This window comes from Stenotrophomonas sp. KH_036_B, from assembly GCF_057839485.1.
On sequence record NZ_CM174491.1, the window covers coordinates 3,771,592 to 3,883,133 of the forward strand.

Annotated in this window: 105 protein-coding genes and 1 tRNA gene (2 of these 106 only partly in view); 44 read left to right on the forward strand and 62 right to left on the reverse strand. The window is 67.3% G+C overall.

Going from position 1 to position 111,542, the window contains the following annotated elements:
* A protein-coding gene (locus AC3ITN_RS16725) for a S9 family peptidase (RefSeq protein WP_489391237.1) crosses the window boundary here: on the reverse strand, positions 1–1,018 show its start. The gene continues 1,100 nt to the left of window position 1, outside the view; the window shows 1,018 of its 2,118 coding nt (coding positions 1–1,018); the start codon lies at positions 1,016–1,018; its stop codon lies off the left edge, out of view.
* Positions 1,019–1,119: 101 nt separating this feature from the next.
* Between AC3ITN_RS16725 and AC3ITN_RS16730 the strand changes: the two genes are divergently transcribed.
* The gene (locus AC3ITN_RS16730; protein ID WP_489392957.1) at positions 1,120–2,307 is read left to right on the forward strand and encodes a pyridoxal phosphate-dependent aminotransferase; all 1,188 of its coding nucleotides are present in this window, start codon (positions 1,120–1,122) and stop codon (positions 2,305–2,307) included.
* A 597-nt stretch (positions 2,308–2,904) separates the two neighbouring features.
* Here AC3ITN_RS16730 and AC3ITN_RS16735 read toward each other — a convergent pair.
* Positions 2,905–4,998, reverse strand: coding sequence for a prolyl oligopeptidase family serine peptidase (locus AC3ITN_RS16735; RefSeq protein ID WP_489391238.1), 2,094 nt, complete (start codon positions 4,996–4,998; stop codon positions 2,905–2,907).
* 34 nt (positions 4,999–5,032) lie between these two features.
* Positions 5,033–5,389, reverse strand: coding sequence for a hypothetical protein (locus AC3ITN_RS16740; RefSeq protein WP_313348081.1), 357 nt, complete (start codon positions 5,387–5,389; stop codon positions 5,033–5,035).
* 139 nt (positions 5,390–5,528) lie between these two features.
* On the opposite strand from AC3ITN_RS16740, the gene AC3ITN_RS16745 reads away from it, so the two are divergent.
* Positions 5,529–6,131: a lipocalin family protein gene (locus tag AC3ITN_RS16745; RefSeq protein ID WP_489391239.1), complete on the forward strand. Its 603-nt coding sequence runs from the start codon at positions 5,529–5,531 to the stop codon at positions 6,129–6,131.
* On the opposite strand, the gene AC3ITN_RS16750 is transcribed toward AC3ITN_RS16745, so the two are convergent.
* From AC3ITN_RS16750 to AC3ITN_RS16770, 5 genes are all read right to left on the reverse strand, one after another.
* The gene (locus tag AC3ITN_RS16750; protein WP_313348079.1) at positions 6,132–6,434 is read right to left on the reverse strand and encodes a HigA family addiction module antitoxin; all 303 of its coding nucleotides are present in this window, start codon (positions 6,432–6,434) and stop codon (positions 6,132–6,134) included.
* Positions 6,435–6,445: 11 nt separating this feature from the next.
* The gene (locus AC3ITN_RS16755) at positions 6,446–6,724 is read right to left on the reverse strand and encodes a type II toxin-antitoxin system RelE/ParE family toxin (protein WP_313348078.1); all 279 of its coding nucleotides are present in this window, start codon (positions 6,722–6,724) and stop codon (positions 6,446–6,448) included.
* Positions 6,725–6,927: 203 nt separating this feature from the next.
* Entirely contained in the window at positions 6,928–7,617 is a 690-nt protein-coding gene (locus AC3ITN_RS16760) for a methionine ABC transporter permease (protein ID WP_489391240.1), read from the reverse strand.
* Complete coding sequence (locus AC3ITN_RS16765; RefSeq protein ID WP_313348084.1) at positions 7,614–8,621, reverse strand: methionine ABC transporter ATP-binding protein; 1,008 nt, start codon at positions 8,619–8,621, stop codon at positions 7,614–7,616. The genes AC3ITN_RS16760 and AC3ITN_RS16765 overlap by 4 nt, the downstream gene beginning before the upstream one ends.
* Positions 8,622–8,753: 132 nt before the next feature.
* A complete protein-coding gene (locus AC3ITN_RS16770) occupies positions 8,754–9,650 on the reverse strand; it encodes a DMT family transporter (protein ID WP_313348076.1) in 897 nt (298 codons plus the stop codon).
* Positions 9,651–9,729: 79 nt separating this feature from the next.
* On the opposite strand from AC3ITN_RS16770, the gene AC3ITN_RS16775 reads away from it, so the two are divergent.
* The 3 genes from AC3ITN_RS16775 to AC3ITN_RS16785 all read left to right on the forward strand — a co-directional run bounded on the left by AC3ITN_RS16775 (position 9,730) and on the right by AC3ITN_RS16785 (position 11,774).
* The gene (locus AC3ITN_RS16775; protein WP_095362991.1) at positions 9,730–10,212 is read left to right on the forward strand and encodes a YajQ family cyclic di-GMP-binding protein; all 483 of its coding nucleotides are present in this window, start codon (positions 9,730–9,732) and stop codon (positions 10,210–10,212) included.
* Positions 10,213–10,389: 177 nt separating this feature from the next.
* Positions 10,390–10,968 (forward strand): DUF1415 domain-containing protein, encoded by a 579-nt coding sequence (locus AC3ITN_RS16780; RefSeq protein WP_489391241.1) that lies wholly within the window; start codon positions 10,390–10,392, stop codon positions 10,966–10,968.
* Positions 10,959–11,774 carry an SDR family oxidoreductase gene (locus tag AC3ITN_RS16785; protein WP_313348074.1) on the forward strand — a complete coding sequence of 272 codons (816 nt, stop codon included), beginning with the start codon at positions 10,959–10,961 and terminating at the stop codon, positions 11,772–11,774. Before AC3ITN_RS16780 ends, AC3ITN_RS16785 begins: the two co-directional genes overlap by 10 nt.
* Positions 11,775–12,021: 247 nt before the next feature.
* Here the strand turns inward: AC3ITN_RS16785 and AC3ITN_RS16790 are convergent, their stop codons facing one another.
* The gene (locus AC3ITN_RS16790) at positions 12,022–14,055 is read right to left on the reverse strand and encodes a M3 family metallopeptidase (protein ID WP_489391242.1); all 2,034 of its coding nucleotides are present in this window, start codon (positions 14,053–14,055) and stop codon (positions 12,022–12,024) included.
* Positions 14,056–14,149: 94 nt separating this feature from the next.
* On the reverse strand, positions 14,150–15,262 hold the full coding sequence (locus tag AC3ITN_RS16795) for a PLP-dependent cysteine synthase family protein (RefSeq protein WP_313348072.1): 1,113 nt from the start codon (positions 15,260–15,262) through the stop codon (positions 14,150–14,152).
* Between the two features lie 104 nt (positions 15,263–15,366).
* Here AC3ITN_RS16795 and gloA point away from each other — a divergent pair, with 104 nt between their 5' ends.
* From gloA to AC3ITN_RS16815, 4 genes are all read left to right on the forward strand, one after another.
* Positions 15,367–15,894 (forward strand): lactoylglutathione lyase, encoded by a 528-nt coding sequence (gloA, locus tag AC3ITN_RS16800; RefSeq protein ID WP_313348071.1) that lies wholly within the window; start codon positions 15,367–15,369, stop codon positions 15,892–15,894.
* A gap of 108 nt (positions 15,895–16,002) precedes the next feature.
* Positions 16,003–16,431, forward strand: a complete 429-nt coding sequence (locus AC3ITN_RS16805) for a VOC family protein (protein WP_489391243.1) — start codon at positions 16,003–16,005, stop codon at positions 16,429–16,431.
* Positions 16,432–16,565: 134 nt separating this feature from the next.
* Complete coding sequence (locus AC3ITN_RS16810) at positions 16,566–17,870, forward strand: putative DNA modification/repair radical SAM protein (protein ID WP_489391244.1); 1,305 nt, start codon at positions 16,566–16,568, stop codon at positions 17,868–17,870.
* A gap of 1 nt (position 17,871) precedes the next feature.
* Positions 17,872–19,335: a UdgX family uracil-DNA binding protein gene (locus AC3ITN_RS16815; protein WP_489391245.1), complete on the forward strand. Its 1,464-nt coding sequence runs from the start codon at positions 17,872–17,874 to the stop codon at positions 19,333–19,335.
* A 451-nt stretch (positions 19,336–19,786) separates the two neighbouring features.
* On the opposite strand, the gene AC3ITN_RS16820 is transcribed toward AC3ITN_RS16815, so the two are convergent.
* The 3 genes from AC3ITN_RS16820 to glmS all read right to left on the reverse strand — a co-directional run bounded on the left by AC3ITN_RS16820 (position 19,787) and on the right by glmS (position 23,359).
* Complete coding sequence (locus AC3ITN_RS16820; protein WP_313348066.1) at positions 19,787–20,218, reverse strand: CBS domain-containing protein; 432 nt, start codon at positions 20,216–20,218, stop codon at positions 19,787–19,789.
* A gap of 220 nt (positions 20,219–20,438) precedes the next feature.
* Entirely contained in the window at positions 20,439–21,407 is a 969-nt protein-coding gene (locus AC3ITN_RS16825; protein WP_489392958.1) for a polysaccharide deacetylase family protein, read from the reverse strand.
* 110 nt (positions 21,408–21,517) lie between these two features.
* Complete coding sequence (gene glmS, locus AC3ITN_RS16830; protein WP_489391246.1) at positions 21,518–23,359, reverse strand: glutamine--fructose-6-phosphate transaminase (isomerizing); 1,842 nt, start codon at positions 23,357–23,359, stop codon at positions 21,518–21,520.
* 203 nt (positions 23,360–23,562) lie between these two features.
* Between glmS and AC3ITN_RS16835 the strand changes: the two genes are divergently transcribed.
* The 7 genes from AC3ITN_RS16835 to AC3ITN_RS16865 all read left to right on the forward strand — a co-directional run bounded on the left by AC3ITN_RS16835 (position 23,563) and on the right by AC3ITN_RS16865 (position 31,315).
* Positions 23,563–24,831, forward strand: coding sequence for an efflux RND transporter periplasmic adaptor subunit (locus AC3ITN_RS16835; RefSeq protein ID WP_313348063.1), 1,269 nt, complete (start codon positions 23,563–23,565; stop codon positions 24,829–24,831).
* Between the two features lie 32 nt (positions 24,832–24,863).
* Positions 24,864–25,583 carry an ABC transporter ATP-binding protein gene (locus tag AC3ITN_RS16840; RefSeq protein ID WP_313348062.1) on the forward strand — a complete coding sequence of 240 codons (720 nt, stop codon included), beginning with the start codon at positions 24,864–24,866 and terminating at the stop codon, positions 25,581–25,583.
* A gap of 10 nt (positions 25,584–25,593) precedes the next feature.
* Entirely contained in the window at positions 25,594–26,895 is a 1,302-nt protein-coding gene (locus AC3ITN_RS16845; protein WP_313348061.1) for an ABC transporter permease, read from the forward strand.
* A 16-nt stretch (positions 26,896–26,911) separates the two neighbouring features.
* On the forward strand, positions 26,912–28,132 hold the full coding sequence (locus AC3ITN_RS16850; protein ID WP_313348060.1) for an ABC transporter permease: 1,221 nt from the start codon (positions 26,912–26,914) through the stop codon (positions 28,130–28,132).
* A 1-nt stretch (position 28,133) separates the two neighbouring features.
* The gene (locus AC3ITN_RS16855; RefSeq protein WP_313348059.1) at positions 28,134–28,544 is read left to right on the forward strand and encodes a PDZ domain-containing protein; all 411 of its coding nucleotides are present in this window, start codon (positions 28,134–28,136) and stop codon (positions 28,542–28,544) included.
* A gap of 78 nt (positions 28,545–28,622) precedes the next feature.
* Complete coding sequence (locus tag AC3ITN_RS16860; protein WP_489391247.1) at positions 28,623–29,963, forward strand: sigma-54-dependent transcriptional regulator; 1,341 nt, start codon at positions 28,623–28,625, stop codon at positions 29,961–29,963.
* The gene (locus AC3ITN_RS16865; protein WP_489391248.1) at positions 29,960–31,315 is read left to right on the forward strand and encodes a sensor histidine kinase; all 1,356 of its coding nucleotides are present in this window, start codon (positions 29,960–29,962) and stop codon (positions 31,313–31,315) included. Before AC3ITN_RS16860 ends, AC3ITN_RS16865 begins: the two co-directional genes overlap by 4 nt.
* Before the next feature lie 100 nt (positions 31,316–31,415).
* On the opposite strand, the gene glmU is transcribed toward AC3ITN_RS16865, so the two are convergent.
* The 10 genes from glmU to AC3ITN_RS16915 all read right to left on the reverse strand — a co-directional run bounded on the left by glmU (position 31,416) and on the right by AC3ITN_RS16915 (position 40,002).
* Positions 31,416–32,780: a bifunctional UDP-N-acetylglucosamine diphosphorylase/glucosamine-1-phosphate N-acetyltransferase GlmU gene (glmU, locus tag AC3ITN_RS16870; protein ID WP_489391249.1), complete on the reverse strand. Its 1,365-nt coding sequence runs from the start codon at positions 32,778–32,780 to the stop codon at positions 31,416–31,418.
* Positions 32,781–32,915: 135 nt separating this feature from the next.
* A complete protein-coding gene (locus AC3ITN_RS16875; RefSeq protein ID WP_313348055.1) occupies positions 32,916–33,338 on the reverse strand; it encodes a F0F1 ATP synthase subunit epsilon in 423 nt (140 codons plus the stop codon).
* A gap of 2 nt (positions 33,339–33,340) precedes the next feature.
* The gene (gene atpD / locus AC3ITN_RS16880) at positions 33,341–34,747 is read right to left on the reverse strand and encodes a F0F1 ATP synthase subunit beta (protein ID WP_313348054.1); all 1,407 of its coding nucleotides are present in this window, start codon (positions 34,745–34,747) and stop codon (positions 33,341–33,343) included.
* A 38-nt stretch (positions 34,748–34,785) separates the two neighbouring features.
* Positions 34,786–35,649 (reverse strand): F0F1 ATP synthase subunit gamma, encoded by an 864-nt coding sequence (gene atpG, locus AC3ITN_RS16885; protein WP_489391250.1) that lies wholly within the window; start codon positions 35,647–35,649, stop codon positions 34,786–34,788.
* 78 nt (positions 35,650–35,727) lie between these two features.
* Positions 35,728–37,275: a F0F1 ATP synthase subunit alpha gene (atpA, locus tag AC3ITN_RS16890; protein ID WP_313348053.1), complete on the reverse strand. Its 1,548-nt coding sequence runs from the start codon at positions 37,273–37,275 to the stop codon at positions 35,728–35,730.
* A 44-nt stretch (positions 37,276–37,319) separates the two neighbouring features.
* Positions 37,320–37,847 (reverse strand): F0F1 ATP synthase subunit delta, encoded by a 528-nt coding sequence (locus tag AC3ITN_RS16895; RefSeq protein WP_489391251.1) that lies wholly within the window; start codon positions 37,845–37,847, stop codon positions 37,320–37,322.
* 3 nt (positions 37,848–37,850) lie between these two features.
* Complete coding sequence (locus AC3ITN_RS16900; RefSeq protein WP_313348051.1) at positions 37,851–38,321, reverse strand: F0F1 ATP synthase subunit B; 471 nt, start codon at positions 38,319–38,321, stop codon at positions 37,851–37,853.
* A gap of 111 nt (positions 38,322–38,432) precedes the next feature.
* Positions 38,433–38,735, reverse strand: coding sequence for a F0F1 ATP synthase subunit C (atpE, locus tag AC3ITN_RS16905; protein WP_038686092.1), 303 nt, complete (start codon positions 38,733–38,735; stop codon positions 38,433–38,435).
* Positions 38,736–38,802: 67 nt separating this feature from the next.
* Positions 38,803–39,597: a F0F1 ATP synthase subunit A gene (gene atpB, locus AC3ITN_RS16910; protein ID WP_313348050.1), complete on the reverse strand. Its 795-nt coding sequence runs from the start codon at positions 39,595–39,597 to the stop codon at positions 38,803–38,805.
* A gap of 36 nt (positions 39,598–39,633) precedes the next feature.
* Positions 39,634–40,002 (reverse strand): ATP synthase subunit I, encoded by a 369-nt coding sequence (locus tag AC3ITN_RS16915; protein ID WP_313348083.1) that lies wholly within the window; start codon positions 40,000–40,002, stop codon positions 39,634–39,636.
* A gap of 553 nt (positions 40,003–40,555) precedes the next feature.
* Here AC3ITN_RS16915 and AC3ITN_RS16920 point away from each other — a divergent pair.
* Entirely contained in the window at positions 40,556–41,371 is an 816-nt protein-coding gene (locus tag AC3ITN_RS16920; protein ID WP_489391252.1) for a hypothetical protein, read from the forward strand.
* 111 nt (positions 41,372–41,482) lie between these two features.
* On the opposite strand, the gene lpdA is transcribed toward AC3ITN_RS16920, so the two are convergent.
* From lpdA to AC3ITN_RS16940, 4 genes are all read right to left on the reverse strand, one after another.
* Positions 41,483–43,288 (reverse strand): dihydrolipoyl dehydrogenase, encoded by a 1,806-nt coding sequence (gene lpdA, locus AC3ITN_RS16925; protein ID WP_489391253.1) that lies wholly within the window; start codon positions 43,286–43,288, stop codon positions 41,483–41,485.
* A 17-nt stretch (positions 43,289–43,305) separates the two neighbouring features.
* The gene (locus AC3ITN_RS16930; RefSeq protein ID WP_489391254.1) at positions 43,306–43,959 is read right to left on the reverse strand and encodes a hypothetical protein; all 654 of its coding nucleotides are present in this window, start codon (positions 43,957–43,959) and stop codon (positions 43,306–43,308) included.
* Between the two features lie 14 nt (positions 43,960–43,973).
* Entirely contained in the window at positions 43,974–45,386 is a 1,413-nt protein-coding gene (gene aceF, locus AC3ITN_RS16935) for a dihydrolipoyllysine-residue acetyltransferase (protein WP_489391255.1), read from the reverse strand.
* A 201-nt stretch (positions 45,387–45,587) separates the two neighbouring features.
* Positions 45,588–46,112, reverse strand: a complete 525-nt coding sequence (locus AC3ITN_RS16940; protein WP_489391256.1) for a DNA-deoxyinosine glycosylase — start codon at positions 46,110–46,112, stop codon at positions 45,588–45,590.
* A 189-nt stretch (positions 46,113–46,301) separates the two neighbouring features.
* Between AC3ITN_RS16940 and AC3ITN_RS16945 the strand changes: the two genes are divergently transcribed.
* The 3 genes from AC3ITN_RS16945 to glpK all read left to right on the forward strand — a co-directional run bounded on the left by AC3ITN_RS16945 (position 46,302) and on the right by glpK (position 50,812).
* Positions 46,302–46,931: an OmpW/AlkL family protein gene (locus tag AC3ITN_RS16945; RefSeq protein ID WP_313348044.1), complete on the forward strand. Its 630-nt coding sequence runs from the start codon at positions 46,302–46,304 to the stop codon at positions 46,929–46,931.
* A gap of 805 nt (positions 46,932–47,736) precedes the next feature.
* Complete coding sequence (gene glpD, locus AC3ITN_RS16950) at positions 47,737–49,266, forward strand: glycerol-3-phosphate dehydrogenase (protein WP_489391257.1); 1,530 nt, start codon at positions 47,737–47,739, stop codon at positions 49,264–49,266.
* A 46-nt stretch (positions 49,267–49,312) separates the two neighbouring features.
* Complete coding sequence (gene glpK, locus AC3ITN_RS16955) at positions 49,313–50,812, forward strand: glycerol kinase GlpK (RefSeq protein ID WP_489391258.1); 1,500 nt, start codon at positions 49,313–49,315, stop codon at positions 50,810–50,812.
* A gap of 92 nt (positions 50,813–50,904) precedes the next feature.
* Here the strand turns inward: glpK and AC3ITN_RS16960 are convergent, their stop codons facing one another.
* Both AC3ITN_RS16960 and AC3ITN_RS16965 read right to left on the reverse strand, forming a co-directional pair.
* Entirely contained in the window at positions 50,905–51,699 is a 795-nt protein-coding gene (locus AC3ITN_RS16960) for a MetQ/NlpA family ABC transporter substrate-binding protein (RefSeq protein WP_313349069.1), read from the reverse strand.
* A gap of 176 nt (positions 51,700–51,875) precedes the next feature.
* The gene (locus tag AC3ITN_RS16965; RefSeq protein WP_313349067.1) at positions 51,876–52,841 is read right to left on the reverse strand and encodes a helix-turn-helix transcriptional regulator; all 966 of its coding nucleotides are present in this window, start codon (positions 52,839–52,841) and stop codon (positions 51,876–51,878) included.
* Between the two features lie 91 nt (positions 52,842–52,932).
* On the opposite strand from AC3ITN_RS16965, the gene AC3ITN_RS16970 reads away from it, so the two are divergent.
* Positions 52,933–53,547, forward strand: coding sequence for a hypothetical protein (locus AC3ITN_RS16970; RefSeq protein ID WP_489391259.1), 615 nt, complete (start codon positions 52,933–52,935; stop codon positions 53,545–53,547).
* Between the two features lie 117 nt (positions 53,548–53,664).
* Positions 53,665–54,441, forward strand: coding sequence for a DUF481 domain-containing protein (locus tag AC3ITN_RS16975; RefSeq protein ID WP_489391260.1), 777 nt, complete (start codon positions 53,665–53,667; stop codon positions 54,439–54,441).
* Positions 54,442–54,479: 38 nt separating this feature from the next.
* Here AC3ITN_RS16975 and hemC read toward each other — a convergent pair whose 3' ends face one another.
* From hemC to AC3ITN_RS17005, 6 genes are all read right to left on the reverse strand, one after another.
* Positions 54,480–55,391 carry a hydroxymethylbilane synthase gene (hemC, locus tag AC3ITN_RS16980; RefSeq protein ID WP_489391261.1) on the reverse strand — a complete coding sequence of 304 codons (912 nt, stop codon included), beginning with the start codon at positions 55,389–55,391 and terminating at the stop codon, positions 54,480–54,482.
* A 118-nt stretch (positions 55,392–55,509) separates the two neighbouring features.
* Positions 55,510–56,238, reverse strand: a complete 729-nt coding sequence (locus tag AC3ITN_RS16985) for a LytR/AlgR family response regulator transcription factor (RefSeq protein WP_489391262.1) — start codon at positions 56,236–56,238, stop codon at positions 55,510–55,512.
* A gap of 10 nt (positions 56,239–56,248) precedes the next feature.
* Positions 56,249–57,295 carry a sensor histidine kinase gene (locus tag AC3ITN_RS16990; protein WP_313348038.1) on the reverse strand — a complete coding sequence of 349 codons (1,047 nt, stop codon included), beginning with the start codon at positions 57,293–57,295 and terminating at the stop codon, positions 56,249–56,251.
* 3 nt (positions 57,296–57,298) lie between these two features.
* Complete coding sequence (locus tag AC3ITN_RS16995; protein ID WP_489392959.1) at positions 57,299–57,964, reverse strand: alpha/beta hydrolase; 666 nt, start codon at positions 57,962–57,964, stop codon at positions 57,299–57,301.
* An 88-nt stretch (positions 57,965–58,052) separates the two neighbouring features.
* Positions 58,053–59,957: a glucans biosynthesis glucosyltransferase MdoH gene (gene mdoH / locus AC3ITN_RS17000; protein WP_489391263.1), complete on the reverse strand. Its 1,905-nt coding sequence runs from the start codon at positions 59,955–59,957 to the stop codon at positions 58,053–58,055.
* 503 nt (positions 59,958–60,460) lie between these two features.
* Entirely contained in the window at positions 60,461–60,640 is a 180-nt protein-coding gene (locus AC3ITN_RS17005) for a hypothetical protein (protein WP_489391264.1), read from the reverse strand.
* Positions 60,641–60,836: 196 nt separating this feature from the next.
* Between AC3ITN_RS17005 and AC3ITN_RS17010 the strand changes: the two genes are divergently transcribed.
* Positions 60,837–61,226: a DUF2628 domain-containing protein gene (locus AC3ITN_RS17010; protein ID WP_313348035.1), complete on the forward strand. Its 390-nt coding sequence runs from the start codon at positions 60,837–60,839 to the stop codon at positions 61,224–61,226.
* Positions 61,227–61,298: 72 nt separating this feature from the next.
* On the opposite strand, the gene AC3ITN_RS17015 is transcribed toward AC3ITN_RS17010, so the two are convergent.
* From AC3ITN_RS17015 to AC3ITN_RS17075, 13 genes are all read right to left on the reverse strand, one after another.
* Positions 61,299–63,881 carry a methyl-accepting chemotaxis protein gene (locus tag AC3ITN_RS17015; RefSeq protein WP_489391265.1) on the reverse strand — a complete coding sequence of 861 codons (2,583 nt, stop codon included), beginning with the start codon at positions 63,879–63,881 and terminating at the stop codon, positions 61,299–61,301.
* A 168-nt stretch (positions 63,882–64,049) separates the two neighbouring features.
* Positions 64,050–65,531: a SulP family inorganic anion transporter gene (locus AC3ITN_RS17020; RefSeq protein WP_489391266.1), complete on the reverse strand. Its 1,482-nt coding sequence runs from the start codon at positions 65,529–65,531 to the stop codon at positions 64,050–64,052.
* Between the two features lie 94 nt (positions 65,532–65,625).
* A complete protein-coding gene (locus tag AC3ITN_RS17025) occupies positions 65,626–67,566 on the reverse strand; it encodes a response regulator (RefSeq protein ID WP_489391267.1) in 1,941 nt (646 codons plus the stop codon).
* Positions 67,553–68,413 (reverse strand): sensor histidine kinase, encoded by an 861-nt coding sequence (locus AC3ITN_RS17030; RefSeq protein WP_313348031.1) that lies wholly within the window; start codon positions 68,411–68,413, stop codon positions 67,553–67,555. Before AC3ITN_RS17030 ends, AC3ITN_RS17025 begins: the two co-directional genes overlap by 14 nt.
* The gene (locus AC3ITN_RS17035) at positions 68,410–69,426 is read right to left on the reverse strand and encodes an ATP-binding protein (RefSeq protein WP_489391268.1); all 1,017 of its coding nucleotides are present in this window, start codon (positions 69,424–69,426) and stop codon (positions 68,410–68,412) included. Before AC3ITN_RS17035 ends, AC3ITN_RS17030 begins: the two co-directional genes overlap by 4 nt.
* Complete coding sequence (locus AC3ITN_RS17040) at positions 69,417–69,818, reverse strand: anti-sigma regulatory factor (protein WP_313348029.1); 402 nt, start codon at positions 69,816–69,818, stop codon at positions 69,417–69,419. The genes AC3ITN_RS17035 and AC3ITN_RS17040 overlap by 10 nt, the downstream gene beginning before the upstream one ends.
* A complete protein-coding gene (locus AC3ITN_RS17045; protein ID WP_489391269.1) occupies positions 69,815–70,180 on the reverse strand; it encodes an STAS domain-containing protein in 366 nt (121 codons plus the stop codon). Before AC3ITN_RS17045 ends, AC3ITN_RS17040 begins: the two co-directional genes overlap by 4 nt.
* 1 nt (position 70,181) lies before the next feature.
* Positions 70,182–71,033: an STAS domain-containing protein gene (locus tag AC3ITN_RS17050; RefSeq protein WP_489391270.1), complete on the reverse strand. Its 852-nt coding sequence runs from the start codon at positions 71,031–71,033 to the stop codon at positions 70,182–70,184.
* Positions 71,034–71,229: 196 nt separating this feature from the next.
* Positions 71,230–71,508, reverse strand: a complete 279-nt coding sequence (locus AC3ITN_RS17055) for a PQ-loop repeat-containing protein (protein WP_313348026.1) — start codon at positions 71,506–71,508, stop codon at positions 71,230–71,232.
* The gene (locus AC3ITN_RS17060) at positions 71,508–72,209 is read right to left on the reverse strand and encodes a glycosyltransferase family 2 protein (protein ID WP_489391271.1); all 702 of its coding nucleotides are present in this window, start codon (positions 72,207–72,209) and stop codon (positions 71,508–71,510) included. Before AC3ITN_RS17060 ends, AC3ITN_RS17055 begins: the two co-directional genes overlap by 1 nt.
* Positions 72,206–72,793, reverse strand: a complete 588-nt coding sequence (locus tag AC3ITN_RS17065) for a methyltransferase (protein ID WP_489391272.1) — start codon at positions 72,791–72,793, stop codon at positions 72,206–72,208. The genes AC3ITN_RS17060 and AC3ITN_RS17065 overlap by 4 nt, the downstream gene beginning before the upstream one ends.
* Entirely contained in the window at positions 72,790–73,548 is a 759-nt protein-coding gene (locus tag AC3ITN_RS17070) for a PIG-L deacetylase family protein (RefSeq protein WP_489391273.1), read from the reverse strand. The genes AC3ITN_RS17065 and AC3ITN_RS17070 overlap by 4 nt, the downstream gene beginning before the upstream one ends.
* On the reverse strand, positions 73,536–74,498 hold the full coding sequence (locus tag AC3ITN_RS17075; RefSeq protein WP_489391274.1) for an acyl-CoA dehydrogenase family protein: 963 nt from the start codon (positions 74,496–74,498) through the stop codon (positions 73,536–73,538). Before AC3ITN_RS17075 ends, AC3ITN_RS17070 begins: the two co-directional genes overlap by 13 nt.
* Positions 74,499–74,633: 135 nt before the next feature.
* On the opposite strand from AC3ITN_RS17075, the gene AC3ITN_RS17080 reads away from it, so the two are divergent.
* The 6 genes from AC3ITN_RS17080 (at position 74,634) to AC3ITN_RS17105 (ending at position 81,481) form a co-directional block, all read left to right on the forward strand.
* Positions 74,634–74,798 carry a hypothetical protein gene (locus AC3ITN_RS17080; protein ID WP_313348021.1) on the forward strand — a complete coding sequence of 55 codons (165 nt, stop codon included), beginning with the start codon at positions 74,634–74,636 and terminating at the stop codon, positions 74,796–74,798.
* Between the two features lie 113 nt (positions 74,799–74,911).
* The gene (locus AC3ITN_RS17085) at positions 74,912–77,149 is read left to right on the forward strand and encodes an ATP-binding protein (RefSeq protein ID WP_489391275.1); all 2,238 of its coding nucleotides are present in this window, start codon (positions 74,912–74,914) and stop codon (positions 77,147–77,149) included.
* Positions 77,146–77,619, forward strand: coding sequence for a response regulator (locus AC3ITN_RS17090; RefSeq protein WP_313348019.1), 474 nt, complete (start codon positions 77,146–77,148; stop codon positions 77,617–77,619). Before AC3ITN_RS17085 ends, AC3ITN_RS17090 begins: the two co-directional genes overlap by 4 nt.
* Positions 77,612–80,032 carry a hybrid sensor histidine kinase/response regulator gene (locus tag AC3ITN_RS17095; protein WP_489391276.1) on the forward strand — a complete coding sequence of 807 codons (2,421 nt, stop codon included), beginning with the start codon at positions 77,612–77,614 and terminating at the stop codon, positions 80,030–80,032. Before AC3ITN_RS17090 ends, AC3ITN_RS17095 begins: the two co-directional genes overlap by 8 nt.
* Positions 80,033–80,078: 46 nt before the next feature.
* Entirely contained in the window at positions 80,079–80,684 is a 606-nt protein-coding gene (locus AC3ITN_RS17100; protein ID WP_489391277.1) for a TetR/AcrR family transcriptional regulator, read from the forward strand.
* A 104-nt stretch (positions 80,685–80,788) separates the two neighbouring features.
* Positions 80,789–81,481: a type 1 glutamine amidotransferase domain-containing protein gene (locus AC3ITN_RS17105; RefSeq protein ID WP_489391278.1), complete on the forward strand. Its 693-nt coding sequence runs from the start codon at positions 80,789–80,791 to the stop codon at positions 81,479–81,481.
* Between the two features lie 59 nt (positions 81,482–81,540).
* Here AC3ITN_RS17105 and AC3ITN_RS17110 read toward each other — a convergent pair whose 3' ends face one another.
* Positions 81,541–82,497 carry an NAD(P)/FAD-dependent oxidoreductase gene (locus AC3ITN_RS17110; protein ID WP_489391279.1) on the reverse strand — a complete coding sequence of 319 codons (957 nt, stop codon included), beginning with the start codon at positions 82,495–82,497 and terminating at the stop codon, positions 81,541–81,543.
* A 167-nt stretch (positions 82,498–82,664) separates the two neighbouring features.
* On the opposite strand from AC3ITN_RS17110, the gene AC3ITN_RS17115 reads away from it, so the two are divergent.
* Entirely contained in the window at positions 82,665–82,946 is a 282-nt protein-coding gene (locus tag AC3ITN_RS17115; RefSeq protein WP_489391280.1) for a hypothetical protein, read from the forward strand.
* Complete coding sequence (locus AC3ITN_RS17120) at positions 82,943–83,368, forward strand: response regulator (RefSeq protein WP_489391281.1); 426 nt, start codon at positions 82,943–82,945, stop codon at positions 83,366–83,368. Before AC3ITN_RS17115 ends, AC3ITN_RS17120 begins: the two co-directional genes overlap by 4 nt.
* Here AC3ITN_RS17120 and AC3ITN_RS17125 read toward each other — a convergent pair.
* The 5 genes from AC3ITN_RS17125 to AC3ITN_RS17145 all read right to left on the reverse strand — a co-directional run bounded on the left by AC3ITN_RS17125 (position 83,295) and on the right by AC3ITN_RS17145 (position 86,785).
* Entirely contained in the window at positions 83,295–84,338 is a 1,044-nt protein-coding gene (locus AC3ITN_RS17125; protein WP_489391282.1) for a glycoside hydrolase family 43 protein, read from the reverse strand. The two genes, AC3ITN_RS17120 and AC3ITN_RS17125, sit on opposite strands and share 74 nt — an antisense overlap.
* 97 nt (positions 84,339–84,435) lie before the next feature.
* Positions 84,436–85,209, reverse strand: coding sequence for an oxygenase MpaB family protein (locus AC3ITN_RS17130; RefSeq protein WP_489391283.1), 774 nt, complete (start codon positions 85,207–85,209; stop codon positions 84,436–84,438).
* A gap of 37 nt (positions 85,210–85,246) precedes the next feature.
* On the reverse strand, positions 85,247–86,188 hold the full coding sequence (locus AC3ITN_RS17135; RefSeq protein WP_313348011.1) for a hypothetical protein: 942 nt from the start codon (positions 86,186–86,188) through the stop codon (positions 85,247–85,249).
* Between the two features lie 135 nt (positions 86,189–86,323).
* Positions 86,324–86,596, reverse strand: a complete 273-nt coding sequence (locus AC3ITN_RS17140) for a putative hemolysin (RefSeq protein WP_313348010.1) — start codon at positions 86,594–86,596, stop codon at positions 86,324–86,326.
* 113 nt (positions 86,597–86,709) lie between these two features.
* A tRNA-Ile gene (locus tag AC3ITN_RS17145) sits at positions 86,710–86,785 on the reverse strand.
* A 298-nt stretch (positions 86,786–87,083) separates the two neighbouring features.
* Between AC3ITN_RS17145 and AC3ITN_RS17150 the strand changes: the two genes are divergently transcribed.
* Positions 87,084–88,028 (forward strand): LAPAL motif-containing putative phage structural protein, encoded by a 945-nt coding sequence (locus tag AC3ITN_RS17150; RefSeq protein WP_489391284.1) that lies wholly within the window; start codon positions 87,084–87,086, stop codon positions 88,026–88,028.
* Between the two features lie 96 nt (positions 88,029–88,124).
* Here the strand turns inward: AC3ITN_RS17150 and rpoD are convergent, their stop codons facing one another.
* Complete coding sequence (gene rpoD, locus AC3ITN_RS17155) at positions 88,125–89,975, reverse strand: RNA polymerase sigma factor RpoD (RefSeq protein ID WP_313348007.1); 1,851 nt, start codon at positions 89,973–89,975, stop codon at positions 88,125–88,127.
* An 88-nt stretch (positions 89,976–90,063) separates the two neighbouring features.
* Complete coding sequence (dtd, locus tag AC3ITN_RS17160) at positions 90,064–90,504, reverse strand: D-aminoacyl-tRNA deacylase (RefSeq protein WP_489391285.1); 441 nt, start codon at positions 90,502–90,504, stop codon at positions 90,064–90,066.
* A 117-nt stretch (positions 90,505–90,621) separates the two neighbouring features.
* Here dtd and AC3ITN_RS17165 point away from each other — a divergent pair, with 117 nt between their 5' ends.
* From AC3ITN_RS17165 to AC3ITN_RS17180, 4 genes are all read left to right on the forward strand, one after another.
* Positions 90,622–91,539: a lauroyl acyltransferase gene (locus AC3ITN_RS17165; RefSeq protein WP_313348005.1), complete on the forward strand. Its 918-nt coding sequence runs from the start codon at positions 90,622–90,624 to the stop codon at positions 91,537–91,539.
* An 81-nt stretch (positions 91,540–91,620) separates the two neighbouring features.
* Entirely contained in the window at positions 91,621–92,757 is a 1,137-nt protein-coding gene (gene ribA, locus AC3ITN_RS17170) for a GTP cyclohydrolase II RibA (RefSeq protein ID WP_489391286.1), read from the forward strand.
* Positions 92,758–92,818: 61 nt separating this feature from the next.
* On the forward strand, positions 92,819–93,379 hold the full coding sequence (locus AC3ITN_RS17175; protein WP_313348003.1) for a PH domain-containing protein: 561 nt from the start codon (positions 92,819–92,821) through the stop codon (positions 93,377–93,379).
* Positions 93,376–94,896, forward strand: coding sequence for a PH domain-containing protein (locus AC3ITN_RS17180; RefSeq protein ID WP_489391287.1), 1,521 nt, complete (start codon positions 93,376–93,378; stop codon positions 94,894–94,896). The genes AC3ITN_RS17175 and AC3ITN_RS17180 overlap by 4 nt, the downstream gene beginning before the upstream one ends.
* Positions 94,897–94,998: 102 nt before the next feature.
* Here the strand turns inward: AC3ITN_RS17180 and AC3ITN_RS17185 are convergent, their stop codons facing one another.
* Positions 94,999–96,057 (reverse strand): CDP-glycerol glycerophosphotransferase family protein, encoded by a 1,059-nt coding sequence (locus AC3ITN_RS17185; protein ID WP_489392960.1) that lies wholly within the window; start codon positions 96,055–96,057, stop codon positions 94,999–95,001.
* Here AC3ITN_RS17185 and AC3ITN_RS17190 point away from each other — a divergent pair.
* Positions 96,056–96,874 (forward strand): glycosyltransferase family 2 protein, encoded by an 819-nt coding sequence (locus AC3ITN_RS17190; RefSeq protein ID WP_489391288.1) that lies wholly within the window; start codon positions 96,056–96,058, stop codon positions 96,872–96,874. The genes AC3ITN_RS17185 and AC3ITN_RS17190 overlap by 2 nt on opposite strands.
* Positions 96,875–96,918: 44 nt before the next feature.
* Positions 96,919–98,061 (forward strand): glycosyltransferase, encoded by a 1,143-nt coding sequence (locus tag AC3ITN_RS17195; protein ID WP_489391289.1) that lies wholly within the window; start codon positions 96,919–96,921, stop codon positions 98,059–98,061.
* A 9-nt stretch (positions 98,062–98,070) separates the two neighbouring features.
* Here AC3ITN_RS17195 and AC3ITN_RS17200 read toward each other — a convergent pair whose 3' ends face one another.
* The 5 genes from AC3ITN_RS17200 to def form a co-directional block, all read right to left on the reverse strand.
* A complete protein-coding gene (locus tag AC3ITN_RS17200; protein WP_489392961.1) occupies positions 98,071–99,363 on the reverse strand; it encodes an O-antigen ligase family protein in 1,293 nt (430 codons plus the stop codon).
* Positions 99,364–99,534: 171 nt separating this feature from the next.
* Entirely contained in the window at positions 99,535–101,259 is a 1,725-nt protein-coding gene (locus AC3ITN_RS17205; protein ID WP_489391290.1) for an ArnT family glycosyltransferase, read from the reverse strand.
* A gap of 24 nt (positions 101,260–101,283) precedes the next feature.
* Positions 101,284–102,624 (reverse strand): 16S rRNA (cytosine(967)-C(5))-methyltransferase RsmB, encoded by a 1,341-nt coding sequence (gene rsmB, locus AC3ITN_RS17210; protein ID WP_489391291.1) that lies wholly within the window; start codon positions 102,622–102,624, stop codon positions 101,284–101,286.
* A 1-nt stretch (position 102,625) separates the two neighbouring features.
* Positions 102,626–103,549, reverse strand: a complete 924-nt coding sequence (gene fmt, locus AC3ITN_RS17215) for a methionyl-tRNA formyltransferase (RefSeq protein ID WP_313344518.1) — start codon at positions 103,547–103,549, stop codon at positions 102,626–102,628.
* Between the two features lie 99 nt (positions 103,550–103,648).
* On the reverse strand, positions 103,649–104,161 hold the full coding sequence (gene def / locus AC3ITN_RS17220) for a peptide deformylase (RefSeq protein ID WP_489391292.1): 513 nt from the start codon (positions 104,159–104,161) through the stop codon (positions 103,649–103,651).
* Positions 104,162–104,286: 125 nt separating this feature from the next.
* Between def and AC3ITN_RS17225 the strand changes: the two genes are divergently transcribed.
* The 6 genes from AC3ITN_RS17225 to AC3ITN_RS17250 form a co-directional block, all read left to right on the forward strand.
* Positions 104,287–105,420, forward strand: coding sequence for a LysM peptidoglycan-binding domain-containing protein (locus AC3ITN_RS17225; RefSeq protein WP_489391293.1), 1,134 nt, complete (start codon positions 104,287–104,289; stop codon positions 105,418–105,420).
* Positions 105,421–105,546: 126 nt separating this feature from the next.
* The gene (gene dprA, locus AC3ITN_RS17230; RefSeq protein ID WP_489391294.1) at positions 105,547–106,686 is read left to right on the forward strand and encodes a DNA-processing protein DprA; all 1,140 of its coding nucleotides are present in this window, start codon (positions 105,547–105,549) and stop codon (positions 106,684–106,686) included.
* 42 nt (positions 106,687–106,728) lie between these two features.
* On the forward strand, positions 106,729–107,202 hold the full coding sequence (locus AC3ITN_RS17235) for a DUF494 family protein (protein WP_313344508.1): 474 nt from the start codon (positions 106,729–106,731) through the stop codon (positions 107,200–107,202).
* Positions 107,203–107,239: 37 nt separating this feature from the next.
* Positions 107,240–108,019: a GYF domain-containing protein gene (locus tag AC3ITN_RS17240; protein ID WP_489391295.1), complete on the forward strand. Its 780-nt coding sequence runs from the start codon at positions 107,240–107,242 to the stop codon at positions 108,017–108,019.
* Positions 108,020–108,058: 39 nt separating this feature from the next.
* Positions 108,059–108,985, forward strand: a complete 927-nt coding sequence (locus AC3ITN_RS17245) for an RDD family protein (RefSeq protein ID WP_489391296.1) — start codon at positions 108,059–108,061, stop codon at positions 108,983–108,985.
* Positions 108,986–109,175: 190 nt separating this feature from the next.
* Positions 109,176–111,542, forward strand: the 5' portion of a protein-coding gene (locus tag AC3ITN_RS17250) for a DNA topoisomerase I (protein WP_489391297.1). The gene runs 132 nt beyond the window's last position; only the first 2,367 of its 2,499 coding nucleotides appear in the window; it begins with the start codon at positions 109,176–109,178; its stop codon lies off the right edge, out of view.

Below are 111,542 nucleotides of genomic sequence, written 5' to 3' on the forward strand. Positions count from 1 at the left end.
CGTTGTCGTCGTGCGCCACCCAGTCGGTCCACTGGCTGCGCGCGGTGCCGTCGCTGGGTGCGGTGACGATCTTGAAGTTCTTCGCGCCGGCATCGTTGGTGCGGATCACCCAGCGGCCGGCGAAATGGTCGGCGTCGTACTCGACATCGCGCGCGCGCGGCGCCAGCACCGTGAACTGCTGCGGGTCGGCGGCCGGGGCGTAACGGGTTTCCGAGCTGACGGTGCTGTGCAGCTCGATGGTGAGGAACCGGTCGTCGCGGGTACGCCCCACGCCCATGTAGAAGCTGTCATCGTCTTCTTCGTAGACCAGCACGTCACGGCTGACCGGCGTGCCCAGCACGTGCTTCTTCACCCGCACCGTGAGCAGCGTCTCCGGATCGTTTTCCACGTAGAACAACGTGCGGTTGTCGTCGGCCCAGACCACGTTGGGGGAAACGTTCTCGATGCGGTCGGGCAGCACCTCGCCGGTACGCAGGTCCTTGAAGCGGATCACGTACTGGCGGCGGCCAACGTCGTCCTCGGCCCAGGCCAGCAGCTGGTTGTCCTGGCTGACGTCGGCATCGCCCACGTCGAAGTAGCCCTTGCCGGCCGCCATCTGGTTGATGTCGAGCAGGATCTCTTCCGGTGCCTCCATGCTGCCCTTGCGGCGGGCCTGGATCGGGTAATCCTTGCCGGTCTCGAAGCGGGTGTAATACCAGTAGCCGCGCTCGCGCGCCGGCACGCTGGCATCGTCCTGCTTGATGCGCGCGACGATTTCCTTGTAGAGGGTGTCCTGCAGCGGCTTGAGCGGCGCCACCACCTGGTCGGTATACGCATTCTCCGCGGTCAGATAGGCCAGCATCCGCGGCGCTTCACGCTTGTCGTCGCGCAGCCAGTAATAGTCGTCGTTGCGGGTTGCCCCGAACGGGGCCGTGACCGCATGCGGATGCTTCTCGGCGTCGGGTGGGGTCAGCGCGGGGGCGGCATGCACGGAAGCGGTCATCAGGCTGGCAACCAGAAAGTGGAAAGTGGATTTCACGAGATAAGGCTCCCTGCCGGTGAATGCAATGGTGTCGGCCCAGTCTGGCCGGGTAACGGTGCCGCGGGCAAGCGCGCGTGCGCTCCCCTATCATGCTGCGCATGAGCATCCGCACCCCCACGGCCGGCTACAGCCGCCGCAGCCAGGACATCGAACCCTTCCACGTGATGGCCCTGCTGGCCCGCGCGCAGGCGCTGGAGCAGGCCGGCCATGATGTGATCCACCTGGAGATCGGCGAGCCCGATTTCACCACCGCCGAGCCGATCGTGCGCGCCGGGCAGGCCGCGCTGGCCGCCGGGCACACCCGCTACACCGCCGCGCGCGGCCTGCCTGCGTTGCGCGCGGCCATCGCCGGGTTCTACGGCACCCGCTACAACCTGGACCTGGATCCGGAGCGGATCCTGGTGACCCCGGGCGGCTCTGGTGCACTGCTGCTGGCCAGCAGCCTGCTGGTCGATCCGGACCGGCACTGGCTGCTGGCCGACCCCGGCTACCCGTGCAACCGCCATTTCCTGCGGCTGGTGGAGGGTGCGGCGCAGCTGGTCCCGGTCGGCCCACAGACCGCCTACCAGCTGACCCCGTCGCTGGTGGAGGCGCACTGGAATGCGGACAGCGTCGGCGCGCTGGTGGCCTCGCCGGCCAACCCGACCGGCACGGTATTGTCGGCGTCGGAACTGGCAGCGCTGTCGCAGGCGTTGAAGGCACGCGGCGGCCACCTGGTGGTGGACGAGATCTACCACGGCCTCACCTATGGCATGGATGCGGCCAGCGTGCTGCAGGTGGATGACGACGCCTTCGTGCTCAACAGTTTCTCGAAGTACTACGGCATGACCGGCTGGCGCCTGGGCTGGCTGGTCGCACCGCCGCGGGTCGTTCCGGAGCTGGAGAAGCTGGCGCAGAACCTGTACATCAGCGCCTCCAGCATCGCCCAGCACGCCGCACTGGCCTGCTTCGAGCCGGACACCCTTGCCGTCTTCGAACAGCGTCGCCACGCCTTCCAGGCGCGCCGCGATTACCTGCTGCCGGCCCTGCGCGCACTGGGCTTCCGCATCGAGGTCGAGCCGCAAGGGGCGTTCTATCTGTACTGCGATGTGAGCGACTTCACCGATGACGCGCAGGCCTTCTGCGCGCACTTCCTGGAAACCGAGCACGTTGCATTCACCCCGGGCCTGGATTTCGGCCACTACCGCGCGAATCAGCACGTGCGGCTGGCGTATACGCAGGAAATTCCGCGGCTGGAAGAGGCGGTGGCGCGGATCCGTCGCGGGTTGGAGACGTGGCGAGGGTAACGTCGCGGCTTGCCGCACCCTCTTCGATCGGGTTTGCCGCGAGCGTTGAGGGCCCCGTCGCGGCCGGCAGGCCCCTATGCAAATGTCCCCCGGCCGACGCCTGCGGCGACGGCCTCCTCCTCTACTTTGCCAGGGACCTACCGGCCGCGACGGGGCTCGGCTTGCGGTTCGCAGGAAAAGGCAAAAACCGGGACGGAGGACGTTAATCGGGGACGCTGAGGCTTAACCTCCTCCGTCCCCTTTTTAGGCATTGCCAGGGACCTACCGGCCGCGACGGGGCTCGGCTGGCGGTACGCAGGGAAAAGCTGGAGCACGACGCAAGCCGGTGGGTCGAGTGCCGGGTCGCCTTGCCCTTGTAGGCGAAGTAAAGGAGGAGGGGGCGGCCGAAGGCCGACGCCGGGGGCGTCGCCGGAAAGGGTATGGCGGCCCGGCGCTCGGTTCACCGGCAGCCGCGTCTGCTTCAGAGCGCTAGCCCCGCCGGCAGCCGCGTCTGCTCCAGCGCATCACCCTGTTGGGCGAAGAACCAAAAAAAACGCCGCGCATTACGCGCGGCGTCGAAAAGGGGTGGAGCCAACCTGACGCCCCACCACCCGGAGGTTATTTCAGGCGTTCCCACAGGAAGCTGTACGCCAGCGCCGACATATGCGCCGCCTGCGCGTTGTTCGCCGCACCGCCGTGGCCACCTTCGATGTTCTCGTAGTAGGTCACGTCCTTGCCGGCCGCGAGCATCTTGGCCGCCATCTTGCGCGCATGGCCCGGGTGGACGCGGTCATCGCGGGTCGACGTGGTGAACAGCACCGGAGGATACGTCTTCTTCGGGTCGAACAGGTGGTACGGCGAGAAGGTCTTGATGTAGTCCCAGTCGGCCGTGTCGGGATTGCCATACTCGGCCATCCACGAGGCGCCGGCCAGCAGGTGGCTGTAGCGCTTCATGTCCAGCAGCGGCACCTGGACCACCACCGCGCCGAACAGCTCGGGGTACTGGGTGAGCATGTTGCCGGTGAGCAGGCCGCCGTTGCTGCCGCCCTGCACGCCCAGGTGCCTGGGCGAGGTGATCCTGCGGCTGACCAGGTCACGCGCGACGGCCGCCATGTCCTCGTAGGCCTTGTGCCGGTTCTGCTTCAGTGCCGCCTGGTGCCAGCGCGGACCATACTCGCCGCCGCCACGGATGTTGGCGACCACGTACACGCCCCCCTTGTCCAGCCACGCACGGCCCATGCCGCCGGAGTAGGACGGGGTCAGCGAGATCTCGAAGCCACCGTAGCCGTACAGCAGGGTCGGGTTGGACCCGTCCAGCGTCATCTCCTTGGCATGCACCACGAAGTACGGCACGCGGGTGCCGTCCTTGCTGGTGGCGAAGTGCTGCTCGATCACCTTGCCCTCGGCGTTGAAGAACGCCGGCATGGTCTTGAGCACTTCCGGCGGCTTGCCGACCTCGGCCAAGGCCAGAGTGGTCGGCGTGAGGTAGTCGGTGACGGTCATCCACACCGCGTCACTCTCATCTGCATCCACCGCGCCCACTGCCACGGTACCGAACGACGGTGCACCGGTGAAATCGCTCTGCGTCCAGCCATTCGCCGACGGGGTCAGCACCACCAGACGGCTCTTGACGTCATCCAGCACGTTGAGCACCAGGTGGTTCTTCGTCCAGGTCGACCCGGCCAGCGAGGTGGTCGCGGTCGGGGTGAACAGCACCTCGAAGTCGCGCTTGCCGGCGATGAAGTCATCCAGCGTGGTCACCAGCAACGAACCGGCGGTGTAGGTCTTGCCGCCCACCGTCCACGGATCGCGCAGCTCCAGGGTCAACCACTGCTTGCGCAGGCCCTTCTCGGCCGAGTTTGGCGCATCGATCCTGGTCAGCGTGCCGTCGTCGGCGCGCAGGTAGAGCTCGTTGTTGTAGAAGGCCAGCGTACGGCTCACCAGGTTGCGCTCGTACCCGGGGGTGTCGTCGTGCATGGCCGCGATGTACATGTCATCGGACTTGCCTTCGTACACCACGCTGGCCGCCGTGAGCGGCGTGCCGCGCTTCCACAGCTTGGCCACGCGCGGGTAGCCGGAGGTGGTCATGCTGTCCTTGCCGAAATCGGTGTAGACGAACACGGTGTCGCGGTCGATCCAGCCCAGGCCGCCCTTGGACTCCGGACGGAAGAAGCCGTCCTTGATCCAGGTCCTGCTGGTCAGGTCGAATTCGCGGGTGACGTCGGCGTCCGCGCCACCGCGCGACAGCGCGATCAGGCAGCGCGCGTAGTCCGGGCGCAGGCACTCGGCGCCATGCCACACCCAGTTTTCGCCTTCCGCCTTGTTCAGCGCGTCCAGGTCGAGCACGGTTTCCCACGTCGGCGCGGGCTTGCGGTATTCGTCCAGGGTGGTGCGACGCCACAGGCCGCGCTCGTGCTGCTTGTCCTTCCAGAAGTTGTAGTAGTAGTCGCCGATCTTCTGCACGCCGGGAATCTTGGCGTCTGAATCGAGCACCTCGCGGATGCTGGCTTCCATCTGCTTGAACGCCGGCGTCTGGGCCAGGCGGCCTTCGGACAGGGCGTTCTGCTCCTTCACCCAGGCCAGCGAGGCGTCGCCGCCGACATCTTCCAGCCAGGCGTACGGGTCGGCCGGGGTCTCAGCGGCCATGGCGGTACCCGCGGTGCCGGCGGACATCAGGCCTGCCATCAGGCAGGCGGAGGCGAATCGTGACATTGCTGCTCCAGGCGTTCATATCCCGATGACGCTATCACACGGCCTGCCCGGCGTTCCCCTGTCGAAGGTCAGGGCGGACCGGGCGCTGCGGCACCCGGCCGCGCCGACGCGCCTGCGGTCCGCGCCGGCGCGGGGCCGGGCGCCGCAGCAGGCGCACGGGCAGTCGGAACCGGTACAGCGCCCACCAGGCCAGCCACGGCATGGCCACCAGCCACATCGGCAGCCAGCCCAGCCACTGGCTGTCACCGCGTGCGGCCGGCCAGACCAGCACCAGTGCAAGACCGGCCAGGGCAACCTGCCTGACGCAGCGCAACACACGCGGATCGGGCGCGTCATGGGACCGCGAGGCGGACTGTGAAGGCCGGGAACGACGCGAAGACGACAGGGACATGACACGACTCCGTGCGAAAGTGATGCGCTACCTTGCCCCGCGTCCATCTCACTGGCTGCGACCTCGGTGTCGATCGCCATTGACGTTCTTCGTCGTCCCACCCACCATGCCCCTGCAAGCCACTGGAGCTCTCCGCCGCATGTCTTCGAACCGCCCGCTTCGCGTTGTCCTGCTGCTGTCGACGCTGTCGCTGCTGTCCGCCTGTTCCTTCGGTGAGAGCAAGCCGACGCCCGCGCCGGTGGTCAGCACCACGGCCAATGCCCCGATCGACCTGCAGCGGTTCATGGGTACCTGGTATGTCATCGGCCGCGTACCGAACCCGGTGGAGCGCGGCCACGTCGCCAGCGTCAACCAGTACTCCCTGCGCGGCGACCAGAAGGTTTCCATCTCCTATCGCTTCCGCGATGGCTTCTCCGAGCCCCAGCAGGAACTGACCGTACGCGCGTCGGTGGACGAGGAGAGTGGCAACCACAACTGGCGCACCTGGTTCTACAAGGTCGTGCCGACCCATACCCGCGTGCTGGAAGTGGCGCCGGACTACTCCTGGGCGATGCTCGGCTACCCGGGCCGCGAGATGGCCTGGATCTTCGCGCGCAAGCCGGACATGGACAAAGACCTGTACAAGGAGCTGGCAACGCGCCTGCGCGACCAGTACGGGGTCAACACCGACAAGCTCAAGCGCGTGCCGCAGCACCCCGAGCAGGTGGACCGGCTGGGGTACGAGGTACCGAACGTAAGGTGATCATGCCGCCTGTCGCGGCAAGACCCGGCGTTCGATGTCCTGCCACGTGGCCAACGTCTTGAGATCGTATTCGGCCTGCAGCGCAAGCCATGAGGCGGGGTCGCCACCGAAGTGACGGGCCAGCCGCGCCGCCGTATCGGCGGTCACGGCGCGGGTTTCATGCACGATGGCATGCAGCCGGGTGGCTGGAACATCCAATGCACGCGCCAGCGCGTTGATGCTCAGCTCCAGCGGCACCAGGAACTCCTCACGCAGGACTTCGCCCGGGTGAATGGCCCTGAGTTTGTTGGTGGGGCGGCTCATGGTCGGCATCCTCAGTGGTAATCAACGATTTCGACACGACAGGGACCCGCGTCTGTCCAGATGAAGCACACGCGCCACTGGGCGTTGATGCGGACGCTGTACTGTCCTCGCCGGTCGCCCCCGAGCGCCTCAAGGCGGTTGCCGGGCGGACAGCGCAGGAACTGAAGGGTCTGCGCCGCGTCGAGCATCTGCAGCTTGCGTTCGGCAACGGCCTGGATGCTGCGGAACTGCCGAGGGCAACGGCCTTCGAAAAGGGCACGCGTCTGACGGCAGTGGAAGGACTGGATCATTCCGTAAAGCGTATTACGTGAAACGGAATATATCACAGACGCGGGTCACGCAACGCCGAACGGGGCCAACGCTCCATCAATCGCACCGGCGCGCTTCAGGCGTTCATGGCGATGCCTTCATCGCAGTGGTGCCCTATGGTCATCGGGCGCGGCGTGGCGTTGCGCCAAGGTGCGGCAGCACCGGCCGTTGGCCGGCACCCGCGTCATTTCCGCGAATACCGCCCCACCAGCCAGTCGCCCAGCATCTGCAGCAGCTGCACCAGCACCAGCAGCAGCACCACGGTGACCAGGGCCACGTCGGTGTGCGAACGCTGGTAGCCATCGCGGAAGGCCAGGTCGCCCAGGCCGCCGGAGCCGATCGCGCCGCCCATGGCGGTGAAGCCGATCAATGCGATCACGGTGACGGTGGCGCCGGCGATCAGGCCGGGGCGCGCTTCGGGCAGCAGCACGCGGCTGACCAGCTGCCAGGTGGTGGCCCCCATGGCCTGGCTGGCCTCGATCACGCCGCGGTCTACTTCGCGAAGCGCGGTTTCCACCAGGCGGGCGTAGAACGGGGCGGCGCCAATCACCAGCGGCACGATCGCGCCGCGCACGCCCAGCGAGGTCCCCATCATCCACAGCGTGATCGGGATCAGCACGATCATCAGGATGATGAAGGGGACAGACCGCAGCAGGTTCACCAGCAGCGCCAGTCCGCCGTACAGCACCGGCTTGCGGTGCAGCTGCGGCGAGCCGGTCAGGAACAGCAGCACGCCCAGCGGCAGGCCGATGGCCAGCGTCAGTGGCAGCGATCCCCCCAGCATCAGCAGCGTGTCGAGGGTGGCCTGGCCGATGTCGGCCCACTTGGCGGCGTCGAGGTGGCGGAAGAATCCGCCGGCAGCAGCGAGGATCATCGGCGCAGCTCCTCCAGGTGAACGCCCGCAGCGACGAACCCGGCCTGTGCGGCCTGCACGTCGCCGCCGACCAGCGATACCGTCAGCTGGCCATACGGGGTGTCCTTGATGCGGTCGATGCGTCCGGACAGGATGTTGTAGTCCACGCCGGTCTCGCGTGCGATACGACCCAGCACCGGTTCGTAGGTATCGGTACCCAGGAAGGTCAGGCGCACGATGCGCCCGGCCACGGCGTCGAAATCCTTGTGCAGCTCGCCCTCGTCCACCTGCTCGGATTCGTTGACGAAGCGGCGCGTGGTGGGGTGCTGCGGGTGCAGGAACACCTCGGTGACCGGACCGGTTTCGACCAGGTGGCCGGCATCGAGCACGGCGACGCGGTCGCAGACGCGGCGGATGACGTCCATTTCGTGGGTGATCAGCACGATGGTCAGGCCCAGCTCGCGATTGATCTTCCCCAGCAGCTTGAGCACCGACGCGGTGGTCTGCGGATCCAGCGCGCTGGTGGCCTCGTCGCACAGCAGTATCTGCGGGCGCGTGGCCAGCGCACGGGCGATGCCGACGCGCTGCTTCTGCCCGCCGGACAGCTGCGCCGGGTACTTGCTGGCATGCGCCTCCAGGCCCACGGTGTGCAGCAGCTCATCCACCCGCGCATCGATCTCGGCACGCGGCGTGCCGGCGAGTTCCAGCGGGAAGGCGACGTTGGCCGCCACCGTGCGCGAGGACAGCAGGTTGAAGTGCTGGAAGATCATGCCGATGCGCCGGCGCAGTGCGCGCAGGCCGTCGCTGTCCAGCGCGGTCACGTCCTCGCCGTTGATCAGCAGGCGCCCACCCGTGGGCTCTTCCAGCCGGTTGATCAGCCGGATCAGGGTCGACTTGCCCGCGCCGGAATGGCCGATGATGCCGAATACCTCGCCGGCCTGGATGGTCAGGTCCAGCGGCTGCAGCGCGGCGATCGCGCGGCCGCCGACGGCATAGGATTTGTGCAGGCGCTGGAACTCGATCACTTCGCGGTCAACCGGGGCATCGACGGGAGGGGGCGTGCAGCCTACCAGCGCGGGACGGCCCTCGCCCGCGCGGCAGAACGGAATCATATTCCGTTTGATTATAAGGTGACGTCATCGCCCGCCCGGCGGGCCTCAGGGGTGGTCCAACGGCGGGGTCGGCCGGACCTGGCGAACCCGTTCGCGATGCAGCAGGTACAGCCCCGAGGCGACGATGATGGCCGCGCCCAGCCAGGTCACCTGGTCGGGCAGCACGCCCCAGAACAGCAGGTCCCAACCGATCACCCAGACCAGCCCGGTGTATTCCAGCGGCGCGATCAGCGAGGCCTCGCCCAGCTGGAACGCCCGGGTCAGGGCGACCTGCCCGGCGGCGCCGGCCAGGCCCATGCCGGCAATGAGGCCCGCGTGGTCCAGCTGCAGCGGCTGCCAGTCCGGGATCGCGAGCAGGCCGGCGCCGATCGCCAGGATCACCAGGAACCACACCACCATCGACTGCGGGGTGTCGGTGCGGGTCAGCATGCTTACCGTGATCGCGGCAATGGCATAGGCAGTGGCGGCGATCAGGACCATCAGGCCCGGCACCGAGATGAAGCCGCCCACGCCCGGGCGCAGCACCACCAGCACCCCGACCAGGCCGATCCCGATGGCGATCCAGCGCCGCGGACCCACGTGTTCGCCCAGCAGGGGAACCGACAGCGCGGCGATCAGCAGCGGCGCGACGAAATAGATCGTGTACGCGGTGGACAGCGGCAGGCTGCGCAGGGCGTACACGAAGCAGCCGATCATCACCATGCCCAGCAGCCCGCGCAGCAGGTGCAGGCCCCAGCGCACCGGCACCAGCGAACGCGGGCCGGCCGTGGCCAGCACCCACACCAGCACGAACGGCAGCGAGGCGGCGCCGCGCAGGAAGGTCACCTGCAGGGTCGGGTAGCTGGACGAGAGCTGTTTCATGCCCGCGTCCATCAGCGAGAAGCAGGCGACCGCCATCAGCATCCAGGCGACGGCACGGGTTGGGGAGCGTTGCGTGTTCATGACCCATTATCGCCCTCCACGGCGGGCCGTCCATGCGGGGTTGGTTAGAATGGGGGCCTTCACCTGCTGGAGTTTCCCCATGCCCTCCTTTGACGTCGTTTCCGAAGTCGACATCCACGAACTGACCAACGCGGTCGACCAGGCCAACCGCGAGCTGTCCACACGCTTCGACTTCAAGGGCGTGGACGCAAAATTCGTGCTGGAGGACAGCGTGATCAGCCAGTCCGCCCCGAGCGACTTCCAGCTGCAGCAGATGACCGACATCCTGCGCCAGCGCCTGACCGCGCGGAAGATCGACGCGGCCTGCCTGGAGTTCGGCGATATCGAAACCAACCTGGCCGGCGCGCGCCAGAAGATCACCGTCAAACAAGGTATCGAGCAGAAGGTGGCCAAGAAGATCGCCGCAGCGATCAAGGAAGCCAAGCTCAAGGTCGACAGCCAGATCAACGGCGACAAGCTGCGCGTGACCGGCAAGAAGCGCGACGACCTGCAGGACGTGATGGCCCTGCTGAAAAAGGGGACGTTCGAGGTTCCCCTGCAGTTCGACAATTTCCGCGACTGACCCCCTGATGGCAGCCGGAAACTTCTGGCTTCCCGTCTGGACCATCCGGGTGACTGCAATCACGTGACAATCCGTAGCGCCGGCTGTTGGGCGGCGCTACCGGTCGACGCCCCCGCCACACGCCGCCCTACACGCCCGCCCGTACAATGCGAGCCCCAGCCAGCGACACCGCCCGCCATGAATGACGCTTCCCTCACTGCCACCCACGACCCCATCGCCGAGACCCGGAAATGGCTGGAGCAGATCGTCATCGGCCTGAACCTGTGCCCGTTCGCCAAAGCGGTGTACGTCAAGGACCAGGTGCGGTTCGTGCTCAGCGATGCGACCACGCCCGAAGCGCTGGTTGAAGAACTGGCCGAAGAGCTGATCCTGCTGCGCGATACCCCGGCCGAGCAGATCGACACCACGCTGATCGTGCACCCGGACGTGCTGACCGATTTCCTGGACTACAACGACTTCCTCGACAACGCCGATGCGGCGATCGAAGCACTGGATCTGCAGGGCATCCTGCAGGTGGCCAGCTTCCATCCGCAGTACCAGTTCGCCGGCGTGGCCCCGGATGACGTGAGCAACTACACCAACCGCGCGCCCTACCCCACCCTGCACCTGCTGCGCGAGGACAGTGTCGAGCGTGCGGTCGCCGCGTTCCCGGATCCGGACGTGATCGTGGAGCGCAACATCGAGACCCTGGACAAGCTCGGCATCGAAGGCTGGACGCGCCTGCTGGGCCGCAACGACATGCCCCCGTGTCACTGACGCCGCCGATCCTCGACTGGCCGGCGCAGCCGCTGCGTGATCGCGTGGTGGTGATCACCGGCGGTGCGCAGGGCGTTGGGCGCGGCATCGCGCAGTCGGTGCTGGGTGCCGGCGGCAGCGTGATGATCGCCGACTTGGATGCCGATGCCGGCAAGGCCTGCCTCAAGGAATGGGCGCTGCCCGAACGCGCGGCGTTCCAGCGCGCGGACGTGGCCAGCGAGCGCAGTGTGCAGGCGCTGATGAAGGCCACGCTGAAGCGCTTTGGCCGCATCGATGGCCTGGTCAACAATGCCGGCATCGCCAGTGCGCATGGCACGCCGCTGGCGGAGATGTCGCTGGCCGAATGGCAGCGTCGCCTGTCCAGCCTGCACGGCGCCTTCCTGTGCAGCAAGCATGCGCTGCCCGCGCTGCGCGAACAGGCGGCCGACACGCGTGGCGGCTCGATCATCAACATCGCTTCCACCCGCGCCTGGCAATCCGAGGCGGACAGCGAAGCCTATGCGGCGGCCAAGGGTGGGCTGGTGGCCTTCACCCACGCGTTGGCGATCAGCAACGGCCCGCAGGTACGCGTGAACAGCATCAGCCCCGGCTGGATCACCACCGACGCGTGGCAGGCACCGGCGCGGCGGCGCACGCCCAAGCTGTCGCGTCGCGATCATGCACAGCACGCGGTGGGCCGTGTCGGCCAACCCGACGACATCGGCGCGCTGGCGGTCTTCCTGCTGTCGGACCTGTCCGGCTTCATCACCGGGCAGGACCATGTCGTGGATGGCGGCATGAGCCGCACGATGATCTACGCGGAATAACCCACGTACCGTCCGATCACGCTGCGGGGTAGTGCCGGCCGCTGGCCGGCTCCTCATGACGCCGGCATCGCGCGGAGCCGGGTAGTGCCGGCCGCTGGCCGGCTCCTCATGACGCCGGCATCGCTTGGAGCCGGCCAGCGGCCGGCACTACGGGTTCATCCGGCATCGCTTGGAGCCGGCCAGCGGCCGGCACTACGGGATTCATCCGGCATCGCTTGGAGCCGGCCAGCGGCCGGCCCACCCGCGTTTACGCCATCCCGTTGTGCCGCAGCAACGCATCCACGTTCGGCGCGCGCCCGCGGAACGCGGCGAAATTCTCCGCTGCGCTGCGGCTGCCGCCCCGTGACAACACCTCGTCGCGGAACCGCCTGCCCGTCTCCGCCACCTGGTCCGGCGCTTCTTCAAACGCCGCATAGGCATCGGCGCTGAGCACTTCGGCCCACTTGTAGCTGTAATACCCTGCCGCGTAGCCACCCGAGAAGATGTGGCTGAACTGGTGCGGGAAGCGGTTCCACTCCGGCGGGCGATTGACCGCGACTTCGTCGCGCACGCGTTCCAGCAGCTGCAGCACGCTGTCCTGCACCGGATCGAAGCTGCTATGCAGCTGCATGTCGAACAGCGCGAATTCGAGCTGGCGCACGGTGAACATGCCGCTCTGGAAGTTGCGCGCGGCCAGCATGCGCTCGAACAGCGCGTGCGGCAGCGGTTCGCCGCTGTCCACGTGGGCGGTCATCGCCTGCACGCGGTCCCATTCCCAGCAGAAGTTCTCCATGAACTGGCTCGGCAGTTCCACCGCATCCCATTCCACGCCGTTGATGCCCGCCACGCCCAGCTCACCGATCCGCGTCAGCAGCTGGTGCAGGCCATGGCCCATTTCATGGAACAGCGTGGTGACTTCGTCGTGGCTGAAGGTGGACACCGTGCCATCGGCGCCCTTGCCGAAGTTGCACACCAGGTACACCAGCGGCGTCTGCACGCCCTGCGCGGTGTCGCGGCGGTTGCGGCAGTCGTCCATCCACGCGCCACCGCGCTTGCCTTCGCGCGCGTACAGGTCCAGATAGAACTGACCCACCAGCTGGCCCTGCGCATCGACCAGGCGGAAGAAGCGCACGTCCGGGTGCCATACCGGCGCCTGGTCGGGCTGCACCTGGAGGCCGTAAAGACCGTGGATGACGCTGAACAACCCTTCCAGCACCTTCGGTTCGGTGAAGTACTGCTTCACCTCCTGCTCGGAATAGCTGTAGCGCGCCTGCTTCAGCTTCTCCGCGGCGAACGCCAGGTCCCACGCATCCAGCGCCGGCAGGCCCAGTTCGTCGCGGGCGAAGGCCTCCAGCTCGGCACGGTCGCGCTGCGCGTACGGCTTGGCGCGTGCGGCCAGGTCGCGCAGGAAGCCAAGCACCTGCGGCGCGTCGTCGGCCATCTTGGTGGCGATGGAATACTCGGCGTAGCTGGGGAACCCCAGCAACGCGGCCAGTTCGGCGCGCAGTGCCAGGATGCGATCGATATGCGCGCTGTTGTCCAGCGCGGCATCGCCGAATTCGGAGGCGCGCAGCGCATTGGCGCGGTACAGCGTCTCGCGCAGCGGGCGGTGTTCGGCATAGGTCTGCACCGGCAGGTAGCACGGCATCTGCAGGGTCAGTTTCCAGCCCGGCAGCGCGTCCTTTTCCGCGGCGGCGCGGGCGGCGGCCACGACGTCATCCGGCAGGCCGGCCAGGTCACTGCGGTCTTCCACGTGCAGCGACCACGCGTCGGTGGCATCGAGCACGTTCTGCGAGAACGTCGCCGACAACGCCGAGAGTTCCTCGCGGATGGCGCTGTAGCGAGCCTTGCCCACCGCGTCCAGCTCGGCGCCGCCGAGGCGGAAATCACGCAGCGCGTTGTCCAGCACCTTGCGCCGTGCCGGTTCGTACTGCGCCGCTTCCGGCGTCGCGGCCAACGCGCGGTACTGCTCGAACAGGGCCAGGTTCTGGCCCAGCGCGCTGCCGAAACGGGTCACCTTGGGCAGGTTGGCGTTGTAGGCCTCGCGCAGCGCCGGCGTATTGACCACGCCCTGCAGGTGCCCCACCTGACCCCAGGCGCGCCAGAGGCGCTCGGTGGCGTCATCCAGCGGCTCGACGAACGTCGTCCAGCTGACCGGCTGCACGCTCTCGGCGGCCTTCACGGCAGCCTCGGCCTGGGCCAGCAGCGTGTCGATGGCCGGCCCGATGTGCGCCGGCTGGATCGCATCGAAACGGGGCAGACCGGAAAAATCGAGCAGGGGGTTGGTGGGGGTCACAGGCATCTCCAGACAGCGGGGCCGCCGCGGCGGCATCCCCCACCATATGGCACCGGCCCCGACCGCGCACAAGGCCCGGCCGCGGACCCGGTTCACGCCGTCAGTACAACGCCTCCAGCGAGGCCTCCGGCAGCACGGGCAGCCCCTGTCCGGCCACGGCGGCGGCAACCACCGCGTCGGCCTGCTCCACGTCGATGCCCTGCTTCGGGTACCACGCCGGGTTGTAGTAACTGTGCGCGTAGCGCTCGCCGCTGTCGCACAGGATGGTCACGATGGAGCCGCTGCGCCCGGCCTGGCGCATGCGCTCGGCCGCCTGCAGCACCCCGATGAAGTTGGTCCCCGTCGAGCCGCCCACGCGCCGCCCGAGCTGGCGGCTGACATGGCGCATCGCGGCCAGGCTCAGCGCGTCGGGCACCTTCACCATCGCATCCACGCTGGTCGGAATGAAGCTGGATTCCACGCGCGGCCGGCCAATGCCTTCCACCCGCGAGCCGCCTGCACAGGTCAGCTCGCGCCACGGCTCACCGGCCAGCGCGGCGCAGTACCCGTCGAAGAACACCGACACTTCCGGGTCCGCGCACAGGATGCGGGTGTCGTGCCGCCGATAGCTCACATAGCGGCCCAACGTGGCGGCGGTACCGCCGGTGCCGGGGCTGCACACGATCCATTCGGGCACCGGATGCGGCTCTTCGGCCATCTGCTTGAAGATCGACTCGGCGATGTTGTTGTTGGCCCGCCAGTCGGTGGCCCGCTCGGCGTAGGTGAACTGGTCCATGAAGTGGCCGCCGGTTTCCCGGGCCAGCTTCTCCGAATCGCAGTTCAGGTCGCAGGCGCGCTCGACCAGGTGGCAGCGGCCGCCATGGAACTCGATCGCGGCGATCTTCTCCGGCGACGTGGTGGCCGGCATCACGGCGATGAACGGCAGCCCCAGCAACCGCGCGAAATACGCTTCGGATACGGCGGTGGAGCCACTGGACGCCTCGATCACCGGCCGCCCCTCGCGCAACCAGCCATTGGCCAGCGCGTACAGGAACAGCGAGCGCGCCAGGCGGTGTTTCAGGCTGCCAGTGGGGTGGCTGGACTCGTCCTTGAAGTACAGCTCGATGCCGGGGTGGCCCGGCAGATCCATCGGAATGAGGTGGGTGTCGGCCGAGCGGTTGAAATCGGCTTCGATCTTGCGGATGGCGGCGGCCACCCATTCACGCTGCGACATGTCGGCGACGGCACGAGGAGATGCAGCATTCTACGTCGCATTGCGCCGGGCCCGCTAAAATGAACGGCCTTGCCGCCCCTTCCGGCCCCGTCACAGGATCCCCCATGAGCCTTGCCCCGCTTCAGTCCCCGCCCGGCGTTGCCGCCCAGCCGCCGGTCGAAACCACCGGTTTCGTCTTCAACCACACCATGCTGCGGGTCAAGGACGCCACCGCCTCGCTGGACTTCTACACCCGCGTGCTGGGCTTCCGCCTGCTCGACCAGCGCGACTTCCCGGACGCTCAGTTCAGCCTGTATTTTCTGGCGCTGCTGCCGGCCGGCACCCAGGTCCCGGACGCCGGCGATGCGCGCCGCGTGTGGATGGCGGGCCTTCCCGGCGTGCTGGAGCTGACCCACAACCACGGCACCGAAGCGCAGGAAGGGCGTGTCTACCACGACGGCAACCAGGACCCGCGCGGCTTCGGCCACATCTGCGTGTCGGTGCCGGACATCCAGGCCGCCTGCAAGCGCTTCGACGACCTGCAGGTGCCCTACCAGAAGCGCCTGGAAGACGGCCGCATGAAGCACCTGGCCTTCATCAAGGACCCGGATGGCTATTGGGTGGAGATCATCTCCAACACCCCGATCGCCTGATCCAGGGGGTAACGACCCATGGTCGTTACCTGCCGCTGCGGCGCGCCGCAACAATGTCTCTACCGGCCCGGTGGTATACCAGCGCTTCCCTCGAACGAAGGCGCCCGCATGGACACCATGGAACTGCACCGCGGCCGGCTGATCGACCACCTGCAACTGGTGGTGCGTGACCTGCCCGCCAGCCGCCGCTTCTACCAGGCCGTGTTCGATACCCTCGGCATCCCGATCGCCGGCGAAGGCGAGACGTATTTCTGGGCCGACGAGCTGTTCATCTCCACCGCCGACAGCGAAGCGGCCGCCGGCGAACTGACCGGCCGCCACCATCTGGCCTTCCAGGCCCGTGATCGTGCCACCGTCGATGCCTTCCACGCGGCCGCGCTCGCCGCCGGCGGCAAGGACAACGGTGCGCCCGGCGAACGGCCCTATCACCCGGGCTACTACGCCGCCTTCGCCATCGATCCGGACGGTAACAACATCGAGGTCGTCTACCACGGCCCGGCGACCTACAGCGCCGACTCGGTGAAAGTCACGTTCTGAGTACCGTCGTTACCCTGACGCGCCTTCGTAGAGCCACCCCCTGGGTGGCTGCATCCATGCCGGCACCCTGAACCCTTCAGCCACCACCCATGCCAGTCTCACAACGTGAGACTGCCCGCCCCTACCGTTTCCGCATGGAGACGATACGCAAACTGGCGATCCTGGCCGATGCCGCCAAGTACGATGCGTCCTGCGCCTCCAGTGGTGCGGGACGCCGCGATTCGCGCACGTCCGGCGGCATCGGCAGCACCGAGGGCGCCGGCATCTGCCACAGCTACACGCCCGATGGGCGGTGTGTGTCGTTGCTGAAGATCCTGCTCACCAACTTCTGCATCTACGACTGCGCCTACTGCGTGAACCGGGTATCGAGCAATGTGCCCCGCGCGCGCTTCAACGTGGCCGAAGTGGTGGCGCTCACCATGGACTTCTACAAGCGCAACTACATCGAAGGCCTGTTCCTCTCCAGCGGCATCATCCGCAATGCCGACTACACCATGGAGCAGATGGTGGAGGTGGCGCGGCAACTGCGCGAGCAACATCGCTTCTCCGGTTACATCCACCTCAAGACCATCCCCGAAGCGTCGCCGGAACTGCTGGCGGCGGCCGGTCGCTACGCGGACCGCCTGTCGATCAACATCGAGTTGCCCACCGAGGAAGGCCTGGCCAGCTTCGCGCCGGAAAAATCGATGCCCTCGATCCGCGGCGCGATGGGCGAGCTGCGCTGGCGGATCGAGGAGGCCAAGGAAGCAAAGGCAGCCCGCACTGCCAGCTCGACCGCAGTTGCCCCGCCGGCACCAGACGTACCTACCAGGCGGCGCGCCCGTGCACCGCGCTTCGCCCCGGCCGGGCAGAGCACGCAGATGATCGTCGGTGCCGACGGCGCCAGCGACCAGCAGATACTCACCGCCGCCGACACGCTGTACGGCAACTACCGCATGCGCCGCGTCTACTATTCGGCGTTCAGCCCGATCCCCGACGCCAGCCGCCTGCTGCCGCTGCAGGCACCGCCGCTGGCGCGCGAGCACCGGCTGTACCAGGCCGACTGGCTGCTGCGCTTCTACGGCTACGGCGTGGAGGAAATCACCGATACCACGCAGGGCGGCATGCTCGACCTGGACATCGACCCGAAGATGGCCTGGGCGATCCGCCACCCCGAGCGCTTCCCGGTCGACCTCAACATTGCATCGAAGGAAATGCTGCTGCGCGTGCCGGGGCTGGGCGTGCGCAACGTCAAGCGCGTGCTGATGGCGCGCCGCCACGGGCGTCTGCGCGTGGCCGACGTGGCCCGGCTGCGCGCGCCGATGAGCAAGCTGCTGCCGTTCGTGCAGCTGGCCGACCATCACCCGCGGCGTGCGCTGGATGATCCGGCCGCGCTGCGTGCGCGGCTGGCCCCGCCACCGCGCCAGGCGTCGCTGTTCCCCGACGCGGCCACGCACTGAGATGACGCGCTGGAGTGTGCGGGTGGATCCGGCCTGGTCGCTGCAGGCATGGCGTGAGTGCGCGCGGTTGGGGCTGCGGCATCGCGTTGCGCCTGAGCAGCTCGACTGGTTGCAGGATGAGGAATCGTCGCTGCTGGACGCGCCGTCCCTGGCCGGCGCGCCGGGACCCGAAGATGCCGGTGCGACGATCGGCGTGCCCAAGGCCTTCGTCGACCTGGCCGCCACCTGCCTGTGCCATCGCGATCCGCAGCGGCTCTCGCTGTTGTACCGCATGCTGTGGCGCATCGCCGGCGGCGAGCGCGGGCTGCTCACCAATCCGGCCGATCCGGACGTGCTGCGCGCCATGGCGCTGGCCCAGGCCGTGCGCCGCGACAGTCACAAGATGAAGGCGTTCGTGCGCTTCCGCGAGGTGCCCGGCGAGGACGATGCGTTCATCGCCTGGTTCGAACCCGACCACCACATCGTGGACCGCGTTGCGCCGTTCTTCGCGCGCCGGTTCGCCGGCATGCGCTGGGCGATCCTGACCCCGTACCGAAGCGCAAGCTGGGACGGCCAGGCGCTGGCCTTCGGACCCGGTGCGACGCAGGCGGACGCCCCCGTGGAAGACGCGCGCGAGGAACTGTGGCGCACCTACTACGCCAACATCTTCAATCCGGCACGCCTCAACACGAAGATGATGCAGCAGGAGATGCCGGCCCGGTACTGGAAGCACCTGCCGGAAGCCACCCTGCTGCCTGCGCTGGTGCGCGACGCCGGTGACCGTGTGCAGGAGATGCACGACCGCGAGGCGCTGGCGCCACAGCGACGGATCCCCGCGCGGACCATCCCCCTGCGTGGCCCCGCCACCGCCACGGGCGATGCATTGGATGCACTGCGCGAAGCGGCCGCTGGCTGCCGCCGCTGCCCGCTGTGGGAACCCGCCACCCAGACCGTCTTCGGCGAAGGTCCACGCGATGCGCAGGTGATGCTGGTGGGCGAGCAGCCCGGCGACACCGAGGACCTGAGCGGCCACCCGTTTGTCGGCCCGGCCGGGCAGCTGTTGCACAGGGCGCTGGCGGAGCTGGGCATCGACCGCAGCACGTTCTACCTGACCAATGCGGTGAAGCACTTCCGCTACGAGCGGCGCGGGAAAAAACGCATCCATTCCAAGCCCCAGGTCACCCACATCAACGCCTGCCGCCCGTGGTTGATGGCCGAGATCGAGCAGGTCAGCCCCAAGGTGATCGTGTGCCTGGGTGCCAGCGCAGCGCGCGCCGTGTTTGGCGGCAGCTTCCACCTGGGCCGGGACCGCGGCCAGTGGCATACGCTGGAAGATGGCACGCGCGGGCTCGCCACCGTGCATCCGTCGTGGGTGCTGCGGCAGCCGACGGGGGCTGCGCAGGAGGATGCGTATCGCGTATTGCTGGCGGACCTGTCGATGTTGGCGGATCGTTCGAGCAGCGACACTCAACACGGTGTCACGTAGGGCAGAGACATCCGTCACTGCCGTTCGCGACACCCGTTCGCCGCGCCTCTGAAGCGTGGGAGGAGTGAATCAAGGCTGCAGATGTGCGGAATTTTCAGGCGTTTCCATCGCCTTGGACGTTGGCCTGCCGCGCTGCGCACCGGGAGAGCGGCCGTAGATGACGGGACAGGGGGTATGCTCTACGCATGGTCACTCCAACGTCCAGAAAGCAGCCACCCGCCGCCAAAGCGCTGGCAACCCGGCGCGTCCCGATGACAGCCGGAGAGTTGCTCACCTTGAGCGATGAGGAACGGATCCGCAGGATGTACGACATGACGCCGGAAGAAGCGGAGGCGATCATGCGCAAGTCTGGAATATTGACTGCTTCTGGCAAATTGAAGCGCTGTTACAGATGAACGATGGACGGGCGTGGAGGCGGACCAGGCGTCCGCTCCACGCCGTGGCGGTGGTTTCAGTGCGCCGCCATGTAGATGTCCTGCAGCACTGCCTTCTCAAGCTCCAGCTCGCTGAGCAGGTTCTTGACGATGTCGCCCAGGCTCAGGATGCCGACCAGCGTGTTGCCTTCGGTCACCATCAGGTGACGGTGGCGCGAGTACGTCATCAGCGCCATGGCCTGCTTGAGCGTGGCCTCCGGCGAAATGCCTTCCAGGCCGGCCGAGGGCAGCGTGGAAATGACCCGCCTGCCTGCCTGCGGACCGTCATCGGCGAGACTGCGCACGATGTCCTTTTCCGAAATGATCCTGACCGGTGCATCGTCCTTCATCACCACAAGGGCGGCGATCTTGTGCGCGCTCATCTTGTGTGCGGCGGCGCCGATGGTGTCTTCCACATCGATGGTGACGATGGCTTCTTTCTTGGTTTGCAGCAATTCACGAACGTTCATTCTTGTTTCCTGTTACAGGCTACTGAATTCGAGAGGTGACGCGCCTGGGACCGGTTGTCGCACCCACCGGCCCTCACCCCGAGAATGGCACTGTGACTAAAACCGTCGCTGAATGTCGCTGCGGCCCCCTACTAAAGTTTTCCGAACGCCTGAAACGGCAAAGGGCGGCCGGTGAGCAGCGGACTAACAGTCCGCTCTACCGGGGGGTTGGGGTGGCCGGTTACTCCCCTTCCCGCCCGGCCAGGGTCATCACCCACCCGGGCACCCTCGGTTCGTCGGCGTAGAAGGACTTCGGCGCCTTCCCGGCCATGGCCCAGCGCTGGATCCAGCTGATCCCGCTGCCGCCGTTGTAACCGTCGGCGCGTTGATAGGCCGGGTCCTGCAGGGCCGTGTCCAGGGAGATGAAGCGGTAACCGCGCCGGCGCGTCGCGGCCACCAGCTCTTCCACGCAATCGGCAGTGAGCGCATTGGCATGGATCAGCCAGACCTGCGCGGGCAACCGGCCCAGCAGTTGCTGCGAGCGCTGCTCGTAGTAGTCCAGCTTGGTCAGCATGTACGGCACGTAGCCACGGCGAAGCTGGCGCAGGCGGGCATCCCGCGTGGCCGGATCGGTCTCGGTTTCACGTACATGGTCGTACGCGAATGCCCATATCCACTCGCTGTTGTCGATGGTAACCGGCGCAATCCGATATCCGTGCTGCGCCAGGAATACGCCAAGCGCGGCACGCTTTTCCGGGGTCTGGCCCGCATGCAGGTACGGATGGCGGAACCAGCGCGGTGCCTGTCCGGTTTCGGCGAGCAGCGGGCGCAAGGTGGCTTCACCGCGCAGGATGTCCTGCTCGTACGCCTCCAGCGTCATCGCATGCAGATCGACATGGCCGAAGGTGTGGTTGCCCAGCTCGAAACCGGCATCGCGCCAGTCACGCAGCATCTGCACCCGGGCAGGTTGCACCTGGCCATCGACCTCGAGTTTGGCCTCGTTGACGAAACCCACGACCGGCACGTCGGCCTGCTTCAGGGCAGCCATCAACTGTGCGTGCCGGACAGCAAGCTCGGGCTCGGCGCGTTCATCCAGCCGCTGCCAGGGCAGGTCGTCGATGGTCAGCGCGATGCGCCGGTCCGGCGCGGCCGCGTGTGCGACGCCCGCAAGGCACAGCAGCGCCAGCACGCCGCTGCGGAGAAATCCAATGCGCATAGGGTGCTCCCGTTGTGGCAGCGGACTAACAGTCCGCTCTACTCGTGCTGGTAGCGGACTAACAGTCCGCTCTACTCGTGCTGGCAGCGGACTCACCGTCCGCTCTACTCGACCGTGACGCTCTTGGCCAGGTTGCGCGGCTTGTCCACGTCGGTGCCGCGGGCCAGCGCGGTGTGGTACGCCAGCAGCTGCACTGGGATGGTGTGGACCACCGGGCTGAGCACGCCGGCATGGCGCGGCGTGCGGATCACGTGCACGCCTTCGGATTCGACGAAGTTGCTGTCCTGGTCGGCGAACACGAACAGCTCCCCGCCTCTCGCGCGTACTTCCTGCATGTTGGATTTGACCTTCTCCAGCAGGCTGTCGTTCGGCGCGATCACCACCACCGGCATGTCTTCGTCCACCAGCGCCAGCGGGCCGTGCTTGAGTTCGCCGGCCGGGTAGGCCTCGGCGTGGATGTAGGTGATTTCCTTGAGCTTGAGCGCGCCTTCCAGCGCGATCGGATAGTGCAGGCCACGGCCCAGGAACAGCGCACTGTTCTTGCGCGCGAAACGCTCGGCCCACGCGGCGATCTGCGGTTCCATGTTCAGCGCATGCTGCACGCTGCCGGGCAGGAAGCGCAGCTGCTCCAGGTAGTCCGCTTCCTGCGCCGCGTCGATGCGGCCGCGCAGCTTGCCCAGCACCATGGTCAGCTGGAACAACGCGGCCAGCTGGGTGGTGAAGGCCTTGGTCGAGGCCACGCCGATCTCGGCGCCGGCACGGGTGTAGCAGACCAGCTCGCTGGCGCGCGGGATGGCACTTTCCGGCACGTTGCAGATCGACAGCGTATGCAGGTGGCCCAGCGACTTGGCGTACTTCAGCGCCTCCATCGTATCCAGCGTTTCACCGGACTGGGAAATGGTGACGATCAGGTGCTTGGGATTGGCATACGCGGCGCGGTAGCGGTACTCGCTGGCGATTTCCACGCTGCACGGCAGGCCGGCAATGGCCTCGATCCAATAGCGCGCGGTCAGGCCCGAGTAGTAGCTGGTGCCGCAGGCGAGGATCTGCACGCCTTCAATGCCCGACAGCACGGCGTCGGCGTTCTTGCCGAACAGCTCGGCCGGGAAACCACCGGCGTCGATCGCCGCTTCGATGGTGTCACCCAGCGCGCGCGGCTGCTCGTGGATTTCCTTCTGCATGAAGTGGCGATACGGGCCCAGCTCCAGCGAGGCCAGCGACACATCCGACTGGTGCACGCCGCGATCGACCGGCTGGTTGTGCTCATCGAACACCTGCACGCCATCGCAACGGATGTCGGCCGTGTCGCCCTCTTCCAGGAAGATCACGTTGCGGGTGGCCGAGATCACCGCAGAGACGTCCGAGGCGACGAAGTTCTCGCCCTCGCCCAGGCCGACCAGCAGCGGGCAGCCCATGCGTGCGCAGACGAAATGGTCCGGCTCGGCACGGCTCATCACCGCCAGTGCGTAGGCACCGGTCAGCTCCTTGACCGTGCGCTGCAACGCCGAGAGCAGGCTGTCGCCGTGCTTGAGGTTGTGGTGCATCAGGTGCGCGATGACTTCGGTATCGGTCTGCGACTCGAACACGTAGCCCAGCCCGCGCAGGCGCTCACGCTGCTCCTCGTGATTCTCGATGATGCCGTTGTGCACCAGCGCCACGCCGTGGCTGATGTGCGGGTGGGCATTGGCCTCGGTGACGCCGCCATGGGTAGCCCAGCGCGTGTGGCCGATGCCCAGGGTGGCATCGAAGCCTTCGGCCAGCGCGGCCTTCTCCATCTCGGCTACCCGGCCGGTGCGGCGCACGCGGCGCACGTCGGCCTGCGCTTGGGTCTGGTCCAGCACCGCGATACCGGACGAATCGTAGCCGCGGTATTCCAGGCGCTTCAGTCCTTCGATCAGTACCGGCACCACATCGCGATTCGCGATCGCTCCCACAATCCCGCACATAGATTCAGATCCCTGCTGTCGAAGCCGCATTCTAGCGTGGGCGCCCGGACGGCTTGGCCGCTGTCCGCTTAACAAAAGTGTCCGGCGGGGTGTCCGCGGACACCCGGACAACCGGAACGCCCGTGCAAGTCATTGTTTTAAAAGGCATCGAAGTTGGCACGCGGTGTGCTTGGTATACCGCAACCCAACCGCGAACGAGCCCGATGATCCGCGACACTTCCGCACAGGACCAGACCCTCTCCACCCCGTCCACGGCGGCGCCGTGGAAGCGCTGGCTGTGGCCGGGCATCGCCGCACTGGTGGTGCTGCTGGCCATCGGCTTCGCTGCCCGGGCCTGGCTGGGTGCCAGCCGTTCGTTCGACAGCGCGCGGGTGCGCATCGCCGAGGTCAAGCAGGGTGATCTGGTCCGCGACCTTGCCGCCGATGGCCGGGTGATCGCTGCCAACAGCCCCATCCTGTACGCGATCTCGGCCGGCACGGTTGACCTGAAGGTAGTGGCCGGCGACGTGGTCAAGAAGGGCCAGGAGCTGGCGGTGATCGACAGCCCGGAGCTGCGCAGCAAGCTGGCCCAGGAACAGTCCACCCTGGCCGGCTTGGAAGCCGAAGCCAGCCGCGCCGTGCTCGATGCCACCCTGGCCCGCGCCAAGGCACGCAAGGACACCGACCAGGCCAGCATCGAGCGGCAAGCCGCCGAGCGTGACCTGCAGCGCTACCAGCGCGGGTATGACGGCGGCGCGGTCCCGCAGATCGACCTGGCCAAGGCCAACGACAGCCTGAAGAAGGCCGACATCTCGCTGGCCAACGCGCAGACCGACGCCCGCCTGCAGGGCCAGGGCGCGGACCTGGATGCGCGCAACAAGCGCCTGCTGGCCGACCGCCAGCGTGCGGTGGTGGACGAGGTGAAGCGCCAGGTGGACGCGCTGACCCTGCGCGCGCCGTTCGACGGCCAGGTCGGCCAGGTACAGGCCACCCAGCACACGCAGGTCGCCGCCAACGCCCCGATCCTGGGCGTGGTCGACCTGTCGCGCTTCGAGATCGAAATCAAGGTGCCGGAGAGCTTCGCCCGCGACCTGTCGATCGGCATCCCGGCCCAGCTCACCAGCGGCAGCGGCCAGCCCTTCCCGGGCGAGATCAGCGCCGTGTCGCCCGAAGTGGTGGCTGGCGAGGTCAACGCCCGCATCCGCTTCACCGACAAGCAGCCGCAGGGTCTGCGCCAGAGCCAGCGCATGCAGTCGCGCGTGGTGCTGGACACCCGCCGCAACGTGATCAAGGTCGAGCGTGGCCCGTTCGTCGAACAGGGCAATGGCCAGGCCTACGTCATGGATGGCGACACCGCCATCCGTCGCCCGGTGCGGCTCGGCGTAAGCAGCCTCGGCGAAGTGGAAATCCTCTCCGGCCTGCGCCCGGGCGACCGCGTGGTCGTCTCCGGCGCCGAGCTATTCGGCGACGCCGACACCGTCTCCCTCAACTGATCACCCTCACCACATCAACCAAGGAAACAGCCATGCTCGAGATGCGCTCGGTCGCCAAAGTATTCCGCACCGAACAGGTGGAAACCCATGCCCTGCGTTCGCTGGACCTGCATGTCCGCGAGGGTGAATTCGTTGCGGTGACCGGCCCGTCCGGTTCGGGCAAGACCACCTTCCTCAATATCGCCGGCCTGCTGGAAACTTTCACCAGCGGCACCTACCTGCTCGATGGGCAGGACGTGAGCAAGCTGGGCGACGACGCCCGCAGCCGCCTGCGCAACCAGAAGATCGGCTTCATCTTCCAGGGCTTCAACCTGATCTCCGACCTCAACCTGTTCGACAACGTCGATGTGCCGCTGCGCTACCGCGGCATGCCGGCCAGCGAGCGCAAGCAGCGTATCGAGCGTGCGCTGGGCCAGGTTGGGCTGGGCTCGCGCATGAAGCATTACCCGTCCGAGCTGTCGGGCGGCCAGCAGCAGCGCGCGGCCATCGCGCGTGCGTTGGCCGGCAGCCCGCGCCTGCTGCTGGCCGATGAACCGACCGGCAACCTGGACAGCCAGATGGCCCGCGGCGTGATGGAGCTGCTGGAGGAGATCAATGCCGCCGGCACCACCATCGTCATGGTGACCCATGATCCGGAACTGGCCGCACGCGCGCAGCGCAACGTGCACATCGTCGATGGCCAGGCCACCGATCTGGTGCGCGAGCCGGTGCTGGCCACCCCGCGCGTTGCCATCGCCACGCTCAACGACTGAGGCCGCCAGCATGCTCGCCTACTATTTCCGACTGGCCCTGCGCAGCTTCCGGCGCAACAAGGTGCTGACCGCGCTGATGGTGATCGCCATCGCGCTGGGCATCGGCGCCTCCATGACCACCCTGACCGTGTTCCATGTGCTGTCGGGTGATCCGATTCCGCAGAAGAGCGATCGCCTGTTCACCGTGCAGGTCGACCCGCGCCCGATGATCGGCTACCAGCCCAGCGAAGAACCCGAGGAGCAGGTCACCCGTTTCGACGGCGAAACGCTGCTGCGTGAGAAGAAGGCCAGGCACCAGGTGCTGATGACCGGCGGCGGCGTCACCCTGGAACCGGACAGCAGCACGCTGCGCCCGTTCACCACCGACGCGCGCTACACCTCCACCGACTTCTTCGCCATGTTCGACACCCCGTTCCTGTATGGCCAGGGCTGGAAGGCCGACCAGGACGAAGGCCGTGGCCGCGTGGCGGTGATCTCCAAGGCGCTCAACGAGAAGCTGTTCAACGGCCAGAACAGCGTGGGCAAGCCGCTGCGCATGGATGGGCATACCTTCAACATCGTCGGCGTGCTCGACGCGTGGAATCCCAACCCGCACTTCTACGACCTGGAAACCGGCCGCTACGGCGACAGCGAAGACGTCTACGTGCCGGTATTCACCGCGCTGGACCTCAAGTTCGGCCGCAGCGGCAACATGAACTGCTGGGACAACGCCAACGGCGAAGAGACCGCACTCAACGCACCGTGCGTGTGGATGCAGTACTGGGTGGAACTGGCCTCGCCGGCCGACGCCGCTGACTACCGTGCGTACCTGGAAAACTATTCGGCGCAGCAGAAAGCCGCGGGCCGTTTCCAGCGGCCGCCGAACGTCCGCCTGCGCAACGTGATGGAGTGGCTCGACTTCAAGCAGGTGGTTCCCAGCGATGTGCGCCTGCAGTTGTGGCTGGCGCTGGGCTTCCTGGCGGTGTGCCTGATCAACACGGTGGGCCTGCTGCTGGCCAAGTTCCTGCGCCGCAGCGGCGAAATCGGCGTGCGCCGTGCCTTGGGCGCCAGCCGCGGGCAGATCTTCCTGCAGTCGCTGGTGGAAGCCGGCACCGTCGGCCTGGCGGGCGGCGTGCTGGGGCTCGGACTGGCCCTGCTGGGCCTGTATGCCGTGCGCCAGCAACCCGTGGACTACGCCAAGCTGGCCACGCTGGACGGCAAGATGCTGCTGCTCACCTTCGGCCTGACCCTGGCCGCCAGCCTGTTGGCCGGTTTCCTGCCAGCGCTGCGCGCCATGCAGGTCACGCCCGCCATCCAACTCAAAACGCAGTAAGGCTCCGGAGCACATCATGGATATCCGACCCATCCTGACCACGCTGCGCCGGCACAAGACCGCCGCCGCCCTCATCGTGCTGGAAATCGCCCTCACCTGCGCGATCGTCTGCAACGCGCTGTTCCTGATCGGCCAACGCCTGGAGACCATCAACCAGCCCAGCGGCATTGCCGAGCAGGAGCTGCTGGAAGTGCGCCTGGGCGGTATCGGCAACCAGGTCAATGCCACCGCGCGCACCCGTGAGGACCTGGCCGCGCTGCGGTCCATCCCCGGGGTGAAGAATGCGGTGCCGATCAACCAGCTGCCGTTCCGGCGAAACTCGTGGAACACCAGCCTGTCGCTGATCCCCGACCAGGAGCGCCCGAACTTCAACGCCGCGCAGTACTTCGCCAGCGAAGGCACGCTGGATACGATGGGGCTGCAGCTGATTGCCGGCCGCGATTTCGAAGGCGACGAGTTCGCCAACCTGGAGGACGTGGAGAAGGACGCGACCGTCGAGCAGCGCGGCTCGGCGGTGATCCTGAGCAGCAAGGCGGCCACCAAGCTGTTCCCCGATGGCCAGGCCGTGGGCAAGACCATCTACACCGGGCGCATGCCGCTGCGCATCGTCGGCGTGGTGAAGGAACTGGCGCGTCCGGTCACGGTGGAGGCCGACACCGGCTACTCGATGATTCTGCCGGTGCGGGTGAACTACGACATGGGCCTGTACCTGATCCGGGTGACCGACGCTGCGCGGCGCCAGGAAGTGCTCGCGGCGGCCGTGGCGGCGCTGGAGAAGGTGGACACCAACCGCATGGTGCGCGGCAAGCTCACGTACGAGGAACAGCGCGCCAAGTACTTCCAGAACGACCGCGCCATGGTCGGCCTGCTGATCACCGTGTGCGTGGCCCTGCTGGTGGTCACCGCACTGGGCATCGTCGGCCTGGCCAGCTTCTGGGTGCAGCAGCGGACCAAGCAGATCGGCATCCGCCGCGCGCTGGGCGCCACCCGTGGCCAGATCCTGCGCTACTTCCAGACGGAGAACTTCCTGCTGGCCACCGTGGGCATCGTGCTCGGCATGCTGCTCGCGTACTCGATCAACCTGTGGCTGATGGGTGCCTACGAGTTGCCGCGCATGCCGATCAGTTACCTGCCCATCGGCGCGGTGCTGCTCTGGCTGCTGGGCCAGATCGCGGTGTTCGGTCCTGCCCACCGTGCCGCGGCGGTGCCGCCGGCCGTCGCCACGCGGAGCGCCTGACATGATCCCCTCCCGGATCCGCCTGGCGTTGGCCGTGATGCTGCTGGTGAGCACCACAGCGTGCGCCGAGAGCACGCGCAGCGAGTCCTCGCGCATGGACTGGCGGCAGGACGGCGCGCGCCTGACCATCGAGTCCGCACAGGGCGTGGTCAGCATCACCGCCGCATCGCCGGCCAGCCGCTTCGGCGTGCAGGCCGGCGACCAGGTGCTGCGCGTGGATGGCGTTGCCGTACAGAAGGTGGGCGCCCTGACCGACGCACTCGGGGCCAGCGACAAGGCCACGGTGCCGGTCACGGTGCGCCGCGCCGGCCGCGACCAGGTGCTCAGCGTGCCCACCGCTGCATGGCGGGCGCTGCGCCCTCCGCCGGCGCCGCGCCCGCCGTCGCCCCCCTCGCCGCCGGACCGTCCGTAAGCCGCGTCCCGGGCCCACCCTGCCGGTGGGCCCGGCGCTCGGGTACTCTCTGCCTACTTTCCGGTCCTTTGTTGCCGCATGCCTTCGATCCTGATCATTGACGACAACGCCAGCGTAGGTACCGCGCTGGAAGTGCTGTTCTCGCTGCACGACATCGAGGCCGTGCACGCGCTGTCGCCGGAGGCCGGCCTGGCCCTGCTTGCGGAGCAGCCCATCGACCTGGTCATCCAGGACATGAACTTCACCGAGGACACCACCTCCGGCGAAGAGGGCGAGGCGCTGTTCCAGCAGATCCGCGCCCGCCACCCCGACCTGCCGGTGATCCTGCTCACCGCCTGGACGCACCTGAGCAGTGCGGTGGACCTGGTCAAGGCGGGTGCGGCCGATTACCTGGCCAAGCCCTGGGACGACCGCAAGCTGCTGACCACGGTGAACAACCTGCTGGAGCTGTCCGAGACCCGTCGCGAGCTGGACCGCCGCCGGGACCGCGAGCAGCGCGACCGCACCGCACTGGAAGCTCGCTACGACCTGCGCGGTGCGGTGGTGGCCGACCCGGCCAGCGAGCGCGTGGTGAATCTGGCCTGCCAGGTGGCGCGCTCCGAACTGCCGGTGCTCATCACCGGACCCAACGGTGCCGGCAAGGAGAAGATCGCCGAGATCATCCAGGCCAATTCGCTGGTCGCCAGGGGCGCATTCGTCGCGCTCAACTGTGGTGCCATTCCTGCCGAGCTGATCGAGGCCGAGTTGTTCGGCAGTGAAGCCGGCGCGTACACCGGCGCCAACAAGGCACGCGAAGGCAAGTTCGAGGCGGCCGACGGCGGCACGCTGTTCCTGGACGAGATCGGCAACCTGTCGCTGGGCGGCCAGATGAAGCTGCTGCGCGTGCTCGAGACCGGGCGCTTCGAACGCCTGGGCTCCAACCGCGAACGCCAGGTCAAGGTGCGCGTGATCAGCGCGACCAACGCCGACCTGCCGGCGATGATCCGCGATGGCCTGTTCCGCGAGGACCTGTATTACCGCCTCAATACGGTGGAGCTGGCGCTGCCGCCGCTGGCCGAGCGGCCCGGCGACATCCTGCCGCTGGCCGAACGTTTTCTCGGCGACGGCAAGCCCTTGTCGAACGCCGCTGCCACCGCGCTGCAGCGACACAGCTGGCCGGGCAACGTGCGCGAACTGCGCAACGTGATCCAGCGCGCCGGGCTGCTCGCACAGGGCGCACGCATCGAGGCCAGCGACCTGAACCTGCCGCGCGCAGCGGCCCCGCGCGTGGCCACGCCTGGCGTCGATCCGGACCGCAGCCGCATCGAATCGGCGTTGTCGCACAGCCACGGCATCATTGCCCAGGCGGCGGCGGAACTGGGCCTCAGTCGCCAGGCGCTGTACCGCCGCATGGACCGTTACGGCATTCCGCGCGAATGAAGCGCACCTCGTTCACCTTCCGCCTGTTCGTGCGCCTGCTGCCGGTGCTGGCACTGGCGGCGGCCGGACCGTGGCTGCTGGCCTTCTGGCTGGACCATGGCTGGCTGGTGACGCTGGTCTCCAGCGTGGGCCTGCTGCTGCTGATGTGGTGGACCCTGCGCCGCGCCACGGCGCCGGTGCGTTCGCTGCTGCGTGCGCTGTCGGGCACCACCAGCAGCTACCGCGACGGCGAATACAACTTCAGCGTGTACTGGCCGGGCAACGACGAACTGGGCGACCTGGTCAAGGCGCACCGCGAGCTGGGCGACGTATTGCGTGAACAGCGCCAGGGCCTGGTCCAGCGCGAGCTGCTGCTCGACACCATGGTGCAGAACACGCCGGTATCGATGCTGCTGCTGGCCAATGGCGGCGATGGCATCCAGCGCGTGGTGTTCTCCAACCTGGCCGCGCGCAAGCTGCTGCACAACGGCTGGAAGCTGGAAGGCCAGCCCATGCAGAACGTGCTGGAGACCATGCCGGTGGAGCTGCGCGATGCCATCGAACGCGGCGGCGACAGCCTGTTCGCGGTACGCGGCCCGGGCGATGAAGCCGAGGATGGTGATGACGACGACGAGCAGGTGTACCACCTGTCGCGGCGCAACTTCCACCTCAATGGCCGTCCGCATGACCTGCTGCTGATCCGCCTGCTCACCGCCGAGCTGCGCCGCCAGGAAGTGCAGACCTGGAAGAAGGTGATCCGGGTGATCAGCCACGAACTGAACAACTCGCTGGCCCCGATCGCCTCGCTGGCGCATTCCGGTGGCGAGCTGGTGAGGCGCGACAAGACCGAACGCCTCGAGGAAGTCTTCGCCACCATCGAGGAGCGCGCGCGCCACCTGGAAGGCTTCATCCGTGGCTATGCGCGCTTCGCCAAGCTGCCGCAGCCGCAGTTGCAGAACGTGCAGTGGCGCCAGTTCCTGGCCGGCCTGCAGTTGCAGATTCCGTTCCGCATGGCTGACATCCCTGACGACCTGTACGGGCGCGTGGATATTGCCCAGCTCGGCCAGGCGCTGTTGAACCTGCTCAAGAACGCGCATGAGGCGTGCGCCGACGCCGACCCGCCCAACGAGGACGTCGAGCTGCGCCTGACCCGCCTGCCGCAGTGGTTGCGGGTGGAGGTGCTGGATCGTGGCAAGGGCATGAACGAGGCGGTGCTGCAGAACGCGTTGATGCCGTTCTATTCCACCAAGCGCAACGGCACCGGGCTGGGCCTGGCGTTGACCCGCGAAATCGTGGAGGCGCATGGGGGCCGCGTGTCGCTGCAGAACCGCCGCGAAGGCGGGTTGTGCGTGGCCATTTTCCTGCCGGCGTGATGCGTACCCACCAACGGTGGGTACCTGCCGATTGCGCGGCGTGCCCACCAACGGTGGGTTCCTGCCACGGCGGCAGGTGACGACCGGTGGTCGTCACCCGTCATCGTTTTACCGGGCGCTTCCAGCCGTCGATGGTCTCCTGGCGCACGCGCGCGAGGGTCAACTTGCCTTCCGGCGCGGTGCGCGTGATCACCGACCCGGCCGCGATGGTGGCGCCTTCACCGATCGTCAGCGGGGCCACCAGCGAGCTGTTGGAGCCGATGAACGCGTTGTCGCCGATGGTGGTCTGCGACTTGTTCACCCCGTCGTAGTTGCAGGTGATGGTGCCCGCGCCGATGTTGACCTTGCTGCCGATCACCGCGTCGCCCAGGTAGGTGAGGTGGTTGGCCTTGCTGCCGGCGCCCAGGCGCACCTTCTTGGTCTCGACGAAGTTGCCCACGTGCGAGCCCTCCGCCAGCACCGTGCCCGGACGCAGGCGCGAGAACGGGCCGATGTCGGCCGCGCCTTCGCTGACCACGCCTTCCAGGTCGCAGTGCGGCTTGACCACGGTACCGGCGGCCAGCGTGACGTCCTTGAGCCGGGTGAACGGCCCGATGCTGACCCCGTCGCCCAGTTCGACCCTGCCTTCGAGGATCACATTGACGTCGATCTGCACGTCGCGCCCCACCGTGACCGTGCCCCGGATATCCAGCCGCGCCGGATCGATCACGCGTGCGCCCTGCGCGCACAGCGCGCGCACTTCGCGCAGCTGCCAGGCCCGCTCCAGCTGCGAGAGCTGCCAGGGATCGTTGGCCCCTTCCGCCTCCTGGGCGTCCTCCACGAAGGCCATGTCGGCCGGGGTGTAGTCCGCCGCGGCCGACGCGAACACGTCGGTCAGGTAGTACTCGCCCTGCGCATTGCTGTTGGACAGCTGCGACAGCCACGTACGCAACGCGGTCGACTCGGCGGTGATGATGCCGGTGTTGATGGTGCGGATGGCCAGCTGCTCATCGCTCGCATCCTTCTGCTCGACGATGGCGGCGACCTTGCCTTCGGCATTGCGCACGATGCGGCCGTAGCCGGTCGGGTTGAGCATGTCGGCCACCAGCACCGCCAGCCGACCCTGCTGGGACAGCAGGTGGCGCAGCGTGTCGGCGCGGATCAGCGGCACGTCGCCGTACAGGACCAGCACGGTGGCGGCGTCGGGCACCTGCGGCATGGCCTGCTGTACCGCGTGGCCGGTGCCCAGCTGCTGGCTCTGTTCGGCCCACTGCAGGTCCGGCTGGTCGGCGAACGCCGTGCGCACCGCCTCGCCACCGTGGCCGTACACCACATGGATCGCGTCAGGCTGGAGCTGGCGCGCGGTGTCGATCACATGCGCGAGCATCGGCCGCCCGGCGATCGGCTGCAGCACCTTGGGCAGGGCGGACTTCATGCGCTTTCCAGCGCCGGCGGCGAGGATGATGACGTGCAGGGCTTGGGTCATGGACAGAGGCGTGATCGACGGGTGTGGCTGCGATTCTATGACGCGCGCGGTCAACGTGCTGCCAATGCACGGCACCGGCCGGAAACAACAACGCCGGCACTGGGCCGGCGTCGTCGAGTATTACGGGCGCTCCCCTCAGTGCTTGAGGGTCTTGCGCAGGCGCTCCAGCGCCTGCAGCTGCACCACTGCCTCGGCCAGCTTCTGCTGGGCCTCGGCCACTTCCATCGCCTCACCGCGGTTGGCGAGGATGCGCTCGGCTTCTTCCTTGGCCTTGCGGACCGAGGCTTCGTCGATGTCCTGCGCGCGGATGGCGGTGTCGGCCAGCACGGTCACGACCTGCGGCTGCACCTCGAGGATGCCGCCGGAGATGGCGAAGTCCAGCTGCTCGCCCGTCTGCAGGGTGACCACCACCTTGCCCGGCTTGAGCCGGGTGATCAGCGGGGCATGCTTGGGCGCGATGCCCAGTTCGCCAAGCTCACCCGTGGCCACGACCAGAGTCGCTTCACCACGGAAGATTTCCTGCTCGGCGCTGACGATGTCGCAACGGATGGTGCTCATGATCAGGCCTTCTCAGCCATCTTCTTGGCCTTCTCGACCGCTTCTTCGATGCTGCCGACCATGTAGAACGCCTGCTCCGGCAGGTGGTCGTACTCGCCATCGACGATGGCCTTGAAGCCACGGATGGTGTCCTTCAGCGACACGTACTTGCCCGGCGAGCCGGTGAACACTTCGGCCACGTGGAACGGCTGGCTGAAGAAACGCTCGATCTTGCGGGCGCGGGTCACGGCCTGCTTGTCTTCTTCGGACAGTTCGTCCATGCCCAGGATGGCGATGATGTCCTTCAGTTCCTTGTACTTCTGCAGGGTCTGCTGGACACGCTGGGCGGTGTCGTAATGCTCGTGGCCGATGACCAGCGGGTCCATCTGGCGGCTGGTCGAATCCAGCGGATCCACCGCCGGGTAGATACCCAGCGAGGCGATCGAACGCGACAGGGTCACGGTCGAATCCAGGTGGGCGAAGGTGGTCGCCGGCGACGGATCGGTCAAGTCATCGGCCGGCACGTAGACGGCCTGGATCGAGGTGATCGAGCCGTTCTTGGTCGAGGTGATGCGCTCCTGCAGGACGCCCATTTCCTCGGCCAGGGTCGGCTGGTAGCCCACCGCGGACGGCATGCGACCCAGCAGTGCCGACACTTCGGTACCGGCCAGGGTGTAACGGTAGATGTTGTCGACGAACAGCAGCACGTCCTTGCCCTTGCCGTTCTCGTCCTTCTCGTCGCGGAAGTATTCGGCCATGGTCAGGCCGGTCAGCGCGACGCGCAGGCGGTTGCCCGGCGGCTCGTTCATCTGGCCGTACACCATCGCGACCTTGTCCAGGACGTTGGAGTCCTTCATCTCGTGGTAGAAGTCGTTGCCCTCACGGGTACGCTCACCCACGCCGGCGAACACGGACAGGCCGCTGTGCGCCTTGGCGATGTTGTTGATCAGTTCCATCATGTTGACGGTCTTGCCGACGCCGGCGCCGCCGAACAGGCCGACCTTGCCGCCCTTGGCGAACGGGCACATCAGGTCGATGACCTTGATGCCGGTTTCCAGCAGTTCGGTGGCCGGGGACTGGTCTTCGTACGACGGGGCGCCACGGTGGATTTCCCACGTGTCGCTGGCGGTGACCGGACCGGCTTCGTCGATCGGACGGCCCAGCACGTCCATGATGCGGCCCAGGGTGCCTGCACCGACCGGCACCGAGATGGCGCGTTCGGTGTTGGTGGCCACGAGGTTGCGCTTCAGGCCGTCGGTGGAGCCCAGCGCGATGCAGCGGACCACGCCGTCACCGAGCTGCTGCTGCACTTCGAGCGTGATTTCGGTGTTGTCCACCTTCAGCGCGTGGTACACCTTCGGCACCGATTCACGCGGGAACTCGACGTCGACGACGGCGCCGATGATCTGAACGATCTTGCCCTGACTCATTGCTGCATCCTCTAAATGTGTGCTTTGAACGAACGCGGTCAGACTGCTGCCGCGCCGCCGACGATTTCCGAAATTTCCTGGGTGATCGCTGCCTGGCGCGCCTTGTTGTAGACGAGCTGCAGGGTTCCGATCAGCTTGTTCGCGTTGTCGCTGGCCGACTTCATCGCCACCATGCGTGCCGCATGTTCGGAGGCGACGTTTTCCAGAACCGCCTGGTACACCAGCGACTCGACGTAACGCGTCATCACGTGCTCGAGCACGGTCGCGGCGTCGGGTTCGTACAGGTAGTCCCAGTCGTGGTGCGCGACCTGCTTCTCGGCCGCCGGCAACGGCAGCAGCTGGTCGAAGCTGGCCTTCTGCGTCATCGTGTTGATGAAGCGGTTGTAGACCAGGTACACGCGGTCGACCTTGCCATCGGTGAACGCATCCAGCATCACCTTGATCACGCCGATCAGCTGTTCCAGGTGCGGAACATCGCCCATGTGGGTGACGCTGCCGACCATGTTGACCTTGACCCGGCGGAAGAAGGTGGAGGCCTTCTGGCCCACCGTCACCACATCGATCTCGGCACCCTTTTCCTGGTACTGGCGGACTTCGCCCAGCATCTTGCGGAACAGGTTGTTGTTCAGGCCGCCGGCCAGACCGCGATCGGACGAGATCACGATGTAACCGACGCGCTTGACCTCGTCACGCTGGACCAGGAACGGATGCTGGTAATCGGTGCTGGCCTGGGCCAGGTGACCGATCACCTGCTTCATCGCCTGCGCATACGGACGCGACGTCTTCATCCGCTCCTGCGCCTTGCGGATTTTGGAGGCCGAGACCATTTCGAGCGCGCGGGTCACCTTGCGGGTGTTCTGCACGCTCTTGATCTTGGTTTTGATTTCGCGTCCGCTAGCCATCTTTGATTCCCGTAGAGCGGGGCGCTGCCCCGCTGCATTCAACGGTGTGGCAGGGCAAGGCCCCGCCACACATGCGCCTTACCAGCTGCCGGTGGTCTTGAACTCGGCGATGCCCTGCTTGAAGGCCGCTTCGATGTCGTTGTCCCAACCGCCGGTGGCGTTGATCTTGTTGATCAGCTCGCCCTGGGTGTTGGCGAAGTGCGCGTGCAGGCCCTCTTCCAGCGCCAGCAGCTTGTTGACCGGCACGTCGTCGAGGTAACCCTCGTTGACGGCGTAGATGGTCAGCGCCTGGTTGGCGATCGACATCGGGGCGTACTGCTTCTGCTTCATCAGCTCGGTGACGCGCTGACCGCGCTCGAGCTGCTTGCGGGTGGCTTCGTCCAGGTCGGAAGCGAACTGCGCGAACGCCGCCAGCTCACGGTACTGGGCCAGCGAGATGCGGATGCCGCCCGACAGCTTCTTGATGATCTTGGTCTGGGCTGCACCACCGACGCGCGACACCGAGATACCGGCGTTCACGGCCGGGCGGATGCCGGAGTTGAACAGATCGGTTTCCAGGAAGATCTGGCCGTCGGTGATCGAGATCACGTTGGTCGGCACGAACGCCGAGACGTCACCGGCCTGGGTTTCGATGATCGGCAGCGCGGTGAGCGAGCCGGTCTTGCCCTTGACGGCACCGTTGGTGAACTTCTCCACATACTCTTCCGAGACGCGGGCTGCGCGCTCGAGCAGGCGGGAGTGCAGGTAGAACACGTCACCCGGGTAGGCTTCACGGCCCGGCGGACGCTTCAGCAGCAGCGAGATCTGGCGGTAGGCCACGGCCTGCTTGGACAGATCGTCGTACACGATCAGGGCGTCTTCGCCGCGGTCCATGAAGTACTCACCCATGGTGCAGCCCGAGTAGGCGCTGATGTACTGCATCGCGGCCGATTCGGACGCGGTCGCAGCGACCACCACGGTGTGGGCCAGGGCGCCGTTCTCTTCCAGCTTGCGCACGATGTTGGCCACGGTCGAGGCCTTCTGGCCGATCGCGACGTACACGCACTTGATGCCGGTGCTCTTCTGGTTGATCACCGCATCGATGGCCAGGGCGGTCTTGCCCGTCTGGCGGTCACCGATGACCAGCTCGCGCTGGCCGCGGCCGATCGGGATCATCGAGTCGACGGACTTGTAACCGGTCTGTACCGGCTGGTCGACCGACTTGCGCCAGATCACGCCCGGGGCAACACGCTCCACCGGTGCGGTGGCCTGCGCGGCGATCGGGCCCTTGCCGTCGATCGGCTCGCCGAGCGCGTTGACCACGCGACCCAGCATTTCCGGACCGACCGGCACTTCGAGGATGCGGCCGGTGGTCTTGGCGACATCGCCTTCGCGCAGCTGCTGGTAGTCACCCAGGACCACGGCGCCGACCGAGTCGCGCTCCAGGTTCAGGGCCAGGGCGAAGGTGTTGTTCGGCAGTTCGATCATTTCGCCCTGCATCACGTCGGCCAGACCGAAGATGCGCACGATGCCGTCGGACACGCTGGTCACGGTGCCTTCGTTGCGCGATTCCGCGGCCAGCTTGACCTTCTCGATGCGGTTCTTGATCAGTTCGCTGATTTCGGAGGGGTTGAGCGTGGTTGCCATCGTCAAGTCCTAGTGCCGGCGGTCACGCCGGACGTTAAATGAATTCAGTTAGCGAGCGCGGTCTGCAGGCGCGACAGCTTGCCCTTGAGCGAGCCATCGATCACCACGTCGCCAGCGTCGATCACCGCACCGCCGATCAGCGAAGCATCGATCGCGGTGGTGACGTCGACCTCTTGGCCGAAGCGCTTGCGCAGCGCGGCCTTGATGGCGTCCAGTTCAGCGGTGGACAGCTCGGCGGCCGAGGTCACCGTGGCATTGACCACGTGTTCGGCTTCAGCGCGCAGCTGGTCATACATGCCTGCGATTTCCGGCAGCAGCGGCAGACGGTGTGCTTCGGCCAGGATGGCCAGGAAGCGACCGAAGGCCTCGCTGGACGATTCCGGCACCAGCAACGCGACGGCATCGGCGCGGTCCAGCTCCGGGTTCGACAGCAGGGCCGACACGCGCGGATCGGCGGCTACGTGGGCGGAGAACGCAAGCGCGTCCGACCACGGCGCGAACGTGCCTTCGTCGCGCGCGGTCGCGAACGCGGCGCGGGCATACGGGCGTGCAAGCGTGAGGGCCTGGCTCATCGATCAGATCTCCGAGGCCAGCTCGTCGAGCAGCGCCTTGTGGGCGTTGGCGTCGATTTCGCGCTTGAGCAGCTTTTCGGCACCGCTCACGGCCAGCACGGATACCTGCTTGCGCAGCTCTTCGCGGGCACGGTTGGCGGCAGCCTCGATTTCAGCGTGGGCCAGATCTTTCTGGCGGGTCGCTTCGGCGATGGCTTCATTCTTGGCGGCTTCAACGATCTGATTGGCGCGCGCGTGGGCCTGGTCGATGATCTCGTTGGCCTTGCCGCGTGCATCCTTCAGTGCTTCGTTGACCTTTTCCTGCGCCTGGGCCAGATCCTTCTGGCTGCGGTCGGCAGCGGCGAGGCCTTCAGCGATCTTCTGCTGGCGCTCTTCGATGGCATTCATCAACGGCGGCCAGATCTTGGTCGCGATGATCCAGATCAGACCGGCAAAAGCCAGTGCCTGGGCAACGAGGGTAAAACCGATATCCATGGGGTTCGCTCAATCGGGGGTGACGGGGTGGATGGGCCGCCGAAGCGGCGCATCCGATCCTTCATCCGCGACCAGGCGCACAAGGCGCCTGATCGTTTCGCTGTTGCTGGATCAGCCAGCAACTGCCGGCAGGCGTGCAACGAACTCGCCGATCGTCGGGTTGGCGAAGGCCAGCAGCAGGCCAACGGCGACCGAGATGATGAACGCGGCGTCGATCAGGCCGGCGGTGATGAACATGCGGACCTGCAGGACCGGAATCAGTTCCGGCTGGCGGGCAGCCGATTCCAGGAACTTACCGGACATGATGGCCAGACCAAGACCGGCACCCAGCGCGGCCAGGCCGATCATGATGCCGACGGCGAGGACGGTGGAGCTCTGGACTTGGGCGAGGTTGGTCAGGACGGCGAGGTACATGGTTTTCTCCTGGAACTTTGAATAGCTAAGGGTTTAGAAACAAACGGATGAAGGGTGAAGCGAAAACTCAGTGAGCGTCTTCCGACAGGCTCAGGTACACGATGGACAACATCATGAAGATGAAGGCCTGCAGCGGAATCACCAGCAGATGGAACAGCATCCAGCCCAGGCCGAATGCACCGCCTGCGATGGCGCCGGCAATACCCGCGCTGCCCAGCACCCAGATCAGCAGGAAGACGATTTCGCCGCCGAACATGTTGCCGAACAGTCGCATCGCCAGCGAGATCGGCTTGCTGAGCCACTCGACGATGTTGAGGATCAGGTTGAACGGCAGCATCCACTTGCCGAACGGTGCGGTCAGGAATTCCTTGGTGAAGCCACCCAGGCCCTTGGCACGCAGCGCGAAGAACAGCATCAGGAAGAACACGCTGATCGACATGCCCAGCGTGGCATTGACGTCGGCGGTCGGGACCGGCTTCCAGTACGGAATGCCAAGCGCTTCCAGCGGAAGGGCGATGAAATCGGCCGGGATCATCTTGATGAGGTTCATCAGGAGGATCCAGAAGAAGATCGTGATGGCGATCGGGGTCACCAGCTTGCTGGTGCCGTGGTAGGTGTCCTTGGCCTGGCGGTCAACGAACTCCAGGCAGATCTCCACGAACGCCTGCCACTTGCCCGGCACGCCGGCCGTGGCCTTGCGGGTGGCCATCCAGAAGCCAAACACCATCAACAAACCCATCAGGACCGAAGTCACAATGGTGTCGACGTGAATCGCCCAGAACCCACCTTCCTGCATATGGAAGGTCAGGTTGTGCAGGTGATGTTGGATGTAGGAGGTGGGTGTAAGCGCCTCGCCTGCCATGTGTCCGGAACCTTAGAGTTTAAAAATGAATGGGGATCAGTGCCTGGCCAGTGCCAGGGCCTGAAAGGTCAGTCCGATGATGATTCCGGCCAGCAGCGCCAGTCCAGGCAGCTTGAAGACCAGGATGCTCACCACCAGCACGACAACAAGCAGTGCCAGTTTTGCCGCCATGCCGAGCACCAGCCTCAGCAGGGCCGAGCCGGCCGGGCGCACGCGTCCGTCCAGCCCCATCCGTGCAACGAACCAGCCCCCCGCCGTGACCGCCACGCCGGAGGCCAACGCCCCGAGGGCGGCCTTCGGGCCTGCCAGCAGCAGGAGGACCACGGCCAGGACAGCCACTGCGACCAGCGGGTAGACCGCGGCGCGCAGCATCAGTCGCCGACCCGCTTCAACGGAGTTCAGCACACGATTGTCCTGCATGTTGATGGAAAGAAGGGCCGAGGCCGCAAACACTATTGCCTCGTCGAGCCCCCGAATTATAGCAACGGGACAATTTGCGAGACAACCGCCCCCTGTTCATCCCGGATGACGCAAGTTGCTGCATCGCCAAAGATTTTGACCCGCCAGGGCGGTCCAGGCCCGTGGAAGCAACCCCCAATTCATGTCGCGCCGCAGCATATTGAACTTTGGTCGCAGCGACCGGTCTCACTGATCGGCCTGTCGTCCAATCCTCGTCGACGCCCCTGAAGCAGGCTGGTACCGGGTGGCCCCGAACTCTCTCCGGGGCCGCTCTTTTCCCGGCCTCGGCACTCTACCGTCTTCACCCCGCCCGTGCGCATCCCCGGGCGCGCCTGCCGCAACGGAATCGCGGCGAAAACCGGCCATCGGTGGGCCTGGACGGGCCCCGGCGCTGCATGAACGGTACACATGCCGTCCACCATACGTTCACGGATGGTGGACGCCGCGCTGGGCAGAGTGCTTCCACTTATTCAGACATCACCGCAAGGACACCCACACGATGCGCCTGCTTCCCCTGCTCGCCCTGCCGCTGGCCATGGCCGCCCTCACCCACGCCACCACCGCGAGCGCGGCCGAGGGTGATGACCGCTTCGCGCTGCGCCTGGGCGCGATGAACATCGATTCGGACAACACCATCCGCGGCAACACCACGGTGCTGGGCCAGGATGTTGGATTCTCTGAAGACTTTGGCTTGGGTGGCAAGGAGTGGGAGCCGCGCATCGACGGCCTGTTCCGCATCAGCGACCGCCAGCGCCTGCTGTTCAACTACTTCAAGTACGACAAGGACCGCCGCGAGACGCTCAACGACGGCATCAGCTTCGGCGGCGAGACCGTGCCGGCCGGCAGCTTCGTGAAGGGCGAGCTGAAGTACCAGGTGGCCAGCCTGGTGTACGACTACTCGGTGGTGGACACCGAGAAGTTCGACCTCGGCCTGCAGCTCGGTGCCGAGTACGCCAAGGTGAGCACCAAGGCCTACGCGGACCTGGGTACCGTGTATGAAGGGACGTTCCTGGACGAGAAGGCCGACGGCGTTGCGCCGGTGGTGGGTGCACGCTTCACCGTGACCCCGTCCGAGAAGTGGATGATCACCGCCCAGGGCCAGTACCTCAACACCAAGTGGGGCAACTTCGACGACTACGACGGCGACCTGACCCGCGCCAACGTCATCGTCGACTACCGCTTCACCGACAATTTCGGCATCTTCGCCGGCTATGACTGGTTCAAGCTGGACGTGGACCAGACCGGCAGCGATGGCACCATCGGCCTGAAGCAGGAGTTCAAGGGCCCGGTGGCCGGCATCAGCGTTTCGTTCTGATCCAACCGCGTTGGTTGGTTGTGTTACCGCACGAAAAACCCGGCGAAAGCCGGGTTTTTTGTTGGTCCGCTCTACAGAAATGAAGAAACCCGGCGTTCGCCGGGTTTCTTTTTATTTCTTTTTCGGGATGTACAGATCGGTGATGGTGCCGTCGTAGATCTCCGCGGCCATCGCCACCGATTCGCTCAGCGTCGGGTGGGCGTGGATGGTGTGGCCGATGTCCTCGGCTTCCGCGCCCATCTCGATCGCCAGGCCGATCTCGGCCAGCAGGTCGCCCGCGTGCACGCCGACGATCGCGCCGCCGATGATGCGATGGGTTTCCTCGTCGAAGATCAGCTTGGTGAAGCCTTCGGTACGACCGATGCCGATCGCGCGACCGCTGGCGGCCCACGGGAACTTGGCCACGCCGACCTTCAGGCCCTGCGCCTTGGCTTCGGTCTCGGTCACGCCGACCCACGCGATTTCCGGGTTGGTGTAGGCCACCGACGGAATCACCCGCGCCACCCACTCCTTCTTCTCGCCCGAGGCCACTTCCGCGGCCAGCTTGCCCTCATGCGTAGCCTTGTGGGCCAGCATCGGGTTGCCGACGATGTCGCCGATGGCGAAGATGTGCGGCACGTTGGTGCGCATCTGACGGTCCACCGGGATGAAGCCACGCTCGGTGACACCCACGCCGGCCTTCTCGGCGCCGATCTTCTTCCCGTTCGGCGAACGGCCCACGGCAACCAGGACGCGGTCGAAGGTGCCCTGCTCCAGGCCCGGCTTTTCGCCTTCGGCGGCGGCGTCGAAGGTCACCGTGATGCCCTTCTTGTCCGCACTCACGCCGGAGGCCTTGGTCTTCAGGTGGACCTCGACGCCCTGCTTCTTAAGGCGGTCGGCCAGCGGCTTGACCAGGTCCTTGTCGGCGCCCGGCATCAGCTGGTCCATGAACTCGACCACCGTGACCTTGCTGCCCAGCGCCGCATACACCGTCGCCATTTCCAGGCCGATGATGCCGCCACCCACCACCAGCAGCGAACCCGGCACGTCGGCCAGCTCCAGCGCATCGGTGGAATCCATCACGCGCTTGTCGTCCCACGGGAAGTTCGGCAGCTTCACCGCCTGCGAACCGGCGGCGATGATGCACTTCTCGAAGCGCAGCAGCTGGGTCTTGCCGTCGTCGCCGACGATCTCCAGCTCGTTGGCCGAGACGAACGTCGCCACGCCCTGCACGGTGCGCACCTTGCGCTGCTTGGCCATGCCGGACAGGCCCTTGGTCAGCTGGCTGACCACTTTTTCCTTGTAGCCGCGCAGCTTGTCCAGGGTGATCTTCGGCGCACCGAAGTCCACGCCGAACTCACCGGCATGGGCTACTTCGTCGATCACCGCCGCCGCGTGCAGCAGCGCCTTGGACGGAATGCAGCCCACGTTGAGGCAGACGCCGCCGAGGCTGGCGTAGCGCTCGATCAGCACGGTGTCCACGCCCAGGTCGGCCGAGCGGAACGCGGCGGTGTAGCCGCCCGGACCCGCACCCAGCACCACCATGGCGCACTCGATATCGGCCGGCTTGCCGGAGGACAGCGCCGGCTGCGGCGCGGCCGGTTCGGCCGGGGCGCGGTGCGACGGGGTCACCGGCGGCTTGCTGGCCGGGGCATCCGCCTTCGGCGCGGCGGCCGGAGCAGCGGGCGCGGCGGCCTCGCCTTCGGCCTCCAGCAGCAGCACCACGTCGCCCTCGGAGAGGTTGTCGCCGAGCTTGACCTTGATTTCCTTGACCACACCGGCGGCCGAGGACGGCACTTCCAGGGTTGCCTTGTCCGATTCCAGCGTGACCAGGCCCTGGTCCTTCTTCACCGTGTCACCCACGGCAACCAGCAGTTCGATCACCGGGACACCGCTGTAATCGCCGATGTCGGGAACCTTGATTTCAATAGCGGCCATTCGTGTTCTCCTGGTGCTCAGCCGGCGGTGCCGGCGAGCAGTTGCTGCAGTTCGTCGAGCGACTCGTCCAGATCCTTCCAGCGACGGTCGAGCTTCTTTTCCTTGGTGTCGCTGGCTTCGATCAGCAGCGCCACCTGTTTCATCATCAGCTTGCCGGCGCCGCACTCCCAGCGCGGACCGCTGTACCGCTCGCCGTCCACCAGGAAGGACACCACTTCACCGTCGCCGACCGGCGCCTTGCGCTCGGCCGGTACCGCCGAATCGAGCGCGGCACGCCAGTTGCGCATCAGGCGCTGTGCCAGCGCGGCCGGAATGGCCACCTGGTACTGGTCCGGCTCCTGGTCCACGCGCAGCTCAAGACCCCCACTGCGGGCACTGTTGTTCCAGTTGTACACGCGCTTGTCGGCCTTGCTGTAGCGCAGCGTCCATTCCTGGTCCTGGGTGCCGGGCAGCAATGCCACGCCGGTTTCGACCCCGCCCGTGGGCAGGACCACCAGCGACAGCGCCGGCTGTGCCTTGCCCTCGAACAGGGTTTCCACGGCCTGGCCGTAGTTGCCTACCGCCGGCGGCCAGCCGCGGCCGAGATCGGTCGTGCACGCGGCCGATGCGCCGGGCGCAACGACCCACCCCAGCAGGGCAACCGCGCAGAGCCGGGCCACGCCCGGCCGCATTGCCCGCGGCTGCCTCACAGCAGCACGCGCCGCATGTCGGCCAGCACCTGCGACAGGTACGTGGTGAAGCGGGCGGCCAGCGCACCATCGATGACGCGGTGGTCGTAGCTCAGCGACAGCGGCAGCATCAGCTTCGGAGCGAACTCCTTGCCGTTCCAGACCGGCTGGATCGAGGACTTGGACACCCCCAGGATGGCCACTTCCGGCGCATTGACGATCGGGGTGAACGCGGTGCCGCCGATGCCGCCCAGCGAGCTGATCGAGAAGCAGCCGCCGCTCATGTCGGCCGGGCCGAGCTTGCCATCGCGGGCCTTCTTGGCCAGTTCGCCGGATTCCTGCGCGATCTGCACCACGCCCTTCTTGTCGACGTCGCGGATCACCGGCACGACCAGGCCGCCCGGCGTATCGGCCGCGAAGCCGATGTTGAAGTACTTCTTCAGGGTCAGGTTCTCGCCGCTGGCATCCAGCGAGGCGTTGAACTCGGGGAACTTCTTCAGCGCCGCGGCGCTGGCCTTGACCAGGAACGCGAGCATGGTCAGCTTGATGCCGGCCTTCTCGTTTTCCTTGTTCAGGGCCACGCGCAGGGCCTCCAGTTCAGTGATGTCGGCCTGCTCGAACTGGGTGACGTGCGGGATCATCGCCCAGTTGCGGGCCAGGTTCGCGCCGGAGATCTTCTTGATGCGCGACAGCGGCTGCACCTCGATCTCACCGAACTTGCTGAAGTCGACCTTCGGCCATGCCAGCAGGTTCAGACCACCCCCGGCCGCCACGGTGCCGCCGGTGGCTGCGCCGCCACCGGTCAGGGCCGATTTGACGAACTTCTGCACGTCGCCCTTGGTGATGCGGCCGCCCTTCTCGGTGCCGCTCAGCTGGTTGAGGTCCACGCCCAGTTCGCGCGCAAACACACGCACCGCGGGGGAGGCGTACGGGACCTTCTGCGGCAGCACGCTGTCGGCGTTGAACTGCACCGGCGGGCTGCTCGGGGCGCCCGCAGACGGTGCGGCAGCGGCCGGGGCCGGCTGTGCCGGCTGTGCCGGCTTGGCGGCGGCCTGCTCGATCTCACGGGCGGCCAGGCGGTCCGGCTCGGCGGGGGCAGCCACCGGCTCCACCTTGGTGGCGGTCTCGGCGGCGTCGACCTTGGCAGCCGGGGCCGGGGCGGCGGCGGCGGCCGGCTTGGCCTCGCCTTCGCTGACCTCGATCAGGGCCACGACCTTGCCCTCGGAGAGGTTGTCGCCGATCTTGACCTTGATTTCCTTGACCACGCCAGCCACCGAGGACGGCACTTCCATCGTGGCCTTGTCGGATTCCAGCGTCACCAGACCCTGGTCCTTCTTGACGGTATCACCAACGGCGACAAGCACCTCGATTACCGGGATATCGCTGTAGTCACCGATATCGGGGACAAGTGCTTCCTTGATTTCGGCCATGGGGATAACTCCGGCAATCTGGTGTAGGGAATCGCCTATTGTGGGGGCATGAGGCGTCAGCGCCAACCAGCTTGCGCAATTTTCAATCGATCTGTCCCGGGACAGCCTGTTGCAGCGGCTGCGTAGCGGCGTACACCCGGGTACCGCAGGCTGTTCCAGTCGGTACCGTATTGTCTTCGCTGTCCTGCCGCGCCCATCGGCTCAGCCGCCCAGGACATCGGCCAGCGGCTGCCACGCGGCCTGCAGCCGCGGCAATGGCCAGGCCGCATTGGCCGGGCTGGTCGACGGCAGTGACCACACCGGCAGCGACAGACCCCGTGCGCCCAGCGCCGGTTGGACCCAGCGCAGGAAGGCCCGGTGCGCGGTGCCCCCGTTGCAGGCCACCGCGCGCACGGACGGCAGCCGCTCGATCAGCGCAGGCACCGCATTGGCGACCTCGCTGCCGCGCACGATCGCCGCATCCAGGCTGCCGCGGCGCTCACAGGCACCGATCACATCCCACAGGCCGACACCGGCCGCCTGCACCGCGTGCAGCCGCGCGGCATACGGCACGGTCGCATCGATGCCGGTCAACGCGCCCATCAGCGGCCAGAAGCGATTGCGCGGATGCGCGTAGTACTGCGCCGCCTGCAGCGACGCAACGCCGGGCATCGAGCCGAGCACCAGCACGCGGCAATCCGGTGCAACCTGCGCGGCAAGGCCGATACAGCGGGTCAATTCCGTCACACCGCCTCCAGATGCGTGAATGTCGAGCGTTGCATGATCGCGCGCTACCACGGCGATTTCGCGCTGCTCGCTGAACGCAACAAACTAATTTTTAACGTGCGTCGGATTCGATTCATGTTGAGAGGACTACGTTTGCCTCGCCCCGATGCAAGGGGTCCAGAACAAAAAAAGACCTGAGGAGATTCCCCCATGCGCTCCATCCGTACCCTGACCCTGGCTACCCTGACTGCACTTGCCTTCGCACCTGCCGCCTTCGCGCAGGACAGCAGCACCGACACCGCGTCGGGCAAGCATTTTGCCGTTGTCGGCGGCGTTGCGCTGCTGCAGCCGAAGAACGACGCGCTGGAGGGCATCGACAAGGTCGACGGCGGCCCGGCTCCGACCCTGAGCGTCAGCTACTACATCAATGACAACTGGGCCGTTGAACTGTGGGGCGCAGCCGACAAGTTCGACCACCGCGTGCGCGGCAACAACGGCCCGCTGGGCACCGTCGAGCAGCAGCCGATCGCGCTGAGCGGCCAGTACCACTTCGGCCAGGCCGACAATGTGTTCCGTCCGTTCGTCGGCGCCGGTTACTACGAGTCGAACTTCAGCAACGAGAAGCTGGCCAGCGACGTCGGCCACATCGGGCTGGAAACCGCCAAGGGCGCCATCGGCACCGTCGGCGTGGACATGAACATCAACAGCACCTGGTTCGCCCGCGCCGATGCCCGTTACATGCATTCGCGTCCGGAGCTGACCGTCAACGGCGACAGCACCGGCGACAAGGCCAAGCTGGATCCGTGGACCGTGGGCTTCGGTATCGGCGCCCGCTTCTAAGCGCTGCTGTCGGACGTTCTGCAACGGGCCCCTTGTGGGCCCGTTGTTGTTTTTGCCCCCTCTTTTATCTTCTTCGGCCAAAGGCCGTAGAAGCTCTGCGTACGGTCTTCGATCCGCTTCGTCGCGAGCGTTGAGGGCCCCGCCGCGGCCGGCAGGCCCCTATGCAGGAGCTTTGCGCACGGTCTTCGATCGGATCTGCCGCGAGCGTTGAGGGCCCCGCCGCGGCCGGCAGGCCCCTATGCAAATGTCCCCCGGCGTCGGCATGCGCCGCCGCCTCCTCCTTTACTTTGCCAGGGACCTACCGGCCGCGACGGGGCTCTGCCTGCGGTTCGCAATAGCAAAGCGGAAGTCAGGGTGCAACGCCGGTGGGGCGAGTGCGGGGCCGCCATGCCCTTGCGGCGAAGTAAAGGAGGAGGGGGCGGCCGAAGGCCGACGCCGGGGGACATTCGCAGGCAAGGGTATGGCGGCCCCGCGCTCGCCCCACCGGCAGCCGCTGTTGAGGGACCGTCGCCGGCAAGGGCATGGCGGCCCCGCGCTCGCCCCACCGGCAGCCGCTGTTGAGGGACCGTCGCCGGCAAGGGCATGGCGGCCCCGCGCTCGCCCCACCGGCAGCCGCGTTTGATTCAGCGCGCGCTCTGCGGTTCCCCTCTGGTGGCCCGAGAGCTGCCGACTAACAGTCGGCACTACCGGTCGGCACTACCGGTCGGCGTTAGCGGTTGGCGTGACCGGTCGGCACCACCCACATTTCATTTTTCCTTGCGCTGTGGGCGCCAATACTGGGGTCCACAGCGCAAGCGGAGTGCCGATGGACGACATCGTGGATGTCCTGGTGGTCGGTGGCGGGATCAATGGGGCGGGCATCGCGCGCGATGCGGCCGGTCGCGGATGGTCGGTGTGCCTGTGCGAACAGGACGACCTGGCCGCGCACACCTCCAGCGCCAGCACCAAACTGATCCACGGCGGCCTGCGCTACCTGCAGTACGGCCAGTTTTCCCTGGTCCGCAAGGCGCTGCGCGAACGCAGCGTGCTGCACCGGCTGGCGCCCCACCTGGTCACGCCGACCACCTTCCTGCTGCCACACGCGCGGCACCTGCGCCCAGCGTGGATGCTGCGCGCCGGGCTGTGGCTGTACGACCATCTTGAACATGCCGGCCCCGCATTCCCGCACGCGCGACGGATCGACCTGCGTCGTGATCCGCGCGGCGAGGTACTGCAGGCACGCTTCCGCACGGCCTTCAGCTATGCCGATGCACGGGTGGACGACGCGCGCCTGGTGCTGCTCAACGCCCTGGATGCGCGCGAGCGCGGCGCCGACATCCGCACACGCACCCGCTGCGAACAGTTGATCCGCCACCGCGACCATTGGCTGGCGGTGCTGCGCCAGCCCGACGGGCAGATCGCGCGCATGCGCGTGCGCGCGGTCGTCAACGCGACCGGACCGTGGGCAGGCAACCTGCTGGAACGGGCCGGGATGGATGCGCCGATCGGCCTGCGCCTGGTCCAGGGCAGCCACATCGTGGTGCCGCGCCTGTACGCGCATGACAGCGCCTACCTGTTGCAGCAGCCGGACCAGCGCGTGGTCTTCGTGATTCCCTTCGAACACGACTACAGCCTGATCGGCACCACCGACCTGGACTACGAAGGCGACCCGGCGCGGGTACGGATCGCGCCCGACGAGGTCGCCTATCTGTGCGATGCGGTGAACGGCTGGTTGCGCGCGGCCGTCCGCCCCGAGCATGTGGTGTGGCAGTTCAGCGGGGTGCGGCCGCTGCTGGCCGACCACCACCACGATGCCGCCAAGGTCACCCGCGACTACCGGCTGCACCTGGACGCGCAGCAGGCGCCGCTGCTCAGCGTGCTGGGCGGCAAACTCACCACCTACCGCACGCTGGCCGAAGAGGCGGTGGATCAGCTGGGTACCGCGCTGGGCCGCGATCCGCCCGCGTGGACGGCCGATGGCCCTGCCCTGCCCGGTGGCGACGGCGGCAGCGTGGAGGCACTGCTGCCAGCGCTGCAGGCAGTCTATCCGCAGCAGTCCGACGCCCTGCTCCGCGACCTGGCCCGTCGCCACGGCACGCGGGTGCGCGCGGTGCTGGGCGATGCACACACGCAGGAGGACCTGGGCCAGCATTTCGGCGCGGGCCTGTACCAGCGCGAGGTGGACTACCTGATCGAACACGAATGGGTCGTCGAGCCCGATGACCTGCTGTGGCGGCGGACCCACTTCGGCCTGCATCTGGACCCGGCACAGCGGCAGGACCTGGCGACCTACCTCCGCGAGGGACGGCCAACGGCCGGCGCTACCGCCGTGCATCCCAGGCGCCTGGTGGATTGACCGCCCTCCCAATGGCCACGTAACAATGGCGGAAAACGGAATCCCCATGGACAAACGCTACGTACTCGCCCTCGACCAGGGCACGACCAGCTCGCGCGCGATCCTGTTCGATCGTGGCGGCCGCGTCGTCGGCATCGCCCAGCGCGAATTCGCGCAGGTGTTCCCGCAGCCCGGCTGGGTTGAACACGACCCACGCGAGATCCTGACCAGCGTCTATACCACCATTACCGAACTGCTCAACCGCCAGCAGATCGACCCGCGCCAGATTGCCGCGATCGGCATCACCAACCAACGTGAGACCACCGTGGTGTGGGACAAGGCCACCGGGCAACCCATCCACAATGCCGTGGTGTGGCAGTCGCGGCAGAGCAACGGGATCTGCGAGCGGCTCAGGGCGGAGGGGCACGAGCCCATGATCCGCGCACGCACCGGGCTGCTGGTCGATGCGTATTTCTCGGCGACCAAGATCCGCTGGATCCTCGATCACGTCGACGGCGCACAGGCGCGCGCCGAACGCGGTGAACTGCTGTTCGGCACGATCGACAGCTGGCTGGTATGGAACCTCACCGGCGGCACAACGCATGTGACCGACTACAGCAATGCCGCGCGCACGCTGCTGTTCAACATCCACACCCTGCAATGGGACCCGGACCTGCTCGCGCTGCTGGACATCCCGCCGGCGATGCTGCCCGCGGTGCGCAGCTCCAGCGAGGTGTACGGCACGACCCGCGCGCAGTTCTTCTTCGACCAGCACATCCCCATTGCGGGCATCGCCGGCGACCAGCAGGCCGCGCTGTTCGGGCAGGCGTGCTTCGAGCCGGGCATGGTCAAGAACACCTATGGCACCGGCTGCTTCATGCTGATGAACACCGGCACGCAGGCGGTGACCTCGAACAACGGGCTCCTCACCACCCTCGCCTGGGGCATCGACGGCCAGGTGGAGTACGCACTGGAGGGATCGATCTTCGTCGCCGGGTCGGTGGTGCAGTGGCTGCGCGATGGCCTGCGCATGTTCGGCAAGTCCAGCGATTGCCAGGCCTATGCCGAACGCGCCGCCGACAACGGGGGCGTGTACATGGTGCCGGCGTTTGTCGGCCTGGGAGCGCCGTACTGGCGCAGCGATGTGCGCGGTGCGGTGTTCGGCCTGAGCCGTGGCACCACCAAGGAGCACTTCATCCGCGCCGCGGTGGAGTCCATGGCCTACCAGACCCGCGACGTGCTCGCCGCGATGCAGGCCGATGCGGGCATCGAACTGAAGGAACTGCGCGCCGACGGTGGCGCCATCGCCAATGACTTCATGGCCCAGTTCCAGAGCGACCTGCTGGGCGTGCCGGTGCTGCGCCCCGAGGTGGCCGAGACCACCGCGCTGGGCGCGGCCTATCTTGCGGGGCTGGCGACCGGCTTCTGGAGCAGCCGGTCGGAGATCGCCGAGCAGTGGGCGGTGGACCGACGCTTCGTGCCGCAGATGGCCCTCGAGCAGCGCGAGGCGCTGTACGCAGGATGGCGGCAGGCGGTGGAGGCGACGATGGGGTTCCGGGTCCCGTAGCGCCACGCCCTGCGTGGCTTCGGGATCCGGTTCCGCTCATCGCCGCGCCGGGCGCAGCCAGCCACGCAGGGCGTGGCTCTACGGCAGCCCTATCAGAAGGCCGGGAGGACCGCGCCCTTGTACTTCTCGGCGATGAAGGCCTTGACTTCGGGGCTGGTCAGCGCCTTGGCCAGCTGCTGCACGCGCGGGTCGTCCTTGTTGTCCGGGCGGGCGACCAGGAAGTTCACATACGGCGAATCCTTGCTCTCGATCGCCAGCGCGTCCTCGGTCGGGTTGAGCCCGGCGTCCAGCGCGTAATTGGTGTTGATCAGGGCCAGGTCGACCTGGTCGAGCACGCGCGGCAGCATGGCCGAATCCAGCTCGCGGAACTTCAGCTGCTTGGGGTTGGCGATGATGTCGCGCTGGGTGGCCAGCGCGTTGGTCGGGTCTTTCAGGGTGATCACACCGGCCTTGTGCAACAGGATCAGCGCGCGGCTGTTGTTGCTCGGGTCGTTGGGAATCACCACGTCGGCGCCGACCGGCAGCTCCTCCAGCGACTTGATCCGGCGCGAGTAGGCACCGAAGGGCTCGATGTGCACGCCGATCACCTTGGTCAGGTCGGTCTTGCGGTCACGGTTGTAGGCGTCCAGGTACGGCTCGGTCTGGAAGTAGTTGACGTCCACCTGCTTCTGCACCAGCTGGTCGTTGGGCTGCACGTAGTCGTTGAAGACCTTCACGTCCAGCTCCAGGCCTTCCTTCTGCAGGATCGGCTTGACCACTGCCAGGATCTCGGCGTGCGGCACCGCGGTGGCCGCAACCACCAGTTTCTTGGCGTCGGCGGCCGGCTTGCCGCAGGCGGCCAGGGCGAGCGAGGCGGCGAGCAGCGGGAGCAACAGGAACTTTTTCATTCAGGCGGAATCCGGGGGCTGCGATAGCAGTCAACCATACCGCAAGGCTTGGGCAGGCGGGTATTCCGGCGACATTACCCGTCGGCATGACCGTTCGGCTCCCCCGCAGCCACGCAAGGCGTGGCTCTACCATGAGCGTCCGTCCCCGTAGAGCCACGCCCTGCGTGGCTGCGCGGTCATTCGTAATTGCTCAACGCCATCATCAACAACGCCTTGGCCTGTTCGCGCAGCATGGTCGGCTCGATGATCTCGGCATCCGAACCGTAGTGCAGCACGTCCATCAGCAACTCGCGCGACACGCTGTAAGGCACCTTGAGCTCGTAGCGGCCATCGGCCAGGAAGCGGCCCTGCTGCTTGGAATGCCAATGCTCGTCGGCCACCCAGCGGGCGGCCTTGGCACTGAACACGATCGTGGCCCAGCCCTTGGGCGGACCCGAGAAGATGCCGTAGCTCGCGCCCAGCTGTTCGTCCAGCTCGGTGTCATCCACGTCGCGCGCAGTGGTGTCCACCACACGCGCCTTGTAGATGCGGTCCACCGCAAAGCTGCGCAGGCCCTCGCGCCCGTGGTCCCAGGCGTCCAGGTACCAGTTGTCGCGGTAATGGGTCATGCGCTGCGGCGACACCGTGCGTTTGGTCGCCTCGTCGGTGGAACGCGCCCGGTATTCGAACGCCAGCTGCTTGCGCTCCAGCACCGCCGAGGCCACCGCACGGAAGCTGGCCTCGTCGAACTTGCGGCCACGGTGCGGGATCACCCGCACCCGATCCACCGGCCAGGTGGATACACCGGCCTGCGCGGCCAGCAGCCCCTCGATGCGTTGCTGCAGCGGGGCCAGCACCGAGGACAGCACGCCGCCACCGGTGCGCGACAGCAGGTGCTGCGAGGCCAGCAGCGCATGCAGCTCTTCGGAGCTGAGCCACAGGCCCGGCAACTCGAAGCGGGCGCTTTCATCGTCCTGGTAGCGGAATCCCGCCTCGCCATCGCCCTCCACCGGGGCCATCAGCGCATCGCGCAGGAAGGCCAGGTCGCGGTAGACGGTGGCGCGCGAACACTCCAGTTTTTCCTGCAGCGTCGCCACCGTGACCGGGTAGCGGGCGGACTTCAGCAGACGATGCAGGGCGTTGATGCGTTCATATCGGTCCATGACCCGATTATGTCCGAGTCGCCGCCGTTGTGGCGGCCCTCGCACCATCTTCGGCTATCGTGAAGGCCCGATTCCCGCCCCTCCCCCTGCCATGCGCCTCCTGCCTGCCGCCGCCCTGCTGTCCCTGCTGCTGTCCGCCTGCGAGCGTGCGCCGGCACCGCCTGCGGCCACCGCTGCGCCCGTACCGGTGCCGGCCGCCGCCGCGGATCCGGTCCAGGCGGTGCTGGCGGCCAGCCAGCGCTTCGGCCAGCTGCAGAGTTTCCACGCCACGCTGCAGATGCAGGGGCCGCGCACGTTGAAGGCCGCCATGGACTTCGTCGCGCCCGATCGCTACCGGCTCGAGACCGATGAGGGCGTGCAGACGATCATCGGCGGCACCTTCTTCCTGCAGCGTGCCGGCGAAGTCCGCCAGGTGCCGGTGCCGCCGGGGCTGCTTGCACAGTGGCGCAGCCCGCTGCCGGCCGACGCCACGCCTGCCGATCTGCAGGTGGAGGATCTCGGCCCGGCGCAGGTCGCCGGCCAGGCCGCGCGCCAGTACCGGGTGCGGCATGCCACGGCGGCCCCCGACGGCCTGCTCTACTGGATCGACGGGCAGGGCCTGCCGGTGCGGATCGAACGGCAGGGGCAGACCAACGGCCAGCCCTTCCGGGCCACGGTGGACTATTCGCGCTTCAACGATCCCGGCGTGCGCATCGATGTGCCCTGAACAGGCGTGGAGTCCGAACCTCTGCTAAAGCGCGGGGTCGGGATGGAAAAACGGCGTGAAGGCATCAAGTATCATCACCCGTTGCTCCTCCCCCCTGTCTGACCCGGAGAACCGTTGATGTCCCTGCGCGTGACGTTGCTTGCTTCCCTGTTGCTGACTGCCCCGGTGGCCTTTGCCCAGGACACCACCGATCCGGCCGCGATGACCTCGCCGTGGAGCGGCAGTGGCGGCGAATTCGGTTTCGCCTCGGCCCGCGGCAACAGTAATACGGAGAGCGCCAACGGCCGCCTGCGCCTGCGCTACACCGACGACGACTGGGTGCACAGCATGGACCTGTTCGGCCTGCGCTCGCGCTCGGAATACACCGAAACCAGCGACGACGGCACCATCACCAAGCGCAGCAACACCACGGCCAACCGCTACACCGGCAGCGCCGGCAGCGCGCTGCAGCTGGGCGAGCACCGCCAGCTGACCGCCACGGTGCGTTACGAGCGCGACGATTTTGCCACCTACGACCGCCAGAGCTCGTTCGGTCTGGGTTACGGCACCCGGCTCATGGAAGGCGACCGCTTCTACATGGACGCGCAGATCGGCCCCGGTGTGCGCCGCACGCACAACACCGAAGACGACGAAACCCGGACCGGCCTGATCGGCCGCGGGCTGTTCGACGTGAAGTACTCGCTGACCCCGAACACCGACCTGGTCAACACCCTGCTGGTGGAATCGGGGTCGTACAACACCTTCGGGCAGAACGATTTCGGCGTGTCGGTGAGCATGAACGCACACCTGGCGTTGAAGGCCGGCTGGCAGGCGCGTTACAACAGCGACGTCGCCGAGGACAAGCGCAAGACCGACACGTTGACCACGATGAACGTGGTTTACAAATTCAAATAACGGGGGACTCGACACCAGAGGATGGGTCGGCGTACGCCTCAGACGGCGAGCAATTCGCCCGCGCCTCCGTCAAGCAGGCCCTGCGCCACCGCTTTTCCCAGGGCATCGGGGTCATGGCCTGGGCCGCGCGCTTCGGCGCGGATCAGGCGCCCATCGGCGACACCGCCGACCAGGCCCTGCAGGAACAGATCGTCGCCTTCCCATTGCGCGTAGCCGGCCACCGGCACGTGGCAGCTGCCGTGCAGCGCGCGGTTCATGGCGCGCTCGGCCTCCACGCAGGCGCGCGTGCGGGCGTCGTCGAGCGCGGTAAACAGCGCCATGACTTTCGCATCGTCGCCATTGCATTCCACCGTGACCGCGCCCTGCGCCGGCGCCGGCAGCCAGTCCGGCGCGCCAAGCCGGGCCACGATGCGCCCGCCCAGGCCCAGCCGCTCCAGCCCGGCCACGGCCAGCACGATGGCGTCGTAGCCGCCGTTGTCGAGCTTGGCCAGCCGCGTGTTGACGTTGCCGCGCAGGTCCAGCAGCTGCAGGTCCGGGCGCAGCGCGCGCAGCTGGGCCTGGCGGCGCAGGGAGGACGTGCCCACGCGTGCGCCGATCGGCAGCGCGTCCAGCGAGGCGTAAAGGTTGGAGATGAAGCCGTCCGCCGGATCGTGGCGAGTCAGCATGGCTGGCAGCGCGAACGGCGCGTCCAGTTCCATCGGCACGTCCTTGAGCGAATGCACCGCGCAGTCCGCGTCGCCGCGCAGCATGGCCAGCTCCAGCTCCTTGAGGAACAGGCCCTTGCCGCCGATCGCCGCCAGCGAGCGGTCCAGCACTTCATCGCCGCGCGTGCTCATCGGCACCAGCACCACGTCCAGCCCGGGATGGACCTGACGCAGGCGATCGGCAACATGTTCGCTCTGCCAGAGGGCAAGCGGGCTCTTTCGGGTGGCGATGCGCAGGGTGTCCATGCGCCCATTATCGCCGGCAGGACGCGTATCGACCAACGGTCGATGCCTACCGGGGGCACCACCTGCCGCCTGCCCCTCCGGGTCCGCCGGCAGGTCACGACCGTGGGTCGTGACCCCGTTACAGGTGTTTCAAATCCTGTTTCAGGCTCGCCACGCAGCGGCGGCTCACTTCCAGCGGCGTCTTGCCATGCCGCAGCACGGCCTGGACCTGGCCTGCGCCATTGCGTCGCAGCTCCACCAGTTCGTGACGCGCCACCAGGCAGTTGCGGTGGATCCGCACGAAGCGGCTGGTGAACTCCTCTTCCAGCGACTTCAGCGATTCCTCGATGAGGTCCTCGCCGCGCGCGTGATGCACCACCACGTACTTTTCCTCGGCCTGCATGTAGTGGATGTCGTCGATCGGGATCAGCCGCAGGCTGCCACGCAGGCGTGCACACAGCAGGGTGCGGGCCTGCGCGCTGGGCGTGCTGGGTTGGCCATTGCGCCCGGCCAGGAACGTGCGCGCACGTTCCAGCGCGGCCGCCAGGCGCTCGGAACGCACCGGCTTCATCAGGTAATCGATCGCGGCCGCCTCGAACGCGGAGAGCGCATGCGCGTCGTAGGCGGTGCAGAACACCACCGCCGGGCGCGGATCGAAGGTGGCCAGGTGACGCGCCGCCTCCAGCCCATCCAGCCCGGGCATGGCGATGTCCAGCAGGACCAGGTCGGGCTGCAGTTCGGCGCATGCGTGCAGGGCCTGTTCGCCGTTCTCGGCTTCCGCCACCACCTCGACGCCGGGCTGCTCGGCCAGCAGGCTGCGCAGGCGCTCGCGTGCGAGGGGCTCGTCGTCGGCGATCACCACTTTCAAGCAGGCTTCCTCACTGGACGGGCACGAAGATGTCACAGGCATAGTAGCCGTCGGCCCATGCCCCCGTCATCCGCGCCGCGGGCCCGAACCGCCATGCCAGGCGGTGGGCGATACTGCGCTGGGCATGGCCCGCACCCTGCATGAGCGGCAGCGCGCGGGCGTGTGGGTCCGGCGCCGGGTTCTGGACGCGGATGTGCAGCTGGCCGCCTGCGCAGGAGAGCGCAATGACGATGGTGCCGCCGTCGGGCAGGCGCGAAATGCCATGCAGCACGGCATTTTCCACCAGCGGCTGCAGCACCAGGCGCGGCATCGCCAGCGTCCACGGCAACGGCTCTTCGCGCTGCCACTGCACCTGCAGGCGCTCGCCCAGGCGCAGGGATTCGATCGACAGATAGGCTTCGGCCAGCTCGCACTCGGCCTGCAGCGTGGCGTCGCCGTCGCCTGCCCCCAGTGCGGCGCGGAACAGGTCGGACAGATCCAGTACCGCACGTTCGGCCACCACCGGATCGCGGCGGACCAGGCTGGCAATGAGGTTCATGCTGTTGAACAGGAAGTGCGGGCGGATCCGCGCCTGCAGCGCATCGGCCTGCGCGCGGGCGTTGGCGACGGTCTGCGCGGTCCAGCGGTCGCTCACGTAGAAATAGCGCAGGGCCAACGCCACGATCAACGCGGTGACCGTGGCGCAGCCGAGGGTGAACCGCCAGAAGCCCACCACCCCCGCGAAACCCTGTACGTCCAGCACCGCATACAGCGCATGCACGATGCCGGTGCACAGCGCGGCGATCAACGCGGTCATGCCGACAGCGACCACCGTGCCCGGCCCTTCAGGCAACCGCGACAACGGGGTGCGCGCCGCACACAGGCAGACCGTCACCGCCAGCGCAAGCCACAGCGCCAGGCCGCTGGCGGACAGGAAATCGGACAGGCCCCAGTGGCGGCTGCCGTCCGGTGCCAACGCCACCACCACGACCACCAGTTCGGCCAGGCCGAGCATCGCACCCAGCCGCGGCAGGCGGCACAACTCGGGCAACCATGGCTGCTGGCGCGGATCGTTCATGGCTCAGGCCGTCGTGAAACGCGCGTCCAGCCAGTCGCCCAACGCCTGCAGCTCGTCGCCGCAGACCTGGTGGGCCATGGGATAGGAATGCCACTCCAGCGGGAAGCCGAGTGCACTCAATGCCTGCGCGGTGTGGGCGGCGATGGGCTGCGGAATCACCGGGTCCTGCGCGCCATGCGCCATGAACACCGGCGGGCGGATGCCATCGGCAACGCGGTTGGCGGCGGCCGCCTCCGGGTCCGGAAGATAGGTGGACAGCGCGATCAGGCCGGCAATCGGCCGCGTCCAGCGCAGCGCCGCACTGAGGATGATGGCGCCGCCCTGCGAGAAGCCGGCCAGCAGGATGCGCTCGGCGGGAATGCCGCGTGCGATCTCCTGCTCGACCAGCGCGTCCAGCGCCTGCACGGATGCGTCCACGCCGGCGGCATCGGCACGCGAGCGGAAATCCATGCTGACGATGTCGTACCACGCACGCATGCGCACGCCGTTGTTGATGGTGATCGGCTGCACGGGCGCGTGCGGGAACACGAAGCGGATCGACGGCCAGTGCGGGCGCAGCAGCTCGGGCACGATCGGGGCGAAGTCGTTGCCGTCCGCGCCCAGGCCATGCAGCCAGATCACGGACCATTGCGGCGCGGGGGCGGTTTCGTTGACGACGGTTTCCAACAGGTGCGACATCGTGCAGCTCCAGTGCTTTCTGGAGGCATTATGCGGGCAGATGGCCCGTGGCAGTCATCGGGGTATGCGGCGGTACGGCTCAGTGCCCGGCGCGTTCGGCAGCGGCGCGGCGCAGCTGCGCCGCCCGCACCAGGATCGTCGGCGGGGCCAGCTCCTCGGGAATGTCCATCAGGCCCAGGCGATGCAGCACGTCACCGGCACGGCGCCCGGACGTGAGCGCGACCACGGGAATGGCCAGCACCATGCCGATCACCACCGGTGCCATCCACGCCGCCAGGGCCGGCGACACCGCGTAAGCCAGCACACCCATGAACAGCCCGAACACACTCAGCCCGCCATAGCCGCGGATCAGGGCCGGCCAGGAAATACCGCCGTCGTCGCGCTGCTGCGCATCCCAGCCCGAGTCCTTGCCGGCCAGCACTTCGGCGACACCGCGCGACTGCACGTACATCACCACCGGTGCCATCAGCGCCGCCAGCACGGTTTCGAGCAGCATCGACACGAACGCGCGGATCCCGCCGCCGCAGCCGCGCCGCTCCACCGGGTCCATCAGCATGGCGATGTAGCCCAGCACCTTGGGCAGCAGCAGCACGGCCATGGTGATCGCGAACATGCGGATCACCTGGGTTTCATCCTGCTGGCGCCAGTACACGCCCGGCGAAAGGTGCAGCATTTCGCTGAAGTCGATACCGCCCTGGAACAGCGGGATCGCGATGCCGATCAGCATCAGCATCGCCCACATCGGCGCGGTGAAGTAATGGCCGATGCCGATCATCATGTGCATGCGGCTGACCCAGTGCAGGCCCTTGGAGCCGACCACCTTGGCGTGCTGCAGGTTGCCCTGGCACCACCGGCGGTCGCGCACCAGCATGTCGGTCAGGGTCGGCGGACCCTCCTCATAGCTGCCCCGCAGATACGGCACCATATGCGTGGCCCAGCCGCCGCGGCGCATCAGCGCCGCCTCCACGAAGTCGTGGCTGAGCACATGGCCGCCGAATGGCTGCCGGCCGGGCAGCGGAGGCAGGCCGGCGTTGTCGGCGAAGGCCTCGGTGCGGATGACCGCGTTGTGGCCCCAGTAGTTGCTTTCCGCGCCATGCCACCAGGCCACGCCGCGACCGATCACCGGGCCGTACACGCGCCCGCCGAACTGCTGCATGCGGGCGAACAGGGTGCGCCCGCCGATGACCGCCGGCAGCGTCTGGATCAGGCCGACATCGGGGTTGTGTTCCATGCCGGCCACCAGGCGCACGATGGTATCGCCGGTCATCAGGCTGTCGGCGTCGAGGATCAGCATCTGCGGGTAACCGGCGCCGAACCGGCGCACCCAGTCGGCGATGTTGCCGGCCTTGCGCCCGCTGTTGTCGCCACGGCGCCGGTAGAACAGGCGCTCATGCCCGCCGACCGCATCGCACAGCTCGGCGAAGGCCTGCTCTTCGGCCGCGCCGATGTCGTCGCGCCGGGTATCGCTGAGCACGAAGAAGTCGAACTGTTCCAGCTGTCCCGTGCTGGCGACCGATTCGTAGATCGCCTGCAATCCCGCCAGCAGCCGGCGCGGGTCTTCGTTGTAGGTGGGCATCAACAGCGCGGTGCGGGTATGCACCTGCGGCAGCGGCTGGTCCGGATCGATGCCCAGCTTGTAGCCGCGATCAAACACCGCCGTCAGGAACCCGGCCACGGCACCGGCAAACGACAGGGCGATCCAGGCGAACAGCGCCACGAACAGCACCAGCAGGCAGCCTTCCAGCACGGTGATGCCATTGGTGGCCAGCACCTTCCACATCATCGCCGTGGCGGCGGCGGTCATCGCGGCGGTGCCGCCGAAGATATAGAAGCGGCGCAAGGCGATCATGCGCGGCGCGGTACGCTGGCGACGCACCTGCAGCCGCCCGTCGCGGAAGGTCTGCTCCGGCATGCCCAGCGGGGTTTCGGCGGGCAGCACCGAGCGCCCCGCATCGAGCGTGGCGTTGACTGTCTGCACACTCATGCCTGGCTACCCTGTGCAGCGCGTGTCCAGCCGGCGTTGCCCGGCACCTGATGGGTCATCCCGATCCCGGCGCGCACCCTGGCGCTGCTGTGTCCTGCGTGGGCGTGGCCATGGCCGGTGCCCCGCTGATGTCTGTGACTACCGGAACCCACGAACTCTCCAACCGCTTGGGACGAAAAATGCGGCCCAGCATAGGGGGGCAAATGTAAGCCGGGTGCGAAAGGGGCTTTCGCGGATTCCCCCCCATTCAGCAAATCCGGCCGAGGTCCCCACCATGCCCAATGCGACAAATAGCCGCAGGCCTTGCGGCACAAGGTTCTGCCCATTCAGCGTGGAGATGCGGGGTAGCCGCCCCCGGTCTGGCAGCGCAGATCGGTGGGCGCCCTCGTTGGGATATGGCCGCACGCTGTACTGCGCAAACCCGCCCGCCCGTATCGGTCGGGCAAGGGTCCTCGGCAGGCCACCTGGCAAGGCGCAGCGCAGGTGAGCGCCACGCCGGCGGGTCAGGCAGGCGTCGCCTCGACGGCGACGTCGGTCTCGACCGGGGGCCGCGCCAGTGCGCGCGAACCCACGTGGGAATACTGCAGCTGTGCCAGCAGATGCTGCGCCTGGGTGGCGATCGGGCACGGCGCGATCCGCGGGCCGGCCTGAGGACGCTCAGGGGACATCACTACACTCGACATGGTCTGTTTTCTCTTGGCATTCCGAATACGCCGCGGGGCTCCCTGCCGCGCGGAATGCGAACCCTATATCAATTTGGGGACGAATGTGTGACGCCACCTTCGCGCCCTCGCGGAGGTGCGTTGCAGCGTCAGGAAACTGGCGCGAAGTACCAGGCAGCAACTATCATGTAAACGTTTTCAACCTCAGTAATCGGATATGGATTCCAACATCGCTTCGTCCTACAGCCCCAAGTGGCAGTTCCGCTTCAACTTCTTCGCCACGCACGGCGCCCCCAGCTCCCCCGCCTTCAAGGCCGCCTACAAAGCGCTGCCGTTCGGCCAGAAGATCAAGGTCAACTTCAACTTCTTCGCCCTGTTCTTCGGCTGCATCTACCTGTTCGTCCTGGGCATGTGGCGCAAGGCGTTGACCATCGTCGGCCTGACCGTGGTGCTCGCCGTGGTGCTGGCCTTCCTGCCCGACGTGATCGGTCGCGGCATGGCCGTCGCCTGGTCACTGCTCATCGCACTCACCACCAACTACAACTACTACCTGGAAAAGGTAAAGGGTGACACCAGCTGGAACCCCTTCCAGGGCATGCGCTGGTAAGCCATTCCTTGTAAATGCACCCCAGGAGCCCGGTCATGCGACCGGGCTTTTGCGTTCTGGCGCCGCGGCGGGTCAGAACGTCTCCCATGCCTCGGCCGGTGCCGCCACCGCGCGCGACACCGGCGTCCCGCGGCGGGGCGCAGAGCGCGGACCGATCGCCGCCGACGCGTCGGTGCGGAAGATCGCCACGGCGGTGCCCAGGTGCTGGGCCTGCTCTTCCATCGCACGGGCCGCAGCGGTGGCTTCTTCCACCAGCGCCGCGTTCTGCTGGGTGGTCTCGTCCATCTGGGTGATGGTCTGGTTGACCTGCTCGATACCGGCGGACTGTTCCTTCGACGCGGCGGAAATTTCGGCCATGATGTCGTTGACCCGGCGCACGCCGGTCACGATCTCCTGCATGGTACGGCCGGCCGTCTGCACCAGCGCCGAGCCCTCGCTGACGTGCGCGACCGAGTCGTCGATCAGGTGCTTGATCTCCTTGGCGGCACCGGCCGAACGCTGTGCCAGCGCGCGTACTTCCGTGGCCACCACCGCAAACCCGCGTCCCTGTTCGCCTGCACGCGCGGCTTCCACGGCTGCGTTGAGCGCCAGGATGTTGGTCTGGAAGGCGATGCCATCGATCACCGAAATGATCTCGGCGATGCGCTTGGACGATGACTCGATGCCGGCCATGGTGCTGACCACCTGCCCCACCACGAGCCCGCCCTGCTCGGCGACCTCGGCCGCACCGGCAGCCAGCTGGTTGGCCTGCACGGCGTGGTCGGCGTTCTGGCGCACCGTGGAGGTCAGCTCCTCCATCGATGCGGCCGTCTCTTCCAGACTGGCCGCCTGCTGTTCGGTGCGACGCGACAGGTCACTGTTGCCCGAGGCGATCTCGCCGGCGGCCAGGTTGATGCTGGCGGTGGCCTGCTGGATGCGGCCGACGATGTCGGTCAGCTGGGTCACGGTGGTATCGGCATCGTCGCGCATGCGTGCGAACACCCCATGGAATTCCCCCTGCATGCGCGCGGTGAGATCGCCGGCGGCGATGGCGCGCAGCAGTGCGGAGATCTGCTGCAGATTGTCGTCGCTGACCTGCATCATGGTGTTGAGGTTTTCCACCATGCCGCGGAAATCATGGTCGAACCGCACCACGTCACCGCGCTGGGTGAAGTCGCCCAGCGCGGCCGCGCCGGCCAGGTCGCGGATCTGGGTGTTGATCGCGCGCAGGTTGGTCTTGGTGGTGTCCATCGCGTCGGTGAACGCCGCCTGCTCGCCCGGCAGCCGGTCCATGTCCTGCGACAGGTCGCCGACGGCGTAGCGCTGCATCACCTCGACCAGGCGCCGGGTCACGGCGATGTTGGCGCCGACCAGCTGGTTGGTGTCGTCCACCATGCGCCCGTATTCGCCCGGGAACGCCTGGGCGTCCATGCGGTAGCCGAGCTCACCGGCGTCATGGCGCTGGGCCATCTCGCGCTGCGCGGCCATCACCGCGCGCAGCTGGCCCCGCATGCGCTGCATCGACTCGAGCAGCCGCCCGACCTCATCATTGCGCGGTGGCGGCAACGGCGTATCCAGGCGGCCTTCGGCCACGTCGGCCGACAGGCGTACCGCATCGGCCAGCGGGCGGATCGCCTGTCGGCGCAGCAGCACGTACACGCTCACGCTCAGCACCAGCGCCGCGCCCAGGCCCACCGCCAGGATGATCCACAACAGCGCGCGCGCCTGCGCGGTGATCAGCGCGTACGGCACGATCACGCCCAGGGCGAAGCGTTCCTGGCTGGCGCCGATGCGCAGCGGCACGTAGGCCTTCACGTTGCCGGCGGCGTCGGGCGTGAGCGCCTCGAAGCGCTGGTCGGCGGCGACCGCCGACAGGACCTGCGCGGTCGTGGCGTCATCGCGGCGCGTCCCGATCTGGCTGGCGTCCTGTGCAGCGAGCACGATGCCACCGGGCGATATCAGCTCCACATGGCCTTCGCCCATCGGACGCAGTGCGGCCAGTCGCTGCTGCAATGCCGCCAGGCCGACGTCCACGGTCACCGCGCCCAGGAACGCGTCGTTGTCGAGCACCGGGGTGGACAGCGTGGTCATCAATACCTGCCTGCCGCCGATCTCGTACTTGTATGGCTCACTCACGGTGGGGCGCTTCAGCGCACGCGGCCGCAGGTACCAGTCGCCATCGCCGGGCACGTCGTAGCCCTTCAACACGTCCTGCACCGGCACACCGTCCTGCCAGGCCCAGTAGCTCATGAAACGGCCGGTGGCGTCGTGGGCTTCGGCGTTGACGAACGCGGCATCCTTGCCATCGAACGCCTCCGGTTCCCACAGCGTGCCCAACCCCACCCACTCCGGGTGCGACTGCAGCTGCTGCTGCAGGACCTGCGCGGCGGTGACGCGGGTCAGTGTGCCCACCCGGTGCTGCACTACCAGGCTGTCGGCCAGTGCCTGGCTCGTGGAAAACGCGGCGGCGAGGTCGGCACCGACCCGGCGCGACTCCGCCTCGGCCTGGCTTTCCATGGTCCGCCGCGAGGACTCCAGCAGCGCCTGGCTGGCCTCGTGGTAGCTGAGGGCGGCGGTCACGCCGAAGCAGAGCATGGCGATCAGCGCCGTTCCCAGCATCAGCCGATGGGCGATGCTGCCGGGGCGCTTGGACACGGACGAGCGGGACACGGACATGGGGTGTTCCAGGCAGGAGTACAGAACAGCGCACGCCCTTGGGCGCCGCTACGACGTCACGCAGTCCATTGCGGCCCAGTCGGCGCGGTGCAACTCACGCGTGATCCGGGGCAGTGAGCTGGTAGCGGCCCTGGGCTGCCGATGTTGAGGGTCGAATCCTGACCGGGTTCAGTGAGCGCTGCCGGACGCGCTTCCGCCGGCCTGCGGTCGTCGCCCGAGCCGCTCCACCAGGGTCTGGCTGGCCGCGTTCAACCCGACCACGTCCACCTGCGCACCGTGCGCGCGCAACTTGAGCAGCACCCGGTCCAACGCGCCCACCGCGCTCAGGTCCCAGAAGTGGGCATGGCTGAGGTCGATGACCACCCGCGGAGGCACGTGCTGGAAATCGATGCTCTCGGCGAACTGTCCGGCCGAAGCGAAGAACACCTGGCCGGTGACCGTGTAGGTGCGCACGCCGTCAGCGTCGTCGTGGTCGTCCACGACCAGCAGCCGGCCAACCTTGCGCGCGAAGAACAGCGCCGACAGCAGCACGCCGGTGAGCACGCCCTTGGCCAGGTCGTGGGTGGCCACCGTCACCACCACCGTCGCCACCATCACCACCGATGAACTCGTCGGATGCAGGCGGAACTCGGCGAAGGAGCGCCAGTGGAAGGTGCCGATGCTGACCATGATCATCACCGCGACCAGCGCCGCCATCGGGATCTGGCGGACCCACTCGGCGCCATACACCACCAGCAGCAACAGCAGCACGCCTGCCCACAGGCACGACAGCCGCCCGCGCCCACCCGAGGAAACGTTGATCACCGACTGCCCGATCATCGCGCAGCCGCCCATCCCGCCGAAGAGTCCGGCGGTGATGTTGGCCAGGCCCTGGCCGGCGCATTCGCGGTTGCGCTGGCTCGGGGTATCGGTCATGTCCTCGACGATCTGCGCGGTCATCATCGACTCGAGCAGGCCCACCACCGCCAGCGTCGCAGACACCGGCAAGAGCAGTTTCAGCGTATCCCAGGTCAGCGGCACGTCCGGGAACAGGAACACCGGCAGGCTGTCGGGCAGCGCGCCCATGTCCCCCACGGTGCGCACGTCCCAGTGCAGCCCGATCGACAGCGCGGTGAGCACCACGATGGCCACCAGCGGCGACGGCACCGCCCGGGTCAGCCGCGGCAGCAGATAGATGATGGCCAGGCCCGCGGCGCACACCGCCCACACCTGCCAGGAGCGTCCGATCAGCTCGGGCATCTGCGCCAGGAAGATCAGGATGGCAAGGGCGTTGACGAAGCCGGTGATGACCGAGCGCGATACGAAACGCATCAGTGCCCCGAGTTTCAGCGCGCCGGCCAGTATCTGCAGGAACCCGGCGAGGAGGGTCGCCGCCAACAGGTACTGCAGGCCGTGGTCCTTGACCAGGTCGACCATCACCAGCGCCATCGCACCGGTGGCGGCCGAGATCATGCCCGGTCGCCCTCCGGCGATCGCGGTGACTACCGCGATGCAGAACGAGGCATACAGGCCGACCTTGGGGTCGACGCCGGCGATGATGGAGAAGGCGATGGCCTCGGGAATGAGCGCCAAGGCTACGACGGTGCCGGACAGCAGGTCACCGCGGAGGTTGCCGAGCCATTGCTGGCGCAGCGGGTACGAAACGGGCATGGGCAGAACTCGGTGCGCCGACGATCAGCGGCGCGCAGGATACCCCACCGCCGCAGGCTGGGATATGGGCGGCCGGGCACGGCCGCCCCCTGCATCACGCGCTGCCGAACATGGCGCGGACGCTGCGCAGCAGCTCGTTGACGCTGAACGGCTTGGGCAGCAACGACATGCCTTCGCCAAGGAACTCGTTGCGCACCACCGCGCTCTCCGTATAGCCGGTGATGAACAGCACCGGCAGGGTCGGGCGCAGCATACGGGCGGCGTCGGCCAGGTCGCGGCCGTTCATGCCGGGCAGGCCCACATCGGAGAGCAGCAGCTGGATCTCGCGGTCGGAATGCAGCTCCAACAGGGCCTGCTGCGCGTTGGTGGCTTCCACCACCTGGTAACCGGCCTCGATCAGCATTTCGCGGACCATCATGCGCACCGAATCGGTGTCGTCCACCAGCAGGATCCGCTCGGCATGCCCGCGCTGGATCTGCACCGGCGCGGCCGTCTCTTCAACGGCCAGCAGCCGGCCTTCCGGCAGCAGCAGCTCGATCTCGGTGCCCTCGCCCGGCTCGCTGGCGATGCGGGCACTGCCCCCGGACTGGCGCGCGAACCCGTAGGTCATCGACAAACCCAGGCCGGTGCCCTCGCCCTGCGGCTTGGTGGTGAAGAATGGCTCGAACACCTTGGTCAGCAGCTCCAGCGGAATGCCGCTGCCGTTGTCGATCACCTTGACGCTGATGTAGTCACCGGGCGACAGCTCATGGTCGCGCTCGATGTGCGCACGACCGGCGCGGACCCGGATCAGCCCCTGCCCGGCCAGCGCGTCGCGCGCGTTGATGACCAGGTTGAGCATCACGTTCTCGAACTGGTTGGGGTCGGCCACCGCGACCAGCGGTTCGGTTCCCAGCTCCAGCTCCAGCTCGATGTTCTCGCCGATCGAGCGCAGCAGCATGTCTTCCAGCGAGCGCACGCGGGCGACCACGTCGAACGTCTGCGGGTCCAGCGGCTGCTTGCGCGCGAAGGCCAGCATGCGCTGGGTCAGCGCCGCCGCGCGGTGTGCCGACGCGGTGGCGATGTCCACATAGCGGCTGGCCTTGTCCCACTTGCCGCTGGTGGCGGCCATTTCAATCATGTCCAGGCCGGAGATGATGGTGGTCAGCAGGTTGTTGAAGTCGTGGGCGATGCCGCCGGTCAGCTGGCCCAGCGAGTCCATCTTCTGGGCCTGCATCAGCTCCATCTCGGTGCGTTCGCGCTCGGCGATCTGGAAGGCCAGCTCGCTGTTGGCGCTTTCCAGCTCCTGGCGCTGTTCCAGCTCGCGCACATGCCGCTCGGTGATGTCCTCGACCAGGACCAGGCCGAGCCCGGGCGCGCTGTACGGCGTCACCCGCCATTCGGTCATCCGCCGGCTGCCCAGCACCGGCAGCGTGAACGTGCCCTGCCAGCGCTCGCCTTCGGACAGCGCCACCTTCAGTGCACTCATCAGGCCGAACTGGTGGTCCAGCAACGACTCGATCTGGCCCGGCCCCAGGTCGTCGCCGAGCAGGCGCTTGAAGGCATCGTTGGCCTCGTGCACCTGCAGCTGCGCATCCAGCACGCCGATCGGCGCATTGATCTGGCGGAATATCTCACCGAAGCGCGCCTCGGCTTCACGCAGCGCCTCTTCGGCACGGCGCGCGCGCAGCAGGCTGCGCAGCGTGGCCAGCAGCACGTCCGGGTCCACCGGGTGGATCAGGTAGGCATCGGCACCGGCGTTGAGACCCGTGATCAGGTCCCCAGTGGCGATGGAGGCGGCCGACACATGCACCACCGGCAACAGCTGCATGCGCGGGTCCGAGCGCAGCCGGCGCACCACGTCGAAGCCGCTCATGTCGGGCAGGTTGACGTCCAGCACCAGCGCGCCGAAATCCTGTTCGGCCAGGCGCAGCAGGCCTTCGTCACCGGTGCCGGCTTCCTCGACGCGGAAGCCATGGTGCTCCAGCACCCGACGCACGGCGTAACGCGTGGCCGCGTTGTCATCCACCACCAGGATCGTGTCACGCATCGGCATCGACGGTCTCCCCGGCCAGCTTGAGCGGCAGGGTCACATGGAATTCCGAACCGTGACCCACCTCGCTGACCACGCCCACCCGCCCACCGAGCAGCTCGGCGAAGCGCTTGCACAGCGACAGCCCCAGGCCGGTGCCGCGCAGGCGCTTCTGCAGCGGCGTATCGACCTGCACGAAGTCTTCGAACAGGGTCGGCAGCGCGTCCTGCGGGATGCCGATACCGGTATCGCGCACGCTGAAGCGCACCGAATGGTCCTCCACCAGGCGGGCCGAAACGACGACCTGGCCATTGGGGGTGAACTTCACTGCGTTGGAAATGAAGTTGCGCAGGATCTGCGCCAGCTTCTTGTCGTCGGTGTACAGCAGCGGCAGCGGCGGCGGGTCCTCGAACAGCAGGTCCACCTGGTTGCCCTCGATCAGCGGGCGGAACATGCCACGCAGCGCGGAGAACAGGTCCATCAGGTCGAACCATGCCGGCGAGATGGTGATGCGGCCCGCCTCGATCTTGGCCAGGTCGAGCAGGTCGTCCACCATCTCGCGCAGTTCGCTGGCCGAGCCGCTGATGAAGCGCACCTGGCGCCGCTGTTCGTCGGTCAGCGGTCCATCCATGCCGTCTTCCAGCAGCCGCGTCATGCTCAGGATCGAGCCGAGCGGCGTGCGGAACTCATGGCTCATGTAGGACAGGAACCGGCTCTTCAGCTCGGACACTTCGCGCAGCTGTTCGGCCTGCTGGTCCAGCTCGGCATACAGGGCGAGCACGCCCTGGTTGGTTTCGTCCAGTTCGGCGCGCAGCGCGTCGGCTTCGGCGCGCAGCCGGTCACGTTCCTGTTCGGCGGGAAGGGTGTTCAATGCAGGTCTCCGAGGCGCAGGGCAATGATGCCGACATCGTCGCGGCCACGGTCGAAGTCGCGCTGCAGCACCGCCACGATCAGGGCCGGGTGGCGGTGGAGCAGGCCGGGGTAGTCGCGCAGGCTCCAACGCGCCTGCAGTCCATCACTGTGCATGAGCAGAAGCGTGCCTGCCGTCGTGTGAAAATGGAATGGTTGGGTCTTGCGGAACTGGACGCCCACGATACCCGGGTGGGACGCCATGCCGCGGCTGCCGGTGGGTTCGCACAGGGTGGCGGAGATGTTGCCGATGCCGGCGAACTCCAGCGCGCCACTGGCCACGTCCACGCGCGCGACCGCCGCCGCACCGCCGCGGCTGCCGGACATGCCCACGTGCAGCGCATTGATCAGGTCCGGTGCGGACGCGGTGCCGCGCTGGGCGGCCGCGGCCACGCCGGCCTGCGCGGCATCCGCCGCCTGCAGGCCGTGACCCAGCCCATCGATCAGCGTCATCGCAACCGCTTGGCCATCGGCATGCAGGTGCCATGCGTCGCCGCAGGCCTCCTCATGGCGCATGGGCAGGCGCAGCGCGCCGTAGGGCACGTCCACGTCGCGCGCGGCGCGGCTGGCGTAGATCCGCGCCACCACCACGCTCCCCTTCGCATCCGACCACGCCTCCAGCAGCGTTGCCTGGCGCCGGATCGCGCCCAACCCCAGGCCCTGCGTGCCGCCGGTGGAGTAGCCATCGGGCAGCGACTGCGCCAGCGAGAACCCGGGGCCGGCGTCGAGCGTGCACAACTCCACGCCCAGGCCGCCGCGCGCGCAGACCACGGACAGGTACATGCGCCCGCCGTGCCCGTGTTTGATCACGTTGGTGGCCAGTTCGGTGGCCGCGAGGGCTACGCGCCCGGCGTCCATCCCGTCGAAGCCGATGTGGTCGGCCAGGGCCTGCGCCTCGCGCCGTGCCTGCCCCACCTGCGAGACCTCCTCCACGACCACGACGCGGGTGACGCGGCCGGAGAAATTCAGATCCATTTGGTGATGGCAACCCGCGTGCCCTTGCCGGGCGCACTCTCCAGTTCGAATTCGTCCACCAGTCGCCGTGAGCCGGACAGGCCCAGGCCCATGCCGCTACCCGAGGTCCAGCCATCGGTCAGTGCCTGGGCGATATCGGGAATGCCCGGGCCGTTGTCCGAGAACACCAGGCGCAGGCCACGGCGCACGCCACGGTCCACTACGTCCCATTCCATGCTGCCGCCGCCGCCATAGATCACCGCGTTGCGGGCCAGCTCACTGGCGGCCGTGACAAGCTTGGTCTGGTCGATGAGCCGCATCTTGCAGGCCACCGAGGCCTGGCGCGCGGCCTGGCGGGCCAGGACCACGTCCTGCTCGACGCGGATCGGCAGCGAGCCACTCACCGCCGTCATGACGCGTCTTCGTCGGGTTGCCGCAGCAGGTGCATGCCGCGCTCGACATTCAACGCCGTACGCACGCCCGTGAGCGTCAGCCCCAGCTCCACCAGGGTGATGGCCACCGCCGGCTGCATGCCCACCACCACGGTGGTGGCATCCATGATCCGGGCCAGCGACGAGATGGTGGAGATCATGCGACCAATGAACGAGTCCACGATGTCCAGCGCGGAGATGTCGATCAGGACACCGCGCGCGGACGTACGCTGGATGCGATCGGTCAGGTCGTCCTGCAGGGTCAGCGCAAGCTGGTCATGCATGTCCACCTGGATCGTCACCAGCAACAGATCGCCCATCTGCAGGATAGGGATGCGATCCATTTCAGCGGGCGACCTTGGTAACCGTCTGGCCGGTACGCTTGAGCGCCAGTGCCAGGGCGTCGGCCAGGTTGGCCTTGGTGACGATGCCCTGCAGGTCCAGGCCCAGGTGCACGATGGTCTGCGCGATCTGCGGACGCACGCCGCTGATGATCGCGTCGGCGCCCATCAGGCGGATGGCGGTGACGGTCTTGAGCAGGTGCTGCGCGACCAGGGTGTCCACGGTCGGCACGCCGGTGATGTCGATGATGGCGATCTCCGACCCGGTGTCGACGATCCGCTGCAGCAGCGACTCCATCACCACCTGGGTGCGCTGCGAATCCAGCGTGCCGATCATCGGCAGCGCCAGCACGCCTTCCCACAGCTTCACCACCGGGGTGGACAGCTCCAGCATTTCTTCCTGCTGGCGCTGGATCACGTCTTCGCGGGTCTTCTGGTACGCCTTGACGCTGTGCAGCCCCAGCCCGTCGATCAGCTCGGAGATCGCCCAGAGCTGATCGCCCAGCACCTTGGGATCGTCGGCGAGGTGCTGCTGGAACAGCTCGAACAACGGGCGCTTGAGCGAGAACAGGAAGCTGGCGGTCTCGGCGGAGTTGAAGCCCTTCAGCACGCGGTCGCGCGAGAGCTGTTCCAGGAAGTGCTGGATCTCCTGCCACTCCGGCCCGGCCAGGCCGCTGCCCGAGGTGGACAGGGCGGACTGGAACAGACCCCAGAACCCGCGCACCTGCGTGTCGAGCTCACGCGCCGACAGCCGGCCGTCCTGGCTCTGGCCCGCCAGTTGTTCAGCCCACTGCGTCACCACCGTGTCCTGGTGGCCGCGGATGAGGTCGAGGGTGCGCTGCTGCAATGCCGCCATGGGAGGTGGTTCCTATGAAAAAGGATGAAGAAGCCCCGGCGTGATGCACGCGCAGGGCTTCAGAGCGCCTGAGCTTAAATGAATTCAGGTAGGGCAGCTATCACAACAAACCTTCCCGCGTGAAGACCTCACGCACAAAACTAACTCATTCACACTGCGGCCGCCGCGCGGGTCGCGCGCGTGCCCGGTAGCAGGGTCAGCCGTCCTGTTGGGCGCGCCGACGACGCACGGCAAGCACCTGGCCGACCACGGCGGTCAGCAGGATCAGGCTGTTGGTCACCACGAACACGGTGGACCCCAGCATCGCGCTGTAGGCGATGAACAGCACCGAGGCAGTGATCTGCCCCACGAACAGCCACGTGGATACGCCCTCCACCGAGTTGGCTTTGTGCTGGGTATGGATCTGGCGTGCCAGGGTGGCGATGAGCACGACCGTGGCGGCCCAGCCCAGCAGATCGGCCGGCTGCTCGATCATCACGGGACCAGCCGCGCCGGCAGCAGGCCCGCGCCGGCCTCCATGACTTCGCGCTCGAGCGCCCGCAGGAAGCTGCTGAAACCCAGCGGCGCGCGCGCGGTACGGCGCGCGCTGGTGACCACCGCCGGCTGGGCGAGCCACGCGAGGCGGGCCTGGGTATCGGCCAATGCCGCCACCAGCGCCACGTCCTCGGACGTGGCCAGCGCGGGGAAGCCACCGGCGGCGAGGTACGCAGCCGCGCTGAACCCCATGTTCGCGCCGTGGATGTGGCGATGGCCATCCTGCACGACCTCGCCATGCCGGTTGAAGGCGACCCGGACCGCCTCGGGATAGTCCAGCCAGTCCACCACCTCGACCACGCCGCAGAAGGCATCGGCGCCACAGCTGACCTGGCGCCACAACCAGTCCGCCGGCACCGAGGTGTCGGCATCGGTGCTCGCGATCCAGCGTGCACCGTGCGCGAGTGCGCAGCTTGCTGCCGCCGCGCGGGCAACCCCCACGCAGCGCGCGTCCAGCGTCACGGTCATCACGCCGTGCTCGGCGCATCGCGCGGCGGTGGCATCGCTGCAGTCGTCCAGCGCAACCACCACCAGCACCGGCTCACCATCGAGGCCTGGATGCGCCGCCGCGACCGCGATGGACGCCAGGCAGTGGTCGATCACGCGTGCCTCGTTGTGCGCGGGCACGATCACCCCGATCATCGCAGGCCCTCGCAGGCGGCAACGCTGGTCGGCGACACACCCCAGCCCTGCATCACCAGGTCGGCGTCGCGATAGGTGAACGCTTCCACCAGCCCGCCGGCAAGGGCTTCGTGCACCTCGGCAGCGGAACTGAGGGCCTCGGCGAACGGGTGCACCCAGTGGCAGGCCAGCAGCAGACCGTCGTCGGTGAGGCTGGTACGCAGTCGGGTCGCCATTTCGCTCAGATCCGGTGCGGACAGGTAATAGCCCACTTCGCTGACCACGATCAGATCGAACTGCCCCGTGGGCCAATCCTGCGGGTGATGGGCCTGCTCGAAGCGCACGTTGGCGAATGCAGCGGTGGACGACGCCGCATCGGCCAGCGCGGCCGCACTCAGATCGGTACCGAGCAAGGCATCGCAGCGCTCTGCCAGCGCGGCACTCAGCACGCCATTGGAGCAGCCCAGTTCCCAGGCGTTGCGATAGCGCTGCCGGGGCAGGCAGGCCAGGGTCAGCGCACGCTTGCGCGCCTCGTACCAGCGCTGGCGGTACTGGAAGGGATCGGGTTCGCGGTAGATCTGCGCGAAGTAGGCAGCGGTATTCATCCGATCAGCACCTCGTAGGCGCGGCGGAAGCGCGCCAGCACGTATTCGGGCAGCACCGGTTCGCGGTCCAGATCCTCCACCGTGCCGGTCTGGGTGGCGAACGCCGTCATCGCCAGGCGCTTGCGCGCCTGTGAGTCGGTGCACAGCGAAATACGCTGCGCGGACGTCCACGGACCGCCCGCAGCACGTGCATCGAGCCAATGCCAGGCCCAGACCGGGTACTGCAGCGTCCGCGCGCCGCAGCTGATGGCCGCCGCACGCGCTGCACGCCCGACCGCCTCATGATCCGGGTGCCCGTCGTGCACCCACGGCGCCACCACCATGTCACCCGGCAACAGGCGGGCGGCGAGGTGCGCGGCCAGATCGGTTTCATGGCGCGCCACCGCGCCATCGGGCAGGCCCAGCGTGGTGACGTGTGACGCGTCCATGCCCAGCGCCTGCATGGCGGTGACAAGCTCTCGACGGCGGGCATCGCGCAGGCGCGCGGTCGTCCATCGAGGGTGGTCCGGATAGCAGGCTTCGCCATCGGTGACCGACACCACCTGTACCGCGATGCCTTGCGCCAGGGCAGCCTGCATCAGTCCGCCACAGCCCAGCACCTCGTCATCGGGGTGCGGCGACACCACTACCAGGCGGCGTGCACCCAGCAGCACCGTGTCCGCTTCGACGGACGGCAGCGCGTCCAGCCACACGCAGTCGTCCCAGTCTGCTTCCTGGGTACCGCGGCCTTCGATGCGCACGGTTACAGCGTCCACGGCGCCTCCACGTGCTGGACCGCACGGCCGAGCTCGGCCCAGTCGCGGTCGGCGTGGCTCTGCCGGATGAACACCGTGAGGTCGCTCCAGCGCTGCGCGTGTTCGGCCTCCAGGCACATCGGTGCCGGGCCCAGCGCGCGACCCACGGCATCCAGGACCTGCACGCAACTGCGCTCCACCACGCTGCGCACACGGATGACATCGGTCGTATGCGGTTGTGCCGGCATGGCGTCGACCCACGCGGCGAGTTCACGCAGCAACGCCGCCGAGGACTGCAGGGCCATGTCAACCTGGCCGAGCAACGCCGCGCTCTGCGCGTCGCCTTCCACACGTGGCGAACGCTGCAGGGGCGCGGCCAGCGCGACGGCGGCGCCGTACCAGCAGGCGGCAATCCCGGCACCGCCGTGCCAGAAGCCCGGTCTCGCCAGGTACGCGCCCGGACGTCCAACCGGCTCGGCCGGGACCCGCTCGAACTGCACGCTGCCGCTGGGGATGCCGCCCATGCCGGTGGCATGCCAGCGCTGTGGCTGCAGCAGCAGGCCCGGCGCATCGCTGCGGATGCAGACCAGACGCGCGCCGGCCTCGCTCTGCGTGGTGACCAGCGCCACGTCCACCAGGCCCGCGCCCGAACACCAGGGTTTGTTGCCACTGACCGTACCGCTGTCCTCGTCGAAGCGCAGGGTGGCCTGTGGCCCCTCTGCCGCCCATACCGCCGCCAGGATGCCCGGCATCAGCGGGGGGGCATGCAGGTCCGCCAGGATGGCCTGCGCGTCGTAGTGGGCTTCAAGCACCTTTGCCACGCACAGGTCCTGCCCGGCAATGTCGGCCAGGGCGCGCCAGCGTTCGAGCGTGTGACCGCGCCCGGGCAGCGGCAGCGTGGGGTGGCGCAACAGGGTATCGCGGGCAGCCGCTTCAAGCGCGGGCGCCGCATGTTCTGAAAGCTGGTCCATGCCGACGGGATACAGCGTTGCGCGTCGGGGGGCGGTGACTGATGCGTGTGTGTGCCGTGCAGCCGCTGCGTACACCGCCCTCACTTGACTGCGCACACGCTTGCAGCGCGACCACCCGCGAACAGGAGAACATGCATGAACGCCTCAGCTTCCAACCCGCTGGAGGGCAAGGACGACCAGCAGAAGGCGCATACCCCGGACACCCTGCGCAACGACGATGCGCGGTGGAAAGACAAGGACATGCCCGAACAGGAGCACACCGCCACGCCCGACGATTACGAGCGCCCGCCGAAGCCCTGAGCCGCCGAGGCGGCGTCGTCACGGTGTGAATGCGACGATGTGCCAAGCTATGTGGCCCGTCACAGGGTCTGCGTGACAGCGCACGTCAATACCGTATTGGATAGGGTTACCGAATGTCATCCTGGAACGCCAGCGAAAGCACCTTGGATATCACCCGCTGCGCCAGTGAACCCATCCGAACCCCCGGTGCCATTCAACCTTACGGTCTCGTGCTGGTCCTGGATGCCCGTACCCTGACGGTAACGGAACGCGCGGTCGCCGAGGCCGGCATTCTTGATGCGCTGGGCGACCCGCTCGGACAGCCGGTCGAGGCCGTGCTGGGCGCCACCCTGGCGTCGTGCCGGCCGGCGCTGGAGGCATTGCAACCGGACACCTCGCACTTCCTGGGTGCCCACCGCATCGGCGACCACGGCGGTCACCATGTGGTCGCGCACCGGCTGGGCGGGAACATCATCGTCGAGCTGGAGGCGCCGGTGCCCGGCGAGCCGGGCTCGCTGGAAGACCTGTATCCCTCCATCCGCCGCTTCATGGGCGAGATCGAGCGCGTGAGTACCACGCGCGAGCTGTGCGATCTGGCCGCGGCGCAGATCCGCGAGCTCACCGGCTTCGACCGCACCCTGGTCTACCAGTTCGACACGGAGTGGAATGGCGCAGTGGTCGCCGAGGACGGCAATGGCGTGCTGCCCAGCTATCTGGACCTGCGCTTCCCCGAGTCGGATATTCCGGCCCAGGCGCGCGAGCTCTATCGCCAGAACCGCGTGCGGCTGATCGCCGACAGCGACTACCGGCCCGTGCCGCTGGTACGCAGCGCGGCCAACGCCGATGCACCGCCCACCGACCTGAGCCCGTCGATGCTGCGCAGCGTGTCGCCGGTGCACCTGCAGTACATGCGCAACATGGGCACCGGCGCCTCGATGTCGGTGTCGCTGCTGCGCGAAGGCGAACTGTGGGGGCTGATTTCCTGCCACAACCAGGCGCCACAGCGGGTGCCGTACCACGTGCGTACCGCCTGCGAGTTCATCGGGCAGATCCTGTCGCTGCAGATCTCGTTGAAGGAACGCGCGCGGGTGATCGAAGAGCGCATCGCACGCCGCGCCATCCAGGTACGCCTGCTCGGGCGCATGGCGGGCGACCAGGACTTCATGGTCGCGCTGGGCCGTGACCAGCAGAACCTGCTGGCGCTCACCGAGTCCAGTGGCGCCGCCATCGTCCACCGCGGCGAGTGCATCCTGCATGGCCACTGCCCGACCGCGCAGCAGGTGATGGCACTGGTGCAGTGGCTGACCGCGCAGCCGGACCAGGGCGAGCTGTTCTGCACCGAACGGCTGCCCATGTTGTGGAAGGACGCGGACGCGTTCTCCGACGTGGCCAGCGGCGTGCTGGCGATTTCGATCTCGCAGCTGCACGACAGCTTCGTGCTCTGGTTCCGCCCGGAAGTCATCCGCACCGTGCGTTGGGGGGGCGATCCGCGCAAGGAGGACACCGGCCAGCCGCTGTCGCCGCGCACCTCGTTCGAGGGCTGGAAGGAAACGGTGCGCAAGCAGTCGCTGGCGTGGAACGAGGTGGATCGCGATGCCGCGCTGGAGCTGCGCACCGCCATCGTCGACATCGTGCTGCGCAAGGCCGAAGAGATGGCCGTGCTGAACGAACAGCTGCTGCGCAGCAACAAGGAGCTGGAGGCATTCTCGTATTCGGTCAGCCATGACCTGCGTGCGCCGTTCCGTCACATCGTGGGCTATTCGGAACTGCTGTGGGCCTCGGCGGGCGAACGATTGAATGATTCAGAAAAAAGATTTCTCGACACCATCGTCGAATCTGCACAATCGGCGGGAACGCTGGTGGATGACCTGCTGAGCTTCTCTCAGATGGGTCGCTCCACGATGGGTCAGATCACGATGGACATGACCGCCCTGGTCGAAGACGTGCGGCACAAACTGGACATGGAGTACGCCGGTCGCAGCATTCACTGGACCCTTCCGCCGCTGCCGCGCGTCAAGGCCGATCCGGGCATGGTGCGGCTGGTGTGGCAGAACCTGCTGTCCAACGCGATCAAGTTCACCCGCGACACGCCCCACCCTGCCATCGCGGTGGGCCACCGTCGCAACGACACCGAGGATGTGTTCTTCGTCCGCGACAACGGCTGCGGTTTCGACATGCGCTACGTGGACAAACTGTTCGGTGTGTTCCAGCGCCTGCATCATGCGGACGAGTACGAAGGCACCGGCATCGGCCTGGCCAACGTCCACCGCATCATCACCCGCCACGGCGGCCGCACCTGGGCCGAAGGCGAGGTAGGCGTGGGCGCGACATTCTTCTTCACCATTCCCTTTGCTACTGGAGACAACCTATGAGAGACCTGCGGCCGATTCTGCTCGTGGAAGACAATCCGAAGGACGCTGAGCTGACGATGGCTGCACTCGCCCGCTGCCAGTTGCTGAACGATGTCACCCATGTGCGGGACGGGGTGGAGGCGCTGGAGTACCTGCGCAGCCAGGGCCGCTACGAAGGCTTGCTGCATGGCGGCCCGGTGGTGGTGCTGCTGGACCTGAAACTGCCCAAGCTCAACGGGCTGGATGTACTGAGGGAGATCCGGACCGATCCCGCCCTGAGCAGCACGCCGGTGGTGATGCTGACCTCCTCGCGCGAGGAGCAGGACCTGGTCAGGAGCTACGAACTGGGCGTGAATGCGTTCGTGGTCAAGCCCGTGGACTTCAAGGAATTCCTGGAGGCCATCCAGGGGTTGGGCATGTTCTGGGGCATCACCAACCAGCCGCCGCCACACGGCACCCTGTTTGGCGCAAAGAGCAGAAAAGATGGCTGATGCCCCTACCGGCGCTTCGATCCGCATCCTGATGGTCGAAGACAATGCGCTGGATGCGGAGCTGATCGCCCTGCAGCTCACCCGCGCCGGGCTGCCGTTCACGTTCGAGCGGACCTGGTCGCATGAGGGGATGCTGGCGGCATTGCGTGCGAATGCGTTCGACGTGATCCTGGCCGACCACGTGCTGCCCGGTTTCGACGGCGACGCGGCGCTGACCCTGGCCAGTGAGGTGGCGCCGCAGGTGCCTTTCATTTTCGTCTCCGGCACGCTCACCGAAGAACTCGCGGTGCAGGCACTCAAGCGCGGCGCACGCGACTACGTGGTGAAGGCGCGCCTGCAACGGCTGCCCGACGCCATCGTCCGGGCGATCGGCGAAGCGGACGAACGGCGCAAGCTGCAGCGCGTCCAGACCGAGCTGCGCGGCAGCGACCAGCGCCTGCGCCTCATCACCGACTCCCTGCCGGCGTTGATCGCCTACCTGGGCCACGACCACCGCTACCGCTTCGCCAACCAGGCGTACTTCGAGTGGCATGGTCTGGCGCCGGATGAGCTGATCGGCATGCATACCCGCGACGTGGTGGGCGAGGAAACCTTCGCCCAGATACAGACACACCTGGACAAGGTACTGCAGGGTGAGCGGGTCAGTTTCGAGACGCTGTCGGGACGCCGCAGCGGCACGCTGCGCCATGCGCAGATCGACTGCGTGCCCGAGCTGGCCGAGGACGGCACGGTGCTGGGCTACTACGCCATGGCCCGCGACATCAGCGAACTCAAGCAGGCGCAGGCGCTGTTGAAGGCCAGCAACGAATCGCTGGAACGCCAGGTCAACGAACGCACCTCGGCCCTGCACCGCAGCGAGAGCCGGCTGCAGGCGCTGTTCGAGTCCAGCTTCCAGCACCAGAACCTGCTCACGCTCGATGGCCACATCATCGACACCAATTCGGCCTCGCTGGCCGCCATCCTGGCCACCAAGGCGGATGTGCGCGGCGCGCTCTATTGTGAATCGGCGTGGTTCGCCGATACCGAGGGCGTGCCGGCGATCGTCTGCGCGGCGGTGCTGGAGGCCGCTGGCGGCAGCGCCTCCCGGCATGAGCTGGAGCTGCGCCTGCCCACCGGCAAGCGCGCGTTCGAGTTCTCGTTCCGGCCGCTGCTCGACCACCAGGGCAACGTCACCGCCGTGGTGTCGGAGGCGGTGGAAACCACCGCGCGACGCCAGGCCGAGGAAGCACTGCGGCAGAGCCAGAAGATCGAGGCGGTGGGCCAGCTCACGGGCGGCATCGCGCACGACTTCAACAACATCCTCACCGTGATCGCCGGCAACGTGGAGTACGCCATGATGCTGACCGAGCGCCTCGGCGATGCGGCCGGCAATTCGTCGCGCGCCTTGGACAACGCGCTCAAGGGCGTCATGCGTGCGGCCAACGTCACCCAGCGCCTGCTCGCGTTCTCGCGCCGGCAGCCGTTGAAGAGCCAGCCGGTGGATCTCAACGAACAGGTGCGCGACATGCAGGACATGCTGCAGCGCGCACTCGGTGAACTGGTCCAGCTGGAGATGGTGCACAGCCCCGACATATGGTGCGTGGAGGTCGACACCAGCCAGCTCGAGGCCTCGGTCCTGAACCTGGCGGTCAACGCGCGCGATGCGATGCCCGAGGGCGGCAGGCTGATCATCGAAGTGGACAACGCACACCTGGACGCCGACTTCAGCGCCCACAACCCCGACGTGCCGCCCGGCCACTACGCGATGCTGCGGGTCAGTGACACCGGCCACGGCATGTCGGCCGAGACGATGACGCGGGTGTTCGAGCCGTTCTTCACCACCAAGGAAGTCGGCCGCGGCACCGGGCTGGGCCTGTCCATGGTCTACGGCTTTGCCAAGCAGTCCGGTGGCCATGTGCTGGTCGATTCGACAGAGGGTGTCGGCACCACCATTACCCTGCTGTTCCCGCGTTCGGCGGCGGAACTGCCGCAGGCCGGCAAGGCGGAGACGCGCGGCCTGGCCGGCTATGACATGCAGGACGAGGCCACCGTGCTGGTGGCCGAGGACAACGACGATGTGCGCGCCTACACCGTCGAGACGCTGCGCCAGCTCGGTTACCGCGTGCTGGAGGCGCATGACGGTCCGTCGGCGATGCGCCTGCTGGAACGTACCGATGTCAGCGTGGACCTGCTGTTCTCGGACATCGTGATGCCCGGCATGTCCGGCTGGGAACTGGCCAGGCGTGCCCTGGCACACAAGCCGGGCCTGCGCGTGCTGTTCACCTCGGGCTACCCGCGCGACATCGATGCCAGCGGGGAGGTCGGCAGGAACATCGCGATCCTGGCCAAGCCCTTCACCCGCAGCGATCTGGCGCGCTCGATCCGCGGTTCCTTGCGGGAAGAGGGCGCGCCGCAGGGGAGCGCCGCACCCTGATTGCGACCACTAGACGACCGGTCTAATTGAATGTACAGTGCACCCCATGAACTCCGCCACCGCCACCGAGGCCCTTGATGTCCGCGACAAGATCCTGGCTACCGGCCAGCGGATCATGGGCGGCAAGGGCTTCTCCGCCGTCGGCCTGAACGAGGTACTGACCGCCGCCGGCGTTCCGAAGGGGTCGTTCTACCACTACTTCGGTTCCAAGGAAGCCTTCGGCGAGGCGCTGCTGGAGGACTATTTCGCGTCCTACCTGGCCGACATGGAGGGCATCTTCCGCCAGCCCGGCCAGACCAAGGCGCAGCAGGTGGCGGCGTATTTCCAGTCCTGGCGTGACAACCAGTCGTTCGACGACTGCCAGGGCAAGTGCCTGGCGGTGAAGCTGGGTGCCGAAGTCGCCGACCTGTCGGAGAGCATGCGCGCCGCACTGAAGCGCGGCACCGCAGGCATCATCGCGCGCCTGGCGCAGGCGATGCGGCAGGGGGTCGAAGACGGCTCCCTGAGCCTGGACGATGCGCCGGAGAACGTCGCACAGAGCCTGTACCAGCTGTGGCTCGGCGCCAGTGTCATGGTCAAGATCGTCCGCACCCCCCAGCCGTTCGACGCCGCCTGGCAGACCACCCGCGGGGTGCTGCACCTTTCACCCTGAGTGACCCCCGGAACACGAGGCACTTCACCCCCTGAAGCGCCTTTTTTCACGACCTGTTTCTAGACGACCGGTCTACTGTTAACTACCCACCACAGGAATCGCCCATGAAAGTCCTCATCGTTCTGACCTCCCACGACGAACTCGGCACCACCGGCCGCAAGACCGGCTTCTGGCTGGAAGAGCTGGCCGCGCCGTATTACACCTTCAAGGATGCGGGCGCGGAGATCGTGCTGGCCTCGCCCAAGGGCGGCCAACCGCCGCTGGATCCGAAGAGCAATGAGCCCGATTTCCAGACCGAGCTCACCCGTCGCTTCGAAGCCGATGCCGCCGCCAACGCCCAGCTGGCCAACACCGTGCGGCTGGACAGCGTTTCCCAGGCCGACTTCGACACCGTTTTCTACCCGGGCGGCCATGGTCCGCTGTGGGACCTGGCCGAAGACACGCACTCCATCGCGTTGATCGAATCGTTCATCACGGGCGGCAAGCCGGTCGCGCTGGTCTGCCATGCACCGGGCGTGCTGCGCCACGTCAAGTCCGCCAACGGCAACCCGCTGGTCCAGGGCAGGAAGGTCACCGGCTTCACCAACAGCGAAGAAGAAGGCGTTGGCCTCACCCACATCGTGCCCTTCCTGGTCGAGGATGAACTCAAGGCGGCAGGTGGCCTCTACTCGAAGGGACCGGACTGGGGCTCGTACGTGGTCAGCGATGGCCTGCTGATCACCGGGCAGAACCCGGCGTCGTCCGCCGAAGCGGCCGCGGTGCTGGTGGCACAGGTCGAGAAGACCGCGAAGGCGTGAGGTGTGCCTGCGGTGCGCGTCCGGGTTGCGGAACGCGCACCGCATTGCGGCCGCGTGTTTCAACGTTCAAGCAGCCCCATCAGCGAGCGGTGCACCGCCACACCGGCCAGTGCACCCTCGCCTACCGACAGCGCGATGCTGCCGGCCATCCGCGCGATGTCGCCGCACGCGAACACGCCGTCCACCGTGGTCTGCTTCGCCGAATCGGTGGTGATGCAGCCACCGTCCTCTAGCCCGCAGCCCAGCTGTGTGGCCAACGTGCTGGACAGCACGGTGTCGTGGCAAACGAACAGGCCATCCATGGGCGCCCGTCGCCCATCCTCCAGGTGCATCGTGGCCACGTCATCAATGCATCGCACCGGCGTCAGTTCCACGCCGATGCCGTGCGCATCCAGCACCCGCGTCGATGCGGTGCCTGGGGCGGTCTGTGCGTCGGTACAGAACACGGTCACCTTGCCCCAGTCGGACAGCAGCACGGCCTGCTCCACGGCCTTCTCCACCGTCACGCACAACAACCCGATGCGCCCCTGATTCAGTTCGTACCCATGGCAGTACGGGCAGCTGAACACACTGCGCCCCCAGCGTTCTTCCAGCCCCTCAACGTCGGGCAGCACATCGCGTACGCCGTACGCCAGGATGATGCGTTCGGCATTGAACACCGCACCGGACACGCAGCCGACGCTGAACGCGGGGCTGGCGTCCTGACGCGTGGCCGTCAACGCGTCGTCGTTCTGCCATGAGACCGAGGGATAGCGCGCGAGCTCGGCGCGCGCCTGGGCAAGGATCTCTGCCCCGCTTCTGCCGTCTGACGCCAGCCAGCCATGCGACACCGCCGCACGCTGGTTGCGTGGCGATGCGGTATCGATGACCAATACGCTGCGACGGGCCCGCGCCAGCTGCAGCGCGGCAGACAATCCGGCATAACTACCGCCCACAACGATGGCGTCGCAGGGTGAAGCGGAATGCTGGCGCATGGCGTGCTTCCAGTGGGGAATGCACAGTGTGGGCAGGTTCATGTGGATGCCGTGCGACTGCCTGGTCAGGCAACGAACACCTTCGGCTCACAAGTGACCGGGTAGGCTGACCGTGCGCCGTTCTATCGTTGATACGGCAATCAAGCACACGACCCAGCACTGGCCCTGTTGAGCTGCGTGCCGAGGTTTTGCAGATGCCAGACACTGGCATGTTTCATCTCTACGACGTCCGCTTCAGTGCAGAGGCGGCCATTCCCACCATTGAGTTCATCCGGGCCCAGTGCAATGCGTGCCGTGGGATCTTCCGGGCGAGCGAACGCCCCTTGCTGGAAAACATCCCGGGCGGCGGCGCGATCCTGACCTGCCCCGCATGCAGCCGGCGACAGGCGATATCGGGTGCCCGCTTCGTGGAATTCGCCGCGCGCTTCCCCATGGGAAACGCGGAAGGAAGCAATCCGCTTGCCACGCCGGTTCCGGGTGAGGGCGCGTGAGCGGCATCGTCGATACATCTCCAATGAATGGCACGGTGCTGGTGGTCGAGGACGAAATAGAGCTGTCCCGGCTGTTCGTCGAGGTCATCACCCACGCCGGTTACACCGCAGTGCCCACCTATTCCCTCACGGATGCATTGGGCGCGCTCTCCCACCAGCATTTCGATGCTGCCGTGCTGGATATCGAACTGCGTGATGGCACGGTCTTCCCGGTGGCCGACCGCCTGGCGGAACTGGGCACGCCCTTCCTGTTCGCCTCCGCGGTCTACTCGCAGATGGTGCCCACCCGCCACCGGGACGTGCCGTTTGTCGCCAAGCCGTTTCGCATTGAGGAGCTGCTCGCCGGCGTCAAGGCTGCGCTGCAGGGTGGCGGGGAACCGCTGCTGGCCGCATCGGATCGGCCGGCACGCCCTCGCGGGTGATTTTCACCGGCAGGATGTGCCCGTTCGCATCGAAGTACATGCGGTCAATGGCGGTGACCCGGTGATCGCGCGCGGTGTCGCCGAGCGGGCGACGGTGATAGACGATGTACCAGTTGTCGCTGCCGGGCGCGTGGATCAGCGAGTGGTGGCCGGCGCTGGTGGCGATGTCCGGATCCTCCCGCAGGATCGTACCGATGCGCTTGAAGGGGCCGGTGACGGTGTCGGCGATGGCATAGGCCACTGAATAGTCCGGCTGGCCCCAACCGCCTTCGGACCACATGAAGTAGTAGCGGCCGTCGCGCTTGAACATCAGCGACCCCTCCACGTACTCCGGCGACGGCGTGATTTCCTTGTACAGCGTGCCGTCGGCCAGCGGCAGCACACCGCTGAAGTCGTCCTTGAGACGCACCAGGTTGGCGTGCTTCCAACCGCCGTAGATCATGTACCAGGCGCCGTCGTCATCCTTGAACACGAACTGGTCGATGGGCTGCGCGCCATTGTGGAAGGCACCGACCAGCGGCTTGCCGAGCAGGTCGCGGTACGGCCCTTCGGGATGGTCGGCCACGGCCACGCCGATGCCACCCACCTCGCTGTCGTTCTTGATGTCGTTGGCGGAGAAGAACAGGTAATACCGGCCGGCGTTCTCGACCACCGACGGTGCCCACATGGCCTGATTCGCCCACGGCACTGCGTCCATCTTCAGCACGCCGGGGTGCCGGGTCCACTGCACCAGGTCGGGCGACGAGAAGGCATCGAACGCGACCTGTGCTTCGTAGACCGTCGACGTGGTCGGGTAGATCCAGTAGCGGTCGCCGAATATCGCCGCCTCCGGATCGGCGTACCAGCCGGGCAGGATGGGGTTGCCCGACATCTGCGGGGCCGGTGCATCGTGCGTGGAGGGCGCGGCCAGCGCCATCAACGGAACTGCTGCCGCAAGCACTGCGGCCACCATCACCTTGCGCAACACCATGCCCTGCCCTCCCGTGCCAGATCGATGAATCCGCAGTTTAGATCGATTTAGGTGCGGGGTATTTGTGCAAGGCACAAGAGGCGCGGCGCCTGGCGGGTCATGGGTCGGCCTGCGCCCGAAGCCTGGCCAGGAAGTGACGGGCCGGCAGGTGCCGCAGCCAGCGCGGCTGCATCCAGTACAGGCGCGGCGCCCAACGCTGGAAGCGCTGCCAGCGGCGCGCGTCCACCGCGGTCCACGGCAACCCGAACATGGCCCGTACATGCGCCGGCAACAGCGCACGGGTCACGAACGCCTGCAGCGGCAGCGCAGGACGCAGGTACCACGGTGCCCCGCCACTCAGCACCGCCTGCAGATACGCGCGCACCTCATCATCCACCCGCAGCCTGGCCTGACGGCTCTCCCACCACATCTCGAACGCATCGGCGGTGGCGGGCCATTGCGCATCGTCTACCTGCAGGGTCCGTCCGAAGGCCCACGCCTGCCGATACACCGCCTCACGGCTGGCGGCAGGCACGGGGCCCACGAACAGCGTGTACATCTCCACTGCACCCCGGTACAGCGTTGCCGCCACCCACAACTGCAGGTCACGGTCGAAGGCGTTGTAGCCTTCGCCCTGCACCGGAACGTGCGCGCGGTTGACGTGGCGGGCGATCGCCGCGCGATCCTCATCCGTCCCCAGCGACACTGCGTAGATGTAGCTCATGGTGGCGCGCAGCCGCGAAAACGGCCGGCGCAGCGTCTGGCTGTGCCGGGCCACGCCCCGCCCCACCCCGGGGTCGGCCAGCTGCCATGCCACCGCTGCGCCTGCACCGAAGTAGATGTAGGACTCGATGTTGATGTCGGCCAGGCCGATGGAGGTGGGGGAAGGCATGCGGCCGAGTCTAGTCAGGCCGGTGTGGGGTCGCCGTTTACGGGCTGGTGGCGGGAGGCTGCCTTTCCGCCTCGTCCCGGTTCAACTGCTCGCGCTGCGCGTTGTGCCAGGCCTCGCCCGCGGCCTGCACGCGCGCGTCTTCCTCGCGGTTGTGCCGCTCGATCTCCTTGTACTCCGCCCACACCTCGGGCGAGATCGTCTTGAGCCGGTTGTCGGGGCGCAGGCGTATCGACGCGGAGGGCGCGGCCGACACCGTGAAATTGTCCAGCAGCCACTGCTGCCGCGCTTCCGCCGACGCCTGATGCAGGTCGGGCTCGGCAAACCTGTCCATGGGCAGCAGTTCCTCCGCCAGCATTTCACCGGAGGATATCTTCGCCAGCTTCACGACGAGCCGCTCGCGTTCTTTCTGTTGCTGGTAGAGCGCAACCACATCGCCCTGGATCCAGAGCGGATACCAATACCCGGCAATCGGGTAGACATGGAAGGGCTGTTCGCGGATCAGCAGCAGATTGCTGGATTCGTCGTAGAGCGCTCGCCATCCGCGCGGGGCCTGACGCGTCGTGCAGTCGATGCTGCCCTTGTTGATCGTTTCGAGGATGGGTGTGGCGCCGGTGTCGATCAACCGCGTCGTCCAGCAGCGCCGCCCATCGCTGTTGTGCGATGCAAGCAGGATGGAGCGCGGATCCAGCACGATCGCCTCGGTATGCACGAACGGATCGCTGCCCGCGTCCGGGTCACGCAGAAGCGCGGCAAAGCCGCTGTCAGTCAACGTGTCGCCGTGCACATAGAGCGCATAGCGGGTGTAGTGGCGATATTCGCTGATGTTGATGTCCAGCGTGCTTTCGGTCACGGCCACCACCTTCAGCGCGTCCGACGAGAAGACCGTCTCACGGCTGGTGCGCCAACATCCGACAAGCAGCAACGTGGCGAACGCGAGCAGCACGGCCGAGCGGGGAACGAAACTGCGTCTGTTTCTCATGGCACTCCGTGGCGGCTGTGTGTCTTACCTTCTCTGCTCAGATCGCGAGTGAGGACGCAGTCGATTGATCCGTTCCGCGACAACCACGAATGTCTGAGCTCCGCAACTTCAGCGCCGCGTATTGTGCGCCACCCGCTAGGTCGATGTCTTTGGCGTGTCCCGGCGGAACAGTTCCCACTCATCGATCCTGTCACCGTTCGGCAGGTGGCAGATGCCGCGCTCGCCACCGCTTGCGTCCTTCTCGATATGGACCTTGCCACCGCGCTTCACACAGTACTCGGACGCTGGATTGGCCATGCCGGTGCGAACTCCGTTCTCGCTGGTTTCCTGGCTCTGCCGGGAACACCCGGCAGCTGCGGCGACTGCAAGGGAGGCAATGAGGACTGCGAGGTTGGTGGACAGACGCATGGCACTTTCTCCAGAACGGGCCGATTGGCTGGAGGCAGTGTGGAATCCAGGTCGTGAACACATTGTGGGACAAGGAAATTCTCAGCGAACCATGCCGTGCATTGCCGTGGATATGGTGGGCCCACCAGGATTCGAACCTGGAACCAAAGGATTATGAGTCCTCTGCTCTAACCGTTGAGCTATAGGCCCTGCGCGGTTGCACAGTGTAGTGGAGGCGCGGTTGGGCTTGCTACTGGGGCCTTGCCCTCAACCCCGAAGCCGCGCATTCCGGCGGCACGTCTGCGGTCATGGGGAGCCCACGGTACGCCGCAATCTGCCCCCTGCCCCTGGCGCCTGCGGCACGATTCGCGCGGCCGGGCAACGCTGCAGGAAACCGGCCCCACATCCCGAGGTAACCGGTAGCGGTCACAGCATGGCCTGCATCGGCGGTGATAGCCTTCCCATGCCCCGGCCAAGCGCTCACGGCACGGGAAATGACAGGGGTACCATGGACGACATGACGCAGTTCCGCATCACCTACGACGGCCCCGCCCTCGCCACGCATGAGATGGATGCCAGAGAGCTGGCTCCCGCGCTGATGGCCATGGCCGACCTTCTCGATTCAAGCGTGCGCGCACTCCATGGCGATCGCGCCAAGGCGCAGATCAACGTCAAAGGGTCCTTCAAGACCGGCAGCTTCAATGTTGACTTCACCACCGCCCTGAATTTCCTGACCGCCGCAAAAGACATGTTTTCGGGCGACGGCATGACGGCCATCGCCAACGCCACGGCGGTCCTGACCGCACTCGGCCTCACAGCCAGGGTCGGCTACACAGGCGTCGTGCAGGTCCTGAAATGGCTGCGCGGCCGCAGGATAACGAACGTTCAAATGAATGATGATGGGCACGTCACCCTCTTCACTGATGAAGATGCCCTGGAGGTGGAACTGCATGTACTGGTTCTACTGCGCGACCTTCCCGTGCGCCAGGCATTTGACCGGGTTCTTGCCCCCTTGGATCGCGACGGAATTGACACCTTTGCCGCCGGTGACCCGTCGTCATTCGCCGTGGTCATCAACGACGTCGAGCGTCATCTCTTTTCCGCCCCTGCCGGTCAAGACGAGCTGATCCTTGAAGATACGAGGAAGATGGCATTTTCCATCGTCTCCCTCGCATTCAAGGAAGAAAACAAGTGGAGGCTGTCTGACGGGAATTCGACCATCAACGCCAAGATCTCCGATGCCGCGTTTCTTTCAGGGGTGAACAACAACGAAACCTCGTTTACGAAGGGAGACGTTCTGATCTGCGAGATAAAGATCACTCAATGGCAGACGGTGTCGGGTGCGAAGACCGACTATGAAGTGACCAAGGTGATCGAGCATCGCCATGCAGCCACCCAGATTTCGTTTCCTGGCATGCGGGTCCCGCCGGGCCCGGCTGGAACCAGCCCGTAGCGCACCTGAGGCATGGGCACATGACGTTCGCCTCGACGGCGCCATAAAAAAACCCCGCCGAAGCGGGGTTTTTTCATCAACGCACCACCCTGGAAATCAATCGATGTCCAGGAAGCTGCGCAGCTGCTCGGAGCGGCTCGGGTGACGCAGCTTGCGCAGCGCCTTGGCTTCGATCTGGCGGATGCGCTCGCGGGTGACGTCGAACTGCTTGCCGACTTCCTCGAGGGTGTGGTCGGTGTTCATGTCGATGCCGAAGCGCATGCGCAGCACCTTGGCTTCCCTCGGGGTGAGGCCGGCCAGCACGTCACGCACGGTTTCAGACAGATTGATGTTGGTGGTGTTCTCGATCGGGGACTCCACATTGGTGTCCTCGATGAAGTCGCCCAGATGGGAATCCTCGTCGTCGCCGATCGGGGTTTCCATCGAGATCGGCTCCTTGGCGATCTTCATCACCTTGCGGATCTTGTCTTCCGGCATGTCCATTTCCTTGGCCAGCTCCTCCGGCGTGGCCTCGCGGCCGTACTGCTGGAGCATCTGGCGGGAAATGCGGTTCAACTTGTTGATCGTTTCGATCATGTGCACCGGGATACGGATGGTGCGCGCCTGGTCGGCGATCGAACGGGTGATGGCCTGGCGGATCCACCAGGTCGCATACGTGGAGAACTTGTAGCCGCGACGGTATTCGAACTTGTCCACGGCCTTCATCAGGCCGATGTTGCCTTCCTGGATCAGGTCGAGGAACTGCAGGCCGCGGTTGGTGTACTTCTTGGCGATGGAGATCACCAGGCGCAGGTTGGCCTCGACCATTTCCTTCTTGGCCTTGCGCGCCTTGGCTTCGCCGTAGGCCATGGCCCGGCTGATTTCCTTCAGCTCTTCCAGCTCCAGCGAGGTGTGCTTCTCGATGTCGATGGTGGACTGCTGTTCGGCAATGATCTGGTCCTTGACGTCACGCAGGGCCGAGGACCACTTCTGCTTGCGCTTCAGTGCGTCTTCCACCCATTCCAGGTTGGTCTGGTTGCCTTCCCAGGAACGGATGAAGTCCTTGCGCGGCATGCGGGCCGTGACGGTGGCCAGGTTCAGCACGCGGCGTTCGTGGCCCTTGATGTCGGCCATGACGTCGCGCAGCTGCTTGACCAGCACGTCGGTCAGCGGCAACGGCAGCTTCAGGGTGACGAACACGGCGGCCATGTCGTCGCGCAGCTTGGTCAGCGGCTTGCGGTCGGCCTTGGTGGACGCCTTCTTGAAGGCCGCGTAAGCATCGGCCAGGGCCTGCATGCGACGGGCGACTTCTTCCGGATCCGGACCGGTCGGGCCGGCCTCTTCTTCGACGTCGTCGCCGGCGTCTTCTTCGTCGTCGGCTTCTTCGTCAGCATCGTCGCTGGTGTCTTCGGCCACGGCCGGCGCCGGAACCTCTTCGACCAGGTCGTTGAAGCCGACGATCACTTCGGCCAGGCGCTTCTTGCCTTCCTTGTGGGCTTCGTAATCGGACAGCAGCGATTCGACCGACACCGGGAAGGTGCCGAGTGCGGCCTGGACCTGGCCCAGACCTTCTTCGATACGCTTGGCGATGGCGATTTCGCCTTCGCGGGTCAGCAGTTCGACGGTACCCATTTCGCGCATGTACATGCGCACCGGGTCGGTGGTGCGACCACCTTCGGTGTCGAGTGCGCTCAGTGCGGCGGCAGCTTCTTCGGCCGCGGTGTCATCGACCTCGCGGTTACCGGTGTTGCCGTCGTTGAGCAGCAGGGTTTCGGCATCGGGCGCCACTTCATGGACATCGATGCCCATGCCGTTGATCATGCCGATGATGTCTTCGATCTGCTCCGGGTCGACAATATCGTCGGGCAGGTGGTCATTGACTTCGGCGTAGGTCAGGTAGCCCTGTTCCAGGCCCTTGCTGATCAGAAGCTTGATGTCGTTTTGCTGGGCAGGACGTTCGTTGGCCATGTAGTGCTCGCGCCACCGGCAGGGAGAGGAATAGAACCTAGCATTATACCAGCCCAGCGCCCTTCCGGCCCGGGCGGTGGTCCCGGGGTCAGGGTCTGAGCAGGAAGGTCACCGGACCGTCATTGACCAGGCTGACTACCATATGGGCGCCAAATCGCCCGGTTTCCACCCCCGAAGCGTGCTTTTGCCTGCAGATCTCCACCAATCGGTTGAATCCACGTTCAGCCTCGGCCGGCGGGGCCGCCGTGCTGAATCCCGGGCGCATCCCGCTGGCGGTATCCGCGGCCAGCGTGAACTGGCTCACCAGCAGCAGGCCGCCGCCCGTCTCCCCCAGTGACCGGTTCATTTTTCCGGTCTCATCGGCAAACACACGGTAACCAAGCAGACGATCGGCCATCCTGCTGATCTGCGCGTCGGTGTCGCCCGGCTCCATGCCGACCAGGGCCAGCAGGCCGGGGCCGATCTGGCCCACCACGGCCTCGTCCACGCTGACGCTGGCCTGGGTGACACGCTGGATGAGGACGATCATGGTGGGGTTCCATCAAGGGGGGCGGCCTACCTTAGTGGCTGCGCGCGGGGCTGGGAAACCCTTGCCTGCCGGTCGCGGCAAACCGCCCGCCACGCGCACCGGCTAGACTTTGCCCCGATGAAACCGCAAACCACCGCCCGCCTGGCGTACCGCGCCGCTGCCCTGTTCACCCGCCTGCCCTGGTCCTGGCTGCGCGGCTTCGCCCACGCGCTGGCCTGGCTGTGGATCCGCCTGGATGCCCGCGAAAGCCGGGTCACCCGGCGCAATCTGGAGCTGGCCTACCCGGCGCTGTCGGCTGCCGAACGCGCCACCCTGCACCGGGAGGTGCTGCGTTCGACCGCGCTGCAGGCCGTGGAAACCCTGCGCCTGTGGACCCAGCCGCGCGACCGCAACCTGGCCCTGCTCACTGAGCGCCACGGCGAGGCGCTGTACGACGCCGCCCTGGCCAGCGGCAAGGGCGTGATCGTGGCCGCGCCCCACTACGGCAACTGGGAACTGCTCAACCAGTGGCTGGCCTCGCGCGGGCCGATCGCGATCGTCTACAAGGCACCCGACGAAGCCGTGGGCGATGCGTTCCTGCAACTGGTCCGGGGCGGCAGCAATGTCCAGCAGGTCCGGGCCGAGGGCCCGGCAGTGCGCCAGTTGTTCAAGGTGCTCAAGGACGGCGGGGCCACCGGGATCCTGCCGGACCAGCAGCCCAAGGCCGGCGACGGCGTGTTCGCCCCGTTTTTCGGGGTGGAGGCGCTGACCATGACCCTGGTCAACCGGCTGGCCGAGCGCACCGGTGCTACCGTGCTGTATGGCTGGTGCGAACGGACCGGCCCAGGCATGCAGTTCGCCCTGCACATCACGCCGGCCGCACCGGGCGTGGCCGATCCGGACCCGCGCACCGCGGCAGCCACGCTCAATGCCGGGATCGAGGCGATCGCCCGCCGCGATCCGGCGCAGTACCAGTGGACCTACAAGCGTTACACGCTGCGCCCGCCGCACAGCGATGAAGTGGACCCCTACGCCACCGAGGAACATCCCCACTGAGAGCCGCCGCACCGAGCGCGACGCTGTGTCGCCCCGGCCGCAATTGAATCGGCGCCATCCGACCCCACTGTGGAACCCACGATGTCCCCCACGGCCCCTGCCATGTCCCCAGTTGCTTCTTCTCCGTTCGGCGATCCGGCCGCGATCCGCTGCGAGCGCGCGGTGGCCGAACTGCGCGCCGGCCGCCCGGTGCTGATCGATGACGGCCGTGGCCAGCGCCTGGCGTTCATCGCCCTGGACAGCAGTACCCGCAGCAGCTACAGCGCCTTTGCCGAGGTCGCGGCCGGGCAGCATTACCTGTTCCTGACCGCCACCCGGGCGCGGGTGCTGGGCGTGGCCGCCGAGCATGGCGCGCGCGTGCCGCTGGCCGGGATCGACTTCGATGCCCTGCCCTCGCTGAGCTACCTGCGCGAACCCGAACCGATGCCCGCCGGGTGGACCGCCGGCCAGGCGCTGGACGACGGCGCGGTGGAGATCGCCCGCCTGGGCCTGCTGCTGCCGGCCATGGTCGGGGTGCTGCTGGCGCCGGGCGATACCCGCTTCGACAGCTGCGCGCAGGTATCGCTGTGCGACCTGGCGCAGGGCGCCGAGCAGGCCGCGCATGCCTATGAACTGGTGGCGCGCTCGCCAGTGCCGTTGCGCGAGGTCGGCATGACCGAATTCGCGGTGTTCCGCGGCGGCGTGGCACAGCGCGACCAGGTGGCGATCATCGTCGGCAACCCGGACCTGTCGGGCGTGGTACCGGTGCGCGTGCATTCCTCGTGCCTGACCGGCGACCTGTTCGGCTCGCTCAAGTGCGACTGCGGCGACCAGCTGCGGCGCGGCCTGCGCAAACTCAAGGAACTGGGCGGCGGCGTGCTGCTGTACCTGGACCAGGAAGGGCGCGGCACCGGCATCGCGGCGAAGATGCGCGCCTATGGTTACCAGCACGACGGGCTGGACACCATCGACGCGGACGCGCAGCTGGGCTTCGGCGCCGACGAACGCCGTTACGGCAGTGCCGTGGCGATGCTGCAGGGTCTGGGCGTGCAGCGTGTGCAGCTGCTGAGCAACAACCCCACCAAGGCCCAGCGCCTGCGCCATGCCGGCATCGAGGTGGTGGACTGCGTGCCGGTCACCGGCGACATCACCGCAGAGAACGAGCATTACCTGCGCACCAAGGCCGAGCGTGCCGGCCATCTGCTGGACGTGGACGCGCTGATCCAGGCCGCGCAATAGCGCGCGGCAACCTGCTACCGTCTGCGCGACGGGCGCTGCAGCGCTGACCACGACGCCCGGCATGTTTCCTCCTGCCGAGCGCCTTGCCTTGTCCGACCCTGCCTTCGTTCCGCCGCTGCCCACCCCGCCACCGCTACCACCGCTGCCGGCGCACACCGCGTGGCAGCCGTTGCCACAACGTGCGGCCACGCTGGCCGGCGTGGCTGGCGGCATCACCGGTGCACTGCTGATCGGCGGCGCACTGGGCACGTTGTGGGTGGTGTTCGAGCTGCCGATGCGCTGGGTCGGCGCGGTGGCGATGCTGCCGCTGGGCGCAGTGGTCGGCGCGTTCTTCGGCTACCGCCGCCAGCGCCGTACCTGGTGGCGGCTGGATGCGCAGGGCCTGGGCGTACGTCGCGACCTGATGTGGCAGCTGGAAACACGGGTGCCGCTGTCGCGGGTACAGCACCTGGACCTGCGCCGCGGGCCGATCGAGCGCACCGCGAAGCTGGCCACGCTGGTGGTGCACACCGCCGGCAGCCGCTTCAGCGCGGTGTCGCTGAGCGGGCTGGACCAGGCCGACGCCGAACGCCTGCGCGATACCCTGGGCCACCAGCTGGACCAGGACGACGACGCGCTGTGAGTACCCCGCCGCCGCTCGACGCCGCGCCCGACCAACGGCTGCATCCGTGGTCGTGGTTGTTCGTGATGCTGATGCAGCTGCGCCAGTTCCTGCTGCCGCTGGTGGCGCTGCTGGTATTTGGCGGCCGTGGCGACCGTGACGAGATGTGGTCCTACCTGACCGCGCTGATCGTGATCGCGGTGCTGGTGGCGGCCTCGATCCTGCAATACCTGACCTTCCACTACCGCATCGGCCGCGATGCGATCAGTGTGCGCAGCGGGGTGATATCGCGTAACCGACGCGAGATTCCCTTCGCGCGCATCCACAACGTGGTGGTGCACCAGAACCCACTGCACCGCCTGTTCGGGGTCGCCGAGCTGCGCCTGGAGTCGGCCGGCGGCCACCGCCCCGAAGCGGAAATGCGCGTGCTCCGGCTCGACCAGGCACTGGCACTGGAGCAGCTGGTGCGCCAGCGCGGGCAGCAGGCACTGCCCGTGGAGACTGTCGATGCACCGGCCCCGGCGGCACCCGCCGACGAGGTGCTGCTGCAGCTGCGCACCACCGACGTGATACGCATCGGGTTGCTCTCCAACCGCGGCTGGGTGGTGGTGCTGGCGCTGTTTGGTGCCTCATACCAGCTGTTCCCGCGCGGGGTGGTCGACAACGCCATTGAGTACGGCGGTCGCCAGGCGATGGGCTACGCCAGCCATCTGCACCCGGCCACCTGGGTGTGGGTAGTGGTCGCGCTGGTGATGATGCTGGGGTTCTGGGGGATGCTGCGGGTCCTGTCGGTGGTGCTGGCACTGCTGCGCTACCACGGCTTCCGCCTTACCGAACACGAGCGCCGCCTCACCGTTGCCAGCGGTCTGTTCACGCGCATGCGCACCAGCGTGGCGCGCCGCCGCATCCAGGCCTGGACGCTGCGCGAAACCGCGCTGCAGCGCTGGTTCAAACGCCGCCACCTGCGCATCGACATTGCCGCCGGCGTGGCCGCCGATGGCGAGCGCCGGGACCTGCGCGAACTGGCGCCGCTGGCCACACCCGAGGCCTGCGATGCCCTGGTGCAGCACCTGCTGCCCAAGCTGCAGTGGCCGCCTGCGCACTGGCGCGCCGTGCCACAGCGCGGCTGGTGGCGGCTGTGCCTGCCCGCGCTGCTGATCGTGCCGCTGTTGGCGGCCGGTGCCGTCTGGGAAGTCGGGCCCTGGGGCGCGCTGCTGCTGGCGTGGTTGCCATGGTCGGCGTTCCGCGCCCACCGGCAGATGGCGCGCATGGGCTACCACCTCGACGCACGCTACGTGGCGGTGCGCGGCGGCTGGTGGCAGCGCTGGTGGCGCTTTGCCGAACTGGACAAGCTGCAGTCGCTGCGGTTGAGCCGCTCGCCGCTGGACCGCTGGCTGGGTACCAGCAGCGTGTGGCTGGATACGGCGGGGGCCGGTGGCAGCATCGCGCTGTGCCTGCGGTATCTGCCGGAGGCCGAGGCGCGCGCGGTGTTTGAACAGCTCAACGATGCATTCGTGAAGCGTCGCCCGGATCGGTGATCCCGCGCAGGCACGCATGGCGGGTTACGTGCGCAGGATCATGGCGTTGACACGCATGGCGTGTCACTACGATCCTTGGTCGCTTGGTCCCGCCCTTGGTCGCTATCGCTTCGCGGGGCCCCAATAGCCCAGCTCCTTGCGGATCTGCAGACCGCGCGTCCACGCGCCGAACGGCTTGCGCTTCAGCGTGCCCAGTTCCCCCGCGAGGAAATCCTCGGTGGCGGCGATGACGCGCTCGCTGGAACGCCCATCGCGCCACGGATGGATATCGTCGGCATAGCGGCGGATCTCCGCCATCAAGGCCGGTTCCGGGTCCAGCGCGCGCGCCAGCATCGCCGGCAATTGGGCCGCATCGTCGAAGTCGATCATGTGCGGCTGCGGTACGCGGTTGCGGAAGGTCACCACCGGTTTGTGCTGCACCACGAACTCGGACACGATCGAGGACGTATCCGAAACCAGCACGTCGGCGGCTCGCTGCGCGGCCATCACCTGCTCCGGTTCGATGAAGGCGGCATTCGCACCGGCCAGCGCGCGGTATCGCTCGAACAGCTCCGGCGCGCACTTGGGGTGCAGGGTGAGCAGCCAGTAGCGCTCGCCGCGGGCGATGTCGGCGGCGATGTGTTCGTACAGGTGCGGAGCCGCGCTCAAACGTTCGGTGAAGGTGGAGCCGAACAGGATCACCGGGCGCCCCTGCGCGGGTGCCCGCAAGGCCGCGCTGGCACCACCGTCGTCGCGGAACAGCGGGTCCAGCTTGGGCCAGCCGGTCTCGGCCACGGCGAAGTGCCCTTCGCGCGCGGCCAGCTCGCGGAACGGGGTGGTGGTCGCCGGCCCCTGCGTGCAATACAGGTCGAACAGCCCGCGCACGCGGAAATGGCCGCGCGCGCTGTCGCGCTTCTGCACGTTGAAACCATGGAAGACCTGGACCTTGGCCCCGGCGATGAACGGCGGCACCCAGTTGGCGGCGCTGAACACCGCGCGCGGCTGCAGCGCCAAGGCCTCCTTCAGGCCCACGTTGGGCACCCCCGGCAGGCTGCCACCGGCCGCCCCATCGGCGAACCAGGCCGAGACCGATTGACCGGACGCGTGCAACGCCTGGGCCAACGGGGCGAGAATAGGCAGCGCATAGCGCTCCGTCGCAAACAGCAGGTACTCGGCCATCATGTCCTCCACGACCGCTCCCGTTGAACGGCCTCGCATCTCGGCCTGCATTATCGCGTTCAATGAAGCCGACCGCATCGGCGATTGCCTGGCCTCGCTGGCCTTCTGCGACGAGGTGATCGTCGTGGACTCGTATTCGACAGACGCGACGGTGGCCATCGCGACCGCCGCAGGCGCCCGGGTGCTGCAGCGGCCGTTCGATGGCTTCCGCAGCCAGAAGGCGTTCTGCGTGGCACAGGCCACGCACGACTGGGTGCTGTGCCTGGACGCGGACGAGCGCGTTGGACCGGCGCTGCGCGAGGCGATCCTGGCCGCCCAGGCGAGCGGCTTCGCCGGCCATCACGGCTACCGCTTCGCCCGCCTCTCCGAATACTTCGGCAAGTTCCTTCGCCATGGCAACGCCTACCCGGACCGGGTGCTGCGCCTGTTCGACCGCCGCCACGGCGGCTGGCGCGGCACGCGCGAGATCCACGAGGCGGCCAGCGTTGACGGCCAGGTCGGCACGCTGCGGGGCGATCTGGTCCATTACCCCTACCGGTCGCTGGAACAGCAGCTGGCCAAGACCCAGCGCTATGCGCGGATGATGGCCGAGCACGAGTTCGCGCGCGGCAAGCGCGCCACCCTGGCCAAGCTGGTACTGGCACCGGCGTGGCGGTTCTGGCGTGGGCTGCTGCTGCGCGGCGGTTTCCGCGATGGCTGGCATGGGCTGGTGTATGCCTACGTGCGCGCCAACTACGTGCGGCAGAAGACCATCATGTTGTGGATGCTGCAGCACGGGCAGCCGGTGAGCGACCCGTTGCGCCCTGGCGACACCGCCTGAACATGGGTGTGGCAGACTTCGTCGGCGTTTTACCGAAGGCCCCCATGAAGATTCTTTACACCAACTTCCACGCCGGCGACGGCGGTGGGCATACCACCTACCTGGCCTCGCTGGCCCGTGCGCTGTCGCCGCGCCACCAGCTGTTCATGGCCGCCCCCGCCGACAGCCGCGTGCTGCGCGTGATACGCCAGGAAGGCATCGCCGAGCCGGTCGAGATCGCCTTCAGCAGCGGCCTGGCCACACTGGGTCGCCAGTGGTCGGACCTGCGCACGCTGCGTGGCCTGATCCAGCGCCATGGCATCGACATCGTGCACGCCAATGGCGCCCGCGACCACCGCGTGGCCATGGAAGCGGTGGCCGGCCTGGCCCGCCGGCCCAAGCTGGTGTTCACCAAGCACAACAGCAAATCCAGCAACACGCTGGGCAACACCCTGCGCGCGCGCTGGGGTACCGACCGCGTCATCGCGGTCTCCGAGCACACCCGCCAGATGCTGCTGGACAGCCCCTACCGGCACTGCCCGATCGATGTGATCCGCAACGGCGTGGACCTGCAGCGGTTTGCGCCGGTCGATGCCGCCGACGGCGCGGCGCTGCGTGCGCGCTGGACGCTCGATCCCGATGCACTGGTGCTGGTGAGCAACGCGGGCACCGACGGCCACAAGGGCTGGATCGACCTGGCGCGCGCCATCGCCACGCTGCCTGACCCGCTGCGCGGCAAGGTGCACATGGCCGTGGCCGGTCGCGAGCCGGACCCACGCCTGGTGGCCGAAGTGGCCCAGCTGGGGCTGACGGACCAGGTGCATTTCGCCGGGTTGCTGGAGGACATCCGCCCGTTCGTGGCCAGCGGCGATGCCGGCTTCGTGCTGTCCTACGACGTGGAAACCATCTCCTTCGCCTGCCGCGAGATGATGGCCATGGGCAAGGCGGTGATGGTCAGTGACTACGCCGGCCTGCCGGAGAACATCGCGCAGGGCCGCAACGGCTGGATCGTGCCGGTGCGCAACGTGGCTGCCATTGCCGCACAGGTGGCGGCGCTTTACGAACAGCGCGCTGCGTTGCCTGGGGTTGGCCTGGCCGCGCGGGCGCATGCGGTTGAGGCGTTTGGGTTGGAGACGTTCAGTCGGTTGACCGAAGCGTGTTATGAGGCGGTGTTGCGTGGGGAGCCAGGCGGACGGTTAGCGGACTAACAGTCCGCTCTACACATTGCGTTCGGTGCGCAGCCGCAGGGGGTCGGACAGGGCCAGGAACAGGGCGATCCAGGTGGCGTAGAACGAGGCGGTGCGCATGTCGCGGAACATCATCTCGGTGATGCCGAACACCATGAAGCCCACGCAGATCATCAGCCCCGCGCCGGCGAACAGGCGCGTGGTGCGATCGGTCATGCCCAGCCGCAGGCGGCGGGCGAACAGCCAGCCCGGTGCGATGTAGAGCAGTACCAGGCCCAGCCCGCCCAGCACGCCATAGGTGGCCAGGAAGTACAGCAGGTCGTTGTGGGTCTCGCCGAAGTCGCGGGCCACGGTCGGGGTGACCTGCTTGGCCTCGGCCAGCCGGGCCAGTTCCTCACGGAAGCGGTCGCCGCCGCCCACGCCGAACACCGGCTCGCTGCGGATCATGTGCCCGGCCGCGCTCCACAGCTGCAGCCGGATGCACACCGAGGTGTCGGACAGGTGGGCGACCTGGCATTGGTCGAATTCGCTCACGCCCAGGTGGATGCGCTCACGCATCGAACCGTCGCTGGCCACGATCGCACCCGCCACACCGAGCAGCAGCACGGCAGCCAGGGCCTTGAAGCGGTTCATGCGGCGGCCCTGGACCAGCAATGCAATGAACAGGAAGAACGGGATGGCCAGCAGCCCGCCACGGGTCTGGGTGGCCAGGAACGCCCCCACGCCCGCCATGCCGGTGATCAGCTTGAGGGCAAACTCGGTGCGGTGGAAACGGGTGATGCGCACGCCCAGCAGCAGGAACGCCAGCACCGAAAACAGCAGGGTCAGGTCGCCGTAGGTGACGGCATTGAACTGGCGCGTCGCCGGTCGTGCGCCGGTGCTGAACACCAGCCAGGCCACGTTGATCACCGCATACCAGATGCCCAGCAGCAGCCCGAACACCGCATGGGACAGTATCCGGCGCGGAATGCGCAACGCCGCGGCCAGGATCAGCAGCACGGTGAGAAAGCGCACCGCCTTCTCCACTTCCGAGCCCTTCCAGATGCCATGTACGGCCAGGCTGGTGAGCACGCCCACCAGCATCACCGCCACACCCAGCCCCAGCCACCGGTACTCGCGGCGGTTGTCGCACCACGCGGTGCCCACCACCGGGCGGCGCACCCAGGCCAGCACGATGAAGCTCAGCAGCACCAGTCCGTAGTAGCCCGCGCTGCCACCGTCCATCGTCGACATCAGCAACACCGGCGACAGGCCGAGGACGACGGTGAACGCCCACGCCAGTACAGGGTTGGCGCCGGCAGGACGGGAAAGCGCGTTGTTCACGTTCAATGCGACTCGGGCGGACAGCGGGATGAAAGGAAATACACCGTCCAGCAACGATGACAGGTCGCCACGGCGCGCGCACCAACGTCGCTGCGTCGATGGATCCGGCCCGCCATCAGCGAGCGGGCGGCATTGTCGCCGATCGGTCCGTAATGATCCATGAGCCTGCGTCTATTCCTCGTCGTCTTCCTTGCCCTGCTCCCGGCGGATGCGGGCCAGCTCAAGCGCGCTGGGGCGGCACTGTCCGACGAAGGCCTGCGCCGGCACCAGCCACCAGCCGCGCCGGTTCGCCACGCCGACGCGCTCGGCGTGGTCGCGGTCCACGCACGTGAGCAGGGCCGCCTCCTGCACCAGCAGCCAGCGCTGCTGCGGTGCCTGCGCCTGCCACTCCCGACCGTCCTGCAGCTGCCGGTACCAGCGGCGCTTGAAGCCGAAGGTGCGCACCGGGCGGTCGGACATCAGCAGGTTCTGCTCCTTCCAGCCCACCAGGCCCAGCTCGGCGTCCGGGCCGATCCGCTGGCCGACCTGGTACATCAGGCCGCGGGCGGAACTGGAGTCATTGAAAAGCGGGTAGCCCACCAGGCCATAGGTCACCCACGCCAGGGCCAGGATCGACACCACCGCCAGGTGGAACCGGCGCGGGCCGCTGAACGCCAGGCTCACCACGCCCCAGCTGCCCAGTGCGATGCCCACCCAGCCCAGCGCGGTGGTCACCGACGTGTCGATGCCGCGCTGCAGGATCAGCTTTTGTTCGAAGCTGGGTTCACCCCCCAGCATCGCCACCCCCACGCCCAGCAGCGCCACGGTCAGCAGCGCGGCGAAGCCACCCAGCACCCATTGCACGTCGCGTCGGCGCAACAGGCCCGGCAGCAACGGCGCCAGCGCCAGGCAGAACATGGGCAGCGCCGGCAGGATGTACACGTCGCGCTTGCCGTGCGGGATGGAGAAGAACAGCACGATCAGCAGCCACCAGCCCAGCAGCAGCAGATAGCGCGGGTCGCGCCGCCGCAGTCGCCGCCACCAGGCCGGAATGGCCCAGGGCACCAGCAGGAACGCTGGAATCCACATCGACGGCATGGTGGCCAGGAAATACCACCAGGGCTGGTGGTGGTCCCACGACTGCGCGTAGCGCTTGGCCGTCTGCCGGAACAGGATGTCGTTCATGTAGGCGCGGTATTCGGCCATCCCACTGCTGGTGGCCGTGATCACCATCGGCACCAGCCACAGCGCCACCGCCAGCACGAACGCCAGCGGTCCCATCCAGAACCGCCAGTCGCGCAGGTGCAGGCGCACCCGCGGCCAGCCCAGCGCGGCGGCGATGACCGCCGGCACCAGCATCAGCAGCGCGATGAAGCCCACCCCCTTGGTGATGACGCCCAGCCCGGCAGCGAACCAGCCCAGCCACCACCAGCGCCACGCCGACCCGCACAGCAGGTGCCGCAGCAGGCCGTAGTTGGCCAGGGTGATGAAGAACACCACCAGCGGGTCGATCTGCGCCTTCTTCGACTGGAAGGTGAAGTGCACGGCGAACAGCAGCGCCCAGGCCGCGTACAGGCCCACCTGGCGGGTCCACAGGCGACGGCCCAGGTCGTACACGCAGGCCAGGGTACCCAGCGCGGCCAGCAGCGAGGGCAGCAGGAACGCCACCCGCCAGTCGCCCAGCACGGTGTACAGCGTGGCCTGGATCCACATCAGCATCGGCGGCTTGTCCGAATACAGCTCGGTACCGCGGTGCGGGAACAGCCAGTCCCCGCTCAACACCATCTGCTTGGCCACCAGCGCGAAGCGCGGCTCGTCGGAGGGCCACGGATCGCGCATGCCCAGGCCGGCCCCGAGTACCAGCAGGGCCATCAGGGCAAGCAACCAGAATTCTCGGGACGCGCGTGTCTTCAGCATGGGCGCGATTCTAACGGTCTGGGACTACCCCTTCTTTAGCAGACGCGCATAGAAGAAGCCGTCAGCATCGTTCTCGCCGGGCAGGCGTTGGCGGCCGGCCCACGAATCGTGGCCGAAGGCGTCACCCAATGGCAGGAACCCCGCGCCCCGCGTGCGTTGCAGGAAGGCTTCGATCTGGAACTGGTTTTCCTCGCGCAGGATCGAGCATGTCGCGTACAGCAGGGTGCCGCCGGGTGCGAGCATGCTGAAGCAGGCGTCGAGCAGGCGTGCCTGTACGGCCACCAGGGCCTCGATGTCGGTCGCCCGGCGATGCAGCAGCACGTCCGGCTGGCGGCGGATGATGCCGGTGGCCGAACAGGGGGCATCGAGCAGGATCACATCGAACGGCTGCCCATCCCACCAGCTGGCCGGATCGGTCGCATCGGCCGCGCGGACCTGCGCGTGTTCGCCCACGCCGGTACGCGCGAAGGTCTCGCTGATCCGCTTGAGTCGGCGCGGATCGATATCCAGCGCCAGCAGCTGCAGGCTGGGGTCACGTTCGAGCAGATGGGCCGCCTTGCCACCCGGTGCCGCGCAGGCGTCGAGCACGCGCGCGCCCTTGGGCACGGCCAGCGCATCGGCCACCTGCTGGGCGGACAGATCCTGCACCGACAGCGCGCCCTCGGCGAAACCGGGCAGTGACGACACCGCCACCGGTACCGGCAGGCGGATCGCATCGGCGCACAGTTCGGAGGCCTCGGCGGCAATACCGGCCGCCTCCAGCTGCGCCAGCATCGCTTCGCGGCTGGCCTGGTGGCGGTTGACCCGCAGCCACAGCGGCGCGGCCTGCAGGCTGGCGGCGAACACGCTCTCGGCCTGCTCCGGCCAGTCCTGCTCGATCATCTCGGCCAGCCACTGCGGGAACGCCTCGCGTGCCGGCAGCGGCGGAATGCCTTCGCGCTGGCAACGGCGCAGCAGCGCGTTGACCATGCCGGCCTGGCGTTCGCGACCCAGCGCGCGCGCGGCATCGACCGTGGCCGAGAGCGCGGCATGCGCCGGCAGCTCCAGCACGTCGAGCTGCGCAAACCCCACCAGCAGCAGCGCGCGCAGTTCATCCTCGCGCACGCTCAGCGGGCGCTCCATCCACTTGGCCAGTGCGGCGTCGTAGGCGGTCCGGCGGCGCAGCACGGCAAAGCACAGGGCCTCCAGCAGCGCGCGGTCCCGGCTGTCGTCCAGGGTCGGCAGGGCGGTGGCCAGTTCGGCCTTCAGCGAGCGGCCGCGGCCGATCACCTGGGCCAGCACGCGTGCGGCGAGTACCCGGGTCGGAACGCCCGGGGCCAGCGGGGCGCGGGTCGGGGCCTGTTTTTCCTGGCGCGGATGGGCCATCTCAGGCGCCCACGGTCAGGTCGCGGCGGGCATTGAGGTAGTCGGCGGCGGTGATTGCCTTGCCGCCTTCGCGCTGCAGCACGCGCAGGCGCAGCGCGCCCTGCCCGCAGGCGATGTCGATGCCCTCGCGGCCGGCGGCCAGCAGCGTGCCCGGGGCCTTGCCCTGGTTGTCGGCCAGCGCCACGGCGCCATGGATGCGCACGCGCTCCCCGGCCAGCTGGGCCTCGGCGATCGGCCACGGGTTGAAGGCGCGCACGGTGCGCTCCAGCGCCTGGGCGTCATGGCTCCAGTCCAGCCGCGCCTCGGCCTTGTCCAGCTTGTGGGCGTAGGTCACGCCCTGCTCCGGCTGTGGCTGGGCGATCGGCTTGAGGCCGGCGCGCAGCAGGCCCAGGCCGTCGGACAGGACCTGCGCCCCCAGTTCGGCCAGGCGGTCGTGCAGCGATCCGCCCAGTTCGCCGGCCTGGATCGGGGTGTGCTGGCGCAGCAGCACCGGCCCGGTGTCCAGCCCGGCCTCCATCTGCATCAGGCATACGCCGGTATCGGTATCGCCGGCCTGGATCGCGCGCTGGATCGGCGCGGCACCGCGCCAGCGCGGCAGCAGCGAGGCGTGCACGTTCCAGCAGCCGTGGGTCGGGATGGCCAGCACCGCCTTGGGCAGGATGAGCCCGTAGGCCACCACCACCATCAGGTCCGGCTGCAGGTCGCGCAGCTGCTGCTGGGCGTCAGGGGTCTTCAGCGATTCGGGCTGGAACACCGGGATGCCGCGCGCGATGGCTTCCAGCTTCACCGGCGAGGGCGCGAGCCCGCGGCCACGGCCGGCCGGACGGTCCGGCTGGGTGTACACGGCCACCACCTCATGGTGGCGCGCGGCAGCGCGCAGCGACGAGACGGCGAACTCCGGCGTACCGGCAAAGACAATCTTCATGGCGCTCCCACTTGCAGAAAGAAAAACGGCGCCGGGGGTCGGCGCCGAGCAGGCGGTCGCGGCGTGCGGCCAGGCCGCACCACCGCGCCCGCGGCCAGGTCAGGCAACGTGCTTGCGCTGCTTGGCCAGTTTCTTGCGGACCATCTCGCGCTTGAGCGGCGAGAGGTAGTCGATGAACAGCTTGCCGTCCAGGTGGTCCATCTCATGCTGGATGCATACCGCCAGCACGCCGTCGGTGGTCAGCTCCTGGGCCACGCCCTGGCGATCCAGGAAGCGCACGGTGATGCTGTTGGCGCGGGTGACGTCGGCAAAGATGCCCGGCACCGACAGGCAGCCTTCCTGGTAGACCTGGCCGCCATCGTTGGCGACGATCTCCGGGTTGATGAACACCCGCGGGGTGTCCTTCTCCTCACTGACGTCGATGACCATGAAGCGCTTGTGGACATCCACCTGCGACGCGGCCAGGCCGATGCCGGGGGCGTCGTACATGGTGTGGAACATGTTGTCGATCAGTTCCTGGAACGCCGGCGTGGTCACTTCGGCGGCGTCGATCAACGCGGCCTTGGTGCGCAGGCGCGGGTCCGGGAACTCGAGAATGGGCAGGATAGCCATGGCAAATACCGTTGGGGAGCGCCAGTAAAGCGGCGTAGGTCGCAATTCTATCGCCAACGCTTGCCTTGCGCCCCGGTTTCTGGACTATAGTGCTCGAACCTGTTGGGGAATCAGGCACCACACCTATGTTTGAAAGAACTCGTACGGTCGTCGCCGTCGCGATGCTGACCGTCGCTACCTATGCTACCGCCGTTGAAGTGAATGGCGGGCACCCGGAAACCTATGTCGTCCAGAAGGGCGACACCTTGTGGGATATTTCCGCGCGCTTCCTTAAAAAGCCGTGGTTGTGGCCAGAAATCTGGCAGGCCAACCCGCAGGTCAAGAATCCGCACCTGATCTACCCGGGTGACGTGCTGAGCCTGGCCTACCTGGACCGCGTCGTGGCCCAGCCCGGCCCGCGCCAGGACGCCCCGATCAACGCGATCCCGCTGGACCAGGTCGAGCCCTTCCTGAAGCAGCTCAGCGTGGTGGACGACATCAAGTCGCTGCCCTACGTGGTTGCCCTGGAAGACAACCGCCTGCGCGCCACCACCGGGCAGACCGCCTATGTGCGGGGCCTGGACGGTGCGGAAGTCGGCCAGCGCTGGGCGGTGGTCCGCACCACCGTGCGCTACTCGCTGCCCAAGCCCACCGAGGACCTGACCGCCAGCGGTGATGTCACGCCGGGCAGCGGCAACCTGTGGAAGAACTTCGTGGCCGCGCCGAGCAAGCGCAACGAGATGCTGGGCTACGAACTGTCCCAGCTGAACGTGGGCACCGTGGTGAAGCTGCCGGACGGCAAGTCGGAAGTGACCACGCTGGCGCTGCAGGGCCAGGTCGACGGGCGCGAAGTGCGCGCCGGCGACCGCCTGGTGCCGGTCGAGGCCAACCCGTATGACCTGCAGTTCTTCCCGCACGCACCCGCCGCCCAGACCGAAGGCCTGTACATGCGCGTGCTGGCGGTGACGGACATGTACCTGGCCGGCGGCCCGCGCGATGTGATCGCGATCTCGGCCGGCAGCGCCAACGGCATCGACAACGGGACCGTGGTCTCGCTGTGGCGCCAGGGTCGGCATGTCGCCCACCGCATGGAGTATCCGAACTCCTCGCGGATGGACGACTCGCTCACCACGGGTGCCGGCCGCGTCTCGCTGCCGGATGAGTACGCTGCCCACGCGATGGTGTTCCGCACCTTCGACAAGGTCAGCTATGCGCTGGTGATGCAGGGCGTGAAGCCGGTGCTGGTGGGCTATTCGGCCAAGCACCCCGACGCGCAGTAATCGCGCGGGTCGGCAACGCCGACCCCGCAACGCGGCAGGTACCGACCGTGGGTCGGTACAACGTCCGACGCAACACCACGACGGCGCCCCAGGGCGCCGTCGTTGTATCCGGGCTAGCCTGAGCAGATGCCCGACGACCTGCCCTCCTCCACCGAGGCGCTGCTGCGCCTGGTCCTGGCCGGCGGTGCGCTGGCTCCACGACGCGCCCTGCTGGCCGCTTTCGACGATCCCGCCCTGGCCCTGCGCGCCGGCCCCAGCGCCTGGCGCGCCGCGGGATGCAACACCGAACAGCGGGCCCTGCTGGCCCTGCCCGACCGCGCCACCCTGGCCCACGGCCTGCACTGGCTGGCGCAGCCGGACCGGCACCTGCTGGCCATCGGATCCGATGACTACCCCAGCCTGCTGACCCGCGTGGACCAGGCCCCGCTGGCCCTGTTCGTGCAGGGCGACCCAACCGCCCTGTGGCACCCCGGTGTAGCGGTGGTCGGCAGCCGCACGCCCTCCCCCAGTGGTGCCGAGCTCGCCGGCGAGTTCGCCGGCGGCCTGGCCCGCAGCGGGCTATGCGTGGTCAGCGGGTTGGCCGCCGGCGTTGATGCCCGTGCCCACCAGGCCGCGCTGGGGATCGCCGGCGGGCGCACCGTGGCGGTGGTGGCCACGGGCCTTGACCTGACGTACCCGCCCCAGCACGCGGCGCTGCACGCGCGCATCGCCGCGCGCGGTGCGGTGGTCAGCGAGTACCCGCCTGGCACCCAAGCGCGTCCCGGGCAGTTTCCGGCCCGCAACCGCATCGTCGCCGGCCTGACCCTGGGCACCCTGGTGATCGAGGCGGCGATGCGTTCGGGCGCACTGATCACCGCCCGCCTGGCCGCCGAGGCCGGACGGGAGGTCTTCGCCCTGCCGGGCTCCGTGCGCAACCCGCGCGCCCGCGGCTGCCACCGGCTGATCCGCGAGGGTGCCCAACTGGTGGAACACCCCGACGAGGTGATCCAAGGCCTGGCCGGACTGGCCGCCAGCCTGGGCAAGGACTTGCGTTCGCGCCTGGACGCCCCCACTGAACAGGCACGGACAGTACGCGGACGCGTCCCGCCTTCCTCCGACCCGGACTACCAGCGCTTGTGGAAATCGCTGGACGACAACCCAACCTGTATGGATTCATTGATCCAGCGCAGCGGATTGACGGCGGCCCGGCTGTCGGCCATGCTTCTGATCATGGAACTGGATGGAAAGGTGGTCGCCAACCATGGCCGCTACTGTCGAAAACCCTAGTTTCTTCACCTCCACAGCGTCGATGACGCAGGCCGAGGGGCAATGAAAGAGAGCATTCTGGACGTCCTGTTGTACCTGTTTGAACACTATTTCAGCGAAGACGCGGACATCGTCCGCGACCGCGACACCCTCCAGAACAGCCTGATACAGGCCGGCTTCAGCCCCACCGAGATCAACAAGGCCTTCGACTGGCTCGATGCCTTGGCCGAACAGCGCCCGGCCGTCACCCTGGCCCGCGTTGACGGCCCGGTCCGTATTTTCCACGGCCCGGAGCTGGACAAGCTTGACGTGGAAGGCCGCGGTTTCCTGATGTTCCTGGAGCAGCACGGCATCCTGGACGCCAACCAGCGCGAGCTGGTGCTGGACCGTGCCATGGCCCTGGACCAGGACGAACTGGACCTGGACGACCTCAAGTGGGTGGTGCTGATGGTGCTGTTCAACCAGCCGGGCGCCGAGGCGGCCTATGCCTGGATGGAAACACAAATGTTCGTAGACGAACCGGAACCCCTTCACTAAACGTACACTGAGTGCCCAGCGCATTCAGGAGCGGACCGTGGGCCAGTGGTTCTATGCAGAAGGAAACCGTCAGCAGCGTGGGCCGCTGACGTCTGAGGAGTTGATTGCGCTGTACCAGTCCAGCCGGATCGCGCTGGATACGCTGGTGTGGCGCGACGGCATGGCGCAGTGGCAGCCACTGCGCAGCGTGGCCGACGAGGTCGGCCTGGTGATCGCGCCGCCGCCGCCAACGGGTGCCGCCCCGGAGGTGGAGTTCAACCCGCCCCCCATCGTCGAGCCGGTCGCCCCGGCGCCGCCGCGCATTCCGGGCTTCGACGTACCAACCCGGGAGCCTGCCGCGCCGCCGCGGCCGTCCTATCCCCGCCCCGCCGCGCCCCCACCGAAGAAGACCTCCGGTTGCCTGATCATCGGCCTGGTCGTGGCCGGGGTGTGCGTGGTGGTGTTCGCCATCCTGGCGGCCATTGCCATTCCCGCTTACCAGGGGTACGTCGACCGCGCCAGACTGGTCAATGCGGTGAGCACCCTGTCGCCGCTGAAGACACAGGTGGCCGTGTTCGCCCAGGAGAACAACCGTTGCCCGGTCAATGGCGATGACGGCTTCCTGAGTTCTGATGCCTACGCCAACGACGGCGTGAGTGCGGTGCGCATCGGTCGCTTCGGCGAAGGCAAGTGCGGCGTGGAAATTGAATTCTCCATGCCCGGCAAGCGCGCCCTGGACGGCAAGATGCTGTGGTACGAATACGACATTGAACGCCAGGAATGGACCTGCAGCAGCGACGCCGACAGCGAGTACATGCCGGCGCAGTGCCGCGGCTGAGCCGCACTTCAAATTACGGATGAAAAGGGGAAGTACGCAATGACTGAGTGGTATTACGCCGATGGCCAGGACCGTCAGGGTCCGTTGATGGCTGAAGAACTGCGCCAGCGCTTCCAGCGCGGGGAAATCAGCCTGACCACGCTGGTATGGCGCGAGGGCTACGGGGAGTGGAAGGCGCTGTCCGAAGCGGTGGAAGAGCTGCAGCTGCAGAACCTGACCAGCGCCGCCAGCAACCTGGGCAGTGGCTTCGACCTGCGCGGTGACTACACCGCCATCGACAACGGCACCGCGCCATTGCCGGGCACCGGTGGGGGCACCTACTCGCCCTATACCGCCCCGGGCGCTACCGGCAGCTACGGCTCGTCCGTGGTCAGCGGCGGCGAAGTGGTCTATGCCGGGTTCTGGAAGCGCGTCGCCGCCTATCTGGTCGACTACGTGTTGTTGACCGTGACCTCGGCAATCGTCGGCGGCATCATCGGCGCAGTGCTGGGGGTCGCGATGTCCAGCGGCGGCTCCAGCGGTTCGGCCATCGAGATGGCCGCGCAGGGCGTTGGCATGCTGCTCGGTATCGGCATCGGCGTGGCCTATTACGCTGCGTTCCACTCGTCGAAGGGCGGCGCCACGCTGGGCAAGATGGTGGTCGGGATCAAGGTGGTGCGTTCCGATGGTGAGCGCATCAGTGTGCTGCGCGCCATTGGCCGGTACTTCGCGGCCATGCTCAGCGGTCTGATCCTGTGCATCGGCTATCTGATGGCCGCATTCACCGACCGCAAGCAGACCCTGCACGACATGATCTGCGACACCGTCGTGGTGGACCGCTGGGCCTTCACCGAGCAGTCGCACCTGCAGCGGCACGAACTCGGGACGGCGACCGTCGTGATCCTGGTGATCGGCGGCCTGCTCACCGTGGGCCTGATCGGCCTGATGATCGCCATGTTCGGGGTCATCGCCGCGTCCATGTCCTGACCGGTCCTCACACAGGGCCGCTTGACACAAGCGGCTCCGGCGTGATTCCTCTACAAGGCGCAAAAACTGAACGCCCGGCGCATAACCGGGCGTTCAGCGTATGGAATTCGACGCCCGCCCTTCACTAATGCGGCCATTTGCTCCACCCTAGCGCCCTCTCCCGGGCTGCTGCCCACAGAATTCAATAGACATGCCCAAGCACCTGCTCATCGTCGAATCGCCCGCCAAGGCCAAGACGATCAACAAATACCTCGGCAAGGACTTCACCGTCCTGGCCTCGTATGGGCATGTGCGCGATCTGGTCCCGAAGGAAGGCGCGGTCGACCCCGACAACAACTTCGCGATGCGCTACGACCTGATCGACAAGAACGAGAAGCACGTCGACGCGATCGCCAAGGCGGCCAAGACCGCCGACGACATCTTCCTGGCGACCGATCCGGATCGCGAGGGGGAAGCGATCAGCTGGCACATCGCCGAGATCCTGAAGGAACGCGGGCTGGTCAAGGACAAGCCGATGCAGCGCGTGGTCTTCACCGAGATCACCCCGCGCGCCATCAAGGAAGCCATGAGCCAGCCGCGCGAGATCGCCAGCGACCTGGTCGACGCCCAGCAGGCGCGCCGCGCGCTGGACTACCTGGTGGGCTTCAACCTGTCCCCGGTGCTGTGGCGCAAGGTGCAGCGCGGGCTGTCCGCCGGCCGCGTGCAGAGCCCGGCGCTGCGCATGATCGTGGAGCGCGAGGAAGAGATCGAAGCCTTCATCGCCCGCGAATACTGGAGCATCGACGCGGCGTGCGCGCACCCGTCGCAGCACTTCAATGCCCGCCTGATCAAGCTGGACGGTCAGAAGTTCGAACAGTTCACCGTGACCGACGGCGACACCGCCGAGGCCGCCCGCCTGCGCATCCAGCAGGCCGCGCAGGGCAACCTGCACGTCACCGACGTGGCCAGCAAGGAGCGCAAGCGGCGCCCGGCGGCTCCGTTCACCACCTCCACGCTGCAGCAGGAAGCCTCGCGCAAGCTGGGCTTCACCACCCGCAAGACCATGCAGGTGGCGCAGAAGCTGTATGAAGGCGTGGCGATCGGCGACGAAGAAGGCACCGTGGGCCTGATCTCGTACATGCGTACCGACTCGGTCAACCTGTCGCAGGACGCGCTGGCCGAGATCCGCGACGTGATCGCCCGCGACTACGGCATTGCCGCGCTGCCGGACAAGCCGAACACCTACCAGACCAAGTCCAAGAACGCCCAGGAAGCGCATGAAGCCGTGCGCCCGACCTCGGCACTGCGCACGCCGGCGCAGGTCTCGCGTTACCTGACCGACGACGAGCGCAAGCTGTACGAGCTGATCTGGAAGCGCGCGGTGGCCAGCCAGATGATTCCGGCCACGCTCAACACCGTCAGCGTGGACCTGTCGGCCGGCAGCGAGCACGTGTTCCGGGCCAGCGGCACCACCGTTGTGGTGCCCGGCTTCCTTGCCGTCTACGAAGAAGGCAAGGACAACAAGAGCGCCGAGGATGACGACGAAGGCCGCAAGCTGCCGGCGATGCAGCCAGGCGACCGCGTGCCGCTGGACCGCATCGTGGCCGATCAGCACTTCACCCAGCCGCCGCCGCGCTTCACCGAAGCGGCGCTGGTCAAGGCGCTGGAAGAATATGGCATCGGCCGTCCGTCGACCTATTCGTCGATCATCCAGACCCTGCTGTTCCGCAAGTACGTGGAGATGGAAGGTCGCAGCTTCCGCCCGTCCGACGTGGGCCGCGCGGTCTCCAAGTTCCTGTCCAGCCACTTCACCCAGTACGTGGACTACGACTTCACCGCCAAGCTTGAAGACGAGCTGGATGCGGTGTCGCGCGGTGAGGAAGACTGGATTCCGTTGATGGCCCGCTTCTGGGAACCGTTCAACCGGCTGGTGGAAGAGAAGAAGGAATCGGTCGATCGCGCCGAGGCCAGCGGTGCCCGCGAGCTGGGCACCGACCCCAAGACCGGCAAGCCGGTGAGCGTGCGCCTGGGTCGCTTCGGGCCCTACGCGGCCATCGGCAGCACCGCCGAGGACGCCGAGGACAAGCCCAAGTTCGCCTCGCTGCGTCCCGGCCAGTCGATGCACACCATCAACCTGGAAGACGCGCTGGAGCTGTTCCTGATGCCGCGCGCGCTGGGTGAGGACAAGGGCGAGGATGTCAGCGTGGGCATCGGCCGCTTCGGCCCGTTCGCCAAGCGCGGCAGCACCTACGCCTCGCTGAAGAAGGAAGACGACCCCTACACCATCGATCTGGCCCGCGCGGTGTTCCTGATCGAGGAGAAGGAAGAGATCGCACGCAACCGGATCATCAAGGAATTCGAGGGCAGCGAAATCCAGGTGCTGAACGGCCGCTTCGGCCCGTACCTGAGCGACGGCAAGATGAACGGCAAGATTCCCAAGGACCGCGAGCCCGCCTCGCTGACCTTCGCCGAAGTGCAGCAGTTCATGGAAGAAACCGGCAAGCCGGTGCGCAAGGGCTTCGGCAAGAAGGCCGCCAAGAAGGTCGTGGCGAAGAAGGCGGTGAAGAAGGCCGCGGTG

What these genes read in the sequence shown, in the direction of transcription:
- AC3ITN_RS17085 (WP_489391275.1), top strand. Translation starts at nt 74,912, where the DNA reads ATGTCATCCTGGAACGCCAGCGAAAGCACCTTGGATATCACCCGCTGC.
- AC3ITN_RS17005 (WP_489391264.1), bottom strand. Translation starts at nt 60,640, where the DNA reads ATGTCGAGTGTAGTGATGTCCCCTGAGCGTCCTCAGGCCGGCCCGCGG.
- AC3ITN_RS17095 (WP_489391276.1), top strand. Translation starts at nt 77,612, where the DNA reads ATGGCTGATGCCCCTACCGGCGCTTCGATCCGCATCCTGATGGTCGAA.
- glmU (WP_489391249.1), bottom strand. Translation starts at nt 32,780, where the DNA reads ATGACCCAAGCCCTGCACGTCATCATCCTCGCCGCCGGCGCTGGAAAG.
- AC3ITN_RS17110 (WP_489391279.1), bottom strand. Translation starts at nt 82,497, where the DNA reads ATGAACCTGCCCACACTGTGCATTCCCCACTGGAAGCACGCCATGCGC.
- AC3ITN_RS16850 (WP_313348060.1), top strand. Translation starts at nt 26,912, where the DNA reads ATGGATATCCGACCCATCCTGACCACGCTGCGCCGGCACAAGACCGCC.
- lpdA (WP_489391253.1), bottom strand. Translation starts at nt 43,288, where the DNA reads ATGGCCGCTATTGAAATCAAGGTTCCCGACATCGGCGATTACAGCGGT.
- AC3ITN_RS16990 (WP_313348038.1), bottom strand. Translation starts at nt 57,295, where the DNA reads ATGAACGATCCGCGCCAGCAGCCATGGTTGCCCGAGTTGTGCCGCCTG.
- AC3ITN_RS17125 (WP_489391282.1), bottom strand. Translation starts at nt 84,338, where the DNA reads ATGGTGTTGCGCAAGGTGATGGTGGCCGCAGTGCTTGCGGCAGCAGTT.
- AC3ITN_RS16790 (WP_489391242.1), bottom strand. Translation starts at nt 14,055, where the DNA reads ATGCCTGTGACCCCCACCAACCCCCTGCTCGATTTTTCCGGTCTGCCC.
- AC3ITN_RS16730 (WP_489392957.1), top strand. Translation starts at nt 1,120, where the DNA reads ATGAGCATCCGCACCCCCACGGCCGGCTACAGCCGCCGCAGCCAGGAC.
- AC3ITN_RS17015 (WP_489391265.1), bottom strand. Translation starts at nt 63,881, where the DNA reads ATGTCCGTGTCCCGCTCGTCCGTGTCCAAGCGCCCCGGCAGCATCGCC.
- AC3ITN_RS16960 (WP_313349069.1), bottom strand. Translation starts at nt 51,699, where the DNA reads ATGAAAAAGTTCCTGTTGCTCCCGCTGCTCGCCGCCTCGCTCGCCCTG.
- AC3ITN_RS17105 (WP_489391278.1), top strand. Translation starts at nt 80,789, where the DNA reads ATGAAAGTCCTCATCGTTCTGACCTCCCACGACGAACTCGGCACCACC.
- AC3ITN_RS17205 (WP_489391290.1), bottom strand. Translation starts at nt 101,259, where the DNA reads ATGCTGAAGACACGCGCGTCCCGAGAATTCTGGTTGCTTGCCCTGATG.
- atpE (WP_038686092.1), bottom strand. Translation starts at nt 38,735, where the DNA reads ATGTACCTCGCCGTCCTGACCAACCTCGCCCAAGTCCAGAGCTCCACC.
- AC3ITN_RS17090 (WP_313348019.1), top strand. Translation starts at nt 77,146, where the DNA reads ATGAGAGACCTGCGGCCGATTCTGCTCGTGGAAGACAATCCGAAGGAC.
- AC3ITN_RS17055 (WP_313348026.1), bottom strand. Translation starts at nt 71,508, where the DNA reads ATGATCGAGCAGCCGGCCGATCTGCTGGGCTGGGCCGCCACGGTCGTG.
- AC3ITN_RS17190 (WP_489391288.1), top strand. Translation starts at nt 96,056, where the DNA reads ATGTCCTCCACGACCGCTCCCGTTGAACGGCCTCGCATCTCGGCCTGC.
- AC3ITN_RS16945 (WP_313348044.1), top strand. Translation starts at nt 46,302, where the DNA reads ATGCGCTCCATCCGTACCCTGACCCTGGCTACCCTGACTGCACTTGCC.
- glpK (WP_489391258.1), top strand. Translation starts at nt 49,313, where the DNA reads ATGGACAAACGCTACGTACTCGCCCTCGACCAGGGCACGACCAGCTCG.
- AC3ITN_RS16930 (WP_489391254.1), bottom strand. Translation starts at nt 43,959, where the DNA reads ATGCGGCCGGGCGTGGCCCGGCTCTGCGCGGTTGCCCTGCTGGGGTGG.
- AC3ITN_RS16865 (WP_489391248.1), top strand. Translation starts at nt 29,960, where the DNA reads ATGAAGCGCACCTCGTTCACCTTCCGCCTGTTCGTGCGCCTGCTGCCG.
- AC3ITN_RS17020 (WP_489391266.1), bottom strand. Translation starts at nt 65,531, where the DNA reads ATGCCCGTTTCGTACCCGCTGCGCCAGCAATGGCTCGGCAACCTCCGC.
- mdoH (WP_489391263.1), bottom strand. Translation starts at nt 59,957, where the DNA reads ATGAGTGTGCAGACAGTCAACGCCACGCTCGATGCGGGGCGCTCGGTG.
- AC3ITN_RS17165 (WP_313348005.1), top strand. Translation starts at nt 90,622, where the DNA reads ATGAAACCGCAAACCACCGCCCGCCTGGCGTACCGCGCCGCTGCCCTG.
- dtd (WP_489391285.1), bottom strand. Translation starts at nt 90,504, where the DNA reads ATGATCGTCCTCATCCAGCGTGTCACCCAGGCCAGCGTCAGCGTGGAC.
- AC3ITN_RS17225 (WP_489391293.1), top strand. Translation starts at nt 104,287, where the DNA reads ATGTTTGAAAGAACTCGTACGGTCGTCGCCGTCGCGATGCTGACCGTC.
- AC3ITN_RS17115 (WP_489391280.1), top strand. Translation starts at nt 82,665, where the DNA reads ATGTTTCATCTCTACGACGTCCGCTTCAGTGCAGAGGCGGCCATTCCC.
- rpoD (WP_313348007.1), bottom strand. Translation starts at nt 89,975, where the DNA reads ATGGCCAACGAACGTCCTGCCCAGCAAAACGACATCAAGCTTCTGATC.
- AC3ITN_RS16835 (WP_313348063.1), top strand. Translation starts at nt 23,563, where the DNA reads ATGATCCGCGACACTTCCGCACAGGACCAGACCCTCTCCACCCCGTCC.
- AC3ITN_RS16735 (WP_489391238.1), bottom strand. Translation starts at nt 4,998, where the DNA reads ATGTCACGATTCGCCTCCGCCTGCCTGATGGCAGGCCTGATGTCCGCC.
- AC3ITN_RS17235 (WP_313344508.1), top strand. Translation starts at nt 106,729, where the DNA reads ATGAAAGAGAGCATTCTGGACGTCCTGTTGTACCTGTTTGAACACTAT.
- AC3ITN_RS17050 (WP_489391270.1), bottom strand. Translation starts at nt 71,033, where the DNA reads ATGGCGGCATTGCAGCAGCGCACCCTCGACCTCATCCGCGGCCACCAG.
- AC3ITN_RS16860 (WP_489391247.1), top strand. Translation starts at nt 28,623, where the DNA reads ATGCCTTCGATCCTGATCATTGACGACAACGCCAGCGTAGGTACCGCG.
- AC3ITN_RS16805 (WP_489391243.1), top strand. Translation starts at nt 16,003, where the DNA reads ATGGACACCATGGAACTGCACCGCGGCCGGCTGATCGACCACCTGCAA.
- AC3ITN_RS16855 (WP_313348059.1), top strand. Translation starts at nt 28,134, where the DNA reads ATGATCCCCTCCCGGATCCGCCTGGCGTTGGCCGTGATGCTGCTGGTG.
- AC3ITN_RS17130 (WP_489391283.1), bottom strand. Translation starts at nt 85,209, where the DNA reads ATGCCTTCCCCCACCTCCATCGGCCTGGCCGACATCAACATCGAGTCC.
- atpG (WP_489391250.1), bottom strand. Translation starts at nt 35,649, where the DNA reads ATGGCTAGCGGACGCGAAATCAAAACCAAGATCAAGAGCGTGCAGAAC.
- AC3ITN_RS16875 (WP_313348055.1), bottom strand. Translation starts at nt 33,338, where the DNA reads ATGAGCACCATCCGTTGCGACATCGTCAGCGCCGAGCAGGAAATCTTC.
- AC3ITN_RS17010 (WP_313348035.1), top strand. Translation starts at nt 60,837, where the DNA reads ATGGATTCCAACATCGCTTCGTCCTACAGCCCCAAGTGGCAGTTCCGC.
- AC3ITN_RS16795 (WP_313348072.1), bottom strand. Translation starts at nt 15,262, where the DNA reads ATGTCGCAGCGTGAATGGGTGGCCGCCGCCATCCGCAAGATCGAAGCC.
- AC3ITN_RS16750 (WP_313348079.1), bottom strand. Translation starts at nt 6,434, where the DNA reads ATGAGCCGCCCCACCAACAAACTCAGGGCCATTCACCCGGGCGAAGTC.
- AC3ITN_RS16770 (WP_313348076.1), bottom strand. Translation starts at nt 9,650, where the DNA reads ATGAACACGCAACGCTCCCCAACCCGTGCCGTCGCCTGGATGCTGATG.
- AC3ITN_RS16840 (WP_313348062.1), top strand. Translation starts at nt 24,864, where the DNA reads ATGCTCGAGATGCGCTCGGTCGCCAAAGTATTCCGCACCGAACAGGTG.
- hemC (WP_489391261.1), bottom strand. Translation starts at nt 55,391, where the DNA reads ATGGACACCCTGCGCATCGCCACCCGAAAGAGCCCGCTTGCCCTCTGG.
- gloA (WP_313348071.1), top strand. Translation starts at nt 15,367, where the DNA reads ATGAGCCTTGCCCCGCTTCAGTCCCCGCCCGGCGTTGCCGCCCAGCCG.
- AC3ITN_RS16975 (WP_489391260.1), top strand. Translation starts at nt 53,665, where the DNA reads ATGTCCCTGCGCGTGACGTTGCTTGCTTCCCTGTTGCTGACTGCCCCG.
- AC3ITN_RS16970 (WP_489391259.1), top strand. Translation starts at nt 52,933, where the DNA reads ATGCGCCTCCTGCCTGCCGCCGCCCTGCTGTCCCTGCTGCTGTCCGCC.
- AC3ITN_RS17080 (WP_313348021.1), top strand. Translation starts at nt 74,634, where the DNA reads ATGAACGCCTCAGCTTCCAACCCGCTGGAGGGCAAGGACGACCAGCAG.
- AC3ITN_RS17045 (WP_489391269.1), bottom strand. Translation starts at nt 70,180, where the DNA reads ATGGATCGCATCCCTATCCTGCAGATGGGCGATCTGTTGCTGGTGACG.
- AC3ITN_RS16820 (WP_313348066.1), bottom strand. Translation starts at nt 20,218, where the DNA reads ATGAACGTTCGTGAATTGCTGCAAACCAAGAAAGAAGCCATCGTCACC.
- AC3ITN_RS17245 (WP_489391296.1), top strand. Translation starts at nt 108,059, where the DNA reads ATGACTGAGTGGTATTACGCCGATGGCCAGGACCGTCAGGGTCCGTTG.
- AC3ITN_RS17135 (WP_313348011.1), bottom strand. Translation starts at nt 86,188, where the DNA reads ATGAGAAACAGACGCAGTTTCGTTCCCCGCTCGGCCGTGCTGCTCGCG.
- AC3ITN_RS16740 (WP_313348081.1), bottom strand. Translation starts at nt 5,389, where the DNA reads ATGTCCCTGTCGTCTTCGCGTCGTTCCCGGCCTTCACAGTCCGCCTCG.
- glmS (WP_489391246.1), bottom strand. Translation starts at nt 23,359, where the DNA reads ATGTGCGGGATTGTGGGAGCGATCGCGAATCGCGATGTGGTGCCGGTA.
- AC3ITN_RS16895 (WP_489391251.1), bottom strand. Translation starts at nt 37,847, where the DNA reads ATGAGCCAGGCCCTCACGCTTGCACGCCCGTATGCCCGCGCCGCGTTC.
- AC3ITN_RS16755 (WP_313348078.1), bottom strand. Translation starts at nt 6,724, where the DNA reads ATGATCCAGTCCTTCCACTGCCGTCAGACGCGTGCCCTTTTCGAAGGC.
- atpA (WP_313348053.1), bottom strand. Translation starts at nt 37,275, where the DNA reads ATGGCAACCACGCTCAACCCCTCCGAAATCAGCGAACTGATCAAGAAC.
- AC3ITN_RS17075 (WP_489391274.1), bottom strand. Translation starts at nt 74,498, where the DNA reads ATGGACCAGCTTTCAGAACATGCGGCGCCCGCGCTTGAAGCGGCTGCC.
- AC3ITN_RS16815 (WP_489391245.1), top strand. Translation starts at nt 17,872, where the DNA reads ATGACGCGCTGGAGTGTGCGGGTGGATCCGGCCTGGTCGCTGCAGGCA.
- rsmB (WP_489391291.1), bottom strand. Translation starts at nt 102,624, where the DNA reads ATGGCCCATCCGCGCCAGGAAAAACAGGCCCCGACCCGCGCCCCGCTG.
- AC3ITN_RS17025 (WP_489391267.1), bottom strand. Translation starts at nt 67,566, where the DNA reads ATGCCGATGCGTGACACGATCCTGGTGGTGGATGACAACGCGGCCACG.
- AC3ITN_RS16845 (WP_313348061.1), top strand. Translation starts at nt 25,594, where the DNA reads ATGCTCGCCTACTATTTCCGACTGGCCCTGCGCAGCTTCCGGCGCAAC.
- AC3ITN_RS17195 (WP_489391289.1), top strand. Translation starts at nt 96,919, where the DNA reads ATGAAGATTCTTTACACCAACTTCCACGCCGGCGACGGCGGTGGGCAT.
- AC3ITN_RS16760 (WP_489391240.1), bottom strand. Translation starts at nt 7,617, where the DNA reads ATGATCCTCGCTGCTGCCGGCGGATTCTTCCGCCACCTCGACGCCGCC.
- AC3ITN_RS16810 (WP_489391244.1), top strand. Translation starts at nt 16,566, where the DNA reads ATGGAGACGATACGCAAACTGGCGATCCTGGCCGATGCCGCCAAGTAC.
- AC3ITN_RS17100 (WP_489391277.1), top strand. Translation starts at nt 80,079, where the DNA reads ATGAACTCCGCCACCGCCACCGAGGCCCTTGATGTCCGCGACAAGATC.
- glpD (WP_489391257.1), top strand. Translation starts at nt 47,737, where the DNA reads ATGGACGACATCGTGGATGTCCTGGTGGTCGGTGGCGGGATCAATGGG.
- AC3ITN_RS16900 (WP_313348051.1), bottom strand. Translation starts at nt 38,321, where the DNA reads ATGGATATCGGTTTTACCCTCGTTGCCCAGGCACTGGCTTTTGCCGGT.
- def (WP_489391292.1), bottom strand. Translation starts at nt 104,161, where the DNA reads ATGGCTATCCTGCCCATTCTCGAGTTCCCGGACCCGCGCCTGCGCACC.
- atpD (WP_313348054.1), bottom strand. Translation starts at nt 34,747, where the DNA reads ATGAGTCAGGGCAAGATCGTTCAGATCATCGGCGCCGTCGTCGACGTC.
- aceF (WP_489391255.1), bottom strand. Translation starts at nt 45,386, where the DNA reads ATGGCCGAAATCAAGGAAGCACTTGTCCCCGATATCGGTGACTACAGC.
- AC3ITN_RS17150 (WP_489391284.1), top strand. Translation starts at nt 87,084, where the DNA reads ATGGACGACATGACGCAGTTCCGCATCACCTACGACGGCCCCGCCCTC.
- atpB (WP_313348050.1), bottom strand. Translation starts at nt 39,597, where the DNA reads ATGGCAGGCGAGGCGCTTACACCCACCTCCTACATCCAACATCACCTG.
- AC3ITN_RS17185 (WP_489392960.1), bottom strand. Translation starts at nt 96,057, where the DNA reads ATGATGGCCGAGTACCTGCTGTTTGCGACGGAGCGCTATGCGCTGCCT.
- AC3ITN_RS17060 (WP_489391271.1), bottom strand. Translation starts at nt 72,209, where the DNA reads ATGATCGGGGTGATCGTGCCCGCGCACAACGAGGCACGCGTGATCGAC.
- AC3ITN_RS16745 (WP_489391239.1), top strand. Translation starts at nt 5,529, where the DNA reads ATGTCTTCGAACCGCCCGCTTCGCGTTGTCCTGCTGCTGTCGACGCTG.
- dprA (WP_489391294.1), top strand. Translation starts at nt 105,547, where the DNA reads ATGCCCGACGACCTGCCCTCCTCCACCGAGGCGCTGCTGCGCCTGGTC.
- AC3ITN_RS17065 (WP_489391272.1), bottom strand. Translation starts at nt 72,793, where the DNA reads ATGAATACCGCTGCCTACTTCGCGCAGATCTACCGCGAACCCGATCCC.
- AC3ITN_RS17035 (WP_489391268.1), bottom strand. Translation starts at nt 69,426, where the DNA reads ATGGATCTGAATTTCTCCGGCCGCGTCACCCGCGTCGTGGTCGTGGAG.
- AC3ITN_RS17040 (WP_313348029.1), bottom strand. Translation starts at nt 69,818, where the DNA reads ATGACGGCGGTGAGTGGCTCGCTGCCGATCCGCGTCGAGCAGGACGTG.
- AC3ITN_RS17140 (WP_313348010.1), bottom strand. Translation starts at nt 86,596, where the DNA reads ATGCGTCTGTCCACCAACCTCGCAGTCCTCATTGCCTCCCTTGCAGTC.
- ribA (WP_489391286.1), top strand. Translation starts at nt 91,621, where the DNA reads ATGTCCCCCACGGCCCCTGCCATGTCCCCAGTTGCTTCTTCTCCGTTC.
- AC3ITN_RS17175 (WP_313348003.1), top strand. Translation starts at nt 92,819, where the DNA reads ATGTTTCCTCCTGCCGAGCGCCTTGCCTTGTCCGACCCTGCCTTCGTT.
- AC3ITN_RS16775 (WP_095362991.1), top strand. Translation starts at nt 9,730, where the DNA reads ATGCCCTCCTTTGACGTCGTTTCCGAAGTCGACATCCACGAACTGACC.
- fmt (WP_313344518.1), bottom strand. Translation starts at nt 103,549, where the DNA reads ATGAAGATTGTCTTTGCCGGTACGCCGGAGTTCGCCGTCTCGTCGCTG.
- AC3ITN_RS16920 (WP_489391252.1), top strand. Translation starts at nt 40,556, where the DNA reads ATGCGCCTGCTTCCCCTGCTCGCCCTGCCGCTGGCCATGGCCGCCCTC.
- AC3ITN_RS16780 (WP_489391241.1), top strand. Translation starts at nt 10,390, where the DNA reads ATGAATGACGCTTCCCTCACTGCCACCCACGACCCCATCGCCGAGACC.
- AC3ITN_RS16965 (WP_313349067.1), bottom strand. Translation starts at nt 52,841, where the DNA reads ATGGACCGATATGAACGCATCAACGCCCTGCATCGTCTGCTGAAGTCC.